This is a genomic window from Bradyrhizobium sp. CB2312 (genome assembly GCF_029714425.1).
Taxonomy (GTDB): Bacteria; Pseudomonadota; Alphaproteobacteria; order Rhizobiales; family Xanthobacteraceae; genus Bradyrhizobium.
Window position 1 is genome coordinate 3,452,932 of the sequence record NZ_CP121668.1, and the last position, 114,723, is coordinate 3,567,654.

98 protein-coding genes, 1 tRNA gene and 22 pseudogenes (1 of these 121 only partly in view) are annotated in these 114,723 nt (G+C 60.1%); 58 read left to right on the plus strand and 63 right to left on the minus strand.

Annotated features, from left to right (window positions below):
* Both QA642_RS16650 and QA642_RS16655 read left to right on the plus strand, forming a co-directional pair.
* On the plus strand, positions 1-191 hold the 3' portion of the coding sequence (locus tag QA642_RS16650; RefSeq protein WP_283085601.1) for a helix-turn-helix domain-containing protein. 493 nt of this gene lie to the left of the window's left edge; only the last 191 of its 684 coding nucleotides appear in the window; its start codon lies off the left edge, out of view; its stop codon occupies positions 189-191.
* 168 nt (positions 192-359) lie between these two features.
* Positions 360-644, plus strand: a pseudogene (locus tag QA642_RS16655) (transposase); the annotation flags it as partial.
* Between the two features lie 19 nt (positions 645-663).
* Here QA642_RS16655 and QA642_RS16660 read toward each other — a convergent pair.
* A pseudogene (locus QA642_RS16660) lies at positions 664-1,317 on the minus strand (IS3 family transposase); the annotation flags it as partial.
* A gap of 160 nt (positions 1,318-1,477) precedes the next feature.
* Here QA642_RS16660 and QA642_RS16665 point away from each other — a divergent pair.
* Together QA642_RS16665 and QA642_RS16670 are read left to right on the plus strand one after the other, a co-directional pair.
* A pseudogene (locus QA642_RS16665) lies at positions 1,478-1,642 on the plus strand (IS21 family transposase); the annotation flags it as partial.
* A 170-nt stretch (positions 1,643-1,812) separates the two neighbouring features.
* Positions 1,813-2,064 carry a hypothetical protein gene (locus QA642_RS16670; protein WP_283085602.1) on the plus strand — a complete coding sequence of 84 codons (252 nt, stop codon included), beginning with the start codon at positions 1,813-1,815 and terminating at the stop codon, positions 2,062-2,064.
* Positions 2,065-2,847: 783 nt separating this feature from the next.
* On the opposite strand, the gene QA642_RS16675 is transcribed toward QA642_RS16670, so the two are convergent.
* The 3 genes from QA642_RS16675 to QA642_RS16685 form a co-directional block, all read right to left on the minus strand.
* Positions 2,848-3,066, minus strand: a complete 219-nt coding sequence (locus QA642_RS16675; protein WP_283085603.1) for a hypothetical protein — start codon at positions 3,064-3,066, stop codon at positions 2,848-2,850.
* Between the two features lie 169 nt (positions 3,067-3,235).
* Positions 3,236-3,622 (minus strand): response regulator, encoded by a 387-nt coding sequence (locus QA642_RS16680; protein ID WP_283085604.1) that lies wholly within the window; start codon positions 3,620-3,622, stop codon positions 3,236-3,238.
* Positions 3,623-3,739: 117 nt separating this feature from the next.
* On the minus strand, positions 3,740-4,105 hold the full coding sequence (locus QA642_RS16685; RefSeq protein ID WP_283085605.1) for a PRC-barrel domain-containing protein: 366 nt from the start codon (positions 4,103-4,105) through the stop codon (positions 3,740-3,742).
* A 341-nt stretch (positions 4,106-4,446) separates the two neighbouring features.
* Here QA642_RS16685 and QA642_RS16690 point away from each other — a divergent pair, with 341 nt between their 5' ends.
* Positions 4,447-4,641 (plus strand): hypothetical protein, encoded by a 195-nt coding sequence (locus QA642_RS16690; protein ID WP_283085606.1) that lies wholly within the window; start codon positions 4,447-4,449, stop codon positions 4,639-4,641.
* A gap of 37 nt (positions 4,642-4,678) precedes the next feature.
* On the opposite strand, the gene QA642_RS16695 is transcribed toward QA642_RS16690, so the two are convergent.
* Genes QA642_RS16695 through QA642_RS16705 form a run of 3 tightly spaced genes read right to left on the minus strand, consistent with a single transcriptional unit; the run spans position 4,679 to position 5,752 of the window.
* Positions 4,679-5,080 carry a hypothetical protein gene (locus QA642_RS16695; RefSeq protein ID WP_283085607.1) on the minus strand — a complete coding sequence of 134 codons (402 nt, stop codon included), beginning with the start codon at positions 5,078-5,080 and terminating at the stop codon, positions 4,679-4,681.
* A 13-nt stretch (positions 5,081-5,093) separates the two neighbouring features.
* The gene (locus QA642_RS16700; protein ID WP_283085608.1) at positions 5,094-5,294 is read right to left on the minus strand and encodes a hypothetical protein; all 201 of its coding nucleotides are present in this window, start codon (positions 5,292-5,294) and stop codon (positions 5,094-5,096) included.
* Between the two features lie 11 nt (positions 5,295-5,305).
* The gene (locus QA642_RS16705; protein ID WP_283085609.1) at positions 5,306-5,752 is read right to left on the minus strand and encodes a nuclear transport factor 2 family protein; all 447 of its coding nucleotides are present in this window, start codon (positions 5,750-5,752) and stop codon (positions 5,306-5,308) included.
* A gap of 389 nt (positions 5,753-6,141) precedes the next feature.
* On the opposite strand from QA642_RS16705, the pseudogene QA642_RS16710 reads away from it, so the two are divergent.
* The 7 genes and pseudogenes from QA642_RS16710 to QA642_RS16740 all read left to right on the plus strand — a co-directional run.
* Positions 6,142-6,602 (plus strand): annotated as a pseudogene (locus tag QA642_RS16710) (exonuclease domain-containing protein); the annotation flags it as partial.
* A 32-nt stretch (positions 6,603-6,634) separates the two neighbouring features.
* A pseudogene (locus QA642_RS16715) lies at positions 6,635-7,380 on the plus strand (MFS transporter).
* A 255-nt stretch (positions 7,381-7,635) separates the two neighbouring features.
* Positions 7,636-8,188 (plus strand): annotated as a pseudogene (locus tag QA642_RS16720) (LssY C-terminal domain-containing protein).
* 492 nt (positions 8,189-8,680) lie between these two features.
* The gene (locus QA642_RS16725; protein ID WP_283085610.1) at positions 8,681-10,342 is read left to right on the plus strand and encodes an ATP-binding protein; all 1,662 of its coding nucleotides are present in this window, start codon (positions 8,681-8,683) and stop codon (positions 10,340-10,342) included.
* A gap of 3 nt (positions 10,343-10,345) precedes the next feature.
* On the plus strand, positions 10,346-10,966 hold the full coding sequence (locus QA642_RS16730; protein WP_283085611.1) for a response regulator: 621 nt from the start codon (positions 10,346-10,348) through the stop codon (positions 10,964-10,966).
* A 127-nt stretch (positions 10,967-11,093) separates the two neighbouring features.
* The gene (locus tag QA642_RS16735; RefSeq protein ID WP_283085612.1) at positions 11,094-11,468 is read left to right on the plus strand and encodes a response regulator; all 375 of its coding nucleotides are present in this window, start codon (positions 11,094-11,096) and stop codon (positions 11,466-11,468) included.
* A gap of 280 nt (positions 11,469-11,748) precedes the next feature.
* Positions 11,749-12,615, plus strand: a complete 867-nt coding sequence (locus QA642_RS16740) for a helix-turn-helix domain-containing protein (RefSeq protein WP_283085613.1) — start codon at positions 11,749-11,751, stop codon at positions 12,613-12,615.
* Between the two features lie 51 nt (positions 12,616-12,666).
* On the opposite strand, the gene QA642_RS16745 is transcribed toward QA642_RS16740, so the two are convergent.
* The 4 genes from QA642_RS16745 to QA642_RS16760 are packed head-to-tail and all read right to left on the minus strand — an operon-like array spanning position 12,667 to position 14,027.
* Complete coding sequence (locus QA642_RS16745) at positions 12,667-12,984, minus strand: phospholipase D-like domain-containing protein (protein WP_283085614.1); 318 nt, start codon at positions 12,982-12,984, stop codon at positions 12,667-12,669.
* On the minus strand, positions 12,951-13,496 hold the full coding sequence (locus QA642_RS16750) for a phospholipase D-like domain-containing protein (RefSeq protein ID WP_283085615.1): 546 nt from the start codon (positions 13,494-13,496) through the stop codon (positions 12,951-12,953). Before QA642_RS16750 ends, QA642_RS16745 begins: the two co-directional genes overlap by 34 nt.
* Positions 13,436-13,660 (minus strand): hypothetical protein, encoded by a 225-nt coding sequence (locus QA642_RS16755; RefSeq protein WP_283085616.1) that lies wholly within the window; start codon positions 13,658-13,660, stop codon positions 13,436-13,438. Before QA642_RS16755 ends, QA642_RS16750 begins: the two co-directional genes overlap by 61 nt.
* Positions 13,661-13,691: 31 nt before the next feature.
* Positions 13,692-14,027 (minus strand): ATP-binding cassette domain-containing protein, encoded by a 336-nt coding sequence (locus tag QA642_RS16760; RefSeq protein ID WP_283085617.1) that lies wholly within the window; start codon positions 14,025-14,027, stop codon positions 13,692-13,694.
* 157 nt (positions 14,028-14,184) lie between these two features.
* Here QA642_RS16760 and QA642_RS16765 point away from each other — a divergent pair, with 157 nt between their 5' ends.
* On the plus strand, positions 14,185-14,355 hold the full coding sequence (locus QA642_RS16765) for a hypothetical protein (RefSeq protein ID WP_283085618.1): 171 nt from the start codon (positions 14,185-14,187) through the stop codon (positions 14,353-14,355).
* A gap of 134 nt (positions 14,356-14,489) precedes the next feature.
* Here QA642_RS16765 and QA642_RS16770 read toward each other — a convergent pair whose 3' ends face one another.
* On the minus strand, positions 14,490-15,554 hold the full coding sequence (locus QA642_RS16770) for an ionic transporter y4hA (RefSeq protein ID WP_283085619.1): 1,065 nt from the start codon (positions 15,552-15,554) through the stop codon (positions 14,490-14,492).
* A gap of 339 nt (positions 15,555-15,893) precedes the next feature.
* On the opposite strand from QA642_RS16770, the gene QA642_RS16775 reads away from it, so the two are divergent.
* The 4 genes from QA642_RS16775 to QA642_RS16790 all read left to right on the plus strand — a co-directional run bounded on the left by QA642_RS16775 (position 15,894) and on the right by QA642_RS16790 (position 19,650).
* On the plus strand, positions 15,894-16,232 hold the full coding sequence (locus QA642_RS16775; RefSeq protein ID WP_283085620.1) for a hypothetical protein: 339 nt from the start codon (positions 15,894-15,896) through the stop codon (positions 16,230-16,232).
* A gap of 96 nt (positions 16,233-16,328) precedes the next feature.
* Positions 16,329-16,769: a hypothetical protein gene (locus tag QA642_RS16780; protein WP_283085621.1), complete on the plus strand. Its 441-nt coding sequence runs from the start codon at positions 16,329-16,331 to the stop codon at positions 16,767-16,769.
* A 132-nt stretch (positions 16,770-16,901) separates the two neighbouring features.
* Entirely contained in the window at positions 16,902-17,378 is a 477-nt protein-coding gene (locus QA642_RS16785; RefSeq protein WP_283085622.1) for a DUF992 domain-containing protein, read from the plus strand.
* A gap of 193 nt (positions 17,379-17,571) precedes the next feature.
* Positions 17,572-19,650, plus strand: a complete 2,079-nt coding sequence (locus QA642_RS16790) for an adenylate/guanylate cyclase domain-containing protein (protein WP_283085623.1) — start codon at positions 17,572-17,574, stop codon at positions 19,648-19,650.
* Positions 19,651-19,682: 32 nt separating this feature from the next.
* On the opposite strand, the gene QA642_RS16795 is transcribed toward QA642_RS16790, so the two are convergent.
* Positions 19,683-20,753: a transporter gene (locus QA642_RS16795; protein WP_283085624.1), complete on the minus strand. Its 1,071-nt coding sequence runs from the start codon at positions 20,751-20,753 to the stop codon at positions 19,683-19,685.
* A gap of 644 nt (positions 20,754-21,397) precedes the next feature.
* Between QA642_RS16795 and QA642_RS16800 the strand changes: the two genes are divergently transcribed.
* A complete protein-coding gene (locus QA642_RS16800) occupies positions 21,398-22,918 on the plus strand; it encodes an arylsulfatase (RefSeq protein WP_283085625.1) in 1,521 nt (506 codons plus the stop codon).
* On the opposite strand, the gene QA642_RS16805 is transcribed toward QA642_RS16800, so the two are convergent.
* From QA642_RS16805 to QA642_RS16815, 3 genes are all read right to left on the minus strand, one after another.
* Positions 22,890-23,405 carry a hypothetical protein gene (locus QA642_RS16805; RefSeq protein WP_283085626.1) on the minus strand — a complete coding sequence of 172 codons (516 nt, stop codon included), beginning with the start codon at positions 23,403-23,405 and terminating at the stop codon, positions 22,890-22,892. The genes QA642_RS16800 and QA642_RS16805 overlap by 29 nt on opposite strands.
* A gap of 148 nt (positions 23,406-23,553) precedes the next feature.
* Positions 23,554-25,686: an ammonia-forming cytochrome c nitrite reductase subunit c552 gene (locus QA642_RS16810; protein ID WP_349253848.1), complete on the minus strand. Its 2,133-nt coding sequence runs from the start codon at positions 25,684-25,686 to the stop codon at positions 23,554-23,556.
* 441 nt (positions 25,687-26,127) lie between these two features.
* The gene (locus tag QA642_RS16815) at positions 26,128-27,441 is read right to left on the minus strand and encodes a cation:proton antiporter (protein WP_283085627.1); all 1,314 of its coding nucleotides are present in this window, start codon (positions 27,439-27,441) and stop codon (positions 26,128-26,130) included.
* Positions 27,442-27,600: 159 nt separating this feature from the next.
* Here QA642_RS16815 and QA642_RS16820 point away from each other — a divergent pair, with 159 nt between their 5' ends.
* A complete protein-coding gene (locus tag QA642_RS16820; RefSeq protein WP_283085628.1) occupies positions 27,601-28,023 on the plus strand; it encodes a hypothetical protein in 423 nt (140 codons plus the stop codon).
* Positions 28,024-28,214: 191 nt separating this feature from the next.
* A pseudogene (locus QA642_RS16825) lies at positions 28,215-29,324 on the plus strand (IS630 family transposase).
* On the opposite strand, the gene QA642_RS16830 reads toward QA642_RS16825, so the two are convergent.
* The 5 genes from QA642_RS16830 to QA642_RS16850 form a co-directional block, all read right to left on the minus strand.
* Complete coding sequence (locus QA642_RS16830) at positions 29,307-30,182, minus strand: HAD family hydrolase (protein WP_283085629.1); 876 nt, start codon at positions 30,180-30,182, stop codon at positions 29,307-29,309. The pseudogene QA642_RS16825 and the gene QA642_RS16830 sit on opposite strands and share 18 nt — an antisense overlap.
* Before the next feature lie 203 nt (positions 30,183-30,385).
* Positions 30,386-31,984: an arylsulfatase gene (locus QA642_RS16835; protein ID WP_283085630.1), complete on the minus strand. Its 1,599-nt coding sequence runs from the start codon at positions 31,982-31,984 to the stop codon at positions 30,386-30,388.
* A gap of 86 nt (positions 31,985-32,070) precedes the next feature.
* Entirely contained in the window at positions 32,071-32,853 is a 783-nt protein-coding gene (locus tag QA642_RS16840) for a hypothetical protein (RefSeq protein WP_283085631.1), read from the minus strand.
* Positions 32,854-33,016: 163 nt separating this feature from the next.
* On the minus strand, positions 33,017-34,675 hold the full coding sequence (locus QA642_RS16845) for an arylsulfatase (RefSeq protein ID WP_283086913.1): 1,659 nt from the start codon (positions 34,673-34,675) through the stop codon (positions 33,017-33,019).
* A 300-nt stretch (positions 34,676-34,975) separates the two neighbouring features.
* Positions 34,976-35,500 carry a helix-turn-helix transcriptional regulator gene (locus tag QA642_RS16850; protein WP_283085632.1) on the minus strand — a complete coding sequence of 175 codons (525 nt, stop codon included), beginning with the start codon at positions 35,498-35,500 and terminating at the stop codon, positions 34,976-34,978.
* A gap of 871 nt (positions 35,501-36,371) precedes the next feature.
* Between QA642_RS16850 and QA642_RS16855 the strand changes: the two genes are divergently transcribed.
* Positions 36,372-37,109 (plus strand): serine protease, encoded by a 738-nt coding sequence (locus QA642_RS16855; protein WP_283085633.1) that lies wholly within the window; start codon positions 36,372-36,374, stop codon positions 37,107-37,109.
* 650 nt (positions 37,110-37,759) lie between these two features.
* On the opposite strand, the gene QA642_RS16860 is transcribed toward QA642_RS16855, so the two are convergent.
* The 8 genes and pseudogenes from QA642_RS16860 to QA642_RS16895 form a co-directional block, all read right to left on the minus strand.
* Complete coding sequence (locus QA642_RS16860; RefSeq protein WP_283085634.1) at positions 37,760-38,398, minus strand: NYN domain-containing protein; 639 nt, start codon at positions 38,396-38,398, stop codon at positions 37,760-37,762.
* A 58-nt stretch (positions 38,399-38,456) separates the two neighbouring features.
* Positions 38,457-38,521: transfer RNA gene (locus QA642_RS16865), tRNA-Ser, on the minus strand.
* 273 nt (positions 38,522-38,794) lie between these two features.
* Entirely contained in the window at positions 38,795-39,295 is a 501-nt protein-coding gene (locus tag QA642_RS16870; protein WP_283085635.1) for a hypothetical protein, read from the minus strand.
* An 11-nt stretch (positions 39,296-39,306) separates the two neighbouring features.
* Positions 39,307-39,627: a hypothetical protein gene (locus QA642_RS16875; protein WP_283085636.1), complete on the minus strand. Its 321-nt coding sequence runs from the start codon at positions 39,625-39,627 to the stop codon at positions 39,307-39,309.
* Positions 39,628-39,658: 31 nt separating this feature from the next.
* Entirely contained in the window at positions 39,659-40,261 is a 603-nt protein-coding gene (locus tag QA642_RS16880) for a hypothetical protein (protein WP_283085637.1), read from the minus strand.
* A gap of 167 nt (positions 40,262-40,428) precedes the next feature.
* Positions 40,429-40,900: pseudogene (gene eno / locus QA642_RS16885) on the minus strand (phosphopyruvate hydratase); the annotation flags it as partial.
* Between the two features lie 315 nt (positions 40,901-41,215).
* Positions 41,216-42,067: a hypothetical protein gene (locus tag QA642_RS46545; protein WP_349253849.1), complete on the minus strand. Its 852-nt coding sequence runs from the start codon at positions 42,065-42,067 to the stop codon at positions 41,216-41,218.
* Between the two features lie 135 nt (positions 42,068-42,202).
* Positions 42,203-43,462: a Glu/Leu/Phe/Val dehydrogenase gene (locus tag QA642_RS16895; RefSeq protein WP_283085638.1), complete on the minus strand. Its 1,260-nt coding sequence runs from the start codon at positions 43,460-43,462 to the stop codon at positions 42,203-42,205.
* A gap of 133 nt (positions 43,463-43,595) precedes the next feature.
* Between QA642_RS16895 and opgC the strand changes: the two are divergent.
* The 3 genes and pseudogenes from opgC to QA642_RS16910 all read left to right on the plus strand — a co-directional run.
* Positions 43,596-43,761: pseudogene (opgC, locus tag QA642_RS16900) on the plus strand (OpgC domain-containing protein); the annotation flags it as partial.
* Between the two features lie 39 nt (positions 43,762-43,800).
* The gene (locus QA642_RS16905) at positions 43,801-44,697 is read left to right on the plus strand and encodes a 3-hydroxyacyl-CoA dehydrogenase (RefSeq protein ID WP_283085639.1); all 897 of its coding nucleotides are present in this window, start codon (positions 43,801-43,803) and stop codon (positions 44,695-44,697) included.
* Between the two features lie 270 nt (positions 44,698-44,967).
* Complete coding sequence (locus tag QA642_RS16910; RefSeq protein ID WP_283085640.1) at positions 44,968-45,402, plus strand: hypothetical protein; 435 nt, start codon at positions 44,968-44,970, stop codon at positions 45,400-45,402.
* A 38-nt stretch (positions 45,403-45,440) separates the two neighbouring features.
* Here the strand turns inward: QA642_RS16910 and QA642_RS16915 are convergent, their stop codons facing one another.
* Positions 45,441-46,076, minus strand: a complete 636-nt coding sequence (locus tag QA642_RS16915; protein WP_283085641.1) for a hypothetical protein — start codon at positions 46,074-46,076, stop codon at positions 45,441-45,443.
* A 444-nt stretch (positions 46,077-46,520) separates the two neighbouring features.
* Between QA642_RS16915 and QA642_RS16920 the strand changes: the two genes are divergently transcribed.
* On the plus strand, positions 46,521-46,817 hold the full coding sequence (locus tag QA642_RS16920; protein WP_283085642.1) for a hypothetical protein: 297 nt from the start codon (positions 46,521-46,523) through the stop codon (positions 46,815-46,817).
* Here QA642_RS16920 and QA642_RS16925 read toward each other — a convergent pair.
* The 8 genes from QA642_RS16925 to QA642_RS16960 all read right to left on the minus strand — a co-directional run bounded on the left by QA642_RS16925 (position 46,814) and on the right by QA642_RS16960 (position 58,824).
* Positions 46,814-48,028 carry an ABC transporter permease gene (locus QA642_RS16925; RefSeq protein ID WP_283085643.1) on the minus strand — a complete coding sequence of 405 codons (1,215 nt, stop codon included), beginning with the start codon at positions 48,026-48,028 and terminating at the stop codon, positions 46,814-46,816. The genes QA642_RS16920 and QA642_RS16925 overlap by 4 nt on opposite strands.
* A gap of 2 nt (positions 48,029-48,030) precedes the next feature.
* Positions 48,031-50,817: a ribosome-associated ATPase/putative transporter RbbA gene (gene rbbA / locus QA642_RS16930; RefSeq protein ID WP_283085644.1), complete on the minus strand. Its 2,787-nt coding sequence runs from the start codon at positions 50,815-50,817 to the stop codon at positions 48,031-48,033.
* The gene (locus QA642_RS16935; protein ID WP_283085645.1) at positions 50,814-51,971 is read right to left on the minus strand and encodes an HlyD family efflux transporter periplasmic adaptor subunit; all 1,158 of its coding nucleotides are present in this window, start codon (positions 51,969-51,971) and stop codon (positions 50,814-50,816) included. The genes rbbA and QA642_RS16935 overlap by 4 nt, the downstream gene beginning before the upstream one ends.
* 742 nt (positions 51,972-52,713) lie before the next feature.
* Positions 52,714-53,364 carry a 3-oxoacid CoA-transferase subunit B gene (locus QA642_RS16940; RefSeq protein ID WP_283085646.1) on the minus strand — a complete coding sequence of 217 codons (651 nt, stop codon included), beginning with the start codon at positions 53,362-53,364 and terminating at the stop codon, positions 52,714-52,716.
* Between the two features lie 3 nt (positions 53,365-53,367).
* Positions 53,368-54,015 carry a 3-oxoacid CoA-transferase subunit A gene (locus QA642_RS16945; protein ID WP_283085647.1) on the minus strand — a complete coding sequence of 216 codons (648 nt, stop codon included), beginning with the start codon at positions 54,013-54,015 and terminating at the stop codon, positions 53,368-53,370.
* Positions 54,016-54,070: 55 nt separating this feature from the next.
* Positions 54,071-56,386 carry a DUF3141 domain-containing protein gene (locus tag QA642_RS16950; RefSeq protein ID WP_283085648.1) on the minus strand — a complete coding sequence of 772 codons (2,316 nt, stop codon included), beginning with the start codon at positions 56,384-56,386 and terminating at the stop codon, positions 54,071-54,073.
* Between the two features lie 215 nt (positions 56,387-56,601).
* Positions 56,602-57,381 (minus strand): enoyl-ACP reductase FabI, encoded by a 780-nt coding sequence (gene fabI / locus QA642_RS16955; RefSeq protein ID WP_283085649.1) that lies wholly within the window; start codon positions 57,379-57,381, stop codon positions 56,602-56,604.
* A 24-nt stretch (positions 57,382-57,405) separates the two neighbouring features.
* Positions 57,406-58,824, minus strand: coding sequence for a bifunctional enoyl-CoA hydratase/phosphate acetyltransferase (locus QA642_RS16960; protein WP_283085650.1), 1,419 nt, complete (start codon positions 58,822-58,824; stop codon positions 57,406-57,408).
* Between the two features lie 739 nt (positions 58,825-59,563).
* Here QA642_RS16960 and QA642_RS16965 point away from each other — a divergent pair.
* The 3 genes from QA642_RS16965 to QA642_RS16975 all read left to right on the plus strand — a co-directional run bounded on the left by QA642_RS16965 (position 59,564) and on the right by QA642_RS16975 (position 62,360).
* Positions 59,564-60,466: a polyphosphate kinase 2 family protein gene (locus QA642_RS16965; protein WP_283086915.1), complete on the plus strand. Its 903-nt coding sequence runs from the start codon at positions 59,564-59,566 to the stop codon at positions 60,464-60,466.
* A 194-nt stretch (positions 60,467-60,660) separates the two neighbouring features.
* On the plus strand, positions 60,661-61,119 hold the full coding sequence (locus QA642_RS16970) for a hypothetical protein (protein WP_283085651.1): 459 nt from the start codon (positions 60,661-60,663) through the stop codon (positions 61,117-61,119).
* Positions 61,120-61,328: 209 nt separating this feature from the next.
* Positions 61,329-62,360: an alpha/beta fold hydrolase gene (locus tag QA642_RS16975; protein ID WP_283085652.1), complete on the plus strand. Its 1,032-nt coding sequence runs from the start codon at positions 61,329-61,331 to the stop codon at positions 62,358-62,360.
* A gap of 81 nt (positions 62,361-62,441) precedes the next feature.
* Here QA642_RS16975 and QA642_RS16980 read toward each other — a convergent pair whose 3' ends face one another.
* Positions 62,442-62,675, minus strand: a complete 234-nt coding sequence (locus QA642_RS16980; RefSeq protein ID WP_283087170.1) for a hypothetical protein — start codon at positions 62,673-62,675, stop codon at positions 62,442-62,444.
* On the opposite strand from QA642_RS16980, the gene QA642_RS16985 reads away from it, so the two are divergent.
* The 3 genes and pseudogenes from QA642_RS16985 (at position 62,568) to QA642_RS16995 (ending at position 64,972) form a co-directional block, all read left to right on the plus strand.
* Positions 62,568-62,798 carry a DUF3141 domain-containing protein gene (locus QA642_RS16985; protein ID WP_283086916.1) on the plus strand — a complete coding sequence of 77 codons (231 nt, stop codon included), beginning with the start codon at positions 62,568-62,570 and terminating at the stop codon, positions 62,796-62,798. The genes QA642_RS16980 and QA642_RS16985 overlap by 108 nt on opposite strands.
* A 26-nt stretch (positions 62,799-62,824) precedes the next feature.
* Positions 62,825-63,782: pseudogene (locus QA642_RS16990) on the plus strand (phosphate acetyltransferase).
* A 5-nt stretch (positions 63,783-63,787) separates the two neighbouring features.
* A complete protein-coding gene (locus QA642_RS16995) occupies positions 63,788-64,972 on the plus strand; it encodes an acetate/propionate family kinase (RefSeq protein WP_283085653.1) in 1,185 nt (394 codons plus the stop codon).
* 79 nt (positions 64,973-65,051) lie between these two features.
* Here QA642_RS16995 and QA642_RS17000 read toward each other — a convergent pair whose 3' ends face one another.
* Complete coding sequence (locus tag QA642_RS17000) at positions 65,052-65,717, minus strand: HAD family hydrolase (protein WP_283085654.1); 666 nt, start codon at positions 65,715-65,717, stop codon at positions 65,052-65,054.
* A gap of 411 nt (positions 65,718-66,128) precedes the next feature.
* On the opposite strand from QA642_RS17000, the gene QA642_RS17005 reads away from it, so the two are divergent.
* The 11 genes and pseudogenes from QA642_RS17005 to QA642_RS17055 all read left to right on the plus strand — a co-directional run bounded on the left by QA642_RS17005 (position 66,129) and on the right by QA642_RS17055 (position 83,306).
* Entirely contained in the window at positions 66,129-68,399 is a 2,271-nt protein-coding gene (locus tag QA642_RS17005) for a glycosyl hydrolase family 65 protein (protein WP_283085655.1), read from the plus strand.
* A 131-nt stretch (positions 68,400-68,530) separates the two neighbouring features.
* Positions 68,531-70,936 carry a phosphoketolase family protein gene (locus tag QA642_RS17010; protein WP_349253850.1) on the plus strand — a complete coding sequence of 802 codons (2,406 nt, stop codon included), beginning with the start codon at positions 68,531-68,533 and terminating at the stop codon, positions 70,934-70,936.
* 22 nt (positions 70,937-70,958) lie between these two features.
* Positions 70,959-71,528 (plus strand): histidine phosphatase family protein, encoded by a 570-nt coding sequence (locus QA642_RS17015; protein ID WP_283085657.1) that lies wholly within the window; start codon positions 70,959-70,961, stop codon positions 71,526-71,528.
* 46 nt (positions 71,529-71,574) lie between these two features.
* Positions 71,575-72,330 carry a beta-phosphoglucomutase family hydrolase gene (locus tag QA642_RS17020; RefSeq protein ID WP_283085658.1) on the plus strand — a complete coding sequence of 252 codons (756 nt, stop codon included), beginning with the start codon at positions 71,575-71,577 and terminating at the stop codon, positions 72,328-72,330.
* A gap of 33 nt (positions 72,331-72,363) precedes the next feature.
* Positions 72,364-74,745, plus strand: coding sequence for a glycosyl hydrolase family 65 protein (locus QA642_RS17025; protein ID WP_283085659.1), 2,382 nt, complete (start codon positions 72,364-72,366; stop codon positions 74,743-74,745).
* Between the two features lie 113 nt (positions 74,746-74,858).
* Positions 74,859-77,381 (plus strand): glycogen/starch/alpha-glucan phosphorylase, encoded by a 2,523-nt coding sequence (locus QA642_RS17030; protein ID WP_283085660.1) that lies wholly within the window; start codon positions 74,859-74,861, stop codon positions 77,379-77,381.
* An 8-nt stretch (positions 77,382-77,389) separates the two neighbouring features.
* Positions 77,390-79,603 carry a glycogen debranching protein GlgX gene (gene glgX / locus QA642_RS17035; protein WP_283085661.1) on the plus strand — a complete coding sequence of 738 codons (2,214 nt, stop codon included), beginning with the start codon at positions 77,390-77,392 and terminating at the stop codon, positions 79,601-79,603.
* Positions 79,604-80,540: 937 nt separating this feature from the next.
* A complete protein-coding gene (dinB, locus tag QA642_RS17040) occupies positions 80,541-81,788 on the plus strand; it encodes a DNA polymerase IV (protein WP_283085662.1) in 1,248 nt (415 codons plus the stop codon).
* A gap of 365 nt (positions 81,789-82,153) precedes the next feature.
* Positions 82,154-82,560, plus strand: a pseudogene (locus tag QA642_RS17045) (SDR family oxidoreductase); the annotation flags it as partial.
* 2 nt (positions 82,561-82,562) lie between these two features.
* Positions 82,563-82,912: pseudogene (locus QA642_RS17050) on the plus strand (Hsp20 family protein); the annotation flags it as partial.
* Positions 82,913-82,995: 83 nt separating this feature from the next.
* A pseudogene (locus QA642_RS17055) lies at positions 82,996-83,306 on the plus strand (hypothetical protein).
* Between the two features lie 528 nt (positions 83,307-83,834).
* Here QA642_RS17055 and QA642_RS17060 read toward each other — a convergent pair.
* On the minus strand, positions 83,835-84,101 hold the full coding sequence (locus QA642_RS17060) for a hypothetical protein (RefSeq protein WP_283085663.1): 267 nt from the start codon (positions 84,099-84,101) through the stop codon (positions 83,835-83,837).
* 478 nt (positions 84,102-84,579) lie between these two features.
* On the opposite strand from QA642_RS17060, the gene QA642_RS17065 reads away from it, so the two are divergent.
* From QA642_RS17065 to QA642_RS17080, 4 genes and pseudogenes are all read left to right on the plus strand, one after another.
* On the plus strand, positions 84,580-85,032 hold the full coding sequence (locus QA642_RS17065) for an Hsp20 family protein (protein ID WP_283085664.1): 453 nt from the start codon (positions 84,580-84,582) through the stop codon (positions 85,030-85,032).
* A gap of 84 nt (positions 85,033-85,116) precedes the next feature.
* Positions 85,117-85,435: pseudogene (locus QA642_RS17070) on the plus strand (hypothetical protein).
* A gap of 21 nt (positions 85,436-85,456) precedes the next feature.
* Positions 85,457-85,663 (plus strand): hypothetical protein, encoded by a 207-nt coding sequence (locus tag QA642_RS17075; protein WP_283085665.1) that lies wholly within the window; start codon positions 85,457-85,459, stop codon positions 85,661-85,663.
* 167 nt (positions 85,664-85,830) lie between these two features.
* Entirely contained in the window at positions 85,831-86,097 is a 267-nt protein-coding gene (locus QA642_RS17080) for a hypothetical protein (RefSeq protein WP_283085666.1), read from the plus strand.
* 475 nt (positions 86,098-86,572) lie between these two features.
* Here QA642_RS17080 and QA642_RS46550 read toward each other — a convergent pair.
* The 7 genes and pseudogenes from QA642_RS46550 to QA642_RS17110 form a co-directional block, all read right to left on the minus strand.
* Positions 86,573-86,704 (minus strand): annotated as a pseudogene (locus tag QA642_RS46550) (DNA polymerase IV); the annotation flags it as partial.
* 793 nt (positions 86,705-87,497) lie between these two features.
* A complete protein-coding gene (locus QA642_RS17085; RefSeq protein WP_349253851.1) occupies positions 87,498-87,797 on the minus strand; it encodes a helix-turn-helix domain-containing protein in 300 nt (99 codons plus the stop codon).
* 149 nt (positions 87,798-87,946) lie between these two features.
* The gene (gene istB / locus QA642_RS17090) at positions 87,947-88,675 is read right to left on the minus strand and encodes an IS21-like element helper ATPase IstB (RefSeq protein ID WP_283085667.1); all 729 of its coding nucleotides are present in this window, start codon (positions 88,673-88,675) and stop codon (positions 87,947-87,949) included.
* A 122-nt stretch (positions 88,676-88,797) separates the two neighbouring features.
* Positions 88,798-89,067 (minus strand): hypothetical protein, encoded by a 270-nt coding sequence (locus QA642_RS17095; protein ID WP_283085668.1) that lies wholly within the window; start codon positions 89,065-89,067, stop codon positions 88,798-88,800.
* Positions 89,068-89,195: 128 nt separating this feature from the next.
* Positions 89,196-89,918 (minus strand): annotated as a pseudogene (locus QA642_RS17100) (SOS response-associated peptidase family protein).
* A gap of 262 nt (positions 89,919-90,180) precedes the next feature.
* Positions 90,181-91,209 carry an IS110 family transposase gene (locus tag QA642_RS17105; protein ID WP_283085669.1) on the minus strand — a complete coding sequence of 343 codons (1,029 nt, stop codon included), beginning with the start codon at positions 91,207-91,209 and terminating at the stop codon, positions 90,181-90,183.
* Positions 91,210-91,335: 126 nt separating this feature from the next.
* Positions 91,336-91,563: a hypothetical protein gene (locus tag QA642_RS17110; protein WP_283085670.1), complete on the minus strand. Its 228-nt coding sequence runs from the start codon at positions 91,561-91,563 to the stop codon at positions 91,336-91,338.
* 674 nt (positions 91,564-92,237) lie between these two features.
* Between QA642_RS17110 and QA642_RS17115 the strand changes: the two genes are divergently transcribed.
* Positions 92,238-92,474: a hypothetical protein gene (locus QA642_RS17115; protein WP_283085671.1), complete on the plus strand. Its 237-nt coding sequence runs from the start codon at positions 92,238-92,240 to the stop codon at positions 92,472-92,474.
* Positions 92,471-92,899 carry a DUF3085 domain-containing protein gene (locus QA642_RS17120; RefSeq protein ID WP_283085672.1) on the plus strand — a complete coding sequence of 143 codons (429 nt, stop codon included), beginning with the start codon at positions 92,471-92,473 and terminating at the stop codon, positions 92,897-92,899. Before QA642_RS17115 ends, QA642_RS17120 begins: the two co-directional genes overlap by 4 nt.
* 952 nt (positions 92,900-93,851) lie before the next feature.
* Here the strand turns inward: QA642_RS17120 and QA642_RS17125 are convergent.
* From QA642_RS17125 to QA642_RS17135, 3 genes and pseudogenes are all read right to left on the minus strand, one after another.
* On the minus strand, positions 93,852-94,028 hold the full coding sequence (locus QA642_RS17125) for a hypothetical protein (protein ID WP_283085673.1): 177 nt from the start codon (positions 94,026-94,028) through the stop codon (positions 93,852-93,854).
* Positions 94,029-94,532: 504 nt separating this feature from the next.
* Positions 94,533-94,787, minus strand: coding sequence for a hypothetical protein (locus tag QA642_RS17130; protein ID WP_283085674.1), 255 nt, complete (start codon positions 94,785-94,787; stop codon positions 94,533-94,535).
* A 497-nt stretch (positions 94,788-95,284) separates the two neighbouring features.
* Positions 95,285-95,464, minus strand: a pseudogene (locus QA642_RS17135) (hypothetical protein); the annotation flags it as partial.
* Positions 95,465-95,957: 493 nt separating this feature from the next.
* Between QA642_RS17135 and QA642_RS17140 the strand changes: the two are divergent.
* Entirely contained in the window at positions 95,958-96,179 is a 222-nt protein-coding gene (locus QA642_RS17140; protein WP_283085675.1) for a hypothetical protein, read from the plus strand.
* On the opposite strand, the gene QA642_RS17145 is transcribed toward QA642_RS17140, so the two are convergent.
* Positions 96,176-96,352 (minus strand): hypothetical protein, encoded by a 177-nt coding sequence (locus tag QA642_RS17145; RefSeq protein ID WP_283085676.1) that lies wholly within the window; start codon positions 96,350-96,352, stop codon positions 96,176-96,178. The two genes, QA642_RS17140 and QA642_RS17145, sit on opposite strands and share 4 nt — an antisense overlap.
* A 320-nt stretch (positions 96,353-96,672) precedes the next feature.
* Here QA642_RS17145 and QA642_RS17150 point away from each other — a divergent pair, with 320 nt between their 5' ends.
* On the plus strand, positions 96,673-97,428 hold the full coding sequence (locus QA642_RS17150; protein WP_283085677.1) for a ThuA domain-containing protein: 756 nt from the start codon (positions 96,673-96,675) through the stop codon (positions 97,426-97,428).
* Positions 97,429-97,814: 386 nt separating this feature from the next.
* Here QA642_RS17150 and nhaA read toward each other — a convergent pair.
* Together nhaA and QA642_RS17160 are read right to left on the minus strand one after the other, a co-directional pair.
* Positions 97,815-98,841 (minus strand): annotated as a pseudogene (gene nhaA, locus QA642_RS17155) (Na+/H+ antiporter NhaA); the annotation flags it as partial.
* 213 nt (positions 98,842-99,054) lie between these two features.
* Positions 99,055-99,222 carry a hypothetical protein gene (locus QA642_RS17160; protein ID WP_283085678.1) on the minus strand — a complete coding sequence of 56 codons (168 nt, stop codon included), beginning with the start codon at positions 99,220-99,222 and terminating at the stop codon, positions 99,055-99,057.
* Between the two features lie 789 nt (positions 99,223-100,011).
* On the opposite strand from QA642_RS17160, the gene QA642_RS17165 reads away from it, so the two are divergent.
* Positions 100,012-100,356 (plus strand): response regulator, encoded by a 345-nt coding sequence (locus tag QA642_RS17165; protein ID WP_283085679.1) that lies wholly within the window; start codon positions 100,012-100,014, stop codon positions 100,354-100,356.
* Between the two features lie 30 nt (positions 100,357-100,386).
* Here QA642_RS17165 and QA642_RS17170 read toward each other — a convergent pair whose 3' ends face one another.
* Together QA642_RS17170 and QA642_RS17175 are read right to left on the minus strand one after the other, a co-directional pair.
* Positions 100,387-100,584, minus strand: coding sequence for a hypothetical protein (locus tag QA642_RS17170; protein ID WP_283085680.1), 198 nt, complete (start codon positions 100,582-100,584; stop codon positions 100,387-100,389).
* Positions 100,585-101,355: 771 nt separating this feature from the next.
* Positions 101,356-101,778: pseudogene (locus tag QA642_RS17175) on the minus strand (transposase); the annotation flags it as partial.
* A gap of 157 nt (positions 101,779-101,935) precedes the next feature.
* On the opposite strand from QA642_RS17175, the pseudogene istA reads away from it, so the two are divergent.
* Both istA and istB (QA642_RS17185) read left to right on the plus strand, forming a co-directional pair.
* Positions 101,936-103,483: pseudogene (istA, locus tag QA642_RS17180) on the plus strand (IS21 family transposase).
* The gene (gene istB / locus QA642_RS17185; RefSeq protein ID WP_283085681.1) at positions 103,480-104,292 is read left to right on the plus strand and encodes an IS21-like element helper ATPase IstB; all 813 of its coding nucleotides are present in this window, start codon (positions 103,480-103,482) and stop codon (positions 104,290-104,292) included. Before istA ends, istB (QA642_RS17185) begins: the two are co-directional and overlap by 4 nt.
* 141 nt (positions 104,293-104,433) lie before the next feature.
* Here the strand turns inward: istB (QA642_RS17185) and QA642_RS17190 are convergent.
* Positions 104,434-105,285 (minus strand): annotated as a pseudogene (locus QA642_RS17190) (transposase); the annotation flags it as partial.
* 771 nt (positions 105,286-106,056) lie between these two features.
* On the opposite strand from QA642_RS17190, the gene QA642_RS17195 reads away from it, so the two are divergent.
* Both QA642_RS17195 and QA642_RS46555 read left to right on the plus strand, forming a co-directional pair.
* Positions 106,057-106,278 (plus strand): hypothetical protein, encoded by a 222-nt coding sequence (locus QA642_RS17195; protein WP_283085682.1) that lies wholly within the window; start codon positions 106,057-106,059, stop codon positions 106,276-106,278.
* A gap of 97 nt (positions 106,279-106,375) precedes the next feature.
* Complete coding sequence (locus QA642_RS46555) at positions 106,376-106,744, plus strand: hypothetical protein (RefSeq protein ID WP_349253876.1); 369 nt, start codon at positions 106,376-106,378, stop codon at positions 106,742-106,744.
* 1,585 nt (positions 106,745-108,329) lie between these two features.
* Here QA642_RS46555 and QA642_RS17200 read toward each other — a convergent pair.
* Positions 108,330-108,537, minus strand: a pseudogene (locus QA642_RS17200) (DNA polymerase IV); the annotation flags it as partial.
* A gap of 180 nt (positions 108,538-108,717) precedes the next feature.
* Here QA642_RS17200 and QA642_RS17205 point away from each other — a divergent pair.
* Entirely contained in the window at positions 108,718-108,897 is a 180-nt protein-coding gene (locus QA642_RS17205) for a hypothetical protein (protein WP_283085683.1), read from the plus strand.
* 269 nt (positions 108,898-109,166) lie between these two features.
* On the opposite strand, the gene QA642_RS17210 is transcribed toward QA642_RS17205, so the two are convergent.
* From QA642_RS17210 to QA642_RS17220, 3 genes are all read right to left on the minus strand, one after another.
* Entirely contained in the window at positions 109,167-109,349 is a 183-nt protein-coding gene (locus QA642_RS17210) for a hypothetical protein (protein ID WP_283085684.1), read from the minus strand.
* A gap of 169 nt (positions 109,350-109,518) precedes the next feature.
* Entirely contained in the window at positions 109,519-109,794 is a 276-nt protein-coding gene (locus QA642_RS17215) for a DUF1488 family protein (protein WP_283085685.1), read from the minus strand.
* A gap of 17 nt (positions 109,795-109,811) precedes the next feature.
* The gene (locus QA642_RS17220) at positions 109,812-110,069 is read right to left on the minus strand and encodes a hypothetical protein (protein WP_283085686.1); all 258 of its coding nucleotides are present in this window, start codon (positions 110,067-110,069) and stop codon (positions 109,812-109,814) included.
* Positions 110,070-110,326: 257 nt separating this feature from the next.
* On the opposite strand from QA642_RS17220, the gene QA642_RS17225 reads away from it, so the two are divergent.
* Entirely contained in the window at positions 110,327-110,791 is a 465-nt protein-coding gene (locus QA642_RS17225; RefSeq protein ID WP_283085687.1) for a hypothetical protein, read from the plus strand.
* A gap of 33 nt (positions 110,792-110,824) precedes the next feature.
* On the opposite strand, the gene QA642_RS17230 is transcribed toward QA642_RS17225, so the two are convergent.
* Both QA642_RS17230 and QA642_RS17235 read right to left on the minus strand, forming a co-directional pair.
* Positions 110,825-112,219 carry a TAXI family TRAP transporter solute-binding subunit gene (locus tag QA642_RS17230; RefSeq protein WP_283085688.1) on the minus strand — a complete coding sequence of 465 codons (1,395 nt, stop codon included), beginning with the start codon at positions 112,217-112,219 and terminating at the stop codon, positions 110,825-110,827.
* A 34-nt stretch (positions 112,220-112,253) separates the two neighbouring features.
* Positions 112,254-113,549, minus strand: coding sequence for an Nramp family divalent metal transporter (locus QA642_RS17235; protein ID WP_283086917.1), 1,296 nt, complete (start codon positions 113,547-113,549; stop codon positions 112,254-112,256).
* A gap of 200 nt (positions 113,550-113,749) precedes the next feature.
* On the opposite strand from QA642_RS17235, the gene QA642_RS17240 reads away from it, so the two are divergent.
* Positions 113,750-114,094, plus strand: coding sequence for a DUF1236 domain-containing protein (locus QA642_RS17240; RefSeq protein ID WP_283085689.1), 345 nt, complete (start codon positions 113,750-113,752; stop codon positions 114,092-114,094).
* Positions 114,095-114,723: the final 629 nt, after the last annotated feature.

The window sequence follows — 114,723 nt, forward strand, 5'->3', positions numbered from 1 at the left end:
CGCAAGTTATGGCTCTCCCGATGACGCGACGGGATATCGCCGATTATCTCGGACTGACTCTAGAGACTGTATCTCGCGCCTTGTCCAAAATGCGCCGTGCGGGACTACTCGACTTTGTGGGCACGACGCAGCGTAAAATCATTATTCTGGATCGGGCGAGACTTCGCGCAGCTGATTTCCAGCGTCAGTGAGTCGTCCGTCCGCTGCGCGGGTAACCGGCAAAACTCTGATGAGCAGAAAATATCTGCTTAGACCCGGAAAGCGGACCTCTTTGCCTTTTTATGATGGGGTGGACGCCCCGCCCGACGGCATCGATGTGCCAAAGTGGAGGTGTTGAGCACCACTTAAGGGAGGCGTCCGTGTCAGAGGTTATCATAATCGGTCTGGATATCGCCAAGCATGTTTTCCACGCTCATGGAGCAGACGGGAAAGGGCGAGCTATATTCAGCAAACGGATCAGCCGAGGAAAGCTGCTGGATTTCTTCGCAGCCCAGCCGAGTTGCACGGTAGCTCTGGGGGCATGTGGCGGAGCCCATCACTGGGCCCGTCAACTCGCCCAGCTTGGCCATGAAGTTCGGCTAATCCCTCCCGCCTACGTAAAGCCGTTTGTGAAGCGGCAAAAGAATGACGCGATCGATGCCGAGGTGACCTTGCCCCCAAGTTTTATCCAGTCCTGAGTTCGCCCCGGCTGTTGGATTTGCCCGGTTGGGCGGTGGTAGCGACGGGAGCTGGCGCGGAGCCCTCGGCATAGCGCAGCGCCAGATCCCGGCGCGGATGGCAGGTGAAGGCGAACTCGGACGGCGTCTTCCATCCGAGCCGCGAGTGTGGTCGTGCGTCGTTGTAATCGGTCCGCCAGCATCGGAGCGCGACGCGGGCCTGGGCCAGCGACGTGAACAGCGTCTCGTTCAACAATTCATCCCGCAGCCGGCCATTGAAGCTCTCGATAAAGGCATTCTGCATGGGCTTGCCCGGCGCGATGTAGTGCCATGCAACACGGCTCTGATTGGCCCATGTCAGGATGGCGTTGCTGGTGAGCTCGCTGCCGTTGTCGCTGACCACCATCTTCGGCCTGCCGCGTTCCATCACCAGCCGGTCCAGCTCCCGCGCCACACGGGTGCCGGAGAGCGACGTGTCGGCTACCAGCGCCAGGCACTCGCGGGTGCAATCATCGACCACGGTGAGGATACGGAAGCGGCGACTATCGGTGAGCTGATCCGACACGAAGTCGAGCGACCAGCGGTCGTTCGGCGCCATCGCCACCGTCATCGGCGCCCGGGTCCCGATCGCCCGCTTGCGGCCGCCACGGCGGCGCACCGTGTCGCGCGGCGATCAGGATGGAAGGCAGCGTCAATCAAGGTGAGAGAGTTTCGCTGGGCTCGTGACGTAGGGAGGGCGTAGCCCGACCGGAGTTACGAGCCCAGCGTCGGCGCGATCCCGAGGAGGACCGCGCCGACTGGTGATCGCGGCCGGCGGGGTTATGCAAGTGGTTCTTCCGCCAAGAGGAATCACTCGCGTGCCCGGCCGACACATCACAGATCACCAGATGAGGCTCTACATGAAGTACCGTCAGACCGATAGCCCGCCAGTGGCGGCGGCCAAGGCATCATTCAGTGCGTCGACCGCCTATCGGATCGAGAGAGACCCCCCGCGGTTCGCCCTTCAACACCTTCGCCGATGCCGAGAATGCCTGCGAGGCTTTCCTGATGCATCTAACGCGCTGACCACTTGCACGCGCGCTCGGGTTGCGGGAACATCCGCTGGCTGGTCCAGCTTGAGCTCAACCGTGATCGGCCAAAACATCGGAGGTGCCAATTGAGCATCCTCTCCGACATGCGATATCCGCACTGGCTGATGGTGGCGGGCGCATTGCTGGTGATTGTCGGACTGATTGGGTGGTTGATCAGCCGCAGGCAGATGGATGCGGCCCAGGACGATCCGGACGGCCAGCCGAGTCAGGAGGCGCGCCCGCAAATGCCGCCGTTGCCGGATCTCCTCGACGCACGGCCCAAGAATCGCCATCCGTCGACCCGATCGGGAGATCGGTCCGAGGAAATTTCCGACTAACGAAATCATCCCTGTTGGGAAATCTGCCAGTATTTGTCTCGATCGGTCCCATACTGATTTTTGCCATGGCTTGATTGGGGCCGGTTCGGTCTTCACTGCTTCTTTTCTCGTCCTGCTGACCGCTGCCGTGTGCTTGACCGGTCATAAAAGTTATGGCTTGGGTTGGGCCGACGTCTTCTTCGGAATGTTCTTGGTCTGCATCGCAGCGACCACCGTCAAGAATGGGCTGACGGCCGATTCCATTCCAGGCCAATTTGCTTAGAACACCCAACTTTCCTTCGCCATGAAGCCCGCGCAAGTCCACGCACGGCACATTGAAGTGCTTGCAGATGTTGGGGATCTTCGCCGCGTTCGGCTTGAACTGCTCCATGGTCACCACCGTTGCGCCGAGCACGGCCGCGCGGGCGATCAGAAGGGGTCGGCGTTGCGACCGCCCTGCAGTATCTTCTGACGCTCGATATTGGTTTGGAAGTGATCGATGGCATAGATGGAAGCGACAACGCACCCTCTTTCGCGTCGGGGATGCTGAACAAGGTCGGGTTGGCGTTGGCCCAATCGAGCGGTTCGCTTCCATGGTCTTCCAACTCGCGCAGCGCCTCTCGCGTCGAAGTGAACCGCCCACTGGCGAGCATGCCGTCGAAGGCATTCCAAAGCGACACGAAATGCGGCCGGTAGTAGTTGCGGTGCAGGGACGAAATCACCGGTTGTCGAGTACATACATCAGTGGCCTCCCCCAAACTTAGCCTCGAAAGTCGGGAGGTTCTTTGGCTTGATGTTGAGGTACTAGGCAAGCGCGCCCTCATCGAAGCGGCCTTGATGGTAGCGCGTGAAGGCCAGATCGATGTAGCGCTGCCCCAGGTAGGCATGCTGGCTGTTGTAGTAGTTTCCTGAGCCTGACTCCTTCGGCTTGAGCTGCGCTTCCCACTCCTTCGCGGCCTCCGTGTACTCGCCGGCGTCGATCAGGCCACAGTCGACGGCGAGACGCTGGAGGATCTCAAGCACCGCGCCTCTTTTTCGAGAGAGGACAGAGGCCTGCTACGGGACTGGATGGCGGTCGCGGCGGCGCGCGCCGCGGCCGCAACGCGCGGCTAAAGGATAGCGCGAGCAAGCGACGATCCGCTGCGGCCCTTACGGGCTCGATCGAGGATCGGAAACTCACAAGGATTCCGGTTCAAGCCGGTGGGGTCCCGGTATCGAGTAGCTGCGAGACAGCGGCGGCCAATTGCGCCTGCGCAAAGGGCTTCTGAATCAGGACGCTGCCGTCGACGCCCTGCGATTGCCAGTCAGGCGCGCTGGCGCTCGTCATGTAGACCACAGGAAAGCTAGGTGTGATTTCCCTGATCTGCCGCGCCAGCTCCCAGCCGCTGATGCCGTCACCCAGGTTGACGTCGGTCAGCAGGACCCGGCATCCCTCGCGGCCATCGCGAAACGTGGACAGGGCCGCCTCTCCCGAAGGGACCGAGCAGGCCTCGAAACCGCCGTCGGACAAAGCGTCCTCGACGAAGCTTGCGATGAGAGCCTCATCCTCCACGACCAGAACACGAACGGCATCACTCACTTTCAAGTCTCCTCGGCGACCGAGCCGGGTCGTCTGGCGTGCGGCGGTGCGTTGGTCCGCGGTCCGGCGGAAGAGCGACCTCCGCCGTCAGGCAGCCGGGCACCAGAGTGCGCCGCTTCAAGCCACCGGCACACCGTAGTAGGCGTTCACGGAGCGGGTCGTCGCGGGGTCGCTCCAATTCCAACTGCTCTCGTCGGCGTATTTCGGGGCGCCGCGGAGCTGGTCCTGGGAAATGCCGGTGACTACATAGCCGCCGAGGTTGGTGTCGTATTTCAGCGTCTGCCAGGGCAGCGGATAGTGATCGTCGCCGATGCCGAGCAGGCCGCCGAAGCTGAGCACCGCGTACGACACCCTGCCGCTGATCTTGTCGATCATGACGCGCTCGATGTAGCCGACCTTTTCGCCCTTCGCGTCGTACGCGTTCGTGCCCTCGACCTTGTCGCTTCCGATCAGGCTGAACGTCTCGCGATCTTCCGTGGCCATGTTGACCTCCGTGCGTTGTCTTCCGGAGTCAACCGCACGACGATGGCGCTGTTCCTGACTGAAGCTTTTGGCGTCGTTACCGCAGCGCCGACCAGGGCGGCCTGGATCCAAGGTTCCTGCGCGATCGGGGAGGGCGGTCGGTTCGCGTGCCGCCGGTGGGCCAAGGATTAGCTGCATTGCAGCATCCGCTCCCCCGACCCGTGGATCCGCCGAGAGCGCGGGGTTCGGTTCGAACTACTTACCTGGCTTATTCGTTATCTGTCATCACCGGCCGGACGATTGGGCGCCGGTGGCTGAGAGACCAACGTCGTTCTCCCGCCTAACCAACATAGGAGAGAGCGGTGCATCGGAAGCGCTCTAGCCCCCATACCTTCGACGAACGCCTGTCGGCCGAAAAAGCACGGCTCGACGAACAATTGAAAACAGTGAGCCAAGAAGAACAGCGTGAACAGATACGGCGAAAACTGCACCAGATCGAAATGGCCTTTCACATGGACCGGTGGATGGCCTCGTCCGAATTGCAGCCGCCGCGTTAGAACGCTGAGCGCTGCCCCGGGCTTCGAAAGGGCTCAGCTATGAGGCGCTGGCCCGCGCCCACTCTCGGGCGGCGCGTTTGCGCTGACGGCGTTCGCGCCGGCGCCGGCCAGCTTCGGCCGGAGGCCGCGGCAAGGGCGTCGGCGTGGCCGGCACCGTCGCCTCGACCCGTCGCGGCGCCGGGTCGATGGGACGGGCCTCCATGAACTCGAGCACCTCCCGCCCCTTCTCGGTGATCCGCCAGCCGCCGTTCAGGCGTTCGACAAGGCCTTGCGAGAAGACGTCCAGGTCCGGCACCCGCGCGGCCAATCGCTTCGTGCGCTCGGCCCAGTCCGGCCCGCTTGTCGCCAGGATCGCCATGTCGCGCTTGAGATCCGCCATCACGGCGAAGCCGTCCGGATAGCTCACCAGGATTTTCAGGACCGTGACCTGAAAATTCATCCCGCCCCTCCGGTCAGCGCCACATGGTCGGCGCCCGCGAAAGGGCTTCGCGCCCGACTCGCCTCAATCCTTCGTGGGTGACTTCGCCCTTCGTGGCGGCTTCCAAAATCTTCGAGGCGACGTGCGTGCGCATCCCGATCTCGCACTGCGAGACGCTCTCGCAGACTTCATCGAGGACCGCACGCAAAAGGGCAGTGGTGGTCGTGTCGAACATGAGGCACCCGCCTACTTCGGAGGCGGCGGCTTGGGCATCGCCGACAGCAAACGAATCTTCAGCTTCCCGCCCTCGGTCACATACGTCGCCGTCCAGATGCCTCCCGTCTCGATGGGCGCGCCGCTTTGGTTCTTCCCAGTCAAACGATAATTGCCGATGGCGAGCGCCATGTCCGAACCCAGCGGCCACGCTTGGCCCACCGTGATTTCCTCGCGGTCGAAGCCCGCCTTGAAGGCGCCTTGGTAGAATTCGGCGATATCCGAGCGCGGACCTGCCGGATTGACGTGGATGCCGCCGGACGCGAACAACGCCGCGATCCTCGCGCCATCCTGCTTGTTGAAGCTCGCCGCATATTCCGCGGCGACTGCTTCAACCTTCTGCTTTGGATCGCCATCGGCTGCCATTGTAGAAAGCGAAAGCGCCGCCACAAAAAAGCATGAGAAGAAGGTACGCAGCATCGCAATTCCTCTCTAAAAATATCAGTTCTGAAATTAGCCCCCATGTGGACTAGCCCAATATGACCTCAGTGCAGATTGAGGGCAACAGCTTGACGTATTGCGACGCATCAAGAACTTGGCTTCCGCCGCCGGCGAATTACTTCGAACCGCCAGCCTGAAGATCGTCGGGATCAACGAGCTTCATCTCGAAGCTGCGGGCAGTCGCCCACGTGTGCCGAACTTCGCCGTGCCTACGACGTACTTGAAACGGTTTACGATCAGCATCCCGCAACATGACCGAACCGGACTACATCCCTCGAAAACGCCGTGAATCGCTCGATTCTCAGGTACCTCGCCGAGCAATATTATGCGACACCGGATCGAGCGTATCGCAAGGGCTCCGAGTCCCGATGTTACAAACCCCGATGAATTTAGCCGCGATGGCCGACGCCTTGAGCCGGTCGGCGGACTACCGGGTGCTGCGGCGCCTGGTGCCGCGCCGGCGTCCCAGCCGACAATCGGGCAGGATTGCAGGACGGGCATCCTGCTAGACACCGAGACGACGGGCCTCGACCACGCCAAGGACGAGATCATCGAGCTCGGGATGGTCAAGTTCGACTACACGGGGGAGGGGCGGATCGTCTGCGTCAAAGACACGTTCTCCGCCTTCAATGAGCCGTCCGCGCCAATCGCCGCGGAGGTGACGTCGATCACCGGCATCACCGACGAAATGGTGGCTGGGCACAAGATCGACGAGGCCGCTGTGAACGCCTTCGTCGACGATTCGGTGGTCGTGGTCATCGCGCACAACAGCGGCTTCGATCGGAAATTTTCCGAACGCTACTGGCCCGTTTTCGAGCATAAGGCCTGGGCGCGATCGCAGGCGCATTCTCGCTGCCGAAACTGAAGGCTGTCTTCGGGCCCGACCGATTGGTCATGGCAGGCACCTTGGGTACGGCAGCGAGCCTGATCTTGCTCGGTCGGGCCCATCAGTCCGCGTTCGCCTTTCTTGCGTGCTTCATCGCCGGCCTCTCATGGATCTCCGTACTCGCGACTCTCAATGTTTCGATCCAAGTATCGCTGCCTGATGGGGTCCGCGGTCGCGGCTTGGCCATGTTCGTCACCGTGTTCTTCGGCGCGATGACCGCCGGCAGCGCCCTATGGGGACAACTGCGTCAGCACTCGGCCTGCCGGCAGCGCACTTCATCGCCGCGGCTGGCGCCGTCGCCGGCATATTGGTGACCTGGAGCTGGAAGCTTCAGTCCGGCGGAGGGGTGGATCTCGCACCGTCCCTGCACTGGCCGGCGCCGGTCGTGGCGGTTGAAACCGAGCCCGACCGTGGCCCTGTGCTGATCACGGTCGAATACCGCATCGACACCCTGAAGCGCGATGCGTTCCTGATCGCCGTCCAGGAGCTGGGGCAACAACGCCGCCGTGACGGAGCCTACTCCTGGGAGATCTTCGAGGATGCAGCCGAGACCGGCCGTTTCCTCGAGACGTTCATGGTGGTCTCCTGGCTCGAGCATCTCCGGCAGCATGGGCGTGTTACCAACCCCGACAGGATCGTCCAAGATGCCATTCGCGACTTCGGAGCGGAGGCAGAACCGAGGGTCACTCACTTCCTCGCGGCTCGACCTCAGCCGGTTTGACGGAGGGGGCCGCACGCTGCCTGCAAACAAGGTGAAGCATGGTGCGGGCACGGATGATGAGCAAACGGCAGGCGCTGATCGGAGTCGCGACAGTCGTCACCGCCCTATCTGATCGGCCTATATCTTGTTGCCCGCTCTCTGGAAGCATCATGAGCACGAGCCTGGTCTGGCTTCGTTGCCCATGGTGACGCGCACCCCAGTGGAGTCCCCGGTGATGCCCTCAACGTCGGACCGGTCGGTACCAGGGAAGACGTCTTGACAGCCATGCACGCGGCAGGCTGGTTTCCGGCCGATCCGATCACACGAGCGTCGAAATCGTCGGCAGCGTCATACTCGACCGGCCGTATCACGATGCGCCGGTCAGCCCGCTCAGCTTGCGTTCGAAAAGCCCGACGGTCGCAGTGCGGACCGGCGGCATCATGTCCGGTTCTGGCTCGTGCTCGAGAAGAAAACGGACGGCCGTCCGGTGTGGCTCGGGTCACTCACCTTCGACCGAGGGGTGGGATTCAGTCGTGACACCGGACAGATCATGCATCACATCGCCCCTTATATCGATGCCGAACGCGATCTCCTGATGCGAGATCTGCGCGAGGCAGGCATGGTTCAAAATGTCTTCCAGATATCCGCACGGGGCCGACGTTGTTCGGCCGAAATGGCGAGGGCGATCCCTACTACACAGATCGACGTCGCCACGCTGGTGCATGATGGCGCAAGGCAGGAGGCCCAACCAGTGACCCTGCCGCCGCCACCGCTAATCGCCCTCAAAGACCAGATCTGGCACGGCGTCAGCAAGGCGCTCGGTCCATAGCCCTGGAGATCGAGCCGGCGGGGATACAAGACCCCCAGGCGATCGCCGAGACCGTTGCACCACTCGGGTAAGTTGATGTTTTGCTTTGCGATTTGGACGTACTTGGTGCGCCATATGCCACCACGCCATTGATATAAATCAACATCGCCCCCGATCCACCGCACAAACTTCGGAAACCGATTTATGTTTTCCGGGTCTCACTACCCGGCTTTGCCATTCAAAGCTGAACTCATGCGTTTTCCGAGTCGGGAGGAAGGGGCCGCTGACCGAGTCGGCAAATTATACACCTTAAAGTTGTGGCAAATGGGTCGAGCCCTTTTGCAGGTGTTGGGACTCCTGCTCGTAACTAGCGCCTGTTTTGACACTCAGGCCGCTCACGGTCGTCAACGTGTATACATCCTCGAAAGCCAATCTCCATGGGTGTCAGCAACCGCTCAGACCATCGAGGCATTTCGAGAACGTCTCCGCGAAGGAGCGGGAGACTCTGTCGATGTGTTCGTTGATTATCTGGAACTGGGGCGACTTCCAGGTCAGGAACACCTCGACCTCTCGATCCGATATCTGACCCAAAAGTACTCGCAAGCTCCGCCCGACGTCGTCCTGACGCTGGGACGGGCTGCGATACCTTTTCTCCTGAAGAACAAGCAAGTCGTTGGGCCGAACGTACCCATCATTGTGGCTAATGCCCCGCTGACGGAGGTGCCTGATAAGGATCAACTGCCCAACTCCATTTATGTCGGCTCCCAGTACAATTTTCTGGAGACACTGAAGCTGGCGCAGCGGCTTCAGCCCAACGCACGAAATCTCGTCGTTGTGGGAGGGGCAGGCCAGTACGCCAAGCAATGGCTTGACGACGCGCGCCGCCAACTTGAGCCATACGCCGACATGTATTCGACTCGATACATCTCGGAGATCGGCTATCAGCAATTGCTGAACGAGATCGCACAGCTTCCAAAAGATACGATTGTCATCCTCTCGGTCTTCATACTCGATGGCGACGGCAATTCTCGCCCCACGCTGGAGGTTGCTACCGATCTGGCCGGAGTCACGACTGCGCCTATTTACTCGCCCTTGCCGAGTTCGATCGGCACGGGCATCGTTGGGGGGTACAGCGACGACTGGCGAACGCAAGGCAAAACCGCGGCAGCTATCACGTTGCAATTGCTGGCGGGCAAGCAAATCTCTGAGCTGCCGCGGCTCAACTTCGGCGAGCACAAAAACAGGATCGATGCCCGGGAACTCAAGCATTGGCAACTCAGCGAGTCAGCCGTACCCGCCGATGCTGAAATACGCTTTCGGGAGTTCACTCTGTGGGAGCAATATCGCTGGGCAATCCTGGCGACCCTTACGCTGCTTCTGCTGGAAGCCGGCGTGATCGCCTGGCTGGTCATCGAGCGTCGACGTAGGTTGGCGGCGGAATGGGAATTGCGCCAGCGGCTGCTGCAGGTCATCCATTTGAACCGCACGGCCGCCGCCGGCGCATTGTCGGCTTCCGTCGCCCACGAGCTCAACCAGCCGCTGGGGGCCATTCGCAGCTACGCGGAAGCTGCCGCTCTTTATCTGAAAGCTGATCCGCCGAACCTGGAAAAGATCGGGCCGATCATCGAGCAGATCATCCGGGACGACCAGCGCGCAGCGGATATCATTCGTCATATCCGTGAACTGGTGAAGGGCAGAAGCAGCAGCGAGGTCGAAGAGTTCGACCTGAATGAAGTTGTAAGGGATGTCGTCGAGATCGTTCGGCCGGAATCAACGAAGTCCGGGCTGAAGCTCGATTTGGTTCTCGCGGGCGGTCCGCTTACGGTCCGCGGAGATCGGATTCAAGTCCAGCAGGCGATCATCAACCTGGCATTGAATGCCATCGATGCCATGCGAGAGACTCCGGCGGCTGTTGCAGGGCTGTCGATCTCGACGGCGCGAAGCAATGATGGCGCAGCCGAGTTGTCCGTCGTCGACTCAGGAAGGGGGATTCCCGCTGACAAGCTGAATACGGTTTTCGAAACATTTTACACCACGAAGCGCCATGGCACCGGACTCGGTTTGACCGTCGCGCGCACAATCGTCGAAAGTTATGGAGGCAGGATATGGGCCGAAAATCACTCCGGCGGTGGCGCTGAGTTCCGCTTCAACCTGCCCCTTTCCAGCAAGTCCTGAATCATGAAATCCCCACCGTCCGTGTACGTTGTCGACGATGACCAGTCGTTCCGTTCGGGGCTCGGCGAGCTGCTGACCGCTTGCGGCTATCGCGTGATACTGTGTGAGACGGCTCAGCAGCTGCTTAATCATCCCCTCCAGGACGAAGCAGGCTGCATCCTGCTCGACCTGCAAATGCCCGGGTTGAGCGGCTTTGAGCTGCAGCAAGTTCTCGCCGACCGCAACTGCAGCCTCCCGATCGTTTTCATCAGCGGGCACGGCGATATTCCCATCACGGTGCAAACGATCAAGGCTGGTGCTGAAGACTTCCTGACCAAGCCGATTTCGCAGCCGCGTTTGTTGGAGGCGATCGAGCGCGCCCTTGCCCGGGTCGAAGCGCTGCGCGGTCTCCAGGGCGAAAAGGCGGCCCTGACTGCGCGTCTCCAGACCCTGACTCCGCGGGAGCGTCAGGTGTTTGACCAACTGGTTCGCGGCTTGCCGCACAAGCAGATATCCCATCTGCTTGGCATCTCGGAGCGGACGGTCAAGCTTCACCGCCACGAGGTCGTTCGCAAACTGCAGGTCCGATCGCTCGCGGAACTCGCCGCGATAGCGGAGCGGCTGGGGCTGCTGTCCGGCGGCTAAAGTTCGCGAGCGAGGAGGCCGTCTTCGTGCAATCCCATCCTTCCCCTATGGGCAGCTTTCATCCGCGGCCAAGGCCTGACACGCTACTGGCTGTGGAACTGCCCCGACCTCCGGCCAGGTTGAATGCGTGGCCCCCGTCATCAAGAAAATCGTCGGAGTGCTCGATGACGATCCCAGCGCGCTCAATGCGGCTGGCGTCCTGCTCACGGCGCTCGAGTTCGATGTCATTCTATTTGCCTCCGCGGATGACTTCCGGAGAAACAATGGTGCAGCCTCGATCGATTGCCTCCTTCTCGACATTCAACTCGGATCGATGTCGGGGATCGATTTCCGACGTGAACTGAAGGGCTCCCATCCGAATCTGCCGGTCATCTTCGTAACGGGGCTCGATGGCGAGGCTGCGTGTCGGGAGGCCCGTGACGCCGGATGTTCCGGATTTTTACGCAAACCGTTTGAAGCGCGGCTCCTTGCCGAGACTATTAGGCGAGCGACCGGCAGTTGACGCGGAGTGCGCCGCATGGTGGCGACGATAGACCTTGCAATAGTTGCGGAGCGAGCCGGTACACCTGCCTCTATGTGCAGTACAGGTTGAATTCCAACCATGCCATCTTGGTAGCCTAAAATGCGATCGGGGGATCGTCGTGCCTTGGAATAGAAACCTCGAATTTACGGATCCCTTCCTGTGCCAACAGGCAATTCAGGGCGCAGACGTCGAGATACTCCCGACTGCGAGAGGCCGTTTCCATACCGGAATCACGCAAATCGGTATGGATACCGCGTGGATGCAGCGATTCGACGTGACCTTGCCGCAGATCACCGCGATCGGCGTGAAGGCCGGAAGAACGGCGATTGGATTTCTGACGGACGAGGCCCAGGTCGAGCTGAGGCACTGCGGAAATCGATTAGAGTCCGGCGAGATAGTTATATTTGGTCACGATCTCGTTCATCAGCGTTCGGCGACGGCTCTGCGGTTTGGAACGATGTCCCTTGCAAGCAAGGATCTTTCCAGGCTGTACGCGATCATCGTCGGTGAAGAACTCCCGCAGCCACCGGGGCGGCGGGTTATCCGGCCTGTGCAGGCGTCAATGGCGCGTCTCCGCGCGTTGCACAAAACCGTCGGTAATATCGCACAGGACCTGCCGGGGCTTCTCGGTCGAACGGAAGTACGCCGGGCGCTGGAGGAGAAACTGGTCCATGCGATGGTGCGATGCCTAGCCGATAATTCCGTCGCCAGGAATAACGCGGGCGACGGCCGACATTGCGTAATCATGCGTCGCTTTGAGCAATTCCTGGCGTCCAATGCGGATCGGCCGCTGTACCTGGCCGAGCTCTGCGCGGCCGTCGGGGTGCCGGAACGAACCTTGCGCGCATCCTGTGAACAATATTTTGGAATGGGGCCTATTCGCTATCTCACGTTGCGACGAATGCACCTCGCCAGGCGAGCACTTCTGTGCACCGAACCTTCGAAGGCCAGCGTCACTCGCGTTGTCACCGATCATGGCTTCTGGGAGCTTGGCCGGTTCTCGGTAGCCTACAGGACGCTGTTCGGGGAATCGCCGTCTGACACGTTGCGCCGCTCGGCCGAACACAATCCGGCCGACCTAAGGCGGCCATCATACCTGTCCGAGACAGCGATGACCCTGCAATGATGGCGGACCGGCCTTGTAGATCGCGCGAACACGGCCGAACCCGGTCAGCCATCACCTGCCGTGCTTTTGCGACGGTCCAAGGGCGAACAAATCCGCACCTTCCGTGCCGTGCCTTTCAAGGTCTTGGCGGATACCTTCATCGGAAAGGTCGAGTTCGCGCGAGTGCTTCCAATCGTGCCGCGCGGTTTCCACGAGCCGTTCGATGACATGCCTGGCATCGGTCTCGACGGCCAGTTCCCGCCGCGCGTCAAAGCTGCCGGGAGTGAGGTTGATTGATCCGACCACCGCGCGCCGTTCATCCGCGAGCAGCATCTTCCCGTGCAGCTTCAAATGTCTCAGCGTGTGAATTTTCGCTCCCACGTCCTGCATGATCCGGAGGCCGCCGATTCCTTCGACGAGCTTGCTTTTGTTTGGGCCGGCCGCGCCATGATGTGAACTTTTACACCGCGGTTGACGGCGCGTACCAAACGCTCGATGATGACTGTATCCTGATATCGTTCATTCTGAATCAGAAGCGTCTCCTTGGCGGAGGCGACAAATTCCGCGATCCGCTCACGCCCGTTGTTCGGGCACCAGATCAGCTCCGATTCCGCTTCGGGATGGAATTTCTTGTGCGCCCAGTCGGCATCGAAGCAACGGACCATCTCATCAATTTCGCTCCTCTTGGTGGTTACGACCGCGTAATCCCGCGTTTCCGTGAGATCGCGTGTTTCCCAGTTCAGCGATTCGACGAAGCCAAATTCGTCGTCGATGACCATCGACTTTTGGTGGGTGAGCGCAAAATCAGCGCTGCTGTCCCGAACTTCGACGCCGCTGTCAGTCAGCAGTTGGCGCGCCTTTTCGTTTTCGCTCTGGCCGTCTCGGCGGGCCGGGTTGAGCATGACGCGCACGCGAACCCAAGTTGCTGAGCGGCGATCACCGCCTTCAGCAAGGTGGGGTCGGTAAACAGGAACATCCGGATGTTGAGCGAGCGCTTGGCCGAATTGATCGGATCGCGAATAGAGTCGATGGTATCGTCGGGGAGCACGATCAGCTTGTGCGACATCTCTCAACTCCATCCCGAAGGGTTGCAACCGCTATACGGCTTTTACCGATGCCTCTTGCGAGGTGTCATACTGGATCCGGTGGAGCTCGGAATAGACACCGCCGAGAGCGAGCAACTCATCATTCGTCCCTTCCTCAGCCACGACTCCATCCTTCAGCACGACGATCTTGTCCGCACCGGCGATGGTGCTGAGCCGATGCGCGATCATGATCACCGTGCGTCCCTGCATGAGCCGGCGAAGCGCTTCGATGACTAGCAGCTCGGATTTGGTGTCGAGTGCGGCCGTCGGCTCATCGAGGATCATGATCGAACTGTTGCGGACGACGGCGCGAGCGATGCCGATGCGCTGTCGCTGGCCGCCCGACAAGGTGTCGCCTCGCTCGCCGACCACTGAATCGGAAGTGGCGGCTGAAGTCGAATTACCCGATCCTGAGCGGCGTGACGCCAACCGCTGGAGGCCTCGTGTTCTTCGGCGACACCGGCGGCAATTTCCATGCGATTGACGCGGCGACCGGCCAAAAGCTGTGGGCCAGAAGATTGGCGGCGCAATCGCCGGCGGCGTGATCACTTATGCGCTGGACGGCAAGCAGCGAATTGCGGTGGCGATGGGCTACATATCCCCGGCCTTTCCCACCGAAATCCGGAGGGCGAAGATCGCGATTCTCGGCATCGAAGGCGACGCCGGGGCCAGATAGACAAGGTGGTCGCGCCTCTAGCCGACGGAATTTTCAACCGTGGACTCGTCGGCACGCGCTCGATAGCGGCACTGTTTGCGCATGGACTTGCCTGACGGGCGGCGACGCACTCCGCGCTCCAGGGGTAGCCCGCATCATGGTACAAACGCAAAGAACAAAAAGGCCGCAAAGAGGACCAGGTGCACGACCCCCTGCAGCACTGTGGTCCGGCCCGTTCCCAACGTAATCACGCTGAGAACGATCGTCAGCGCCAGCATGTCGCGGTCCTTGAGCTCCAGGCCCAGTTCAAGCGGTTGGTTGAGCAGGAGCGATACCGTTGCAACGGCTGGGATCGTCAGGCCAATGGTTGCCAGAGCTGATCCCAGAGCCAGGTTGAGGCTTGTCTGCAACAGGTTCTTCCGAGCCGCCCTGACGGCGGCCAGGGATTCCGGGAGCAGGACGAGGGCCGCAATGATGATCCCGACCACGGCTTTCGGAGCATGCAGATAGGTGACGCCGGCTTCCACGGCCGGCGTGAGAACTTTCGCCAAGGCCACGATGACAACCAGTGAAACAAGGAGAAGCACGGCACTCATTGCCGCGGTCGTGGTTGGAATGGCTATATGCTCGTCTTCCTTCCCTTCCGGCAGAAAATAGTCGCGGTGACGGACCGTTTGGATGAAGACGAAGGAGCCGTAGAGCACCAGCGAAACGAAAGCAGCAAAGGCAAGCTGGGACGGACTGTAATACGGGTCCCCTCCGGTAAAGTTCGGGAACACGAGCGTCATGCTCGTGAGAACCGCGAGCACCGCCAGCGCCGAACTGGCTCCCTGGATCTGGAATCCCTGCTCGCCAAAGCGGGTGCCGCCCGCCAGCAGACAGGCACCGACGATGCCATTGCACACGATCATGACCGCCGCGAACACGGTATCGCGCGCCAGCGCAGCCTGCTCGGCCGGCGCCCCCAGCATCATCGATACGATCAGGGCAGTCTCGATGGTTGTGACTGCCAGCGCCAGAACGAGTGTGCCAAACGGCTCGCCAATGCGGTGCGCTATCACCTCCGCGTGATAGACGGCGGCAAAAACAGCTCCCATGAGCGTGATCGCGGCGGCTCCGGCGACGAAGCCGCCGCCTGAGACAAATTGCTTGGTCAGGATGACAGCCGGGCCCGCTGCCGGCCAGATCCATGTCCAGGAAGGCGTCCGTACTGCAACCATATCGAGCCCCCCGACGCGCGGCCACCGGAGCCAACCTGGAAAGATGCTTCGTTCAACTTTCGACAGACGGCAACTGTGACGAGCTCCTGCTTGGGCGCCAAGTCGGAGAGTGCCATTGACCTAAATCAATCCCGCTCCAACCAGCTCTGCGAGCAACGGCAAGCGTGTGGGGACGCACGGGCTCGTCCGCTGCCTTGGCTGAATCCGTATAATCAGACTTGGCGTGTTGATGACCGCGCCTCTCGTCTGCCGAAGTCGCATAGTCAGCATCGCAAACACCAATAGGCTTGCGCCGGACGTGGCATCTTGTGCCACCGGTCCCGGAGCGAGGAGCAAGCCATGATAAACCTAAAAGTTCTCGCAATCGTGATTTCCGCTACCGCCCTGTCCAGCTCTGGAGCTCAGGCTCAGGCGGCTCTCTCCAATCCTGACGTGTGCCAGGCTAAATTCAGCAGCTGCACGGGTCTTGGAACGGGTAGCACTCCCGTCACCGGCTACCGGCGAACGGCATATCGCCGGCCGGCTTCAGCCAGCGCGACGGTCGCGGGCTGGAGTGACTCCGCCGGCGAGATGGCCTGGCACGGCAATTGGAATACCTACGCTGCCCGCAACGGCATCATCTGCAAGCCCGGCACCTACTACAAGGGGGCTGACGGCATGCGGCATCTCTGCCAATAGGCCAGCCGCTCCGAAACTGTCAGGCGGTCCTGAAAGGGCCGCCTGACCTATTTCGACGATCGAAAGCGTGCGGCGGCTTCTCGGCTTGAAGGGAAGATGGTGATGAATTCGGAAGGTCCGACAGCGCCTGGACCGGCAAGTGTGATCGCAAGCGTCGCCGCGCTCGCTGTGGTGTCGCTCGCTACTCCACCCCCGAGCCAGGCGCAGACGACGGGCCAGCTGTTGATTTCTGCGGGCTTCAATCCTGTTGCCGCGACCACATCCGAAGCGATGACCCGCTTGAGGTCTTTTCCGGCGAAACAGTTCCTTCGGCGAGAAAAGGCAGGTCGTCCATATTACTTCTACGCCGACCCAGCGGGCTGCGGCTGCGCCTATGTTGGCACCGTCGCAGCGATGAACAAATACGCAAGCTTCGGGGTGTTGCCGGCTGCCGCCCCGCCGGGCGGCGTCTCGCTCGAACAGGACATGATCAATAGCATGAACGACGACGATGCCGGAGCGCACCTCAATGAGGACGTATTCGGTCCGGATCCGTAGGGCTGCCGACGACCCAGGACTGATGGAGCCCGCCGTTTCTGCATAGCCACAGATGCAATTCCTTCGTAACTACGATTCCAGTTCTTGAGTAGGGAGGCGTATATGTCACCACGCGTCGCGTGGACACCGTTGATGCTGCTGGTCGTCCCGTTTGCGGTCGCAAGCTCGATTCTGCCCGATGCCAGGGCACAGGCGCCAGGATCAAACTGGACTCAATCCAGCATGCTGCGCTGTAAGCTGAACCCGAGCGTCGGTTTCATCATCTTCGGTCACCAGTCGATGGAGTGCAGATTTTCGCCTTCCCTGCCGGGTCCCTCGCAGATTTACGACGGCGCGCTCAACACGGTCGGCATCGACGTCGGCGTGGTTGGCACAGGTGGCCTGGCGTGGGGCGTGCTGGCTCCAACCTCGGGAATTGCCGCCGGAGCATTGGCCGGCGAATACGTCGGCGCGAGTGGCGACATTGCCCTGGGAGCAGGCGTCGGTGCAAATGTCCTGGTCGGCGGATCTCAGCGCAGCATCGCCTTGCAGCCCGTTTCGGTAGAAGGCTCGGTTGCGCTGAATGTGACACTGGGCCTGTCCGCTCTTCAATTGCGGTACGTTCCCTGACCTCAGACTTCGACAGTCGGTGCCTTGGCGTCATAAATCGGTGGTGTCCCTGCGCGCAAGAAGACCGCAACGCTGACGGCATGGCCGGCCGGCGAAAGGGACGGCGGCCGCCGAATGACGGCCCGGCCCGGACATAAATCGGGGTGATCCGGGAATGCTATTCAAGCACCGAAACCCACGGAAATTCGTTACGATGCGGCTGAGCGCGGCGATGTCCGCATTGTTCGTCCTGCTCAGCATTCCTGTCTTGATATTCATCCTGGTCTATAGCTACGAGCGCAACTCTGCCGCGATCAACGTGACGCTGAACGAGGTCGTCGCCAAGACCAAGGGCGCCAGCATCGAGGATGCAAGAAACCTGATCGATCCAGTCGCCGCGACGCTTGCGCTCATAGCCGCCTTTGCCGCCGAAGATCCCGATCGCTTCACCAAGGAAGAGAGCCGCGAACTGCTCTACCGGTCGCTGATCTCTGCGCGGCAGATCGATGCGGTCTTCGTCAGTTTCGAAGACGGCTTTCATCGGGTCGTTACCCGGATGGACGACGACCGCAGGCGATCCGATGCAAAGATTCCACCCTCGGCGAATTGGCATTCCAGCTATATCGACCCGTTCTCCGGCTCGCCCCGGCGGCACCGCCACCGGACATTCTACGATACCTGGCCTCATATCGTTGGCGCCTACGACATAGAGACCATCGAGGACATCAGGACGCTCTCGGGCTACCAGGCGGCGAAGAATACCCGCGAACTCGTCGTCGAAGGCCCGTGGCCGAATCCAGATACTGGCTATCCGGTGATTACCTTGAGAGTGCCGATCATCGCGAGCGGCCAATTCATCGGCGCCGCTTCGGCCAATCTCACCCTCAATGTGCTTTCGGAGTTTCTCACCAGCCACCGCGCCAGTCCCCATAGCACGACGGTCATTGCCAATGAGGCCGACGGCACGATCATCGCTTATCCGGATGCCAGGAAAGGCGTTCGACTACAGAACGGCCGCCTGGAACTCACGAAGGTCGATACTGTCGACGACATCAATTTGCGCGAAGCGCATCGCCTGCGGAGCGCGACCGGCAACGACGACTTCTTCTTTCAGTCGACGCAAGACCGGCAAAGGATAAGCGCATCCTTCACGCGCTTTCCCGCAACATTTCGCCAACCCTGGGAGGTGATCACCCTGACGCCAACCGACGATTTCGTCGGTATCCTCGAGCGCACCAATCGGCAGATGATCGCTTTGATAGCTGTCCTGACGGTCGTCGAATTGGGATTGATCTACCTGTTCGCGAGATGGCTGTCACGGCCCATCGAATATGTATCGCGGGAGCTGCGGTCCGTCGAGGACCTGACGTTCTCCCACGCGGCCCCGCCATCGTCCTACATCCACGAAGTCAAGGAGCTGCAAGCCGCCGTTTCATTGTTCGAAACGTCGCTCCGTTCGTTCTCGTCGTTCGTTCCACTGGACGTCGTCAGGCTGTTGATCAGGACCGGAACGCCACTCGGCCTCGGCGTCGAGCCTAAATTCATGACGGTGTTCTTCAGCGACCTGAAGGATTTTTCGACCTTGGCGGAGCAGATGGCGCCGAATGATTTGCTCGCGCAGCTTTCGGTCTATTTTGAAAGCGTCTCGAACGCCATTGCCGAGGAGTCCGGTACGGTGGACAAGTTCATCGGGGATGGGGTCATGGCGTTTTGGGGCGCCCCGGTTCCCTGCGAAGACCAAGTGCTGCGCGGCTGCCGCGGTGCGATCCGTGCAACCCGCCGCATGGAGGCGCTCAACGCGGACTGGGGCAGACAGGGGCGACCGCCATTGCATCTCCGCATCGGGCTTCATTGCGCGGATGTCCTAGTGGGGAACGTGGGTTCAGCCGCGCGCTTGAGCTATACGGTTATGGGCGATGGGGTAAACGTCGCCGCTAGGTTGGAAGGTCTCAATAAGACGTTTGGCACGGCGATTTGCATCAGCGACAGCATCTACGAGGCGATCAGGCCTGACATCGTCGCAAGGCCGATCACGAAGATTCGGGTTAAGGGGCGCAATAGGGAGTTCATGGTCTACGAGCTTCTGGGTATCAGGACCAGCGACGATCCCGAACTGCGGGCAACCGAGCAGGCAGTTCTGCTTTGTGAAAGGACGACGGAAGCCTCAGCTTGTTTTGAGCGAGGAGAATTGGACAGGGCCGCCCGGCATTATCAGTACATCCTCCGGGACTTTCCCGGTGATGGCGTCGCGAAATCGATGCTTGCAAGGTGTTCAGCCGAGCTCCCGAGCTAGACCCGGATTACGCGCAGTCGAACCTTCCGCTCCTACTTCGTGAACCTCGGCCTTGTGGGTGCCGCTGGCGTCGGGGCCGTCGGCGAGAGATTGAACGTTAGCCAGAGATTCCAGCCCGCCGGCCGATTTTCATTGGCGAACTCGCCATAGGCCTTCAGATTGAGATATCCCTGCATGTCTCCGACCGGAAAGATGTAGCCGAATTGCGGGCCGACACCGGCCACACGCGACTTAAAACAGCCGACGCGATCGCCTGACCCGCTGTCGCAGCTGAGTTGCTGGTATAGGTAACCGACAAGACCGACCTGAATCTGCTTGGTCAAAAACTGCGACGCGCCCCAGTCGAGGTGCATGTCAACGCCATTCTGGTATTGAGTTGCCGGATCGATGAAGTTGTAGGTGAAGCCGAGCACCGCTGAAGCTTCACGCCCGGTCTTCGGGTCGAAATAGGTGTAGCCACCACCCGCGTCGATCGCCCAATGTCCTATGCCGATATTCGCGAGACGGTTCGATTGGTAGGCTCCGGCCGGAAGGTCGCCGGTGATGTAAGTCATGAAGTTGTTGACGCCGGCATTCCACTTCAGCGTGAATTGCGGGTATAGGTCTCCGAATGCCGTGAGCGAACTGTTGATGCTGTCGAAACGTGAGAAGGGGAAGGTGCCTCCCGGCGTCGTCACTGTCCCGGTCAGTGCTCCGGCCAGTGAAGTGGAATTGGAGCCGTACACTCCCATCATACCGGCAGAAGCCTGCGCACCGAACAATGGCGTCGCAAAGGTGTAGTTCGCGATCAGGAAGCCCAGATTCAAATTGGAATTGAGGTTGGCATTCACGTTGGCTGTCACGTTTGCGGGAATACCGCCGATCTGAAACTCGCGGGCTCGCGACACGTCGCGGCCGGCCGATACCGAGTCATGCCAGTAGATCGTGGTCACCGACCAGCCTGGCGCCTGCTGGGGTACGGCGGCAAGGCTGCCGTACAGCCCGGGTACCCAAAAGCTGACACCGCCTTCGTCGGCAAGCGCGGTGTGTGCGGGCGAAAGCAACAGGGCGGCAACGGCCACCACCTTCAGTGGCAGATCGACTGCTATACTAAAGCACCGCATCTTTGGCTCCTTACCTCGAGAACCCGCGTGACAGTAAGCGAATTGGGCCGGAGCGGATCTATGCAAAAACGGCAATGCGCTGGCGGCGCGATGGTTTTGTCCGCATCTGTAGCCGGGAAGTCACAGTCATGCGGCGCCTGGTAATTCGTTTGTGCGATTTCGCCCATGTAAGCGACGATAGGTGGTTGAGGGACATTGCGGTTCGATCTGGTGGTCGGCACAGCGTCTCCGGCGGCGACTCAATCGGCACCAATGCAGTCTCGCGGATACCCTCGCGATCGCTTCATCACCGCTGGTGCTTCAGAGTTGCAAGCCAACTGCGCACATGCGGGCCGGATCTGCATAGCGGGCCATGGACCGGTCGATAGACTGACGGTGTCAGTTCGGAGGATCGGGCGAGTGTTGCGGTGTCGAATGAATGTCTCGCGATCCAGAGCGGGGCGGGCCGTCAGCCAGCCGCGCAATGAAGGTAGGACGCAGCCGGGCAAGATCACCGGTGCGGTCAACATGATCCGTCAGATGCTGATCGACATTGCCGTCCATCCGGCAGCAAGGTCCGGGCGGCGCCGGTGAAGACGCCCCTCATCGCGACTGTTCGAACCAGCCGAGCTTCCTGGTAGTCGGAAAGAACGAGGATGTGGACGATGCGAAAAGATAAGGGCCTGTCCGTTCTTCCGCTGGCCTTGTTTATCGCCGCGGCGATGGGACTTGCGCCGGTCGCCGCCCAGCAGTCGCAAAAACCGAACGTGGTTTTCATCCTCGCCGACAACGTTGGCTACGGCGACCTGGGTTCATATGGCGGTGGAGAGTTGCGAGGCGCCCCGACGCCGCGGATTGACCAGTTGGCGCGCGAAGGAATGCGTCTCACCCAGTTTCTCGTCGAACCAGCCTGCACGCCTTCGCGGGCGGCCTTGATGACCGGGCAGTATTCAATTCGCAGCGGTCTGTCGCTGATCGCCATCGAGGGAAGCCCGTATACACTTCCCGGCCGGGCCTTCACGATGGGTGAACTGTTCAAGCGGGCCGGTTACGCCACCGCCGTCTTTGGCAAGTGGCATCTGGGAAGCGCCCCCGAGAGCTTGCCGACTGCCCACGGGTTTGACGAGTTCTACGGTATCCCGCCGGCGATTTCCTGGGACGCCGCAACTTACGTCAGCACCATCGAGCTGACCAAGTCAATTCCGGCGCCGCCCGGCGTGCTTCTGGAGCGTGGGCCACAGATCGTCGAGGCGACGGCCGGCGGTCCCTTGCGAAACGTAAAGCCATTCACTCCGGAGGTGCGCGCCAATATCGACTACGAGCTGGTCGATAAATCGATCGACTTCATGCGGCGGCAGAGATCGGCCGGCAAGCCGTTCTTCCTTTATCTGCCCTTCTCGATGGGGCATGTGCCGAACTCGCCTTCGAAGCAATTCGAAGGGAAATCGCGGATTGGCAACTACGGCGACAAGATGATGGAGGGTGACTACCACGTCGGTCGGGTTCTCGACACGATCAAGGAGCTCGGCGTGGACGACGACACCATCGTGGTGTTTGCCTCCGACAACGGGCCGTATGGCGAAACCGCACGGGAGTTCGGCAATCAGGGCACGCCGGACATGGGCAACGCCGGTCCCTTCCGCGGCGAGCTGGGGGAAGCGACCGAGGGCGCGATCCGCACCGCAGCGATCATCCGCTGGCCGGGAAAGGTCAAACCCAACACCACATCCTACGCGATGTTTTCGATCATGGATTTCCTGCCGACCTTTTCCCGCATTATCGGCGGCAGCATTCCGACGGACCGTCCGATCGACGGCATCGATCAGACGGACGTCTTGCTTGGCGACGGTGGGATGGGACACCGCGAAAGCCTCTTGAGTTTCATCGGCGGCGACGTTGTGGCCGTGCGGTGGAAGCAATGGCGAATGTATTTCACCGACGTCCATCCGACCGGATCGGGACCGCAGCGCCAGCCGGGAATTTTCTCCGCCAGCGCTCCGATGGCCGGCTACCCGCGGGCCTACAACGTCGAGATGGACCCGCACGAAGACCTCGTCGTCGCCGGATTGTTTGGCTGGATTTCCGAGCCGGCGCTGAAGGTGGTCGAGGAGTATCTGGGGTCGGTCAAGAAATATCCCAATCCGCCGGCGCCGAACATTACGCAGTTTCCGAACGGCGGCCGATAGGGGCCGGAGTCGAGTCTTGATGAACTGATTGACACGGCCGAGGCGGCAACTGCCGTCCCAGACCGAGTGCCAGGAGAAACATAGTCATGCGCCGACAGAGCTCGATCGTTGCTTCGCTCTCCATCTCGCTTCTGTTCGGTTGCGCTGCACCGTGCCGAGGGTAGGCGTCGGAAGCGCAAAATGAACCAAACGTCGCCCCGTCGAAATCGTCTTCTACCCCAAACAGGAAGTGACCCGCCTGGAAATTGTAGCCGGCTTGCACACCGGCGATGAATCCGGTGGCGCCGCCGTACAGATTGTTGCTCGGAATGCTCAGGCTGCCGTTGGTCCACGCGCCACCGGCATTCGCGCCGACGTAAAATCCATTCCAATTGTACAGCGGCGCCGGAATCGGAGGAGCCTTGACTGCCATATCCGCGACGCGGACGCTGATGCTCGATTGACTCGCAAGCAGCGCGGATGCAACGGCGAGAATAAACTTCGTCATCGGAACTTTCCTTTCCGAAGAACTGAAGTCGCGGCCCCAGCAACCTCGCCTTCATCCTTGTGGCGGTCCAATCGCGGGGCTATGCAGTTTCGGCCGTGAGGGCGTTTCCGCAACTCAGCCGGGCTCTCGCGCGTGGGACTGTGGCCCGTCATTTCTGCTGGGCGCGAAGGCCATTGATGAAACGCGTCAACTCGCGGTCATTCGGCGTCAGCCGGGAAAGCCGCTCGGCGTAGTCGAGGGCGGCGTCGATGTTTCCGGCACCCCGGTTGAACGTGACGAGCGCCTGCAGAGTGTCACGGTCATCCGGGTGCCGGGACAGGGTGTCCTTCAAAACCTCCATCGCTTCGGCGACACGGCCCGACGAATGCAGCGCCACAGCGTACACATAGGCATAGCGCGCCCGGTCGGGCTCGAGCGCGGCGGCCGTCCGGAACTCGTCCAGCGCGTCGCTCGCCCGTTTCTGCCGAGTAAGGGTGAGTCCGAGAGCGTGATGCAAGCCGCCGTCTTGCGACGAGGCCTCGAGCGCCGTCCGCAGGACGCTCTCGCCGTCCGCATCCCGCCAGAACTGCCGATAGAGATCCGCAAGGTTGATTGCCGCCGGGGTGTATTGGGGGCTGAGCCGCAGGGCCGCCTTGTACTCGCTTTCGGCATCGGCCGTCTGGCCGCGCCTTGCATAGAAGCTTCCTAGAGTCGCGCGCGCTTCCGGCCGATCCGCATTGAGGCGTTGGGCTGCGATGAATTCCGCGCTGGCGCGATCGAATGCTGCGCGGTCCGGAGCGGGTTGGTTGGCGTCGGGCACCGCGGCCAGCACCGACACCGCCCTAATCCGGACGCCGCGGCTCGGGTCGGACAGGAGCGGAGAGACTAGCGGCCATATCCTCTCGCCAGGAAGACCATCGAGCATGTCGAGCGTCGCGATCCGTACCATCGGGTCGGGATCGGCCACCCCTTTGCGCGCGAGGTCGATATTCGCAGGCGTTACCCTCGAATGAAGCTCGTTCAGGGCGCTTGCGCGCGCGATGGCCGGAGCCGTTGGGCTGGCTGCCACGATCGCCAGCAATTGAGCCGCCTGAGCCCCGTCGGTCCAGGAAGCCTGGAGTGCGTCGGCGTAATTCTGAAAGCCCTTCCGAACCGGTCCATGCCATCGTTCGACCGCGTCCGCCGCCCATTGCGCGGGCTTGTCGCCGTGGCAGTTGTTGCACGCGTTCGGCGTACCGAGCTTCACGGAAATATCCGGCCTGGGAATCCGGAGGCTGTGATCGTGCCGCTTGTCGACACCCATGTAGGTGCTGACGGGCATGTGGCATGAGGCGCAAGTCACCGCCGGCGTGACGTTTCCGTGGCCGCTGTGCGCGGCAGTCTCATATTTGTCCGGGGCGTGGCATTGAAGGCAGACGCCGTCGGCAGATGCGCGCAATTTCGTGGAGTGGGGTTCATGGCAATCGCTGCAGGTGACGCCTGCGGCGAACATCTTGCTCTGCTTGAACGGTCCGTAATTGTACACCTCGTCCCGCATCTGCCCGTCGGCATGGTAGAGCCCGCGAGAAAGAAGCGCGACGGCGTGCGTGTCCGACAAGGGCTGTCCCGGCACCCAGTCTTCGGAAAATTCTCCGCGCCGCCCATGGCAGAAGCCGCAGGTCTCGACTTCCTTGCGCATCACGGCCGGCGGTATGCGGCGTTGCGGATTGCCGGTCTTCGGATCGGCGTGCCAACTGATATCCTTGCGCTCGTCCAGTAACGCGATCAGCCCCTTTTTCGGATCATCGTTCGTTCGAAACCAGCTCCGCTGACTGCGTGACCAATCGACGTGGCGGGAGCCCTTGCCGTGACACCCCTCGCAGCCGACGCTGATTTCTGTCCAGGTCGTGCGAAAACGGTCATTGGCCGCGTCGTAGTTCTTCTGCACGCCGGTTGAATGGCATTCGGCACACATGAAGTTCCAATTCTGGTTGAGCTTGGTCCAGTGCAATACGTCGTTGTGTTTGATCTCCTCATCGGGATAGAGATGAAACCAGCGCTGCCCGCCCTGATCCCTCGGCCGGGTATCCCAGGCGATGGAAAGCGCCTGGATGCGACCATCCGGGAATTCGATCAGGTATTGCTGCAACGGCTCGACGCCGAAAGTATATTTGACGTCGAAGGTTGCGAGCTTGCCGTCGGGGCCATCGGTTTCGACGAAGAATTTCCCATCCTTCTTGAAGAAGCGTGAGTGCACGCCAAAATAGTCGAAGCCCGCATCGTCGAAGTTTCCGAGCACGGTGGCGGCGGTCGCGTGCTGCATGGCGTGTTTGTGCTGGGAGCCATTCCATAGCGCAGCTTCGGCCTGGTGGCACCCGGAGCAGGCGTCGCTGCCCACGAAAGACAGCGCGCCAGCCTCGTTCCGGCCGGTGGGCAGGAAGGACTTGCCGGTGGCGGCGAGAACGAGTGCAGAACCACCTGCAAGAATGGCCGCCAGAATTAACCCGACGAGCAGGCGCGGCCGTAGGCGCCACCGTTGGAAACCCGGTGTGCTGGCGTCGTGAGGTGCGTGCGCCGAAGATCCCACGGAGCCTGGTGTGGGGAGGTGCTGCGGTGGCATCTGCTTCCCGGAAGCCCTGTTCTTGCTACGCGCCACGAATTGATGTCCATTGAAGGGAAGGGGAATCCTAGAAAAGCGTCACGCCGCCGCTATGCAGATTCGGCAAGATCGCTATCGGGCCATCCGGATGGCGCGAACGCCAATCTAGCCGTTGGTTGGCGACGTGTTCGCGGCCGGAGCCGGGTCCCGGGCGGTGCCAGGCGCCGCGCTTGCCTGTTCCGCGATGCGGGCGGATTGATCGGGCGTGATCCCATCCTTGAGCATCAGCGGGGCAAAACGTGCGGTCAGAACCGGCCCTGCTATTGCGGTGGTCAGCATCAACACCAGAACCGCGTTGAGTAGTCGCTCATCGACCAGCCGATGACCGGCGGGGTCGAGCGTGTCATAGGCGACAAGCGTCGCGGCCAGCGTTGCCGCCACCTGCGGTAGGGTGAGCGACCAAATGGTGTGGCGCGCTGCAGCTGAATATCCGAACATTCGTCCCGCGAACTCGGCCGCCAGCCATTTGCCGATGAACAGCGCTCCGACGATGCTGACGACCAGACCACCATTGTCGAGAATGCTGGAAAGAAACGCCGGGGGATCAATCAGGAAGCCGGTGACGATGAAGAAGATCGGGATAAAAAAGGAGTTGCCGATGAACTCCAGTTTCTCCTTTGCCGGCTTGGCGTGGGCCGCGACGTTGATTGCCAGTCCAGCCAGGAATGCGCCGACAATCCCCGGCAGATTGATGGATTGTGCCAGCATGCCCGTGATTGCGACGATCAGGAGCATGGCGATGAAGTATTCGTCCTCGTGATCTTGTTTGGCGAGGACATACGTGCCCGCGCGACTGAGACCGAACAGGATCAGGGGAACGAAAATAGCGATCTCCACGGTCTGTATCACGAGGATAGACAGGGAGAAACCGCTTTTGAAGGAGGCGAGGCAAACCGCGAACACCAGCAGCGACAGGGTGTCCGACATGACCGTCGCGCCATAGGTGACCGTGATCGGCTCCTGCCGCACGAGCGCGAGGCGGGCGACGATCGGACCTCCGAGCAAGGTATGGGACGCGAGCAGGGACCCGAGGACGATGGCGCCAAGCGTTCCGTAGCCGAGCAACAGTCCGACGGCGGTCCCCAGAAATAGCGGCAATGCAGTGGTCAGGAGACCGAACACAAGGGTGCGCTGCCGGGCTTGCTTGAATCGCGTGAGATCGATTTCGAGGCCGGCGAAGAACATCAGGAGCAGCTTGCCGAGGTCGGCAAAGAAGTCAGCTACAGGCCTGTGCTCTCCGATGAGGTCCACCCCGTGAGGCCCGAGCACCACGCCGCTGAGAAGCAGCACAACGACGGTCGGAAGCCGTATTCGACGCGACAACCGGGGGACGCTGAGGATCACGGCCAAAGCGATGGCGAACTTTGCCAGAGACGGCAGCCCCAGTGCGTCCGAGCGTATGAAATCAAGCGCCGTCATCGCTGCGCGCCTCTCCGGGCCGCGGGCCCCCGGCGAGCGACCCATGGCTCCTGAAATAGTTCCCTGAATTCAAGTGCCGCAGCCGTCGCCCTGTTGACCGCTATCGGCGCGACGTCAGCTCCTGCGATCTCTGCGGTCGACGCTCGCCACGATCATGAGATGCGTGAATTCAACCGATCTGAGTATAAGTCCACGATTGAAAGCGACACTATGCAGATTCGGCGGCCGGGCGGTGGACCGTTCGCAGCCCGGTGCATCGGGGGAGTTGACGTCGAAAGTCGATTGGGTGGTACTATGCCGGCTTCACAGGCGAGGCATGGCGCCTCGATCGCGTTTCAAACCGGGAGTGAGATGATGTCGTACCGAGCCAGGATTGTCTGGATTGCGCTGCTGTGTTCACTGAGTGCGGTCAACCTGGTTGTGCTCGCCGTGAACCTGTCGGCGCCCTCAAAGGCGGCCGTCAAGGGAGCCAGCTATCAAGAACTGCTGCGCGATGCCGATTTCGCGCGAGCGGTCAAGACCATCGCGGAGCAATGCAAAGTGAACGTCGAACTGGCCAAGCTGATGTGCCAGGGCGGATAATCTCGAGGCAGCTTGTTAGTCTGGTCACCAGCGGTTATCGAGGCTCAAAACCGTCCGCTACGACGAGAAGGCCTGCTGGCGTCACGGCGGCGACACGCGGCAGGCCAGGCATTCCGCGGCGATGCTAGTCATCTGGAACGCAAGTTCGTCACATTAGTTGATAGCTCGAATCTCTACAGAGGAGAGAGCTTGTGGCGAATGCAGGTGAGCGAGGCCGGCCGATCGCGCCGTTGGTGCTTAGTCCGCCGGAGCGGGCGTACTTGGAGAGACAAGTTCGTCGTCATCGCGTTGCCCGATCGCTATCTGAGCGCTGCCGCGCGATCCTGCGGTGTGCGGATGGCTTGCCAAGCAAGTCTGTTGCTGTCGAACTCGGCCTCCACGAACACACCGTTGGCAAGTGGCGCCGCCGATTTTTGAAGGATCGCTGTGATGGCCTGCTTGACGAGGCCCGCCCGGGCCGCCCTCGAACCATCAACGACGATCAGGTTGCTGAGGTAATTGAGCGGACATTGCGTACAACGCCACCCGACGCGACGCACTGGTCGATCCGCTCAATGGCTGCGGAAACTGGCTTTCCCACACCACGATCCGCCGAATGTGGACGGCGTTCGGCCTGCAGCCGCACCGCAGCCAGACATTCAAGCTGTCGAGCGACCCGCTGTTCGTCGACAAGGTCCGCGATATCGTCGGCCTTTACCTGTCCCCACCGAACCGAGCCCTTGTCCTCAGTGTCGATGAGAAAAGCCAGATCCAGGCCCTGGATCGCGAGCAGCCGGTCCTGCCGATGATGCCGGGCGTACCGGAACGGCGCACGCACAGCTATGTGCGGCATGGTACGACCTCGCTGTTTGCCGCGCTCGATGTCGCCTCTGGATTCGTCATCGGCAAATGCTACAAGCGCCACCGGGCAGTCGAGTTCTTGAAGTTCCTCAAAGAGATCGACGCTCAAGTCCCTGAAGGGAATCGATGTCCATATCGTCATGGACAACTACGCCACTCACAAAACACCCAAGATCAAAGCGTGGCTCGCCCGTCGGCCGCATTATCATGTCCACTTCACGCCGACTTCTGCGTCATGGATCAATCAGGTCGAACGCTGGTTCGCTGAGCTCACCCGAAAGCAGATCCAGCGAGGTGTTCACACCTCCGTCAGGCAGCTCGAGGCCAACATCCGTACCTTCATCGACCTGCACAACAAAAATCCCAAGCCCTTCAAATGGACCAAGTCCGCAGATCAGATTTTGGCTTCCGTCAAACGCTTCTGCCACAAAGCCCAGCAGACTTTATGTGGCGAACTTTAGATTCACGTGACGAGGTCTCGAATAAAAAACCCGCCTCCAATCGTTCTTCATGCTGATCACCGTCCAGCCGCCCTTCTTTGCCTCGTCATAGAGGGCCGATGTGAAGGTACCGACCTTTCTGTCCGGCAGGCCTTGCGCCGGACCGTAGGCATACTCGCGGGCGGCATCGTCGTGGAGCAGAAGCATCTTGAGCCGCGTGCCCGGGCCCGCGCCGGTCCACTCCAGCATTTCACGATCGCCCGTCGAGTTGCCGAAAGCGGCATGCGGCCGCCTGCCGATCATGAGGTGGATTCCTTCGGGCTTGCCGGCGCGGTCATCGTTCAGAAGCAGCTTCGGCTCCTTGGTCAGGAACGGCTTTCCATCCTTGTCATAGCCAAATTTCGTCGCGCCTGCGGTCCCGACCACCTGCTCAGTCGGAATGCCATAGATCTGCTGAGCGTAGACGCGGACGAAGTCCTGCCCGCCGCCGGTCACGATGTATGTCTTGAAGCCGTTGTCGCGGAAGAATTTCAGCACCTCGAGCATGGGCTGATAGGTGAGTTCGGTATAGGGACGCTTCCGGCGCGGATGGTGCGCAGTTTCGATCCACTTCTTCGCCGTGGCATTGAACTCGTCCACCGACATTCCGGACAGCGTCGCAGCCAGGACTTCCTCGAGTTCGGACAATGGAAGCTTGGCGATCGCCTCGCGGTCGCCTGAAAGTACCGTTTTGAAGGGAGCGACGTTCTTCAACTCCGGTTTCTTCTCGACCAGCGCCGGCACCTGGTCCAGGCAATAGATCACCTGCGTGTACATCGGATGTTCGACCCAGAGTGTGCCATCCTGGTCGAAAACGGCGATCCGTTCCTCTGCCGGCACGTGGTTTGGGTCCGCGGTGTCGGTCGTGGCTCGTACGAAGTCGAGGATCGCCTGTTTCGCCGGCCCGTCGTTCCATGAGGGCAAAGCCGTGCCGGGCGATGCCTGGGCAATTGCCTGCGTCGTCAGAAGCGGGCTGGACAGGTCGGCAGCACGGTCAGTGCTGAGATCAGGGCGCGACGGTCGATGCGGTGCATGGTCGTCTCCTAGTTCGTCGAGGGGGGCAGCCTCAGCTTCTCCATCGCCTGTTCGACCGAGAAGGTGCCGGGCCGCTGGCGGGGCGGAAATTCGCGGAAGGTTGCGATTTGCTGGGCCACGATTGCCTGCGCCGGCAGAAGCAGAAAAGCGTGATCGATGAACCAGCGCACGTAGTCACCGGACTCGTGCTGGGAACGCTCGAATGGGTCGGAGCGAAGATTGAACATCCTGGGCAGACGCAATTGAATCATCGGCTCGGACCAGACATTCAGTCCTTCTGCCCGCTGCTCCAGGAATGCGGCCTTCCACTGCAAGTAGCGCAGGCCCGCTAGGTTGCCGTCGTCAGTCCAGTAGAAGAACTCGCGGCGACTGCCCGGGCCCTTGCCCGCGAGCAGATCGCGCTGATCGTAGCCATCGAGATGGACCTTGAAGGTTTTGCCAGCAGCGTCATACCCCTGCAGCAGCTTGTTCTTGATGTCGGGTTCGCCGGCTGCGGCAACCAGTGTGGCCGTCCAGTCTTCCGCGGAGAAGATGTCGTTGATTTCGCTGTGAGGTGGGACCAATCCAGGCCATCGCACGATGGCCGGCACCCGATAGCCACCTTCCCAATTGGTGTTCTTCTCGCCGCGGAACGGCGTCGTGCCACCATCGGGCCAGGAGAATGACTCGGCCCCGTTGTCGGTGGTGTAGATCACGATCGTATTGTTGGCAATGCCGAGATCGTCGAGCTTTTTCAGCAGCTGGCCGACATGTCCATCGTGTTCGACCATGCCGTCGGGATAGATGCCGAGGCCAGTCTTGTCCCGGGAGGACGGCTTGAGATGCGTCCAGATGTGCATGCGGGTCGGGTTGAACCATACGAAGAATGGCTTGCGGTCGCGCACCGCTCCGTCGATGAATTGCGTCGTCGCTTGTACGAATTCCTCGTCGACCGTTTCCATGCGCTGCCTGGTGAGAGGCCCGGTGTCCTCGCATTTCTGCTTGCCCCAGGGACCAAAGCGTGGATCGTCGCCCGGGGTGTCGGTCGTGGTCGCAACGCATTTGAGGACGCCGCGCGGACCGAACTGCGCCCGGAAGTCCGGGGTCTTCGGATAGTCGGGGTGTTCGGGTTCCTCCTCGGCGTTTAGGTGATAGAGGTTGCCGAAGAAGGCATCGAAACCATGGACCGTCGGCAGGAATTCGTTGCGGTCACCGAGATGGTTCTTGCCGAACTGTCCAGTCACGTAGCCCTGCGGCTTCAGCAATTCCGCGATCGTGGGGTCCTTGTCCGACAGTCCCTCCTTGGCGGCCGGCAGTCCGACCTTCAAGAGCCCGGTACGCATGGGGCTTTGTCCGGTGATGAATGCGGCACGGCCGGCCGTGCAGGACTGCTGGCCGTAATAATCGGTGAAGATCGCTCCCTCGTTGGCGATGCGATCGATGTTGGGCGTGCGATAGCCCATTTGGCCGCGATTATAGGCGCTGATATTCCAGTATCCGATATCATCGCCCATGATGACCAGGACGTTGGGCTTCTGCGGCGATTGTGCTGAGGCTGGCGTAGTGATGAAAATTGCCACGGCAAGCGCTGAGAACGCCCCGAGAAATGCAGTCCTCAAATCATTCATGATCGGTCCTCCAGGCTTCCGGGATATCCGACTTGCAGCGGAGGGCTCCATGAAGCGGGGTCTCACGGAGCCCTCATCAGCCTGCCTTAGTAGCAAGGCCCGTAGGGGTAATAGCCGCAGTACGGAGGATAGGCGTACGGATAAGCACTCGCTGCCGCAGCACCCACCGCCGCAGCTCCCACCGCGGCGCCGCCGACGGCGGCGGCGGCCAGGGGAGCGCCGCGATACCACGCGCCCCGCGCGACGTAGGGGTGGTATCCGACACCGCCGACGCCACCCGCGCGGAAGCCGCCGGCATGGAAGCCACTGATGCCACCTGCGCCGGCGTGGAAGCCACCTGCGTGGAAGCCGCCGGCAAAACCGAAGCGATCGATGAAGAGTGCCGCTGGGCCGTCGTCGCCCGTCAGTTCGCCCTCGAGCACGTCGACATCGAAGGTCAGCTTGTCGCCGTCCAGCTTGGCCGTCTTCAATACCACGACCGCGTCGCGGATTTTGGCGCCATCCGTGCTGAACACGGAGATGGTTGCGTTCGGGGGATCCTTGGTGAAGCTGTCGTCGCTCTGGTTATCCGGCGCCCATTCCTTGAGCAGATGCGTCGTCAAGGTGTGTCCTGCCGCCCGCGTCGGCCGGTCCGCGAAAACGATCGAATTGGGCGCGACCCCGGCGAGGGTGAGCTTGCTGCCTTGCAGGCTCGCGCCGCGGGCGTTCATGACGATCAACGACGGAACGATCTCCGGGCCGGCCCGGCCGATCGCCTTCTGCAGCGGTGTGTGTTCCTGGGCCGGAGGCGCGGATTGTGCCAGCGCCGGCGTTGCGCCAAAGAGCAGGGCAGCAGCCATCACGCAGGCTGTTCGATTCATCATCGTCATGAGTAACTCCTCAAGTGTCCACTGCCGAGAGCAGGTGCGGACTTGCTGGCGGGTTCGCCGCCCTCAAAAAAAGATCGTACGAAAAGTTGCGTTGATTGCTTGCCTGTCGTGGACGAGCGCCCCCGGGGGCGCTCGCCTATTCGCATCACGCCTGTCCGGGCGTCTAGTCGCTCGCCGCGTGGGAAGCGCCTTTCTTGACCTGTTCCAGGATTTGGCTGAGGTTGTAGCTCTCAGGCGCCTGCAGCGGCGGGAACTTCTCGTAGCTCGTCAGGTGCTGCAGCCACAGCTGCTGGCCGATCGGCAGTAGGTTCCAGTCGTATTGGAAGGCCGTCGCAGGGGCCCCGAGCGCGCCGCCCAGACTCATCGCCGATTTCTGGTCGATGCCGACATTCTGCTCGAACGGATCACGCTTGATATTTTGGACCAGCGTGAAGTGGAAGGGGATCAACGGCATGATCCAGCCCGCCGGTCCTGGCTGCGACATGGTGTAGTACATCTTCCAGTTCTTGTAGCGCACCGCCGAAGGCGTTGAGCCTGAGAAATAGAAGAAGTAGTCGCGCGCGGACTTCTCCGATTTACCCTCGAGGTAGTCGCGCTGGTCGAAACCGTCGAGGGTGGTCTTGACGATGCCGGGGTACTTCCCGTCCTCGATCTGCTGCTTCAGCCCGTCGCCCTTGGGGCCGCCAGCGATGTCGACGAGGGTGGGGACCCAGTCAAGCGCCGCGAACAGCTGGTTCTTGACCGTGCCGGGCTTGATGACGCCGGGCCATTTGATCACCATCGGAGCGCGGTAGCCACCCTCCCAGGCCTCGCCCTTCTGGCCCTTGAATGGCGTAATGCCACCGTCCGGGAAGCTGATCTGCTCGGCACCGTTGTCGGTCGTGAACACCACGATGGTGTTGTTGGCCTGGCCCATATCGTCCAGCTTCTTGAGGACAAGGCCGATGTTGTCGTCCATCTGCTTCATGCCGGCTTCGTTGACGCCCCAGTCCTTGCCTCCGCGCTCGCCGACCATCGCTTCGTATTTCGGTGGCAAAACGGTGACGACGTGCATGCGAGCCGGGTTGTACCAGACAAAGAAGGGCTTTCCGGTCTTCTTGGGGTCGTTGCGGTCCATGAAGTCGACGACCTTTGCGGAGATCTCCTCGTCTACTGTCTTCGAACGTTCCAGCGTGAGCGGGCCCTCATCGCTGCACATCTGGTTCTTCCCCGTCCCGTCAGGAGACTTGCACGCGAGCACGGGACGCGGCGGCATCAGACAGAGCGTGGTCTTCTGATCCACTGCGCCGGGCACCTCAGGAACGCCAGGGATAGGCGTATTCTTGCACGGCGGCGCAACAGTCTGCTGGAGCGGAGTCTTGTTGATGTCGGGGAAGCTCACCCCCTGCATGGCGTCGAGGTGGTACAGATAACCCCAGTATTCCTGGAATCCGTGCGCGGTCGGCAGCGCCTCGGTGTGGTCGCCGAGATGGTTCTTGCCGAATTCGCCGGTGTTGTAGCCGAGGTCGAGCAGGAATTGGGCAAGTGCCGGCGTGCCGGGCCGAAGATAGGACGGGCTGCCCGGAAGCTGCGGCGGAATCATCCCGGTGCGCAGCGGATACATGCCCGTGAAGAACGCATTGCGTCCCGACGTGCAACTCTGCATGGCGACGTAATCCACGAACTTCGCACCTTCTTGTCCGATACGATCAATGTTCGGCGTTTCACCTACCATCAGGCCTTGATGATAGATACTCGGCTGCATCCAGCCGATGTCGTCACCCATGATAAAGAGGATGTTGGGTTTCTGTCCCTGCTGGGCGGAGGCAGGAACGCTTGCCATTGTCGTAGCCGCGCACGCCGCGACAAGAGCACCCCAGACTGTTCTGAACAAGCTCATGGTTGGCTCCATTGAAGTTGGCTACCGAAGCGCGGGCCGCAGCCGCCGCCCAGCTCCACCCGCCGACGGAATTGACGTCGCCGATCCCCGCGGGATCGCGTTCGCCACTCGGTCGGATGCGTTGCTGTCTACAGAGTGGTTCGAACCGATCTGAATGCGCTATGCAGTTTCGGCTGATTGAGTGGACAGGGGTCGGTGTCGATCCAAGATGAAATGCACATGCGCAGCATTGTCACATCATCGTCATCGTCGCGGTTGAAGTGCATGATCGCCTTTTTGTGTTTTCTGATGAAGCGTTGCTGAGGGCGATTCACCAAAGATCGCGCGATACGTCACCGCAAACCGGCCAAGCTCCCGGAAGTGATGGTTTCGTGCGATCTCCGCGACGCTTGCTGTCGTCGGATCGGCATGTCGCAATGCAGAGCGGGCCTTGTTCAATCGCTGCAACAGCAAATACCTCATGGGGCTCAGATCCAGGAACTCTGCGCAGCACATCCGCAGCGTTCGCTCCGGTGTGCCGATCTCCGCGCAGAGCGCGGGGACTGTCAGTCTCTGGCCAATGCTTCTGCTCAGGGTTTCCTCGAGACGAAGCATGATGGCTGCGTGGCGTGCCCCTCGTTGCTCCGCCGCTGCGCCGGAAGTGCAGTGAATGATTGCATGAAGCAGCTCCTGTTCGAACGCTCTCGCCGCCTCGGGCCGGTCAATGAAGCTGTTCTTGCCGCGGGCGAGCTGAAGCGCCTGCCGGAGGAGGTCGAGGAATTGCAGCATTTCAGCTCGCGCCGGGCGAAATAATCGACTTGTCCGGCTCAGAGTGGCCTCCCGTCCGGTAAGGGCCTTTTCGCAACGTGTGAGCCGTTTAACGGCTATCGCGATCAGACCCCATTGGCATGCACCACCGGACCGTTGGTGAAAACGACTGCCAGGCGCGTGTAATGCAATGTCGCCGTTTCGTACCGGCGATCCACTGGATACGAGAGTCGCTGCTCCGATAGGGAATGATAGAACTACCCTCCCGGGCGGGAGCGAGAAGTACGCGATACGCGGCAGAGTTTCGCGACAGTGGTAGAGCTCCAGATCGTTCAGTTTCAGTCGTATCAGTCGCGCCTCGAAGTCTCCGGCAGCTGTTATCGTGAGCTTCATATGGCAATCGCCGAAGACGGCAGCATAGTCGTCCGGATTGCTGAGCTTGACTGTAGCGCTTTGTGCCATGATGCCCCGCTTCAGGCCGATCGGCGGACAACTTCCAGACAGTATCCGGCATCCGGAGACTGCCGACTATGCGGGTTTGGATGCTCGGCTCCCGTGAGGCTCATCGGGGACTATGCGGATCCGGCAAAAACTGCGAACTGCCCAGCCGCTCATCGCGAAGCGGTTTGGCATTGTTCTAATCTGGTCGATCGGGTGAGGCGCTGTTCGTGATGGCATGCGCCGAGGATGGGGCGGCGCCCAGACGCGATTTGACTAGGAACGTCCTGTTTTTGCCCGTGTTGATCGATCGGTCCGAACGGGCTTGCAATCAGAGCGGCCCCTGGGCGCCGACGCCGTCGGCTTTCCCGAACAGCTTCGGATAAGCAGTTCGCCCCGTGCTTCACCGCAGCGGCAGGTAATCTCTGCTGCCACCGAAGGGATTTTTGTCCCGATGTTTAACCCTGTTGGCGCTGCACTACTTGCTATCCTCGGCTTGGGCTGCCTTCCGGCAAATGCGGCATGCATTGATCCGGCGCAGCTTGCCCGTTCGTCCGCCAGTATCACCCGGCACTTCGATGACGCGGAACGTGGCGAGCACTCCGACGTCATTAGTATCCGGGCGTCTGGCTGGTTCTTGTCCCCGACGAGCATCGTGACGGCCGAGCACGTGACGAGGGCGATGAAGCTTACCACCGAGGACTGGAAGCTGCTCGAGATTTCCGCTCGGGATAGCCATCAGTTCGTCGCGGCGCCCATTCAGCAGGTCGTCGGAGATACGACAGAACGGCTGACCGTCATAGAGCTGCAACAGGCTTTTTCCAACGCGCGAGGCGTCCAGATCCGCACAGAGCCGCTGGCGCCGGAGGAGCGCATCGTGACTCTCGCTTATCCGGGGGGCCATCTTCGCGTCGTGCAAGGGAGGTTCGTTCATTTCGGGGCCACAGGGGGAAAGCTGGCCGGCATGGCGCTGCTTGAAATGTATGAAGGTGACAACCGCTTGGTTATCGATCACGGTTCCTCGGGCGCGCCGGTGCTCGACTGCGAGGGTCGGGTCGTAGCAGTGGTTAGCAATGTATTGACGCAAAGCTTCTTTTGGTCGTCCCGTGAGATCAAGATGTCGACAGCCTGGGGGATGCCCAATGTGGTCTCGGTGCCGGCAGGGGTGTTATCGAATATGAAGGGCGAGTAAGCACGCTGCGATGGCATGAGAACAGGGCTTTGCTGCTTCTTGCCGGCATGCCCTAGCGTTTACCCGGCATGCCGTAGCGTTTACAAAGCTATTTCAATTACATACTCGTAGTTTTATTCTGAATGGCGCGCTATTCAGAACAGTCCAACGAACTCTGATTCAGTACGTTTTCAGCACCTTGAGCTCGCCCGCATCCCGCGGTTTTTCGCACCGAGCAAGATCTTCCCTCAACCGTCCCTGCTATCTTCCGTCAGCCGATCGCATCGAAATGCCGCCTTCCGTCTGACACATGGGTGGAGCTTGGCATGAGATCGTCCAGGAGTGCCTGCCAGTTCTCTGTTGTCTATCTTGCTGAAGCTCCGAGCAGCCAATCCTGGCTGTGGCGACGCGTTTTTGCCGACGAGAGCGGCCATCATTCTATCTGCTTGGGGTGGCCTTCGGCACACCGGCAGCACCGTCAACTATGAATCAAATGTCCAGCCGGGCCGCCCCGAAGGTGTGTTGACTGGCATAGGCGACTGAGCGATTCTGCGGTGCTGATCGCTGCTGTAGTCCACAATCCTGGGAAATTTCCCGGCGCTCAAAGCACGAACGCGGCGATTGGGTGAGGCACGGAACTGGCACGCAAGTCAAATGGCGCACGAGCCGATCTAGGGATTGAGATCGTCGCTTTCGTCGGGCGCCCGAACCGGGCGGGCGCGCCGCTGAACATGCTGTCCTGCGGCGGGGGGCACGGCGCGCTCGCGCGAGGGTGGCCGCTCCGAGAGGTCCCTGCCGAGCTTGGATCGCAACTCCATCAGGTCGATGAAGACGTCGGCTTGTCGCCGAAGCTCATCGGCGATCATCGGCGGCTGGCTGGAAATGGTCGAGACCACGGTGACTCGGACGCCGCGACGCTGCACCGCCTCGACCAGAGAGCGGAAGTCGCCGTCGCCGGAAAACAGCACCATTTCGTCGATTTGTTCGGCGAGGCTCAGGGCATCGACCGCGAGCTCGATATCCATGTTGCCCTTTAACTTCCGGCGTCCGTAGGGGTCGACGAACTCCTTCGTGGCTTTGGTCACGACCGTGTATCCGTTGTAGTCCAGCCAGTCGACCAGAGGCCGGAGGGAGGAGAACTCCTGATCCTCAATGATCGCGGTGTAGTAGAACGCCCGAACGAACGAGCCGCGGCTCTGGAATTCGGTCAGCAGTCGCTTGTAGTCGATGTCGAAGCTCAGGATCTTCGAGGTGGCATGCAGGTTGGCGCCGTCGATGAAGAGAGCGAGCCTGCGAGGAACGGGCGACATGAGCACATCTCGGCTTGCCCCACGCGGAGCAACGCGCTCCCGCACGCGGTGCGAGAGGCGCCCCCGACACGATTCGAACGTGTGACCTTTGCCTTCGGAGGGCAACAGCCACTCCAAACTGGCAATGAAAGAGGGCGCGGCCCCGCCGTCACGTTGTGGGAAATGAGCTTGGCTTGGCCTACTCCTGCCAAAAGCAACGGTTTTTCAGAGGGTGAAGGGTTGCGAGCCTGACCTATGCGGCGGCTCGAAATAGCAAGTAAAGATGGTTGCAGGTCCCCGCAACCAAGCCGGAAGCATACTCTCTCCGCCATTTGCACGATTTTGCACGCCGACTTACGATTTAGCGCATTTGGGTTCGCTAAGGTGGGCCGAATGCCGTCACCGCCACTCGTGTCCTCACGAATGCTCCTTCTTCGACCGAAGCCCTCTCAGGACCGATAGGGCGGCGGGTAGGAGCAGCTTTTCCGCCGCGACGTCGAGAGGATTGTGTACAAGCGCAGTCATGCTCTGTTTCACGTTCCTGATCTCCTGACCCATCGTGTCGATCGTCAGCTTGAGATCGCGCGCGTCCTCGTAGATCGAGTCCAGCGCCGTCTTGCGAACTTCGAATGCCAGTTCGATCTCCGGCCCCGGACGGGATCTTGCAGCGATCAACAGTACAATCGCTGCAATCGCAAAGTCCGCCAACGCGATCACGCCCGCTGCCCACACCGCTCCCAACGGGCTTTGCAAAGCGTTGTAGCCCGCGACATTCGCCATGCCGAGCCCGAACACGCCGATCGAGGCTGCCAGCATGGATAATCCCAGTCGGCGCGCCAACACGTTGAGCCAGATCTTTCCGATCAGCATGTCCGCTTTGCGGAGAACCTGAAGATCGCGTAGAAGATGATCGATCATAGTTCGACTCCTTAGCGCCTGCCGTGCAGGCGGCCGATCAAGATGCCGAGGACGAGTGCGCCAGCAACGCTCTGGGTTGGGTGGGCCGAGATGCTCTTCTCGGCCTCGCCAAACAGATCGGTGACCTCCTCGGCGAGCTGGCGCAGGTAGCCCTGCAGTTCGGCTTCGTCCGATGGCATGGATGAAGCGGCAGTCGGACTCACCGGTTCTGCCGCCGCTGTCGTCGGCACGGTTCGGTCGGCATTCGCGTTCCGATCCTTCTCCTTCTTGGTGCTCGCAAGCTCGTCCTGCAACGACTTCAACTCGCGCGAAACCACGACATCGCTCGCCATCTACCTCTCCCGAGCCGCTGTTCGACCAATCTCAGTTCTTCGCGCCCTTCAAGGCATTCCAGGCCGCCTGGTTGGCTTGATCGAACGACTTGCGGGATTCGGCGAGCGCTCCACTCAGCACGGACCAGGACTCGCTGCCTGTCTGCTTCAGCTTCTGCAGGCGCGCTTCCGCCTCGGACGCGTCGGCTTTCATCTGCTTGAGCGCCCCATCGAAGTCACCGGTGTGAGACGCGGCGACTTTCCCGGCTGCTTCACGGAACTTGTCGGCCGCCGCGCGCCAAGCCTTTGCTTGCGCCGCGGCAATGTCCTTGAACGTGGCTTGCTGCTGCTCGACCTGCTTGCCGGCGCTTTCCAAGTAGGTCTTCATCTGCGCCTCGAACACGGCCCACTGCTTTTCTAGCTCCGCTTTGCTGCGCGCCCAAGCGGCTTCGCCGGCTTCCGCTTGCGTCTTGAGCTGCGCCTGGAATTCGTCGCGGCGCTTCTTCAGATCGGCGAGGATCTCATCGGCCTTCACTTTGGAATCGGACTTGGCCTCACCGGCTTTGACCTCGAATGAAGCCAGCGCAGCGTCCATCTCGTCGATCCGCTCCTTGGCCCAATTCAGGTAGAAGTGCACACCGCTCTGCTCCGACATGATCATCTCCGTTGGCTAATAACCTCATCATTTATTGGCTTGGCCCGGTTCGTGTTGACCTGCGTCAAATCTCGGCTGCGTGCGTTCTCGTCGATGGATGCACATTCTGAGCGCGCGAAGTGTCAGCTGCCGGAAAATGTGGCGCACTGGGTCTCCTCAATGGTCCTCAAGTTCGGAGCGAAGCCTCCCTCGTCGCCGACAGCGGTCGAGTGACCAGCCTTGTGTAGGAGGTCATTGAGCGCGTGGAAGGTCTCGGCCCCGTAGCGGAGGGCTTCGGCGAAAGTTGGCGCGCCATGGGGGCACGATCATGAATTCCTGGAAGTCGCGCGAATTCTGCGCATGCTGGCCGTCGTCGATGACGTTCATCATGGGGATGGGGAGCCGCGTTGCCGAGGCGCCGCCCAGATAGCGGTAGAGCGGTACACCTGCTGCCGAAGCCGCGGCGCGCGCGATAGCCATCGAGACACCGAGGATCGCGTTCGCGCCCAGCTTGCTCTTGTTTTCGGTGCCGCCGAGCACGATCAATGTCTTGTCGATAGCTTCCTGAGGGACGGCAGCCATCCCCACCAGGCGATCCCGAATGATGTCATTGACGTGAGTGACCGCCTTGAGCAGGCCTTTGCCGCCGTACCGCGCCATATCGCCATCGCGAGATAGTGCAACTGGCCGGCCATGCGGGCGAAGGTCGTCTTGCCGCCCTGATTGAAGGCGAGTGGTTCCTTCCGGACAACTTGACGAATTTTCTCGTGAGGGATTCTGAAAGGACAGATTACGAGCCTCTGGTCGTCCTGGATTACAAGGGCGTCCGCCGCTACCTTTCTGCATTCTGGGTGGATTAGGGCCGACATTTTCACAAGCGTATTGCGCGCGAGAGTTGAAGGTGCGGGAAGCGAGCGATTTTGCCGAACTGCAAGCAGCTCACCTTCGACCAAACCCCGCCCGACCGCGAAGCGTTCAGCCTTTCGGAGAAGCGGTTCCTTTGAGTGCTTTCCACGCGACGTGATTGGCTTCATCAAACGCCTTGCGGGATTCCGCCAACGCCGCGCTCAACACTGACCAGGATTCCGTTCCCGCATGCTTCAGTCTCTGAAGCCGCGCCCCGGCTTCCGCCGCGTCCGACTTCATCTGCTTGACGGCCGTATCGACATCGGCTCGCCTCGCATCAACAATCTTTGTGGCGGCGTCATGGAGCTTTTCGGCAGCATCATGCCAAGCCTTCGCCTGCACGGCGGCAATGCTCTTGAACGTATCATGCTGGTGCTCTAGCTGCGCACCGACACTTTCGAAATAATTCCTCACCTGCGCTTCGAGCCCGGCCCATTGCCGCTCCAGATCCGCCTCTGCGTGCGCCCAGGCGCCGCCGCCTGATTGGATGCGCGTCTTCAGCAATTTACCGAATTCATCGCGCCTGTTCTTCAAGTCGACAAGAAATTCGTTGATCTTGGAGTCGCCCTTGGCCTTGTTTGCCTCGACCTCAATGGAAGCAAGAACGGCATCCATTTCGTCGACCCGCTCCTTCGCCCAGTTCGAATAGAAATGCGTGCTGCTTTGGTCCGGCCTGCCCGTCTCCGTTGCCGCCAAGCGCTGCCCCGTCCACTTGCGCCAGTGGGTCGGCTGAATATCGATGCGCGTCCTGTTGAAAGCATCAACGAAATCGGCTCCAGTCCTGTGGCACGGGTACGAAAGCGGAATCACGATTTCATCGTAGTCCATCACGCATAGCTCGAGATCTTCTCCCGCGGGCGGCGTTACCGAGACCGGCAACCATTCTGCGCAGTCGGAGGCGGGTGATGAAATTGCGGTCATGGCTGGTGCTCCCATACAAATCAAGACATCCGATAGCACGTGAATCCCGATCCTTTTTGACCTAACTCAAGATCGCGATAGACCAGGAACGTGCTCGCCGACGCTATCCGCCGACGGCGGCCGGCCCTTCTGCGATCACGGAAAAAGTCCGCGCAGATTCATAGCGGTTCGTCCCTTTTCTACGGCGATTGCCATGGCCGCGATTCGGTTTGAAATCTTCTCGGCTTTCGCGCGCGCGAGCATTCGTTCGAAAGCGCGATCGAGGAGCTGGTATTCGCGCCGCATAACCTCTTCTTCCTCCCAGAAGAGCTGTTGCAGGTCCTGCACCCACTCGAAATAGCTGACCACCACGCCGCCGGAATTACACAGGATATCAGGGAGGACAAAAATCTCCGGCTTACGGTTCTGCAGCACCAGATCCGCTTCCGGCGTAGTTGGGCCGTTGGCGCCCTCAGCAAGGATCCGGCACGTCAGATTCTCTGCGGCCTCTGCGTCGATGACACGCTCAATGGCAGCCGGCACGAGCACGTCGCAGGGCAGCGTGAGAATTTGAGACGGATCGAACTCCATTTCTTTGGAGAAGCCTGCGATGCTTCCACGAGTGCCGGCGTGCCGCATCAGCGCCGGTATATCGAGACCGCGAGAATCATGCAGCGCGCCGGTATGATCGCTGACCGCGATAACTTTCAGGCCGAAGCGGTGCAGCTCCTGAGCCGCGTAGGAGCCGACATTGCCGAAGCCCTGGATCACGGCCGTTGCATTGCTTGCATCAATTGCGAGTTGGCTCATCACCCGCTTGGCCAGATGGGCAACACCTCGCCCGGTAGCTTCTCGACGGCCGACCGTACCACCTGATGCCACCGGTTTACCGGTTACGATCTCGGTGACTGTTTGGCCACGATACATCGAATAGGTGTCCATGAACCAGGCCATGACTTGTTCGTCAGTCCCCATGTCCGGCGCCATCACATCAATGTGCGGCCCGACGAAGGGTATCATCTCCTGCATGTAGCGCCGCGACAGTGCTTCCAGCTCGCGCCTGGAGATCTTCGTAAGATCGACTCTGACTCCCCCCTTGGCGCCACCGTAGGGCAGCCCGACCAGCGCGCACTTCAAGGTCATCCAGATCGCCAAAGCGGCCACTTCGCCGATATCGACCGAGGGCGAAAAACGCGTGCCGCCCTTCGTCGGGCCCATCGTGAGATGGTGCTGCACGCGGTAGCCTTCGAAGACCGCGATGGTACCGTCATCGCGGCGGATCGGACAGGACACCGTGATCGATCGCTTCGGCATCAGCAGGCGGTCACGCTCATCCATAGGAATGTTGAGGTGATCAGCAACCACCGTGAGCTGATCTGCAGCCATCTCAAAGACCGGGCCGGAATAGATCGTCATCGACGTCTCTTTCCCTTCTGGTCGACGGCTATCGATTGTCTAACGTTCTGGCTGCTCAGTCTTGATCTGCATCAAGTTGTTCTTGGCAGAGCGCGGTATCAAGTTTGATGGTCTGGGCAATCCAGTGCCGACAATCAGAGCCGCCCTCCCACGGGGCCGTGACCTGCGCCCAGGGCTTGCCGTGCGGGCTCGCGAACTGAGCGATCTTCCTCAATCGCATGCCCAACAACGCGGTCCACTGGATCACGACCCGACATCATGGTTTCGGCGATGGGGCCGAGCTCTTTGTTTGCATCTCCGCAGTCGTGGCGGAGAGTGAGTGGAGAAGGGAGAACTAGATGACGGGCATCAAACGCCACTTCGAAAACGTAACCGTCCTGGGGACGGGTGTGCTCGGCTCCCAGATCGCCTACCAGACTGCCTATTCCGGTTTTCCGGTCACCGCCTGGGACATCAGCGATGAGCGGCTCGACACTGCTAAGAACAGCTTGGAGCAGCTTGCCGCGATTTACGAGCAAGAGGTGGACGGCGCTGCCGGTGGGCCGGCGCGCGCCGCACTGGCACGGATCGACTACACGACCGACCTCGCGGAAGCGGCGCGCTACGCCGACCTGGTCATCGAGTGCGTCACGGAGAAGCTGGCCCTCAAGCGCGAGGTGTACGTCCAGCTTGGACGCGTCGCGCCCCAGGGGACGATCTTCGCCAGCAACAGCTCGATGCTGCTGCCGAGCGAGCTTGCGGACTCGACCGGCCGGCCGGACCGCTTTCTGGCGATGCATTTCGCGAACCAGATCTGGAAGCACAACACCGCCGAGATCATGGGGCACGCCGGCACCGATCCCGACATTTACCAGGCCGTCGTCGGCTTCGCGCGACAAATCGGGATGGAGCCGATCGAGGTTCACAAGGAACAGCGCGGCTACGTCCTCAACTCGCTTTTGACCCCGTGGATGGACGCGGCCGAGTACCTGCTGATGGATGGCGTCGCCGAGCCCGCGACGATCGACAAGACCTGGCGCATCGCCAGCGGCATGCCGCAGGGCCCGTGCGAGGTCATGGACATGATCGGGCTGGCTACCATCTACAACGTCAACACCGTTTCGGGCAACGAGAAGAGCCGTGCTGCCGGCGCGTGGCTCAAGCAACACTACATCGACCAGGGCAAGCTGGGCCGCACATCCGGCGAAGGCTTCTACAAGTACACCGACCAGAGAGCGACTGGCGAAGCCGGTTGAGTGGCACCGATCAGGAGGCCGCGGGGCATGGCGTCCGGACGTCGACGGCCGGCCGCTCTCGGTCCAAGTCCTCCAGCGGGATTTCGCGGGTACCTCCAATTTCATCCTTTGCAGTGGTCGTCTCCGTGACAATGAGGCTCGGCCCGGTTCCGGCTAATTGATTCACGTCAAGCCCTCGCGGCTGAGCGCGCTAATCTCGGTAGTGGATAGTTTTCGATCGCGCACAGCAACGTTTGGCGCTGCCGATCTTTGCGAGGATGGCCAATTGCCATGAACCCAGCCTACATATCTGCGCTGTCTGCCTTGCTTGGATCCGCGATCGGCGCATTTGCATCGCTCGCAACGACTTGGTTGACGCAGCGCCATCAAGAGGAGGCCAGGCAGCGCGCACAGGAGGTCGCCCGGCGCGAGCGACTCTTTGTCGAGTTCATCGATCTCGTCTCCAAGGCCTTCATTGACGCCTTGCAGCGAACCGAGATCGATCCGTCGCAGATCATCCCGCTCTACGCGACGATGGGGAAGTTGCGGCTGTTTGCATCGAAGAGAACGGTCGAGGCCGCCGAACAGGTCATGCAGCAAATCGTCGGAACTTACTATGCTCCGCAATTCGACCTCAAAAAGCGTCCAACCGTCGATGAAAAATTGGATATCCTTCGTGAGTTCACTGAAATCTGTCGGACCGAGCTTCGCGGCTTCGGCAAATAGGTCGATCGGCGTTCGACGGCACAAAGGGCGGAAAGCGCTTACCAGCCGGTATCAAACCATCCCGACTGCGGACGCTGCGCATGCTCGGTTCGAGTCCAAGCAGCCTCGCGTTTTGTGCCGCGTTGCCTCGGTTGACGGGGAACCAACTGCGCGAAGCTATCGCGGACGCGCGCGTCCCCTTGGTCAAATGTCCAGCGGCCGTCGAACGGTCTCACATCAGGGCGCTGGGCGTAGGACATCGGCCGCCGCTTGATGCGAGCCTTGCCGACATTGCTGCGCGGCTGCGGCTGGGGGCTCGCCTTGCTTTGCTCTTTTCCATCGGTTTCCTTCATGGAGGGGGAGGCCAGCTGACCGAGGTTTTCGGCTACCTGGGGATCCTGCGCGGCGACAGCCTTTCCTGTATCATCGGGTGGGGTTGGTGTCGGCACAACAATGGGCTGGCTTGTATTGATGACAACAGCTTCCGGTCCCCTCAGTTCGGAGTGGATGCGGATCCTGGGGTGCGGGGGGCGGGAATTACCGCTATCCATCGCAGGCTGTCGCCCGATTATGGCGTCGGTGGCAAAGAGCAGCGCGAGCAATGCTCCACCGGTAAGGACGAAATACCGCATCAGCGGAATTTCATTGCTGATTAGTGCATCGCGGTTGATCGACCGACCGAAGAGTTTGCTCACTTCACTACTCGGCTCCAACCGTAACTTTTCGTACCCAAGCTAGGTCAGGTTGCAAAATACCGGTTCCGAGAGGGGTAACTTTTCGTTGCAGGCTGTGCTCGTTCAACACCGCCCCAAAGAGTGGCTACGCCGCTGTAACAAAACAGGTGCTAGGATTCACCGCGTCCCGCCTGCAGGATCCTGCTGATTATCTGCAGAGGCTCGCTGACTGCGCGGACCTTGCCGAACTCATCAAGTGCAATTCCGAGTTCGCGCAGCAATCCCGGTCCCGGTCCTGGGGCGAGGCGGCAAAGGTGTTCGAACACCTGCGGACGCCGCCGACCGGCGCATAAAGTTGCGCTCGTAGATTTGCGGCAGCAAAAGCAGGAATTAGCGTCGGAAACTCCGACTGGCGGGTCCGCCGGTTCGTGGGGCACCGGCCAGCAGATGGAAGGGACAGACAAGATGCTGTACACTATTGTTTTCGCAGGCAGGGACACGCATGCCCTCGCGGCAAAGGATGCGACGACAGCCAGAGAAGCCCTGGCGATCGCCGAAGCGCTGCAAAGTCAGCGTGGAGAGATAAAGTACATAAAGTCGCCTCAGGAAGGCGAATTCGGCCTTGAAATGTTGCGGCTGCTCGCAAAAGAAGAAGCTGAGGAATTGCCCATTGCGCCGGCTCGGTTCTCCCCCACGAGGGTCGAAATCCGGTTAACTGAAGGCCGATCGTTCCCAAAGTGCAGGGCGTCCGGGCCTGCCTAACCGCTGAAGATGACCCGGCGGAAACGATACAGGGCTATCGCAAAGAAGACGCTCCCAATAGCGGCCATTGCGACGATCTCTGGCCACACAATGGAAGCATCGGCTCCCCGGTAAATGACATCCTGAGCGAAAATCACGAAATGCGGCGTCGGGCTGATGACCAGCATGACGTATTTCAACCAGACAGGCATGCTTTCCAGTGGCGTCGTGGAGCCGGACAGCAGCATCATCACCAGCAGCACCGGTATCGAGAGCAGGCCGAACTGGGCCATCGTCGATGCGATGGTGCCGAGCGCAATGCCGAGGGCCGCGACCGAGATCACGTAAAAACATGATCCGGCCAGAAACAGAAGTATCGATCCCGTGATCGGCACCTGCAACCACCATTGCACCACGAACAGCAGGGACAGGGCGGTAGAAGCCACAATGACAATGCCATTCGCCAGGATCTTCGCGAGCATGATCTCGATGGGAACCACAGGCATCACGAGCAGGTGCTCGACCGTACCCTGCTCGCGCTCGCGAATGAGCGCAGCGCCCGTGAGCATAACGGTTATCATGGTCAAGTTGCTGATGATCTGCATTACAGAGGTGAACCAGCTCGACTTCAAATTGGGGTTGAATTTTACCTTGGTAACGGCCTTGGCGGGGGCGGCAGCCATTCCTTCACGTCTTGTAACGAAGTCTGTGACATAGCCGATGACGACGTTCTGGATGTAAGTCATGCCATTGAAGGCCTGAGCCGCCGCGGTGGCATCGATATCAATTTGGACAGTGGGCTGCTTCCCCGAGAGAATGTCGGACTCGAACTGTGTGGGGATCTCGATGACGAAGAGAACACGTTGCGCGTTCATCGCCGGGTCGATTTCCGTCGGGGCCAGTTGGATGACCCGCCTGAAGGTGGGCGGCGTGAGGCCATCGGTAATGCCGCGCGAGAGATCGGAATGGTCTTCATCGACGATTCCAATGGAAAGGTTGGTAGCTTCGGTCGAGGCGCCGGTGGCGGCCGCGTGGATCGCAATGGTGAAGGAATAGGCGACGAGCAAGAGCATGATCGGGTCGGAGCGGAAGCTACGCAACTCCTTGATCACGAGCCGGTAGATATTGCCAAGGTGCAGCCGCAGCTTCGCGAGCCGATCGGAACCCGACCGCTTTGTCAACGCTTTCGGCTTTGCCCGTTCAGTTGGATCGGCCGCCTGACTTGTCGACATGTCTAGCTCTCTTGTTTCCTCAGGAATACGTGGGCGGCGGTCAAATAACCCACCGCGAATAACAAAAGAACGAGCGCGTTGAAGCTGAGTTCGGAAAAATTGAGCCCTTTGGTGAAGGTGCCGACGCTGATTGGCTGAAACCAGGCAGCCGGAAACATCAAGCCAATGAACCTTCCCGCGCCGGTGAGGGATGACACGGGCACGAGCAGACCCGAAAAGTTCACCGTCGGAATAATCGAGAGAACCGTGGTCGCGAACACGGCCGCAACCTGGGTCTTTGTGAACGTCGAGATGAGCTGCCCGAAAGCGCAAGTGGAGACAACGTAGATCAAAGCGCCGAGCGCAAGCGCCGCGAAAGAGCCTTTGACCGGGACCTGGAAAACCACCAGTGCCATCAGCACCAGCAGCACGAAGGCCAGCATCCCCACGACCACGTAGGGGAATAGCTTGCCCAGGAGGAATTCGAGCTTGCTGATGGGGGTGGACCGAAAATTGGCGATCGAGCCGGTCTCGACCTCGCGAACGACGCCGATGGTCGCCATGATGGCCGGGATCAGGATCAACATGATCACCACCACGCTTGGCACCATGGAGAACACGCTCTTGAAGGCCTGATTGTAGCGGAAGCGGTTTTCGAGATTGACCCGTCCCAGATAGACGCTGGAGGGTACGTTGGGGCCGAAGCGCTCTGTGATAAGATCCTGCTCATAACGCAGCAGCAGGCCGTTCACATAACCCTTCGCGGTCTCGCCGCGGAATGGCATCGCACCGTCGATCGAGAAGGCGACTTCGGGCGATCGCAGGCTCGCCAAATCCCGACCGAACCCGGCAGGGATCTCGACGGCGACGGAGACCTCTCCGCTCTTCATGCGCCGTTCGAGCTCCGCCGTGGAACTGATCGGAGGCCGTTCGGCAAAATAGCGCGAACCCGAGAAGCTTTCGAGCAGCCTGCGGCTTTCCGGGGTCCGGTCCTGATCGAAGGCCGCGTACTTCAGATTCTCGACGTCGAACGTGATGCCATAGCCCATGGCAAACATCATGATGACGGGACCGATGAAGGCGAAAGCCAGCCGGAAGGGATCGCGTAAGAGCTCCATGGTTTCGCGCCGCGCATAAGCCCATAGGCGTCCGGGGTCAAACCGCCTGGACGAGCGGGATGGCGTGGGTGTGGCTGATGCTGCCAGCCCAGTCGGCTCCGCCTGCTCGGCTGGCGCCGTCGCCGGCTTTGGCGGCTCGGAGCCTTTTTCCTTGCTGGCTCCGCCTGCCTCCTCAAGATAGGAAATGAAGGCATCCTCCAGAGAAGCGCTGTTGCGCTGCTTGACAAGTTCCGTCGGCGCACCGACGGCAAGAACCCGCCCCTGATGCATCAACGAGATGCGGTCGCAGCGCTGGGCTTCGTTCATGAAGTGGGTCGACAGAAAGATGGTGACCCCGTCGTTGCGCGACAGGTCGACGAGCGTGCGCCAGAACGCGTCGCGGGCGACCGGATCGACACCCGAGGTGGGCTCGTCGAGAATGAGCATGAGCGGTCGGTGCAGCACGGCCACCGCAAGCTGCAACCGCTGCTTGACGCCAAGCGGCAGGCTCTCCGGCTTGGCGTCGTGTACATCCTTGAGGTCGTATTTTTCCAGTAGTTCCTTGATCCGGCCTTCGACCTCATTTGCAGGCAGGTGGTAAAGGTGCGCATGCAGTTCGAGGTTCTGCCGCACCGTCAGCTCGCTATAGAGCGAGAATGCCTGCGACATGTAGCCGACGTTCTGGCGCGCCTCCATGTCGTCGGCGGTCATCGGCTTGCCGAACAGCTTGGCCGAACCCTCGGTCACCGGCAGCAGCCCCGTCATCATCTTCATGGTCGTGGTTTTGCCGCAGCCGTTCGAGCCGAGGAACCCGAAGATCTCACCGCGTCCGATCTGAACGCTTACATGATCGACGGCGACGAAATCGCCGAACCGGCGCGTCAGCCCTTCCGTCTCGATCGCTGGCGTCTTGTCATCGCTTTCGGCCCGGGGTGGCACGACGACGTCCTGATGCTGGCCCCGCTTTTCCGGCGGCAGCAGGGCAATGAAGGCGTCGTCCAGCGTGCTCTTGTTCGCCTTGGCCAGGATTTCCGTCGGCGCGCCATGCGCGATTACCTTGCCGTCATCCATGGCGGCCAGCCAGTCGAACCGGCCCGCCTCGTCCATATAGGCCGTTGCGACGATCACGCTCATTTGCGGCCGCCGCGCACGAATGGAATCGATCAGCTCCCAGAACTGCCGCCGCGAGAGCGGATCGACGCCCGTCGTCGGCTCATCGAGGATGAGGAGATCCGGATCATGCATGAGCGAGCAGCAGAGACTGACCTTCTGCTTCATGCCGCCCGATAGCTTGCCGCATGGACGATCGCCGAACGGGTCCAGCCCGGTGGCCTTCAGCAGCTCGTCAATGCGGGTGCGACGCTCGGTGGTGCCCTGGCCGAACAGGCGGCCGAAGAAATCGATGTTGTCGAACACGCTGAGCGTCGGGTAGAGATTGCGCCCGAGCCCTTGCGGCATGTAGGCGACGCGCCCGTAGCTCGCCCGGCGATGGTGCTCATCCGCCATGTTGCCATCGAGCACCATGACTTTGCCGGTCTGAATTTTGCGAACGCCCGCAATAAGGGCGAGCAAGGTGGATTTACCGACGCCGTCGGGGCCAATCAATCCGGCCATGCAATTGGCAGGAATCTCGAGCGTGAGATCGTTCAGCGCGAACGCCTTGCCGTAGCGGTGCGTGACGTGTTCGACCCTGGCGACAACGGTATCCGTCATTGCGGAAGCTTAACCTCGAGCTCTTTGGGCCAGGCAGTCTTGGGGTCGGTGCGGACAAAAGCGAGACCGCGCACGCCGGTTTTTACAGACCTGTGATATTGATCCAATACCTTGGGGTCGCCCTGGAGCTTCACGCGGAACATCAGCTTCTCCCGCTCCTCCGTCGTCTCGACGCTCTTGGGTGTGAACTGTGCCTCGGTGGCTACAAAGCTCACAGTGTTGGGCAGAACATATTGCGGGATCGGATCGAGAATGGTTCGGGCCTCGTCGCCGATGGTAAGTCTGCCAGCCTGTTCTGCTGGCAAATAGATCGTCATGTAAACGTCATTCAGATCGAGAATCGTCAGAATGCGTTGGCCGGGGGAGATCACCTCTCCGGCTCGCGCCAACCGGTACTGCACGCGTCCGCTCCTCGGCGATACCAGAACGAGGTCGACCAGAACGGATTGCAGCCGTTCAACGTCGGCCTCGGCTGACTTGATCGAGGCCTCAGCTTGCTCACGCTGAGCGGTAGCGGCAACATAAGCCGCGTCGGCCGCTTCGAACCTGTTGCGTCGCTGGTCGACGACCTGCTGCGCGATATCCCCCTTTTGCAGCAGGGTCTTTCCGCGCTCATAGTCCGTCCTGGAGAATGTCAAATCGCTGTTGCGCTGCGCGATCAGCGCGACGGCTTCCGCGTTGGCTTGTTTTGCCTTCAGCACCTGCGCCTGTGCGGCGCGCAGCTGGGCTTCGGTTTCCGGTGACGAGAGGGTACCGACCACTTGCCCCGCCGTGACCTCGTCGCCCTCATCAACAGTCAGCGTCGCCAGTCGGCCACCGTATTTCGCCGCTACGTCCACCTGCGTCGCTTCGATACGGCCGTTGGTCTTCACGATCCCTTCGGGCATGTCGCGGCCGCGCAGGTGATTGATCAGCGTTTCGACCGCTTTCTTTGCATCTTCAATAGGCTTGGGCGGCTTACCTTGCGCGTTGGCCCTGGCGACCAAGAGAACGTGATCAGAAACGCCCAGCGCGGATGCCGTCACCAGTGCGGCCATACAAGCCGCAACGGCAATGGCGGATACGAAGCGAACAGATGGCCGGCCGGCCAACAGTTTCTCAGACTTCTCTCGCAGCGATCCAAAGTCGCGCGACGATCCAGGATCTGCAGGCACGATGTTCTCCCGCTAACTCGATTTGACGAAATGCACGAGGGGCTTTCACGCGAACTCGGCTTGTGCAGTGCTATTGACGCCAGTCACCCTACGTGAAAGAGGGGAAAGGCCCTTGATTCATGTCAAGCAATCGTCTGACGATCGCAAACAGCATTGATCTCGTGCTGGAGCTTAAGGCGCCGAGATATAGGGCGGGTTCGAATTTCTGCTGGAGCGGCCCAACAAGAATGTCCGTTGGATGGCGTAGATGGTGCCGCACAGACGATCCTTCTTCTGAAGGAGCTAAATCGCAGTCACGTCTCCGCAGGCGGGATATGATCGATATAGTCCGGGTGCAAGGATACAGGAGACTTGTAACCGTCAAACTGGACCCGAATACTGTTGTTTTGGCGGCTGCGGCCGATGACGAAGCCCGTCCTCTCCGCATATCGCGGGCAATGCGCCATACCGAGTCGGCTCATCCTGATCCGTGTCCCTTCAATGAGGGACGCTGCCTGGGAGCTCGCGGCTTCAGTTCGCCGAGCTGGCCAAAGTGGAGCACGAACGATTGATCGTGAAGCTTGCGCTCGTTGCGTCTTGTTCATGCCTTTCCTCGAACACCGCCAATCAAATTTGCGCGCCGCCCCGGTTACGGCAGGTCAGGCCAACTGCTCTGTAGGCACGACGAGGCCCGCAACCGTGGTGTCGGAATCAACGTCACAGGTCCCCATGGCCCGACAAGCTCATTTTGAATGCCTCGAATCTAGAGCTTCATTTCCGGTACGTCGTTGGGGATGAACAGATCAGCTTCGGTCGCAGCAATCACCTGCGCAACACTCACACCGGGCGCGGTTTCCAGTAGCGTGATGCGTCCGTCGGGAAATCCGATGACGGCAAGATCAGTGACGACGAGATCGATCGAGCGTGCGGAGGTGAGCGGCAATGTGCATTTCCGCACTATCTTCGATGCCCCCTTTGCCGCGTGTTGCATCGACACAATCACCCGCTTGGCGCCTGTCACCAAGTCCATGGCGCCTCCCATGCCTGGCACCATCTTGCCCGGAATCATCCAGTTGGCGAGGTGACCTTCGGCATCGACTTGGAGTGCGCCGAGCACGCTGATGGTGACGTGCCCGCCGCGGATCAAACCGAACGACATCGCGCTGTCAAAGGTGCAGGCGCCTGGCAGAGCGCTGATCGGACGCCCGCCGGCATCGGTCAAGAGAGGATGGGCCATGCCGTGCTCAGGGACCGGCGCGCCGCCGATCAAGCCGTTTTCCGACTGGAAGAATACCTGGAGACGCGGCCGAACGTAGTTCGCCACGAGGGTCGGGATCCCAATTCCGAGATTGACGAGATCTCCGGATCGAAGTTCGAGCGCAACGCGCCGTGCGATCAGCGATTGTGCGTCCATGGGTCATCCGTTGGTTACGAGATAGTCGACAAGCGGCGCCGGGGTGATGACTTGATCCGGTGGGATCACGCCGACGGGAACGATGTTTTCAGCGGTGACAATCACTTTGTCAGCGGCCATCGCCATCACGGGGTTGAAATTGCGCGCAGTGAGCACGTAAGTCAGGTTACCCAGGTGATCGGCAACGAATGCATCAATCAGGGCGAAGTCTGCGCGCAAACTGGTCTCGAGCAGGAAGGTCTTGCCGCCGAGCTGCAGCTTTTGCTTGCCTTCCTCGACAATCGTTCCGACGCCTGTGGGCGTCAGCACGCCCCCAAGCCCGCAGCCCCCGGCGCGGATGCGCTCCACCAGCGTGCCCTGCGGCACAAGATCAATCGAGATCTGCTTGGCCAACATCTGCTGTTGGGCCTTTGGGTTGAGACCGATATGGCTCGCCGTCAGGGTCGACACCAGGCCAGCGTCGATCAGTTTTCCGACACCCTCGCCGGGAATCCCAGCGTCGTTGCAGATCAAGTTTAGCCGCGACTTGTGCTGTCTGACCAGTTCATCGACCAGTCGCTCTGGCGTGCCGACGGCCATGAATCCGCCGACCATGATCGTCGCGCCCTCGGGGATCATCGCGACCGCTTCTTCCACAGAGACGCTTCTCATGTGACGACTCCACGGAGACGGCAGCGTGGCGTGCCGTTCGCATCCATTAAACGTTTCAGCCGGCCAGACTTGCCGGGCTTCGATTTGTCCGCGCCTCACCCCGGTTTTCGGGATGCAGCCCGGCAGCGTCATCGGTCAGAAGCTCTAAGACCTGGCCTAATCGCCTCTGCGCATCCGGGCGGAGCTTGCCGATCGATGCAACGGTTTCGTGGAGCAAGTCGGAGAAAGCGCGACGTGCCGCCGCATCCGCGGGCAGGAGCCGCGGCAGGGCCTCAATTGCAGCGCGTTCGTCCACGCCCAGGATGGCCCACTGTTCACGCAAGGTCGCCTTGAAATCGGCCTCGGAGACTTCCGGGTATGCCAGAAGCAGCTTGCGCAGGGAATCGAATGTGCGCTCGTCAATCCGATGCTGGGCCTTGCCGATATAGACCAACACCCGTGCCGCAGCATCGAACACGTTACCCTGAGCAATCCGTCCCTTCAGACGAAGCTTCTCGTTCTCGGCTGCAGCCCTAACAAAGGGCAGCGTTCCGGGCCGCGGGCGGGGCGAACCGTCATTGACAGAGATCCCACACGCTGCCTGGACCAAGGGCGAGCCGTAGACCGCGTGAAAGCTGCGCTCGACCATTTCGTCTCGCAGGTCACGGTAGAGATTGAGCGCGTCCACCATTGATTTCGAGAAGTTCTGCTGCACCGCGAGGAGGGGGTTGTCGCTGGATGCGGGGGTGCGCTGCGCTCTGACATAGTCTGCGGCTGATGCTACTCCTCGCATCACCGGGTTCCTGTCAGACGGGAGCGAATAGCCAAGCCGCAGCGGATTCAGCTCAACAACCGCGGCCGCAACCTGTGGACCGCTCGCCATCTTAATCCATGGCTGCAGGAATGTCTGATAGAGGGCGTTGTTGAGATCCGAAATGCGTGCGGCAGCAGCGAATTCCCGCTCGTCCTGACCCGAGTTGCAGCCCAGCGCGCGGATGTCGTCGAGAGTGCGGTTCTCGATGGACAGATCGAAGTCGACAGCCTTTCCCGGGGTGGGGGCATCCGAGCCCGGCTTCGCCGTGATCACGATCTCGTAGAGTCCCGGGGGCATTGCATCGATGAGTTCCATGTTGTTGATGAACTCTGCATGGTTCTTTGCGGCCACCTGGGTGCCGACGAAAATGGCCAAATGGCCGACCTTGGGATCGATGGCATAAAAGATCCTCTGTCCGCATTGCTGGATTTCCTCCACGCTTTGGTAGTTGTCGAGAATCCAGTCGAGCGCCTGCTGTGGTGGCGTGATGTTATCACCGTGCGAGCAGAAGCAGACGATAGGGGTCTTGATCTCACGCATATCGAGACAAGTGCCGTCGCTGGTGACGATCTGGCCAGTCGAGAATCTGTTGCCGATAAAGAGATTGTCGACCATCCACTGCATCTCGTCGCCACGCAACACGACAAAATCTCCCCACCACTTCTCGAACTGCAGATAGCGGTCCTTCTCCTGCTCCGGATTGACCCAGACATTGTATTGCTTAGTCCAGAACGTGTTCGCGGGGTTGAGATTGTCGAAGTTGCCGACCAGCCAGGCGGCATCGAAGATGCCGCCTCCCATATCGCTCATCATGCGATCGAGCCAGCTTCCGCCATACCAGCCGCCGAGATAGCGCATGGCATTCTTGCCACGCACCCCGGCCCAGTAAGACAGCGGCGTTCCAGCAAGCACCATGGGTCCGACCACGTCGGGACGCATGCAAGCGGCCATCATCGCGTGCCAGCCGGCTTGGCAATTGCCGAACACGAAAGGCTTGCCGAGGGCGTCCGGGTGCAGTTCGGCGACCTTCTCAATGAAGACGGTAAATGCGCGTGCGACGTCCTCAATTCGCTGCCCCTCCACTGGAGTAGCCGTAAAGGCAGCGAAGTAGACAGGATGCCCGGCCCTGAATGCCTCGCCGATTTCGCTCAACTGTTTGAAGCCGCCAATTCCGGGGCCCTGGCCGGCGCGCGGATCTATCACGAAGACCGGACGTTTGCGGGCGTCGATCTCGACGCCCTCCGGGGGAATAATGCGCAGCAGCGAGTAGTTGACCGGATGGGACAGCTCGTCGCCGCGCATCACCAATTCGCTGTCATACATCAGGACCGAACTCACCCCGTGCGCGAACATGTCTTCATGCTGATTGCCGCGTTCGCGCAGGATGTCCAGGAACAGAATGGACCTCTGCCAGAAGTCGCGCACATACTCACTGACTGCGTTCGGCGGAACAGATTTCTCCCAAATACGCACATGCTCACCGATAGTTGTCGGCGCCACCTTGCTCACCCGTCCGGATAATTCATCGAGTATTTTTGGCGGGGCTAGAACCTGGAGTTGGTCAAGGAATTGGGCCACTTGCGTTCTCCATGATGGAAGCCAATAGCGCGTCTTCAGTGAGCGCGAGGATGCTCATCATATATTCTGCAGTGAGCTGAGGCTCGTTGACCGAAATCAATCCGGTTGCTCGCCCGATCTACCCGCGTACCGTCCTGCGAATTGAAGTTGTCCCGGGTGACCGCGCAGCGGCCGCTCCGGTCCGTCAGTACCGCTGTCCTGGAGCCTGGCGGCTGCTAGCCGACGATATGGTACCCTCCATCGACGTAGATGGTTCCTCCCGTCATGAGCCTAGCGTAGTCGGTCGCGAGGTACGCCGCGGCCGCGCCGACGTCGTCGATAGTCACGAGACGGTGCGCGGGTGCAAGCGCCGCGACGTATTCCAGCAATTCGTCGAACTCCTCGATCCCCGAGGCAGCGCGCGTCATGACCGAGCCTGGCGAGATTGCGTGCACGCGAATTCCGCGCGGGCCGAGCTCCGAAGCGAGATAGCGCACTGCGCCTTCCAGGGCGGCCTTGACCGGCCCCATCACGTTGTAGTGCTCGATGACTTTCTCTGCCCCATAGTAGCTCATCGCCAGGATGGTGCCCCCATCGTGCATCATCGGAGCCGCAAGATGCGCCATCCGTATGAAGGAATAGCAGGAAACTTCCATCGTTTGCAGGAAGCCACCGCGAGAGCACTGAGAGAGCGGAGCGTGGAGATCCTGCTTTGGGGCCGCCGTAATCGAATGCAGCGCAAAATCGAGGCTTCCCCAGGTTTGCTCAGCGACCTGGAATACATGCTCCAGTTGCCCCGGCACTCTCACGTCGCACGGCTCGACAATGGAAGCTTCGAGAGCCCTGGCAAGTGGCTCGACAGATGGTCTCGCCTTGTCATTGGTATACGTTACGCCGATCTCGGCGCCGAGCCCGCGAAAAACCTGAGCGCAACCATAGGCGATGGAATGCTCGTTTGCGATGCCGAGAATAATCCCTTTCTTCCCGGCAAGGGGACGCGCCGTGAAGTCGAACATTGTGAACTCCCTAGGCTGAAGGGTCTATTCTGCCGCCGATGGAAGCGGCGTCGATCGGCGTTGGGCGTGTACAAGCAGGACTGCAGCCGCCGCGGAGGCGAGGCGCGTCCGCAGCTTGTCGGTCTGGCTGGTCAAAATGATCGGCACACGGGCGCCGAGCACGATTCCAGCCCCTTCGGCTCCCGACATGAACGTAAGCTGCTTCACCAGCATATTTCCGGATTCAATGTCCGGGACAAGGAGGATATTCGCTCCCCCCGCGACCGGGGAAACAATGTTCGCCTGTCGCGCACTATCCGCGCTCACAGCATCGTCGAACGTAAGCGGCCCATCGACGATGCCTCCGGTGATTTGCCCGCGATTGGCCATCTTGCACAGCGCGGCCGCCTCCAGGGTGGAGGGTATCTTCCTGGTGACGTTCTCGACTGCCGACAGGACTGCGACCCTGGCCTGGTCGAAGCCGAGGACCTTCGCAAGGTCTATCGCATTCTGGCAAATGTCGCGCTTCTGGTCCAACGTCGGAATTATGTTGACCCCAGCGTCAGTGAGTATGAGGGGAGTCGCATAGTTCGGCACGTCCATCACGAAGGCGTGGCTCATGCGTCTCTCGGTTCTAAGGCCTGTGCCTGCCGCGACGACTTCATGCATGAGTTCGTCCGGGCGCAAGCTTCCCTTCATTAGAGCGTCTACCTTGCCCGCCCGCGCAAGTGCCACTGCTGTTGCGGCCGCGGCCGGCCCGGGCTTGGCGTCGAGGAATTCACATCCCGTGATCTCGATATTCAATGACGCGGCAAGTGACCGAATCTCCTGTTCGGGACCAACGAGGACTGGCCGAATGAGCCCAAGCTCCGTTGCGCGAACGGTCCCCTCGAGCGAAGCGTGATCACGAGGGTCTACAACAGCGGTCCGGATAGGCTCCAACTCAGCGCAACGCTGGACCAACTCCTCGTAGCGGTCATGGCGCCGTACCTCAACCTCCGGCAACGCGACTCGGGGTTGGCAGATCTTCTTGGTCGGAGCGATCACTTGCGCGATTCCGGAAATCACTTCATCCCCGTTTTGATTCACGCCGCGACAGTCAAATAGCACGACGTGTTCCTCCTGCCGCTTCTCCGAAGCGGTGACGGTGACCGTGACCGTATCGCCGAGGCCGACTGGCTCGCGGAAACGCAAATCCTGCCGAAGATAAACGGTGCCAGGGCCGGGAAGCCGCGTGCCCAAAATTGCGGAAATCAGCGCCCCGCCCCACATCCCGTGAGCGACAATGCGGTGAGATATGCTTGTCTCGGCGTAGCGCTCGTCGAGATGTGTCGGGTTCACGTCGCCAGACATGACCGCGAACAGGATAATATCGTCCTTGGTCAGTGTCCGCGTCAGGCTTGCGGACTCGCCAACCGCTATTTCGTCGAAGGTCCGATTTTCAATGAAATCGCTCACCTGCATGACTGACTCCTGCGGGACAAACTAGGTGATTTCGACCACCCAGGGTCGCAAACAAAGATATCGATGGCGCTGCATTCTCGCTCTTCATCGGGAACGCTCCATCACGGAGGGCATCGATGTGATCTCATCATTCTGTACCTGCTCTTACGAGCGAGGGGCATCTACCAGGCTCGCCGGGCTGTCCAGGATCCTGCGCAGCGCTGGTCTCGGGAGGAACCGCTCCAAGTCCCCCGGCCTACAACACCCGTTAACTTGCCCGACCCAGATGCGCGTCTGTCCTGCATCGTAACCGACGCGCGTACCGCTCCCGAATTCGTGACATTGCCGCTCAAGCTCTCCGCGGCAGGCGACGTTATCGCGCCATTCTCGATATTGACCGAGTAAGTGTAGGTCGGATTGCAATCTCCGCTTTGCGTAACGAAAGTGATGTCCCACGAGCCGTCATATGGAGAGCGAGCGTCAGCAGCCGTAGCAAGCAGTAGCGGGGTAGCACAGCCGACAAGGATCGCGCACAGGTACGTCGTCATCATGAACCTCGATCGCCACATACCCTACGACCGTTTATCGCTAAGTGCGTTGAGCGCTGTTGCGCTAGATCAATCGCATTCGGAACGGCTTGTCTATTTTTGAGAGGTCTAGGCCGCTGATGAGCGGTACGTGCGAGAGTCGGCATCAACCCATTGTAAGTTCTTCTATTTGCAAAGTGACTGAATGTCGCCAACGGAGGATCGTGACGAGAATGGCGAGAGAAGAAGTTCTCGATCTCTTACAGAAATATGTCATCCCTTACCGCGTGACCAAAGGCAAGGGCTTCCGGCTGAAGGACTTCGATCCGGGTGACACCGGCGGCCTACAGATAGAAAAAGCCGAGGCCACGGAGCTCCTCCAAGCCGGCACCGCGTGGCTGGCCGAAGAGCAGGACATGCTCTATGCCCAGGACCGGTGGTCCTTGCTGCTCGTCTTCCAGGCAATGGACGCGGCTGGCAAAGACGGCACCATCAAGCACGTCATGTCGGGCGTCAATCCGCAGGGATGCCAAGTGTTCTCGTTCAAGCAACCATCATCGGAAGAAATTGCTCACGACTTCATGTGGCGCTACGCCAGGCGCCTGCCCGAGCGAGGCCGCATTGGCATCTTCAACCGTTCGTACTACGAGGAAGTCCTCGTCGTCCGCGTCCATCCCGAGCTCCTCGAACGGCAGAAGCTGCCCCAGCCGCTCGTCAGCAAGCGGATCTGGGACGAGCGGCTCGCCGACATCGCGCATTTCGAGGAATACGCCGCCCGACAGGGCACGAAAATTCTAAAATTTTTCCTTCACGTATCGCGCAAGGAGCAGGAGAAGCGCTTTTTGGAGCGCCTCGATGAACCCGAGAAGAACTGGAAATTCTCGCCTTCCGACGTACACGAACGCAAGTTTTGGGACGAGTACATGCACGCGTTCGAGGAAGCGATCGCGGCAACGGCGTCGAAGCAGGCGCCGTGGTTCGTCGTACCTGCCGACAACAAGTGGTTCAGCCGGCTTCTCGTCGCCGCGGCAACCGTGGAGGCATTGGTGAGCCTCGATCTCGCTTACCCGAAGGTCGACGCGGCGAAGAAGAAAGAGCTCACAGCCGCGAGGCGGGCGCTGTCCCGCGAGCGCTAAAGGCATCTTCCCGTCGTGCACGCCACCCATATGCAGAACTACCTTGCCCAGGCCGAACGATGCACCGCCTCGGGCTTTGATCACGTCGACGTGCCGATCGACGAGGTCCGCGCGCGAACGTGGACCTGCTGCTCACGTTCAAGGTCGGCTCCTCCAGGGTCAAGGTCGGTACCGTCGAGATTGGATGATACCTCATGAATCCATCAGTGATTTCCGCTGTCGCGGCACTGGGCGGAGCCGTCATAGGCGGAGTGACTTCTATTGTCGCGTCGTGGATGACTCAACGGTTACGAGTCAGGGCAAAGCAGCTCGCGCAGCACAAGCAACGCCGAATAAAACTTTACAATGAATTCATCGAGGAGGCCTCGAAGCTTTTTGTCGACGCGTTAGAGCATGAAACTCCGAACGCTTCTGCGGTGGTCGGGCTCTATACAATAATCAGCAGAATGCGCATCCTGTCTTCAGCGGCAGTTATCGAATGCGCTGAAAAGGTCGGCGATGTCATCGCCGAAACTTACCTTGCGCCGAAAATGACTCATGATGGACTGCGAGAGACGTTGAAGGGTCGGACATTCCGCTCGTTCGACCATCTTCACGATTTCAGCAAAGCTTGTCGCGCGGAACGAGGAACGGATACTCCGCAAAAAATCTAGAGCTTGGATCAATGATGCTTCAATCGCCACAGGGGCAGGCGGTCTGCCAGCGCGCACAGTACCGATCGGTCGATCTGTTGTCGAGGCAGCCTGAGTTGCGCGCGTCAAATCGCTGCGTTCTTTATAGTCGGTGCGGAATTCAGTGGGTCGTTGTCTCTCTACTTGCCATCGCTCTGCTCGGTTGCGCCGGCCGACCTGGCCCAGAGGTGTTGACCCCGGTCGCGCGCTCGCGTGGCTCCAAGACGCTGCAGGTCTACGTGGCGACCACGCGCGAGCGCGACAAGTCCTGGGCAAACGTATTTACCGCGAACGTCGCCAATTCGCTGAACTTTGCGAGGTTTGCCGTCTCGGTCCCGCCGAATCACAAGCCCGGCGAGATCGAGATGCCGACCAATGTCCCCGATCCGCAGAGTAGCTTTGCTGTCGTGGATCAGGCGCTGATAAGCGAGGCCGACTTCCTTAGGGCCCTCGCTTTGCAGGGCGACACTCGCCGGAAAAGGCACAAGGTCTTCGTCTTCGTTCATGGGTTTAACAACAGCTTTCAGGAGTCGTTGTTCCGACTGACTCAATTGCAAGCGGACGCCGAAATTGATGGGATCCCAATCTTGTTCTCGTGGCCGTCGCAAGGCCAAGTGACCGCCTATGAAGCCGACAAGGAAGCGGCCAGTTACTCTCATCGTCATTTGATGACGCTCCTCACAATGTTGAGCAGCAGTCCCGAGGTCAGCGACATTCTACTGGTAGCCCACAGTATGGGGGCCATGTTGACCGTGGACGCTCTGCGGGAGCTTCGTGCCCAAGGCATGAACCGCGTGATGGCTCGTTTAGGGGGTGTCGTGCTGGCGGCACCTGACATCGACGCGCGAGCATTCCGCGATCAGGTCGTAGCGATCGGCCCACTTAAGCCGCCCTTATTGGTTCTAGTGTCAAAGGATGATGGGGCCCTTCGAGCGTCCAGTGCTATCAACGGCGGTGTTCTTCGAGCTGGCGCTATCAATGTTGAAGATCCGGTAGTGCAGGAAGCTGCGATAAAGGCCAAGGTTCAAGTCGTTGATATTTCAAGACTCGCCTTGCACGACAATCTGGGGCATGACCAGTTCATCAGCGTCGCTGTGTTGTATTCGAGATTTCGACATCTAACGTCACCGTATCGCAACTCGCCTGGCACATTCAGTTTTGGAGACGATGCGGGGCCCGTCGTTGGGCCGGTTGACGTAAGAGCTCTGGCTACGGCGCAATGAACAGTCTTGTGCGGTACGGGGGCGGAAGAGGTCAACTAAGCAACGCGTGTTCTTGATCTCAATCAAGGCCGGCGCTTCGCCTCATGCAAAAATGTTTTCAGTCATGTGCGAACGAATGACCATATCTAGCCAGAGCCGATGGTCATTGTCACATGGATCGACAGGCGCAATTTCGATGATCCCGCCAATTACCCGCTCATTTGCGCCATTTCTCCGAATGGCGTCGAGATCGACCGGCAGAGGCGGCCGTTCATCGTGGTCGATCCTCGCACCGGACGTGGTCCGGGTGTCGGCGACTTCAAGGGTGGACGGCAAGATCGATGTCGCGATCGAGGCGGGGCATCCCTGCTAGATGCGGTATTCGAACAGATGGGAGAGGGGATGGCGATCAACGCGCCTTTCTCGACCGCGGGGCCAGGGCATCGCAGCGGTCATTGAGAGAATCGGGAGCAAATATCAAGGCAATCGATATCGGACCCTCGCAGTCTCTCCGCAAGTACCATCGGCTGATCGCGGCGGCCAAAGCGTTGCCGCCGGCTCCGACGGTCGTGGTGCATCCCTGCGACGAGACCTCGCTGCGCGGGGCGGTCGACAGCGCACTAGCCGGCATCAATTCGGCCGATCCTGGTGGGGCCGGAAGGAAAGATAAGCGATACGGCCAGGAAGTGCGGTCTCGACATTTCGCGGTTCGAGATCGTCAACGCCGCTCACAGCGATGAGGCCGCTGCCAAGGGCGTCGAGCTTGTTCATGCTGCCAGAGGCGAAATGCTGATGAAGGGCAGCCTGCATACGGACGAATTGATGCGTGCCGTCACTGCGAAAGCGGGTGGCTTGCGCACCGATCGCCGCATCAGCCATGCCTTCGTAATGGACGTGCCGGCCTATTCCGAGACGATCTTCGTGACGGACGCCGCCATCAACATCTTCCCCGATCTTGACGCCAAGCGCGACATTATCCAGAACGCTATTGATCTCTACATCCAGACCGGCTTCGGCAAGCAGCCGCGCGTGGCGATCCTGTCGGCGGTCGAGACCGTTACGTCGAAGATCCCGTCGACGATCGAGGCGGCGGCGCTCTGCAAGATGGCCGACCGTGGCCAGATCATGGGCGGGCTGCTCGACGGGCCGCTTGCCTTCGACAATGCCGTCGACGCGGAGGCGGCGCGCATCAAGGGCATCGAGTCCGAGGTCGCCGGCCGCGCGCAGATCCTGGTCGTCCCCGACCTTGAAGCAGGCAACATGCTGGCAAAGAATCTGGCCTACTTCGCCAGGGCTGACGGCGCCGGCATCGTGCTCGGCGCCCGCGTGCCGGTCGTGCTCACGTCGCGTGCAGATAGTCCGCGGGCACGGATGGCATCTTGCGCGGTGGCCGCGCTCTATGCTCAAGGACGGCGCCAGCATGCGCCGACCATTGCTGCGTGACCGCCATGGACACCATCCTCGTCGTCAACGCCGGCTCCTCTAGTGTCAAGTTCGAGATCTTTTCGGTCGAAGGTGAGGGTAGGTTGAGCCGGCAGATCAGGGGCCAGATGGACGGCATCGGCAGCCGTCCGCGGCTGCGGGCGAGCGGAGCGAAATGCGAGCCCGTGGCGGACCGCGCCTATCTGCTCGAAGCCGTTCCGGACGTGCCGGCTGCGATGGACCTCGCCGGCGAGTGGCTTCGCGACGAACTCCGCATCCGCCCGATTGCCGTGGGACATCGCGTGGTGCATGGGGGCCCGGATTATGACCAGCCGATGTTGATCGACCGCAGCGTGGTGGCCCGCCTGGAGCGCTTCTCCAATCTCGCCCCGCTACATCAGCCGCACAATTTGTCACCGATCCGCTCGATCCTCGCGAGTGATCCGACCCTACCGCAGGTTGCCTGCTTCGACACAGCTTTTCACCGTACACACGGTGCCCTTGCCGACCATTACGCGATTCCGCATCAGCTTCACGCCGAAGGCGTGCGCCGTTACGGTTTTCACGGCTTGTCATACGAATATATCGCGAGCACGCTGCCAAGCGTCGCACCTGATATCGCCAAACGCCGCGTGATCGTCGCCCATCTCGGCAGCGGCGCCTCGATGTGCGCCATCGATCAGGGCCGCAGTGTCGAAAGCACGATGGGATTTACCGCGCTTGACGGACTGCCGATGGGCACGCGCCCGGGGCAGCTGGATCCGGGCGTGGTGCTCTATCTGATCGCGGAAAAGGGTATGTCTGCAGCAGAAGCCCAAAGCCTGCTCTATCACGAATGCGGCCTTAAGGGGCTCTCCGGCATCAGCAACGATATGCGGGAGCTACAAGACAGCACGGATCCCCGAGCGGCCTTCGCCGTGGATTATTTCGCCTACCGCATCGCCCTCAATACCGGCATGCTGGTCGCAGCCATGCAGGGTGTGGATGGCTTTGTGTTCACGGCCGGCATCGGCGAGAACTCGGCGAAAATCCGGGCGGCGATCGCCAGCAGGCTCGCTTGGCTCGGGGTTTCCCTGGATGAGGCGGCAAATGCGGAAAACAGATCGTTGATCTCTCAACCGGACGGCCGTGTGCCGGTCTATGTCGTTCCGACCGATGAAGAACTGATGATTGCGCGCCACACCCTGTCGCTGCTGGTCCGAGCAACCTAGCTGCGTGAGCAGCGTCCAGTGCCAAGGACACGCGTGCGAAGTACAGCATGGCGGTGGCCCGGCCGTGCCCCAAACTCGCCTAACTGCTCACCAGCGTCTCACGTGCGAGCGTCGCAAGATCAGCAATCGCCGCGACGGTTACATCCGCCGGCCGGTATCTTGCCAGGATCTCCGGGTCGTGCGCGTAATGGCCTTGGCGCGGAAACACTGTCGTCACGCGCTCGCTCCATTGCGACTTCACCGCATCAAGGATGCGCAGCTTGTCGTCGATAAGTATATAATGTCTCGCAGGATAGAGCCGTTCGACGTCGGCAAGCTCGTTCTCCTTGTGAATATAGATCAGCACCCGGTTGTCGAACGCCTTCCAGAGGCCCGAGCGCTCGATCTTGCGCGCCTGGAACACCGCGTCTCCGTCCGACAGGATTACGGGTAGACCCCATTGTCGAACATGTGTAACCGCGTCGAGCGCGCCGGTGTAGAGGCGCTCGGCGAAGGGGTAGTCGAGCAGCCAGTTCGCCATGCGCAGAAGCGTCGGATCGTGCAGCTTCTCTGCGCGGTAGCGCTCGAGGGCACCGATATAATCCGCGTAACCGAACTCGGCCCACAGTTCGTCGAAAATCGTCCAATATCGCTCGCGCGCGGCGCGCCCGTAGCTCTCCTCGAGATGCTCGCGCAGATCCTGTTGGATCCGGTCGTTGTCGACGAGCGTGTTGTCGACGTCGAAGAGGAAGACCAGATCGTCCATCTGTTGCCCATTTCGATGCGAGGCACAAAATCGCTATCTGAATTTCCCTGTTTGCTGGGCAGCCTGAGCCTTCGTTTTCGTCGCGGGCATCAAGCCCCACAACAACGCACCACGTAGCTGCGGGCACAACGGCCGGGTCTTGATCGCGACAGCTCCAACGCGCTTGGCCGTATACTGTTTCGATTCTTGTCGGTTCACTCAGCGGAATCGATGGGTCACTGCATAGACACAAGTATCAGAACACGTTGTTCGCACCAGGGTGATTGATCCATGTCAAACGCCCCCATGCTCCTTCATGAGAGCATTTAGCGTCTGCCGCACGCCATCTATCGAAGGACGCGGCGGAGGGGCCGAGAAAAACAGAACCGCGCCTCTCGAATCCATTGCGCTCCGCGACTGGAGTTGTCGATAATGGAAAGCTTGCTCGAACCGACTTCTGAGCTCACTTGGGTGCTGGCCGCGCAAGGTTACGATCCGCTTCGAGAACCGATCTATGAGTCTCGATTTTCGATCAGCAACGGCTTACTAGGACTGCGAGCCGGCCGCCCAGTCAGTCGTGGAGAGCGCTGGGTCGTTCCGCAGCGAGCTTACCTTGCTGGCCTATTCGACATACCCGGTCCCGAGCAGCCCATACCTGCACTTGTCCCCGCCCCAGGGTGGCAGCAGATCCGTATTATGCTTTCCGGCGGGCCCCTCGTTCGCCACCCTGCCGAGGCGATTTCACATCGCACGACACTCGATATGCGGCGGGGTGTGTTGCTTACCGGATGCCGCTTGATCGAGCACGCCGCCATAGCTGTGGGGGTGAGGACATTGCAGTTCCTCTCGCTCAGCGAGCGGGCAATCGGGCTTCAGGTAATCGAACTAAAAATCGAGGAAGGAGAGACTGAGGTCGCAGTAGAAGCCTCGTTCGAGGGCCTGGGCGTCTGGCTCAGGGCAGAGCGGGTTGAACAGGATCTCGGCGTGTGGCGGACCAAGTACTCGGGGAAACGCGTCGCAATGGCGGCTGCGTTGTCTTTGGAGATCGACGGTTCCGAGATTGTGCCAACGACGCCCGGGCCGTTCATGTGGTCCTGGCATTGGAAAACGTGTCCGGGCCAGACAGTTTGTGTTGCAGGGCTTACTGCTGTGACACGAAGCGATGCGGAAGATGCGGATCCTGGCCGCGTCGCATCGGAAAAGCTCGGCGCGGCCCGACAGGTCGGCTGGCGCAAGGTCGTCCAAAAACACGAGGCGGCTTGGTCGGATCGATGGCGCTGCAGCGATATCGAGGTTGAAGGCGACACGGCCGCCGAGCGGGCGTTGCGTTTCGCTGCCTATCATCTGAACAGCGCGGCTAATCCGGGTGATGACCGCGTTTCCATCGGAGCGCGCGGGCTCACAGGTGACGACTATCATGGGCATGTCTTCTGGGACACGGAAATCTACTTGCTGCCGTTCTATGTCTTCACCTGGCCCGAAGCGGCCCGCACGCTACTCAAGTATCGTTTCCGGACCATTGACGGCGCGCGACAGAAGGCGGCACAGATGGGATGGCGTGGCGCCATGTATGCTTGGGAATCTGCGGATACCGGCACTGAGGCCACGCCGGACCAGGTTGTCGATTCGGACGGCCACATTATCGATATCCTCTGCGGCAAGCAGGAACAGCACATCACGGCAGACGTTGCGTACGCCGTCTGGCAGTACTGGCAGGCAACGAAGGATGTAGACTTCCTTCTCGACGCAGGAGCTGAGATTCTCCTCGAGACGGGCCGGTTTTGGTCGAGCCGTGCTCAGCCGGAGAAGGACGGCTACTGCCACATCCGCAGTGTTATTGGACCGGATGAGTATCACGAGCATGTGGACGACAATGCGTACACGAATGTCATGGCACGCTGGAACATTCGACGGGCGCTTGAGGTGGCCGCGTTGTTGCGCGAACGCTGGCCGGACCGCTGGGCACGCCTGTCATACCGGCTTAAGTTGCAGGATGCCGAACTCGTGTTGTGGCGGAATGTCGCGGAGACGATGTTCACCGGCTGGAATTCTCAAACGGGACTATTCGAGCAGTTCGCCGGCTTCTTTGGCCTTGAGGAGATCGATCTTGCGGGCTACGCAGGCCGATCCGTGCCAATGGACGTAGTGCTTGGGCGGGAGCGAACGCAGCGCTGCAAAGTCGTCAAGCAGGCAGATGTCGTAGCGCTTCTCGGGCTGTTGCCGGAGGAATTCCAATTCGACAGCGGAATGACGAACTTCCGCTACTACGAGCCGCGCTGCGGTCACGGCAGTTCCCTCAGCGGCGCGATGCATGGCATGGTCGCAGCTCGGCTGGGGGACTCGGATTTGGCGCTGCGGTATTTCCAGCAGGCGGTGGCGATCGATCTGGCAGATAACCACACGACGATTGCTGGGGGGCTGCATATGGCGGCTCTCGGCGGCACGTGGCTTACGGCGGTTTTTGGCTTTGCAGGGCTGTCATTGCAGAACGACGGCATCGCCTTCACTCCAAGGCTGCCGGCAAGTTGGAGAACGCTGAAATTTGCAATTTGCTGGCGTGGTCGCCGTCTCAGAATCTGCGTCGATGGCGCTGAGCAGCTTTTCCATGCGACCCTGGAAGCCGGTGACGCAATGGCCGTTCACGTGAACGGCGGCCGCGAAGAGATCCGATGTGGGCGGGAAATGGTGTGTCCCTTCACATGAGGGGCATTTGATTTGTTAGTCCGAGTTCACCGAGCGAAGGTCAAGTGGGTGCCGCGAGCGGCACCAGGATTTGATAGGGTCCATAGCCCGCGTCACCTGCCGCTAGTTCAATGACACGTGAGGAGGAGATAATGGCAACCGCACTGTCCGATCACGAGCGGGCGTTAACTGATGCGTATTGGCGGGCGGCCAACTATCTCTCCGTCGGCCAGATCTATCTCTATGACAATCCGCTGCTCAGGGAACCGCTCACAAAGGACCACATCAAGCCGCGGCTTCTCGGCCATTGGGGAACAACGCCGGGCTTGAATTTCATCTACGTTCACCTGAACCGGGTGATCAAGCAACGCGATCTCGACATGATCTACATTACGGGGCCCGGACATGGCGGTCCTGGTCTGGTCGCGAACGCCTACCTCGAGGGGACCTATAGCGAGGTCTATCCGAATATTTCTCTTGATGAGCAAGGCATGAAGCGCCTGTTCACTCAATTTTCGTTCCCGGGCGGCATTCCCAGCCATGTCGCGCCGGAGACGCCAGGTTCAATTCACGAAGGTGGTGAGCTCGGCTATTCCCTTTCGCACGCCTATGGAGCCGCTTTCGATAATCCTGATTTGATCGTGGCCTGTGTTGTAGGCGATGGCGAGGCGGAGACTGGACCTCTGGCAACAAGCTGGCATTCCAATAAGCTCCTGGATCCGGCAGTCGACGGCGCAGTTCTGCCGATTCTCCATCTGAACGGCTACAAGATTGCCAATCCCTGCATTCTCGCCCGTATCAGCCACGACGAGCTGGATCAGTTGTTCCGCGGCTACGGCTATACTCCATATTTCGTCGAGGGGGACGAACCGGGAAAAATGCATGAGCTTATGGCCGCCACTCTGGACAAGGTCGTCGGCGAAATTCAGCACATCAATTCGGATGCACGTCAAAAGGGTTTCAGCGGTCGCCCGCGCTGGCCGATGATCGTGCTTCGCACTCCGAAGGGCTGGACGTGCCCGAAAGAAATCGATGGGAAGCGGACAGAGGACTATTGGCGCTCGCACCAAGTGCCCATGGGAGAGATGCACGAGAACGCTGCACACGTGCGCATTCTCGAACAGTGGATGAAGAGCTACCGGCCTGCGGAGCTCTTCGACGACAGCGGCCGGCTCCGGCCCGAATTGGCCGATCTTCCTCCTAAGGGCAACCGACGCATGAGCGCCAATCCGCATACCAACGGCGGTTTGCTCCTGCGCGAACTGCGGTTGCCGAATTTCCGCGACTACGCTGTTGAGCTCACCGCGCCGGGCGCCGTCATGGCCGAATCCACGCGAGTCATGGGCCGATTTCTACGCGACGTGATGAAGCTGAACATGGGGCAAGGCAATTTCAGGCTGTTCAGTCCCGACGAAAACAACTCGAACCGCTGGCAGGACGTGCTCGAGGTCACGAATCGGGCCTGGGTCGCGGATGTTCATCCCTGGGACGATCACCTCGCGCCCGGTGGGCGGATAATGGAGATGCTCAGCGAACATCAATGCCAGGGATGGCTCGAGGGCTATCTCCTCACCGGCCGTCACGGCTTCTTCTCCTGCTACGAGGCGTTCATTCACATCGTTGATTCGATGTTGAACCAGCATGCCAAATGGCTGAAGGTGTGCAATCACATTCCCTGGCGGCGGCCGATCGGCTCGCTGAACTACCTGTTGTCAAGCCATGTCTGGCGCCAGGATCACAACGGCTTTAGCCACCAGGACCCCGGATTCATCGACCATGTCGTGAATAAGAAAGCCGAGGTCATCCGCGTCTATCTGCCGCCTGACGCCAACTGCCTGCTGTCGGTGACCGACCATTGCCTTCGTAGCCGCAACTACATCAACGTCGTTGTTGCGGGCAAGCAGCCTGCTCCCCAATGGCTAACCATGGACCAGGCAGTCAAGCACTGCCAGGCAGGCCTCGGCATCTGGGAGTGGGCCAGCAACGACCAAGGCGGTGAGCCCGACGTTGTGATGGCCTGCTGCGGTGATGTACCAACGCTAGAGACCCTTGCCGCTGTTGACCTTCTTAGGAGGCATGCGCCCGAGCTGAAGGTGCGGGTCATCAATGTCGTCAATTTGATGAAGCTCCAGCCATCGACCGAACACCCGCACGGCTTATCGGATCTCGATTTTGACGCCCTTTTCACCACCGATAAGCCGATCATCTTTGCGTTCCACGGGTATCCATGGTTGATCCACCGGCTGACCTATCGACGCACGAATCACCACAACATCCACGTGCGCGGCTATAAGGAAGAAGGTACCACCACGACACCGTTCGACATGTGCGTGTTGAACGATCTCGATCGCTTTCACCTCGTGGGCGATGTTATCGACCGCGTCCCGAAGCTTGGCCCGCGGGCCGCTTACGCAAAGCAGGCGATCCGCGATAAGCTTATTGACCACAAGGAGTACATCGCCCGATACGGCGACGATATGCCCGAGATCACCGGCTGGAGTTGGGGGCGGGAGGCGTCACCCTCAGCGGTTGGTTCGACGGCGGCCGACAACGCGTGAAGCTGCTGGACGGGAGGCGAACGTGGACTTGTTCGCGATCCGGCACGGGGAGACAGCGTGGAGTGTCAGTGGTCAGCACACTGGTACGACAGACATTCCATTGACTGAGAGTGGCCGTCTGCATGCGGAGCGGCTGCGGTCTGTGCTCGCCGCCAAGGCATTTGAGCTTGTTCTCTGCAGCCCAACGCACCGGGCACGAGAGACTTGCGAACTGGCAGGCTTGGGCGATAAGGCCGTGATCGACCCCGACCTTCTCGAGTGGAATTATGGCGAGTACGAGGGACTGACACCCAAGCAAATCCAGGAGATCGCGCCGGGGTGGTTGATCTTTCGGGATGGGTGTCCGGGTGGCGAGACACCAGCGCACATCGGCGCGAGAGTGGACCGGGTGATCGCACGGTCGCGCGCTGTCCGCGGCGATACCGTGCTGTTTGCGCATGGACATGTGCTGCGAGTGTTCGTGGCGCGTTGGATCGGGTTGCCCCCAGGCGGCGGTCAACACTTTCTGCTGAATACGGGCACCCTGTGTGTGCTGAGCTATTACCGCGGAATACCGGCTGTACGGATCTGGAACGGGCCTCTCCCCGATTAGATCGCAGCGATAATGCTCGAGTTCTTGGACAATAGGAGAGCAATTTATGCGGCAGCCAAAGAGCAAGTGCGTCAATCGTGATCAATACGGCGCGATCCTCTTTGATCTTGACGGCGTAATCACGAACACCGCAGATCTCCACGCCAGATGTTGGAAACAGATGTTCGATGAATACCTTCAGAAGCGTGCGAGTGAGCGACGGGAAGCATTTCACCCCTTCGATCTCGCCGCGGACTATCAGCTCTACGTGGATGGGAAGCCACGTTACGACGGTGTTCGTGACTTCTTGAGATCACGCGGTATCCAACTCCCCGAGGGAAACCTTCATGACCCTGGGGACGTTGAAACCGTGCACGGACTAGGGAATCGCAAAGACCAGATGGTGAACCGCATCATCGACGAGGTGGGAGTGGAGGCCTACACTGGAACTGTGCGATTCATTCAGCAACTCCGTCGGGATGGATTCAAGCTTGCCGTCGTCACTTCCAGTCAACACTGCGATGCCGTCCTCAGGGCCGCAAAACTGGACCAGTTCTTTGAGGTGCGGGTCGACGGCAATGTGATCGAAAACGAGCGCCTCGCAGGGAAACCGGCTCCGGACACGTTCTTGGCGGCGGCAAGACTTCTCGGGGTTGAGCCCAAACGAACGGTTGTCATCGAGGATGCCCTTTCCGGGGTGGAAGCCGGCTCGAATGGCAAGTTCGGGCTGGTTGTTGGTGTCGCGCGCAAGGGGAATGCCGAGGAGTTGAAGCGTCATGGCGCGCATCTGGTAGTCGAGGATTTGGGCGAATTGGTCGACTGACCAACGCTTCGCGCTGTCGCAGGAGGCACGACGATGCTGCATCATGAACGCCTCAGGCCGCCATCTCGCGATTATCCGGCCGACGAGTGGAACGTCATCGAAAAGGCATTTCACCCTGAATTTTTGGCGCAATCGGAAACGATGCTGGCGCTCGGCAACGGGTATCTCGGCATGCGCGGGTGCCCGGAGGAAGGCGGCCCCTGCGCCGAGAATGGCACTTTCATCAACGGGTTCTATGAAACGCGCCCGATCTTGTACGGAGAAGACGCTTATGGCTTCGCGAGAACCGGCCAGACGATCTGCAACGTGACCGACAGCAAGATCATCAAGCTCTTCGTGGATGACGAGCCCTTCTGGTTGCCTAACGCTCATCTTCTTAACTACGACCGGCGGCTCAACATGAAGCTCGGTACACTCGATCGGGAGATCCTCTGGGAAACTCCCGCCGGCAAACAGGTATTGATCACATCCCGCCGTTTGGTCTCTTTCCCCAATAAGCACGTGGCCGCCATCTCCTACTGTGTGACGCTCCTCAATGCGCAGGCCTTTGTTGTGATCTCTTCGGAAATGGCGGCAAACGGAACCGGTCTCCGCGACGGCGGGGGTGATCCGCGGCTGGCGAGAGCCTTCTTGGGCCAGGTGCTTCATCCACGAGCCAGCTATTGTCGAGACCGGCGCATCGTGCTGTGTCACGCGACCGAAAAGAGCCACTTCATTCTGACGTGTGCGACTGACAATGCGCTGGAGAGCTCTTGCTCGCACTCCTACAAGGTTAAGCAAACCGCCGACCTCGGCCAAGTTATCTTCACAATCGAGGCGCAGCCCGGCTGTCAAATCCGATTCACCAAGTACATGGTGTATCACACCTCGCAGACGGCTTCGGCCGAAGAGCTCTGCGGCCGTGCTGAATGGACATTGGATCGCGTAGTGGCCCGTGGATTCGAGTCGCTGCTCGCCGCTCAACAGCAGTACATGGACGATTTCTGGGGTCGAAGCGATGTCCGTGTCAACGACATTAGGGAGGACCGAATAAAGCGCAGCACAATCGAGATCCAACAAGCGATCCGCTTCAACCTATTTCACGTGCTGCAGGCCTCAGCCCGCGCTGAAGAGACAGGCGTGCCGGCGAAAGGCCTCACGGGACAGGCCTATGAGGGGCACTACTTTTGGGACACCGAGATCTATCTGCTGCCGTTTTTGATCTACACGTTCCCTCGGATCGCTAGAAACCTGCTGGCCTTTCGATACAAGATTCTGCCGCAGGCGCGCGCGCGCGCCAAGGAACTGGGTCATAGAGGAGCCATGTTCCCTTGGCGCACCATTAGCGGAGAAGAAGCATCCGCATATTACGCCGCTGGAACGGCGCAGTACCACATCAACGCGGATATCATGTACGCGCTGCGTAAATATGTGCAGGTGACCGGCGATGACGCTTTCCTGCAAAGTTTCGGTGCCGAAATGCTCGTCGAAACGGCACGGCTGTGGGCGGACCTGGGGTTCTACTCAGGCGCAAAAGGAGAGAAGTTCTGCATCAACGGCGTCACCGGGCCCGATGAATACAACGCGGTCGTGAATAACAACGCCTATACGAACTTGATGGCTCGTGAAAATCTGCGCTACGCCGCCGAGGTTGTCGAGTCCTTGCAGGCGACGGAACCGGATGCCTACAGCGCGCTCGTACAAAAGACGGCTCTCGAGCCCTCAGAGGTGAAAGCATGGACGCGCGCCGCAGAGAATATGTACGTGCCCTATGACGAGAAGCTGAAGATCATCCCGCAGGATGACCACTTCCTGGACAAGGAGCCCTGGGATTTCCGGAACACACCGGCCGACCGTTATCCGCTGCTGCTGTTTTACCATCCGCTGGACATTTACCGGAAGCAGGTGATCAAGCAGGCGGACGTGGTTTTGGCCATGTTCCTGTTGGGCGATGCGTTTTCTCCAGAGACGAAGAAGCGAAACTTCGATTTCTACGATCCGTTGACCACGGGCGACTCATCGCTTTCGTCATGCGTCGAGGCCATCATCGCCGCACAGATCGGCGACATTGATAAAGCCATTCGTTACGGGATGGCGGCACTGCTCATGGACTTAGCGGACGTGGGCGGCAACGTGAACGATGGCTGTCATATCGCCTCCATGGGCGGCACGTGGATGATGCTCACCTATGGGCTCGGTGGTATGCGGGATCATGACGGCACGTTGTCGTTCTGGCCACGTCGCGCGCCCGAGGACAATGCTGTCCTTCGATTTCCCATAACCTACCGCGGCCAACTGCTGGAGGTAGAAATCGGTCTCGAGAAAGTCGAGTACAAATTGCGTGGGGGCGAGCGCCTCGTGATCCGCCATGAGACGGAACAACTTGAGCTGACTCGGGAAAATCCGCTAGCGGTGCGAGCAGTCAGCAGGAAATGAGGATCGGGTCATGCTGGTCGAGTGGCCTCGCAGGCATCCCGTAGACGAAAGCGCAAATCCGCAGGCGCCAAGTGCGCGTCATCGATGGGCCAAGCACGTGAGGGGGAGGACGCATGGGGCCTGCAATTGGGGGTGATGGCCAAGCCAGCGCGCGCAGCCGGATGGCTCTCTCGAACGTTCGCACCGGCCTCGCACCGGATGCGATCGCCGTGGCCCTGATCGAGAACCTACACTGCCTTCAAGGAAAACGGCCACGGGACGCGACGCCCAACGACTGGTACATGGCGCTCGCCTACACCGTTCGCGACCGCATGATGGAGCGCTATGTCGCCACCGTGGGTTCGATCGCCGAAGAGACTACAGACGTAAAGGCGGTTGCGTATCTTTCGGCGGAGTTCCTGACCGGGCCGCATCTGGGCAACGGCCTGATCAGTCTCGGGATCTGGGACGCCGTGGAGGAGGCGCTCTCTCGAGTGGGACAAGATCTGTCGGGTCTCCTTGAGCAGGAGGAGGAGCCCGGGTTGGGTAATGGCGGTCTCGGCCGCCTGGCGGCGTGCTATATGGACTCCCTGGCGAGGCTGAACGTTCCTGCGATCGGCTACGGCATCCGCTATGAGTTCGGTATTTTCGATCAGTCGATTCGCGACGGCTGGCAGGTCGAGGTCACGGACAAGTGGCTGCGCTTCGGCAATCCCTGGGAAATGGTGCGTTCGGAGATCGCGTTCGATGTGAAGTTCGGAGGGCGCACGGAGCCGTACCACAACGCAGCGGGCCGATATTGCGTGCGCTGGCTGCCCGAGAAGGTGATCAAGGGCGTCGCCTACGATACCCCCATCCCGGGTTACCGTGTGCCTACCACCAACCTCTTGCGCCTTTGGAAGGCCGAAGCCGTCGAATCGTTCGATTTCGAAGCGTTCAACGTCGGCGACTACTACCGCGCCGTGGACGAGAAGGTCCTATCGGAAACCATCTCGAAAGTGCTTTATCCCAACGACGAGCCGGAATCGGGCAAGCAACTGCGGCTGGCACAGCAGTACTTTTTCGTATCCTGCTCGCTACAGGACATGGTCCGATTGCTGCTAATGCGCGGCAAGCCGCTCGACGAGCTCCACTCGTACTGGGCCGCGCAGTTGAACGATACGCATCCCTCGATTGCTGTCGCCGAGTTGATGCGATTGCTCGTGGATGAGCACGCGATGGAATGGGATCAGGCTTGGGCCATCACGCAGCAGACCTGCGCCTACACCAACCACACGCTGCTCCCCGAAGCGTTGGAGCGGTGGCCGCTGCCGTTGTTTGCCAGGCTGCTTCCGCGCCATCTGGATATCATTTATGAGATCAATCGTCGCTTCCTCGACGAGCTTCGCCTACGCTGTCCGAACGAGGAGCAACTCCTTCGTCGGCTTTCGTTGATCGACGAAGCGGGGGACAAATATGTACGCATGGCGCATCTTGCGAGCTTGGGGAGCCATGCTATCAACGGGGTGGCTGTCCTGCACAGCGAGCTTTTGAAGCGAACGGTGCTCCGCGATTTCCACCTGGTCTCGCCGGAGAAATTTCTCAACGTGACGAACGGGGTCACGCCGCGGCGCTGGATCGCCCTGAGCAATCCGAAACTGTGCACGCTCATCACACGGCACATCGGTGATCGATGGTTAGCGAACCTGGAAGACGAACTCCGGCGCCTCGAGCCGCTGGCCGACGAGCTCGAGTTTCAGAGGGACTGGCAAGCCGTCAAGGTCGATAACAAACGGGTTCTGGCCCGCCTCATCAAGGATCGCACGGGCGTCATCGTGGATCCGCACTCGCTGTTCGACGTTCAGGCGAAGCGGCTGCACGAATACAAGCGCCAGCACTTGAACGTTTTGTACCTTGTCACACTCTATAACAGGCTCAGGCATGCCGGTGGCGCGGTCACACCCCGAACGGTCATCTTCAGCGGCAAGGCCGCGCCAGCGTACCGTATGGCCAAGCTGATCATCAAATTGGTCAATTCCGTCGCGGCCGTCGTCAATCGCGATCCGGTCGTCTCTCAAGCTCTCAAAGTGGTGTTCCTGCCCGACTTCAACGTCAAGAACGGCCAGCGCATCTATCCCGCTGCCGATCTATCGGAACAAATCTCCACGGCCGGAAAGGAGGCATCAGGCACGGGCAACATGAAATTCGCCATGAATGGGGCAATCACAATAGGCACGTTGGATGGCGCCAATATAGAGATCCGCGACGCGGTCGGCCAAGAGAATTTCTTCCTGTTCGGTCTGTCGGCTGCGGAGGTTGAACTATTAAAGGCAGAGGGTTACACGCCGCGCAGCATCTACGAATCGAATCCGGAGCTGCGCGAGGCGATCGACCTTATCAGGTCCGGATTCTTCTCGAACGGCGATCGTGAGCTCTTCCACCCGCTCGTCGATTCACTGCTTACCTACGACGAGTACATGCTCCTGGCGGATTATCAGGCCTATGTGGACTGCCAAGAGCGCGTCAGCAACGCGTACTCCGATCCGAACGCCTGGACGCGCATGTCAATTCTCAACACCGCGCGGGTCGGTCACTTCTCGTCCGACCGCTCCATCCGGGAATATTGTCGCCACATCTGGAAGGTCACGCCGATCGTTTCTGACGAAAGAGAATCATGATGCGAACCATGAGCACCCGCCATGTCACATCGGGTGAGAGCGCTCCTCTGGGGGCGACGGTCCTGCCGGGGGGCGTCAATTTCAGCGTGTTCTCCAAGCATGCGGTTCTGATCGAGCTCCTGCTGTTCGATGGCGAGCATGCCACCTTGCCCACAAGGATCATCCCTCTCGATCCGGATAAACATCGCACGTATCACTACTGGCATGCGTTTGTGCCGGACCTCCAGCCGGGTCAGGTCTACGCGTATCGCGCCCACGGGGCCTACGATCCGGAACGCGGACTTTGGTTTGATCCCGAGAAGGTGCTCCTCGACCCTTACGGGCTTGCCGTAGCCGTCCCCGGGGCATACGACCGCTGGGCTGCAGCGCGCCCCGGCGACAACGTCGCCGTGGCGATGAAAAGCGTGGTCGCCGGTCTCGATCGGTACGATTGGGAAGGCGATACACCGCTCCAGCGGCCGTTCGCCGAGACCGTGATCTACGAGCTGCATGTGGGCGGCTTTACGTGCCATCCGACCTCCGGTGTCGCGATCGACAAGCGCGGTACATACGCCGGACTGGTCGAAAAGATTCCGTACCTCAAGGATCTGGGCGTCACAGCAGTGGAGCTGTTGCCGGTGTTCCAGTTCGACATGCAGGACGGCCCGCCAGGAAAGCCAAACTACTGGGGGTATTCGCCCGTTTCGTTCTTCGCGCCACATCAGGCGTACAGCTCACAAAGGAACGTGCTCGCCGTCCTCGACGAATTTCGCGACATGATCAAAGCATTCCACCGGGCTGGCCTTGAGGTCATCCTGGATGTTGTATTCAATCACACAGCCGAAGGCGGCTCTTCGGGGCCGACCTTGTGCTATCGGGGTCTGGCGAACGACGTGTATTACATCCTTGAGAGGGGTAGATCTCGTTATGCTGACTACACCGGCTGCGGCAACACGCTGAATGCCAACCAGTCAATCGTGCGCCGACTGATTCAGGATAGTCTGCGTTACTGGGTCTCTCAGATGCATGTGGACGGGTTCCGATTCGATCTTGCCTCGATCCTATCGCGCGACGAGGACGGCCGACTGTTGCCGAACCCGCCCGTTCTCTGGGATATTGAATCTGATCCGCTGCTGGCCGGCACCAAGCTAATTGCAGAGGCATGGGATGCCGCCGGGATCTATCAGGTGGGAAGCTTTATCGGGGATCGATGGCAGGAATGGAATGGCCGGTTCCGCGACGACGTGCGGCGTTTCCTGAAGGGCGACAACGGCTCGGTCTCTGCCGTGGCCGCACGGATCCTGGGTAGCCCCGACATATACGGGCACAAGGAGCGCGAGCCCGAGCAAAGCGTCAATTTCGTGACTTGCCATGACGGGTTCACGCTCAACGATCTCGTCTCGTACAACGACAAGCACAACGAAGCCAACGGCGAAAACAACCGCGATGGCTCCGATGGCAATTTGAGCTGGAACTGTGGCGTCGAGGGGCCAACCGATGACTCAACAGTCGAGGCGGTGCGCAACCGCCAAGTCAAGAATTTCTTCACGCTAGAGCTGCTATCGGCCGGGACGCCGATGCTGCTCATGGGCGACGAGGTGCGCCGAACCCAGAGGGGCAACAATAACGCTTACTGCCAAGACTCTGAAATCAGCTGGTTCGATTGGAGTTTACTGGAGCGGCATGCCGATATTCATCGATTCGTAAAAGGCCTCATCAGGTTTCACCAGCTTCGTGATGTTCTGGCGGAAGAGGCTTCGCTCAGCCTCAATCAATTGCTTCGACGGGCGCACATCGAATGGCACGGGGTCGCACTCAAGTGCCCGGACTGGAGCGATCACTCGCACTCGCTTGCCTTCACGGGCGTTGTCGATGCAGTCCTCGACCGCCAGTTCCGCACCCACGGCCGAGGCAGCTCGCCAGTCCTGGACGTAAGAGCAGGACAGCAAAGTCAAAAAGGTAACTTTCGCGACCTGCGAAGGTTGCGCGGCCGATTTCTGCTCCACGGGATACTCAACGCCTATTGGGAACCGCTGACCTTCGATTTGCCTCCAGTGTCCGCCGAGCATCGGCAAGGGTGGCGACGCTGCATTGATACTTCACGCGACTCACCCGATGATATCTGCCCATGGGAGCGCGCACCCGTCATAAGCCATGCGACATATGAAGCACAGCCGCGCTCGATGGTGCTCCTCGTAACGACACTCGAAACATCGCCGGAAACGGTCCCTGAATCGGAATAGATACGAATCGAGATAGCTCCGTACGACGGAGACGCGACACCGTCACGACCCAAATCGGTCGCCGACGGCACTGATTGCCATCGATCTTGGCGCGTCACCCTCGCGGGCTTCCGATCCGCGTCTGCGCTGGTTCGGATGCACGCTGGACGATCGTGTGATCATGGACGATTTTCGCCGATCCGAATTGGCGCTCGTCTATCATCTTGCGAGCGTACTCGTGCTGGGATCGATCCGGCGCCAAGTCGACACTGCACTCTGCCGGGGAGCAAGCCCTCGGCTAGGAGAGGTGCTTCGTTATTTGGAAGAGAGGTGCTTCGTTATTTGGAAATGCCTGCTAGGCAATCGATATGACTAGAGGCGAATTGGCCCATTTTTCAAAACGCCCCTTGAAATCGTTGAATGATCAAACTGATTTTGATTCCGCTATTCGAATGTTGGATCCGTCGCGGCCGATACGACTCAAATCGCTGAGTTCGTTGAAAACAATGCTCCGCTGAACGCAAAGTCCAGGCGCGCATTTGGAAAGCTGCAGGGTCCGTCACGGTGCCTCCCATGGCTGAAACCTAGAACCGCGGACTTTGCGGTGGGAGCTTTCTGTTTCGTACGTACTTGAAGATGTCTAGATATTCAAGGCGTTGAGCTCCGTCCTCTGTCCAACCGAGGTCCATCAGCGTTTGGCGAGCTTCGGCTAGACCGCAGCGCAATCCTTCAGCTTCGTCACATTCGTCGTCCATGTGTAGGATGAACCTAACGCCGGCCACGAATGGCTCAGTGCACGTTCGCCTATCACTCCTCTTCGGTTTACTGGGGGCGATTGGCCATGTCCTTCGTCGAGGCTGATACCGATCAATCTACAGATAGGCTTGACACTCGCTGCCCGTGTTCTCATTATGTTCTGGGTTGAGAAGTTTCCTCGAACATCACGAGCGAACGTCGGATGGCAACGACAGCCACCATCCTTCATGCGGATCTCGATGCCTTCTATGCTTCGGTAGAGCAGCTGCTTGATCCCTCCTTGCGCGGCAGACCCGTCGCCGTCGGTGGTGGAGTTGTGCTTGCCGCTTCCTACGAAGCCAGGGTCTTCGGGGTCCACGCAGGGATGCCCGGACGGCGAGCACGGGAACTCTGTCCGCAACTCATTTTTGTGAGCGGGCATTTCAAGGAATACCAACGGCTGGGCGACGCAGCCGTCAAGGTGATCGGCGATTTCACACCTCTCGTGGAGCGGATTTCCATCGACGAGGCCTTCGCCGACGTTGCTGGCTGTACCCATCTCTTCGGTCCACCGGACGATATTGCGAGGACAATCCGCCAACGCGTGCGGGCTGAGCTCGGCCTTCCGATTTCAGTCGGCCTAGCTCGCACCAACCATCTCGCAAAGATTGCGTCGCAAGTCGCCAAGCCCGATGGTCTTGTGATTGTCGATCCGGACACCGAGCTGCAATTCCTTCACCATTTGCCCGTCGAACTGATGTGGGGAGTGGGCCCGGTCACGAAGGCGCGGCTGGCCGAGATCCGCGTGCTGACGATCGGGCAGTTGGCGACGACACCGGGATGGTCGCTCGAGCAGCTGCTCGGTCCCGCTGCGGGCGAGAAACTTGCAGCATTGGCGTGGAATCGTGATCCACGGGAAATCAAGCCTCACCGCCGAGCCCGCTCGGTAGGAGCGCAATCGGCGATCGGCAGGAAGCCCGCCAAAGAGCAATTTTTTCGACCGACTCTGCTTCATCTTGCGGATCGAATCGGCACCCGGCTCCGAGCCAAGGCAAGACCGGGTCGAACCGTGACGGTCCGAGTTCGCTTCGCCAATCTGAACTCCGCTTCCCGCTCGATAACGCTCGACGCGCCGATCTCGACAACAGTGATCCTTGCCGAACTCGCGGAGGACCTCGTGCGCGCCGTCCTCGCAGATCACCCTGACGAGAGGACTATTTCGCTTCTCGCGATCTCTGTGTCGCACCTTGAGGAGGGCTGGGATCTACAGCTAGACTTTCCGCTTGGGCTTCACGATGAGCCCCGTCGCCCCGGCAGCAAAATAGGCCTGGCACGTTGGGCGGCCGACCGTGCCGTCGATAAGATCCGCGATCGTTTTGGATCGGATGCAATTGGCTATGGCTCGGTGGCGCTAGGCATCTCTCGGTCGGTTCCTGACGAGTTTCGCGTACTCGCCGAAAAGGACCTGTGACTGTCATCGGTCCATGGGAAAGGCCGCAGCATCGTGCGTCAGCGCACTGGCACGAGAACACCGCAACGAAATCGCAACGAATTGGGTGAAACGACCGTGAAAAAAACGTGGCGGTAGCGCATGCTACAACAAGAAAGATCAACAGCTTAGAAGATGCTCACTGCGTTCGGGACGCAGGACATCCCTCAGTCAGATCGCAACTTGGACCGAATGTCGGTATCGGTGGTTGCCCTCCCGCAACCACCGGTTCTTGCGATATCGGCGCAGGGATCCGGAATGGTCTCCTTTAGGTGACTCAAGCAAGCGCGCCTCCCTTGATCGGCATCACCTTCTTGGGATCGAGCCAGTAGTCGATCCGATCAGCCCAAGCGGTCGCAAGTGCCTATGCCCGCGAGGGGGCGGACATCGTCATCGCGTATCTTAACGAAGATGAGGATGCGGCCGAGGTCAAGGCGCTGGTCGAGCGGGAAGGGCGCAAGGCTGTCCTGATTGCCGGCGACATCAGCAATCCCGATCATTGCCGCTCCATCGTCCATCGCGCGGTCGAGGACCTCGGGGGAATCGACATCCTCGTCAACAACGCGGCCCATCAGGCGACGTTCGAGGACATCCAAGACATCAGCGACGAGGAATGGCAACGAACCTTCGAAGTGAACATCCACGCCATGTTCTATTTGGCCAAGGCTGCCGTCCCGCCCACGGGGCCGGGGGGGGCGATCTGAATACGGCTTCCGTGAACTCGGACATGCCGAACCCGAGCCTGCTCGCCTATCTCCCTACAACATCGAGCGTCTCGACGAGAACAGCTTCCAGATCTCGGTAGCGCTCGCCGGCTTCAGCCCGGCCGAGGTCGTCCTGACGCTCGAGCAGAACGTCTTGACGCTAAAAGGCCACAAGAGCGAGAAGGAGGGCAAGACCTTCCTGCATCGCGGCATCTCGGCCCGCAACTTCAAGCGGCAGTTCATCCTCGCCGACCACGTCGAGCTCAGGGCGCCAGTTTCGAGAACGGCTTGCTTGTCATCGACCTGCAGCGGGAAATCCCCGAGGCGATGAAGCCGCGCCGCATTGCGATCAACGGCGCCGTGCCCAGCAACGTCACGCAGATCGAATCCAAGGCCGCCTGAGGCCATCCTGCAGAACAGTGACCAAGCCGCGCGGTTCTTTCTGCGCCGCTATCCCTCAACTCGTCTTGGAAAAGGAGGAAGCCATGCGGCCGACGACCGCTCGTCACGACAAAGTTGTCGATCTCAATGTCATCATCCATCACGGTACGGTTTTCGGGCATCCCCGGGACGTGGTCTCCGATCCTTCTCTCAGCGTGTCCGAGAAACGCGCCATCCTGGCGTCGTGGGCAACGGACGCTTCTGCGATCGCATCGTTCCGTCACTGCGATCCCCCGAGGGGCCGAAGGCGCCGGTCACTATCGACGAGATTTTGGAGGCGCTTTGCGCGCTGGACGAAGGCACACGGAACCCTCCCAGGGGCAAGCCGATGCGGATGCGGCCGTCCATAAACTGACATCGTCCAAAGTGAGCAATTGCGGACTGGTAGCGTGTACCGCCGACATAAAACCGCCGCCGGCTCCCAGGTCGGCGGGTTCTTCACTCGAACTCTGCCCCTCCATCGCCCATGGCCGACGCGGCCCGAGAAAGCTTGCACCGTCCTATTAGAGCCGGCGAGGCCACCATTGACGTCCGCGACAGACCAAATCAACCGAGTGGATAATCTGCCCCTCAAACGTGACGACGAAAGCTCGATAAGTTCTTATCGGGCTCCGCTACAGGTTTTTCCGAAAAGTAAGGCCCGATTGCCGGCCAAATTCATTTGAATATGGCGGCATCCGGCTGGGGGCCGGTGCCCTCCGGCCAGCTCGGCCGGCGAGCTCTCATGTTGATGTGCAACCTTAGATTCCTGGCCAAAACCAGCCGCGCATGCGAAGCTGGCAGATATTTAGCGTTTCGGAGGGAAGCCGATGCGCCTCGTTTTGCCTTACCTTGGAATTGGCTTGTGCGCCTCGCTGGCCGCGTGGATGTCGCTAATGCTGCTCTACTGACGCAGCAGGCCTTCACCTGACGGTAGCATCCGAACGTAAGTCCCGCTCTCATGAAGTTCGAGCCAGCCGCGCTCGATTGCGAACTTGAGGCCGGCACCGAACTCGGGCCCGCTGGCCTTCAGCGTGAACAGAAACGGTGCGTTGATCTTCTCGATATGGATCCGGCCGTCCTGGACTGGCTCAATCTGGCCAGCGAGCTCGAGGAGCTTGCGCGCGGCGGCTTCGGGGTCAGCGAAGGGACGTTCTCCGGTCGTTTTCAATTCAGCGCTCCCCGGCATCAGATAGACGGTGGGTTAGTGGCGGATGTCTTGGTGCCCCACAAGGCAATGCATGGCTCCGGTCAACGACCGTTCTCTCGCTCGAAGACTCAACGTCGAAGGCCGCAGCGATTGAGTACGCTGCGGCCCCCCCGTTTCAAAATCGTGGGCTGAAAGATCTAGATGGAGTATGCAGCCAACCTAGGTGTCGCAACCTGAGCACCGCAATTGAGGAACTAAGCGAATCTTGGCCCCTGGGTTCCTTCGATTGCCCACTTGCACGACAACAGCGCTTAACCAGACCGCCCGTCACGGCGATAGAATTTTTCGTCACCCTCTTGAAACTTCTTCGGTCGTGGCGGATTTTTTGATCGCCGCAGACATAGTGGCCGGGGCGCCTTCGGGGCCCCGCAATCAAGGCGGGCGCCGGAAGGTGTCCGGGGCCAGCTCGTACCCAACTTGCTCTTTGGAGGATTTGGCTATGAGGTATGATTGGACTCCCCTGTGGAGGTCGACCATCGGGTTCGACCACCTGTTTGACATTCTCGACGAGGTCCAGCGGACCGCCGAAGAGACCTATCCCCCCTATAACATCGAGCGGCTCGATGAGAACCGCTTCCAGATCTCGGTGGCGCTCGCCGGATTCTCACCGGACGAGGTGGGCCTTACGGTGGAGCAGAATGTCCTGACATTGGAAGGCCACAAGGCCGAGAAGGACGAGAAGACCTTTCTGCATCGCGGAATGTCGACACGGTCGTTCAAGCGCCAGTTCACCTTGGCTGACCACGTCGAGGTCAAGGGCGCGCACTTCGAGAATGGTCTGTTGGTCATCGAGCTTCAGCGCGAGATTCCCGAGGCCATGAAGCCGCGGCGCATCGCCATCGCGGGCGCAAGCGCCGGGCAGGTCAAGCAGATCGAGGGCAAGGCCGCTTGACAAACCCGCGGCTCGTTTCGATTGCAGCCGCGCGGGTGCTCCCGCGCGGCCACCTTAATGCGACTTATGATGGGAGGTTTAGTCATGCGGACGCCGCCCGCACACGATAACGTCTTCGATTTAAATGCTCTTCTTCATCCCGGCATGGTGTCTCGCATCCGCGCGAGATCGTCGCTGACCCGAGAGTCTGGTCGAGAAGCGGGCCATCCTCGCGTCATGGGCTTCTGATGCCTCGGCGATCGCGTCCTGTCCAGCGCTACGCTCGTTGGGCGGACTAAAGACGCCTGTTCATATCGACGAAATCCTGGAAGCGCGACGCGCGCGAGACGCAAACGGTGCACGCAACCCGCCGGGCGGCAGGCCCATGCGTCTGCGCTCGGCCGAGCGCCGCGCGGCGGCGTGAGCGAGAGGCCACAAGGATTCCATGACTGACGTCACACAGTTGATTCCGGGTCGCTTCTATTGGGTCCTTGTGCGCTCAAGCACGAAAAATCCCGAGTGGCAGCCGGCCCGCTTCAACGGCGCTACTTGCCAAGGCGACGGCGCGAGGTGGGACTTCATCGGCTTCAATAGCGACGTCGGTCATCATTTCGTCGAGGTCGTCGACATCGGCTCAGAACTACTGTCCTAAACGCTCGCGTTCTTTCTGAGGCCCGAACAGGGCAATGCGCGTGGGCTAAGGCAGCTTTTGGCCCAAAAGCGGACTTCCGTAGAGAGCGCCACTTGTTTCTAGCTCATGGTTGCATCCGGTGCTAGCGTACATCCTGTGATAGTTTGCCATCCTTCGAGGAGATAGATATGAAAGCTTTTCTGCTAGCTGCCTTGGCCGCATTTTTAATCACGTCTGCCGCCGCGGCTCCCAAGACGGTTACTTCTCCCGGTAACCAAATCGCCAGTAGCTCGGTCGCATGTTCTACCTCGGGTAGCGGCTTCGGAAGCTATCCATCTGGCTGCCGGAACGGCGCGAATTTCAAGAGCTATAACGAATGCAAGGAGGCTGGCGTCAAGCGCGGCTGGAGACACGAAGATATGGCCTGGTACTGCAGCGGATTGGGCCTGCAATAGGGGCCTAAATCTCAGAAAACGCTCAACACTACATCCGTAAGGAACTTTATACCCCTCTCAGGTTGCAACAGTTCCGTCAACATCGCAGCGAAGGTACAATGGTCCAACTTTTTGCACGCGGTGGTTGCGGCGTCGGGATTCCAGGGCAGCCTTCTTTTGGGCATATCCGGCGCGGCTAAAGCTAAGGCGGTCTCAGCGCCGCCAATTTACTTGCGCGAGCATTTCTCCGGCAGTTCCCGGTCGTTAGTCGAGTGGCTCACGATTACGCCCGCAGATCCCCCGCTCGAAGTCCGGGCGCACGTCCGCGCCGCGATGCTCATAGCTCTGGCAGACAATCAGACTACGTCGTTTCTCGGCCGACCAAAAGAGATGCTTATGTCCCGCGCTGGCGAGAAGCCGGCGAAGGAGGCGGACGCCAAAGGCCGACCGCAGGATCGCGGCGGAAGTTGGCTTGAAGTTTCAGGCGACGCGGGGATCAGATCGGTAGATCTAGCTGCGGCTCACTATCAGTGGGAGTCTGCAGAGACGACAGGGAGACGCCGAGCAGCCGCACCGATTTTGACAGATACATCTCGGCCTTTAGCAACCCTGTTGCCAGCCGGTCGAGCGTCCTGACGCTCGTCAAGCCTCACAAAATTCGACCGGCTTCACCAACGAAATCCGTCTTGCGAAGACAAAGAAGTTTGAGGCGTCGAGCTCGGCCAGTGGTGACGCAGCAAACCTTTGGCTCCGCATATTCTTACCCCCATGTCGCATTTCCGGAGCCTATGGATGGAGTGTGCACGATATCGCTATCATGAAGCTGGCTGCTCTGGGGCCCTATACGCAGCCGTCGGCAAGTACAAAGGGCCGAACACCGTATTCGGCGGCCGGCCAAGCGAATACGTGCGCGACCAACGGCCATCAAGCTACCAACGGCCGTTCGACTATAAGAAGGATCCTGGGCGCTACTTCGCATGGCGCCGCCGCAATCCGCTTGGAGAGGGCCGTCAAAGGAACTGGGTATATTGACCGCGGCTGCGCGGACCAGGAGAGGCGGGCTCAACAGCACCGAGCGCCTGTTGCGCCTACTTATCTCAACCCATCCCGTTAAGCTGGCCGAGACGAAGGAGCGCAATGGTAAGGCCAACCCCTCTCATACTAGATGGCTGCCGAAGCAAGCAGCCACCAAAGGCGTCGTAATGCGACGCGTCAGAGCATCTCGAACATAGCCGCTGCGGGTCGGCGCCTCTGGACATAATGCCTAGGGTTGATCGCTCAGTCTCTGATGGCTCCAACTTCAAGACGGGGGTGTCCACGTAAGAACTACTTCGACGTGCTGATGTCGGTCGTTCCAGGAGATCACTATCCGGTGACGGACGCCGGCCATGTCGAACGCCAGAGCAGTCTCACTACTGAATTCACTCAGGAAGGCGAGCGCTGCGCATGTGCGAGCCCACTGGTAGTTCCTCATCATACATGCGGTTGATCCTATCTCGCATCACGCCATAGCACTCGCACGCAATCGTCCCAAGCCGCGTTCGGTCGATCTCTAGCACTCCTCGCTGCTCTGAAATAATGCCGCCGGCCTCTCGAAGTTTGCGCATCGTTAGCGTCACGGTCGTTCGGCGCACCCCGAGGAGTTGAGCTAGTGCCTCCTGCGTTAACTGAATTCGGCTGTCCGCAACTCGGTCGTGAATATCGAGCAGCCATCGGGCCATACGGCATTTCACCGAATGGACCGCGTTGCAGGCGGCCACGTTCTGAAGCTGCAACAATTGTGTGCGAAAATGGAAACGAAGAACATGCTGTCAAACGCCATCCGGAACTGCCCCCTTTGCGTCATGAAGAACTGCCCCCACCCTCGGGTTCATGATGTCAGTTGAAGGTTGGCTCCGCCGCTGACGGGACGGAGGGAGGCGGAGCCGACCGGAGGGCCGTCAGCGGCGGGCGCCTTGATGAGGCCGCTCTTTCGCTTGGCGCGGAGCCGATAGCTGTCGCCGCGGATGGTCAGCACGTGGCTGTGGTGCAAGAGCCGGTCGAGGATCGCAGTGGCGACGACCGGATCGGCGAACACGGTGCCCCATTCGGCAACGCTGCGGTTCGACGTGATCAGCATGGCGCCGGTTTCGTAGCGGCGGCTGACCAGCTGGAAGAACAGATGCGCCGCGTCGGGCTCCAGCGGCAGGTAGCCGAGTTCGTCGACGATCAGCAGCTTTGGCTTCGCCAGCGCGAGCAGTTTCTCGTCCAGGCGCCGCTCGCCGTGCGCCTTGGCCATGCCAGCGACCAGGGTCGTCGCCGTGGTGAACTGCACCGTGTAACCGGCCAGGATCGCCTCTCGCCCGAGCGCGATCGACAAGTGCGTCTTACCGACGCCCGGCGGGCCGAGCAGCAGCACGTTCTCGCCGTTGGCGATCCAACGTGACGCGGCCAGGTCGCGGATCTGCTTCGGATCGATCGACGGCTGTGCCTCGAAGTCGAAGCCCGCAAGCTCCTTCACGGCCGGGAAGTGTGCGAGTTTGAGCGCCATCTCGATGCGGCGATGATCCTTGCGCGCGATCTCGCGCTCGCACAGCAGGATCAGCGTCACCACCTTCACGCCTTTGCCAGCAGGTCTTTCCCTGGCGTCAGCAGCCGCACATAAGTACCGCTCTCGTGCAGTTCGAGCCAGCCGTGTTCGGCGCGGGCCTTCAACTTAGCCCTGTCTTGTGCGTTACCGCTTCAGCAATCTCCAACAGGACACTCGGGACAGGTATCCCCGATCGAATCGAGGACGTCTTGGAGCTCTGCCACGGCCTGCTCGGCGGAGAAGCCGGCCGGAGGATGGTCGCGCGCGACCTCAACGGCGCGTTCGCGGGCGTGATGGTCGGCGCGGTCCTGCATCCAGCCGTGTTCCTCGCATTCACGGATGGCGCTGGTCTCCTGCAGCACGGAGATGGCCCATCCGCGGAGGGTCCGTGTCGCTGGTCGTCGTTCCTTCGTCATCAGCATCGACTTGGCTCCTGCTGGGACGAATCCTTCCGCCCGCCCGCTCGTTCCGGGCGATTAGCACGGGGCAGGGATTCGCAATCGGCAGGGCAGGGGCTTGTCCACCTGTTCCGCAGCGCCTGTGCAGAACCTTATGTGGCTGAGACGGGATCTTCTTTCACGCCGCGGGCGACGATTTGCAGCGCCCCGTCCGGAAGAGGCCGCTGAAGCTTCAGGGCTTCGTCCGCCGGAGCCGCCATCCAGGTCTCGACCTCGTCAGGAGTTGTCAGGATCACCGGCATGGCCTTCGGATGAATGGCGCCGACCTCGGCGTTAGCCTCCGTCGTCAAGAATGCGAACAGGTCGTTTGTGGTCTCGCCTTCTTTGACTTTCCGCACCGAAGTCCAATTGGTCCAGATGCCGGCGAAGCACGCGAGGGGGCGGGACTCGTCCAGCGCGAGCCAGATGTCACCGCTTTCGGCCTTGTTGAACTCGCTGAACGAGTTGAACGGCACCACGCATCGGTGCTCTGGACCAAGCCAGCGCGACCAATGCTTGCTCTTGACGTTCCGTATGTTGGTCGTGCCGCTGTCGGGCTCCATTCGAAGCAATTCCTTGAAGTCGACAGGTTTGCCCTTGGATTGCAGCGTTTCGGCGCGTTTCTTGGTAGCGTCCATGAGCGCCTTTGACGATGACGGCATTCCTCATCGGGCGGTGACGAGTTCGCGGCCATTGGAGCCGGTCCGAATGATCGGCGCTTTATAGTCAGGAAAGACCCCGGTCATCGGCGCGACATTGCCGACGTATCGATTGACCACGCGAAACAGCGCGCTGATCGCAGCTTGGTTCGTGGTGATGCTGTAGAGATTGCAGATGTGGACGGCCCCCCACTTGTCAGGATGGTAGCAGACTTTTGACCTGATCGCTTGCTATCAGATGTCCGGCCTGTTTGCGCGGACAAAGTCCGCTGGCCAAGATGGTGTTCGCTACGCACGCTCCAAGCACATAGGCGACCTTGATGATGCCAGTGTAATCTACGGAAGCTCGCGCGTATCGACCGATCGGTCCTTCCATCTACTGCGTCCTGCAAGTTCGTAGGCTATCCGCCGAGCAACCTGCTCGCGGGCCGATTTCAGATCAAGTCGGCATGACGGCTACCGGCTGCTTGTACACGCCGCCCGATATCATCAAGCGCCAAGCGATGCGGGCAAACTTGTTGGCCAAGGCCACCGCGACCAACTTTGGCGGCTTTCGCTCCAGCAGCGAAGCGAGCCATGGTGTGGGCTTATGACGGCCCTTTCGAATATGCCTCAGCAGTGCGGTCGCGCCGACAATCAACGTCGATCGGAGCATTGAGTCTCCGGCCTTTGTGATTCCGCCATATCTTTGCCGGCCGCCCGTCGAATGATCCTTGGGTGTCAGTCCGAGCCAAGCGGCAAAGTCGCGGCCTGACCTGAACGTCTCCGGCGGCGGCGCCTTCATGCTTAGCATGGACGACCCAATCGGACCGACGCCGGGAATCGTCGCGATCCGCCTGCTGACATCATCGTCGCGGTGCCACCTCATCAGCTTGGCTTCGATCTTTGCCAGGCGGGCTTCGACCGCGGCATATTCCTCTGCTTGGAGTCGGAAGAGATCCTTTGCCATTTCCGGCAAGCTATCATCCTCGAGCACCCGCTTGATAAGTTGCGCGACATTCTGCCGACCGGCGGGGCCGACGATGCCAAACTCAGCCGCATAGCTCCTGAAAGCATTGGAAAGCTGCGACTTCACGCTGACCAGGCGTTCCCGCACAGTCATTAACATGCAGGCCGCTTGGCGTTCCTTTGATTTGACCGGTACAAACCGCATATTCGGCCGGGTGACCGCCTCGCACAGCGCTTCGGCATCGGCCGCGTCGTTCTTGCCACGCTTCACGTAAGCCTTCACGTACTGAGGCGGGATCAGCTTCACCTGGTGACCGAACGACTGCAGCAGGCGCGCCCAATGATGCGAGCTGCCGCAGGACTCGATGGCGACGAGAACCGGTGGAAGCCGCTCGAAGTAGCGGATCATCTCGGCTCGCCGGAACTGGCGGCGGACCACCACCACCTCGTTCTCATCAACACCATGAAGCTGGAAAACCGACTTGGAAGTGTCCATGCCGATGCGAACAGGAAGATTCATCAGACTTTCCTCTCATCTAGCTGTGACGCTGACAGCGCCATAGAACCGTGGGGATGAGAGGCCGTCCACACCAGCACACTGTCTAGGGCCTTCTTTCTGGGCTGCAACCCGCCGGCGGCTCGTAGGTCAGCGTGCCGTTGGTCCGGTCATCTCCTCTACATAGTCGTCGATGGCCTTAACCAATTTCTCGCAGTCGCCGCGGCGATCCTTCCTGTCGAAGATGAGGCAGCGGCGCAACCGACTCAACTCGGCGAGGTCGGCCGCAACCGCTGCGGCGCACCTTTCTTCATCGAGCTCTCGCATCCGCTCTTGGTGGTAGGCCTTCGCTGCCGCAGGGTTCTCTGCCTTGGTCATAGCTGCCATCGAACCGCGCCGTCGGCGAGAGTCAAATTATCAATCCCTTGGGCCTCGGCACGTGCACGAACTACTGCACATCGTGGGTGTGGAAAACGTGACTCGCTAGTTATCTGGAAACTTCGCAAGCAGCAGGGCGCTCTGGGAATACATGCGCGCAACATCCGCGGCATTGATCCGTTGATATAGAGGCAGCGGGATCGTTGTCCCGGTGGCGGTCGGCGGAAAGAAAAGGAAGTCTCGATGCCCACCGAGCCCAAATTTCGCATGCGGAATCTGCCACCCGACGCATCTCAACGAGATCGAGGGTTTCGCGGTTTGCATGCTTTTTCAAATGAAGCTCGCAAGTTGCCTGCAAACAAACGAAGCCGCCGCGCCTAGTATAATAGCCCGACGACGCCGGCATCGGTGTGGGCCCGGACCAGGCAATGTCCGGTGTCGAAGGGTTAGCGCCGTACAGGGCGATGCAATCGAAGCTTCGAGTTAAGCTTGATGTCGGTGCGAAGAGTTAAATCTGGACGGTTTCGCGCGACTGGCATCGGCTCGCCCGTTTCGACTGCGGTCGACCGAACATTACAAATAGCTCACAACCTTGACGCGATTTAACGAGGCTTCCCTGCATCGGGCCGATATACAGCGCGGCCGGGGGGCGTCATTCAATCGAGATGACGTCCATGAAATTTGATGAAAAAGAACGCGCGTTGCTGACGGACGCAGGCTTCGTGGTCGCGGACAACAACCGAGCGGCCTATGTCAAAGCGACGATTGTGGTCGCCGCACATGACGACGAAAGCTTTTGGCTGACGCTTTCGCTGCCTAACGAGACGCGCATTGCATGTTCCGTACCGCGCGACCAGATGACCTTGGCGATCCGGGGCGGCTTCGCAAGGCGACAGAGCGGCTTGCAATGAAGCTCTCCTTTCCTCATGGGCGGCTCAAAACTCTCTGGGCGGAAGCAGTGCAGCAGTGGCCAATTGCAGTACGTCCCATGAACGGCCGGAGTTCGCCGGGCTTTTGGCTCATTGGCGGCCATGGCATTTTTCTTATGCATAACGGCGCTAAACCGAAGGGAGGTCCCACATTGGCATATGCGACCGAATGTGACCCCTGCCTAATGCAATTCCAGGAGTGGTTGTGTGTGAAACGCGCCGTCTTCGGCAACGGCGGCATGGAGTTCGTTGAGGCCGTAATGATCGGTACAGCTATCGATGCTGGCTGCGATATCGAGATCATGCTCGATCGCGACAGTATGACGGTGGCCTTAATTGAAGGTGGAAAGGCCGGCATACGTTGGCAATCATCGCGCTCTAACCTAGCGCTAGATCGATACTATTGATCGAAGCCAACTACTCCTGGCGATGTTCTTTCGCTCACTGCTACAGTCGTAAGGACAAGCGCAAGCCCCGCGATCCAGAAGAGACGCCGGAGACGAAGCCGTCGCGCCGAGTATAATGGCGCCACGACTTCGCCATTGGGGACCCGGACCAAGGGCAATGTCCGGCGCTGAGAAGGTAGCGCTTAGCAGTGACACTGCAATCGAGTTGTAGGATTAAGCTTGATGCAGTGAGATCAGGTTAATTCTGGAACAGCAGCTGTGCCTGTGAGGGGCGGGCAAGGCAACCCTACAGCTCGCGATCCATCGCCGTATGCCGGCGGTTCTTCACCTTGATCCAGTGCTTTTGCTTTTATCGCGCCGGATCACGCGGTAGGTTCCTGAGCCAGAGCGAAATTCCCATGGCCGCGCGTGGAGCGGAGCGTGACCTTGAGCGGCCATTGACTTTCGACGAGCGAGCAAGGTCATGACGACGAAGACGAAAAAGGAGTTGGCGCTTTTGGCCCTGAGCACATTGGCAGCTCTGCCGGCATTCCGGCGCTGTCGGCCTGTTTATGTTGGGCGTCATTACTTGGTAATTTTGGTTGGCTGGAGGCCACGCGGCCCCTTGCCGTCAGATAAAACCCGGCGGCGGATGCTAGCGGAAAGCTGAACCATCATGCCGTCAGCGAACGCCAATACCGTTGCAGGGATCCTGTTGTCGCTGCGCTCCTTATCTCGTTTTTGCGTACTGATTGCCCTTGACCGAAAGACGCCGGATCGCGCCTCGGTGCGTCCAGCCAATCGGCGCGCTGCATTCCTTTGTTTGCGGCGCTTGCTCGTCGGAAACGCTGCGCGCTCTGAGCGCGCCGCTCCATAGAAGGCCCTATAAGCGGCCCCGCTAAATAAACTTTGCAGCCGCTGCTGCAACAGCGGACGGAAAGCACACTGTCCATGTGATGTTGCGGATGAAAGGTTACGCAGCGAGATCGAAGGACGCGATCAGGGCACGCACATCATCAGCCAGTTCACGATAGTGCCGGCTAGCCCGCCAGTACAGGTCGCGACTGCTTCCTTCCGATTTCTTCGCAATTTCCTCGCACTCGGCGGCGAGGCACTCAAATCGTTCTAGTTTCGCCTGAAAAGCACTCATGAAAAACGCCTCACACATTGTGATCCGACCTTTAGCCGCAGCGATCGGCGAGAGTAAACACAATTCAATGCTGCAACGCGGCACCTGAACTTAGCGCATCGGTGTGATAGCGGTTCAGTCGCAATCGCAGGCTGCTATTGTTGAGAGCCGCCAATATCAAATGCGCCTAGGAAGTAATCCTCACCGGCCGACGGCTCCCTCGCCGGCCGCCCGATCAATGTGAAGGTCGCGTCCAAACCTCGATGTCCTCTTGGGTCACGGTCAGATACCCGAAGAAGCACTTGTACCGACCCGGCTCTGTCGCTCTGCCGATTTTATCCCACGTGATCTTATTTACGCGCATTCTTGATTAACCCAAAAAGAAAACCCGCTCACCTTTCGGGAGCGGGCTCCTCCTGCCCATGCGTGTCGCCCGGTCGGGTAGAAGGGCGCTAACAATCAGCGTCGCTGAGATTAGTTTCCAACCGGTTACGACGCGAGATGAGCCGGTCAACTGAGGCGATCTCACTGGCCCCACTCGTTCTCAGGTAGCGAGCCGGGCGGTGGCGCGAGCTCTTCGAGGCCCGCTTCGATCAACACCAGTTCTTCTTGGATCGCCTTGACCGCGTTTTCCGGATTGATGCCTGACACGGCTTGGAGCTGACCGAGCACCTTCCGGCGATGTGCCAGCAAATTCGTCAAGGCGCGTCGGTCGCGCACCTTCACGTAGCCAGCGACAATAAGTTCCATGGCCTTCGACACCTGCGCTTCCTCATCCATCCGCTTCTATTCGGCGCCCGCTACGGGGCTTCGCGCTGCCGCGGCCAACGCGAACCAATCATTTGAAGGGATTGCATCATTCAGCGAAACGTATTTCACGAACTTAGGATCGCAAACTGGGGTCCGATCAGGCCGCTTGAAGAAGACGTTGCCGCCAGTCGTGACAACCGGTCGAAATGCGTTTTCGTAATAGGCCTGTGAAGCGAGAACCCAGCCGACACGAAAATGGCCGGCGGGCATCACCGCCGCCGGCCATCGCGTTCGCTGCCCTTAGGACGGGGGCGCCGGGGCAGCGTTGACCGTCAGCTTGACGACCCCCGATTAACGCACCGCTAACGAATTCGGGCAGTCGCGGGACCATTTGACGGCGTGAAATCGGCGGCTCGCGTCCTCGCGCAAGCGCAATTGACGATCGACGTCGGCAGCAAGCCGCATCGCCATGGAAACGATTATTTGACCGTGTTTTGGGACCTTGCCCGATAACCTGGAAGAGTTTAGCCAGCATTGAGCGCATCACCCAGCGCCGGGGAGGGTTGGGCAGGGCCGCGAAAACCGGGCATGCGGGCATTCCAGGCCTGACAGGCGAGGATGTCGGCGTCCTTGCGGGCGTCGCGGGCGCGTTCGGCCAGAACGCGGACCCTGGTCCCGAACAGGTATTCGCGCGACTTCGTGCTCATGGCAGATTGATTCCGCCGGAAGGGTCCAGAAGCAAGCCGCTAGGCGTAGACGCGCCATCGGGCGGAAGGCCAGTGCTGGGTCAAGCGTGTTCGGGTGTCAGGCGCACACGCGCCGAGCCGGGGATCGAGCGGAACCTCCGGACCCGAAGTCCATTACTTCACTGTGAACGAACCAAGCGGGAAGTGGCGGCTCGGTTCGTCGCCAAGCCCGACTACTCGGCGTGCTTCTCTACAAAAATTAAGATGGCTAGGAACATGCTGCGCCCGGCCAGCTTGCATCTCCATGCCAAGGGAAATTGCAATTGCCCTCTATTCTCTAGCCGCGGCCTGTGTGGTGGCATTCAGTTTGGCTGCAATCGTCTCTCCTCATTAGCCGAACGGGAAAGGTCGCCGAGATCGGCGGCTTTTTCGTTGCTCGTTAAGCGTCTATCGGCACTGCAGCGGAGTGAGGCCACCGCGAGACTCGCTCTCCGCGCTGTTTCGGCACCTCTGCGTGAATGCGCAGGACAAGGGGCGTATTCCGAAATTCATCCATCACTTCCAAACGCCATTCACGACCGGGCACGAGATTGCCATCGGTACTCTGCAAGGTCTGGCCGGCCACCACCGTGGCCTCCTTCCAAGCAGCGCGCTCATCGCGCAACTCTTCACCGACCTCATCGATGATGGTGCGATGGTAGGTAACATGAAAAAAATAGCGGGGCATGCGGCCTAACTTGGACGAAGCGCGGCGGTCAGGTTGCGGGTCATTTCGATCTGTCGCGCCTTCCGCAACAGCGTCTCCCGTTTCCAGCTTTCCGGCTGCGACTTGGCTTCCTCTCTTAGCTTTTGCGCAGCCGACAGAAGCCTCTCTTCCAACGTTTGGCTTTGCTTGATGCGACGCCGCATTGTCCGTCCTCCCGCCAATCCGCCTGAAACGGCCGAATGCACCGGCAAAACGAATGATGTTAAAGAAGGTTCCGCCTTTTGGAACAGGGCTAGGACCTGTTTAGAAGTCCCACGATGCAGCGTTCGAGCTGGTCGGTCGTGTCGGCTACGCAGCGGCCTCGCCCCAGTTTTACACCTCCCGAGGTCGCTGAAGGGCCACTAAGCGAAATTGCCAAGTCGAGGCTATCAATTGAACCGCGGGCGTAGGGCGGCGCCGCAGGGCCCGCGGCGCGCTGATATGTGCTAAGCTTTTCTGGCCGGTTAAGCATCGGGAGAGGATTGTGACGCGACGCGAGTTCATCGCACTCGTCAGCAGCGCGGCGGCAAGCCGACCGCTCGGCGCGCGTGCAGGGCGCCCGCCAGAACGTGTCCTCTATTTCACATACTCGGCCGGCTATCGGCACGACGTCATACCCCTTTCCGAAGCAATCCTGACGCAGCTTGGAAGGAATTCCGGTGCCTTTGAAGTCATCGCAACGGAAGACTTGTCTGAATTTTCGACCGGAAACCTCGAGCGGTACGCCGCTATGATGTTCTACACAAGCGGTGAAATTCCGATGAGCGGCGCCCAAAAGATAGCACTTCTCAACTTTGTGCGCTCGGGCCGTGGCTTTCTCGGCGTTCACTCGGCCGCGGACACATTCTACACTTGGCCAGACTATCTCGATCTGATCGGCGGCTACTTCAACGACCATCCCTGGCATCAGGGTGTGACCATCGAGGTGGCTGATGTTGCAGATCCACTGGTGGCCTTTCTGGGGAATTCGTTGCAGTTGAACGATGAAATCTACCAGATCAGCGACTTCGACTATCGCGGATCACGCGTGCTCCTGCGCCTCGACCAAAGTTCAGTGGACCTCAATAAGGCCGGTGTGCATCAACGCTTCTATGGTTGGCCGCTCGCCTGGAAACGATTTTACGGCGAGGGGCGAGTATTCTATTCGGCGCTTGGCCACGAGGCGTCGGTCTGGCAGGATCCGCGCTGCCAGAAAATCCTCACTAACGCTATCCTCTGGTCTACGAGAAGGTCGGCCTAGTGCAACCGGTTTGCTATTTCCTACAGGCAAATTTGTAGCGGCTATCGATCATGCCGCTCGCCTTGACCGAGACTGGCTGTCGCCCGGCATGTCGGAGTCTCGGAAGTATCCGACGCTGCAAAGAACTCAATGCTGGTTATCACTTCGGGTTTGGGTCACAATGCGAAGAACTCAGGTTGAGCAAATCTGCCCCGCTCTGCCGCGATGAGCGGACCACGGCAGATTTATTGTACGAGGGATACTTCGGATTTAAATGAAAGCCAGTTTCGACAATCATCAGCTGAGTGATCCAGAGGGCAGAACCTCGACGGCAAATGATACGAAGGACACGTGCGGAGCTTTGAAATGCATTGGAGCAGCTTCACTGACGAATATAGATGGCACCCCCCAAGGCCGAGTGTGGCAGCTACTAGCGAGCCGAAGAGTACGCCCAGTTTCGCTGCACTCAACAACCCTTGGTCGGAGAACGCGAGCATCGAAATGAAGATCGACATGGTAAAACCGATGCCAGCCAGCAGGCCGACCAGACAGACACCACCCCAAGAAACTCCAGGAGCAAGGCGACAGCAGCCCAATCGCACCGCCGCCCAAGTCGCGCCGACAATGCCAAGAGGTCTCCCGACGATCAAAGCAATTGCAGTGCCCATCATCACCAGATGACCTGCGGCGGAAAGATCGGCGCCCGTTAAGCTGACGCCGGCATTCGCTAGCGCGAAGATCGGCATGATTCCGTAAGCGACCCAAGGATGGATCGCCATCTGCACGCGAGAGACTGGCGGCAATATTTCGCGGTGAGCTACGCGAAGATCTCGCAGCGGTTGCTCCAACTCACCAACTCATGCGGATCCCTTGCGTTTACCGCATCGCTGCTTCGCGGCTGTTTGAGCACGCGCGATACTATTTCCAGGGAGGGCTCTCGCATCGGTATAGGTCGTGCCGGAGTAATCAGTCCAAGCACGACTCCTGCGAGGGCCGGGTGAATGCCGGCGACCATAAATCCAATCCAAACCAAGGAGCCGGGCAGGATATAAAGAGGCGCCGAACCAATTCCAATTCGCTCAAAATCCCAAAGCAGCGACAACACCAAGCAACGCGAGAATGAAGCCGCCCGGCTGAAGGCTGGCGGTATAGAAGACGGCAATGATCAGCGCGGCAATGATGTTGTCGATGATTGCCAGAGCAAGCAGGAAGACTCGCACATTCACCGGGACCCTTCGTCCAAGCAGCGCGAGAACTCCGACAAAAGGCGATGTCTGTCGCAGTTGGCACGGCCCAACCCTGCCCGCTAGCCGGATCGTTGTTGATGCTCAGGTAGATGAGCGCCGGCACGATAACGCCACCTGTCGTCGCAACTAGTGGCAGAATTGCTTGGTCAAGTCTGCTCAGAGCACCTTCGTGAACTTCGCGCCGAATCCCGGGCATCTTCGGGGCTGGAGGACCGAGACGCACCGAGACCGCCCGACGCACCTTACTCAACGCGGCACGCCGCTTGATCGCGTCGCGCCGGGGATTCACTTCGGGAGTCTCAAATGATAGAGCCCCTAAATTTAATCTGCGGGTGTCTCAATTAGAACAGCACCCATGGCTCGCTTCAGAAAGGCCGCGCTCCGTCTTTGTTGAGCAGCCTTACGTGTAAGTTCCGCTCTCGTGCAATTCGAGCCAGCCCTTCTCGACGACGAAGGCCGCAGCGAACTCAATCGCTGCGGCCCGGGCACGGGTCAAATGAACCGGGTGAATCGATGGAGCCAGCCCCGGTTTGCCGAATTTTCCCGGCACCGCCAGTTCCCGCGACAACAAATGGAATCTCCTTGGCAAAAACACGCGCTGCTTATGTCCAAAGGGATACAGACCCGATTACCGAATCTTCCTAGACATTGGCTACCTCGACGGCCCCCCATTACTGTCGAGGCTCCAACGGCTCCCGAGGATGTGCGGGGGCCGTTTTTTTGCGGCTTGCAACAATGAGGGCATAAGCCGAAGAGCAGCTGTCGGAACGAGGCGTGCGTTGGTCGCCTCAATTGGCGGCTTTGGGTGGGCCTTTCGCTTTCCTACTGGTTGTGGGTGGGAACCAACCTTTTCGGGCGATGCGTTTAGGGTGCGCTTCTGGCCCCGCGTCCCCAACCTCGTGGCCACAAGATTGGAAATGACGGCTCCAGTGTTTGCCCAACCTGGAGCCGTAGTTATTTGTGCGCCAGCTAACTGCCACTTGTTCACGCTGGCGGCCGTGGCCATAGCCCCCGAGCTTTCTCTTCGTCACCCGCCGTGTGTGGATTTGGACACACTTCTGGGAATATGGAGCAGCCCAAGGAACCCAGGAAGCAACATGCGCTTGTGTTGCCGGTGGCGGCCTCAGTCCCACGAGGCAAGAGCCTGTCCGGAGGCCCCAGCATCATCATGCCCCCCGGCCCGATGCTGGGGCCGCCACGAACTTCAGTTTAGTTTCTGTACGAGGCGCGATTGGACGAGACTGGGAGAATCGCGGGCGGAGGATGCCAAAGCCTTCGGGCCGGCTTAGTAGCGAGGCTCTTCGCGCTCTCGCGAGCGCAAGGAATGTCAATCGGTAGTACTTGAAGGGGGCAGCCAATGGCTTCGGTGTTTCTGGTGGAGGACGAAGTACTCATCCGCATGATGGTGGCCGATATGGTGACAGATCTTGGCCATACCGTCGCGGCCGAAGCTGGTGATTTGCCTTCGGCGTTGGAGCACGCCAACAACGGTGTCTTTGACGTGGCTGTGCTAGATGTAATGCTAGGCCGTGAAAGCATCGAGCCTGTGGCGAAGGCTCTCGCAAATCGCAATATCCCGTTCGCATTCGCAAGTGGCTTTGGCGCGGATGGCGTGCCAGAACAATTTCGCGAACGGCCGCGGCTGCAAAAGCCCTTTCAGATCGAGCAGCTCGAACGCTTCATCGCTCGATTGCTAGCGTAGTTTGAAAAAGACAACAAACCGCGCCCGTCCTCAGTTAGCGGAGGATAGACGCGCTGTTTCCGACGGGCTTGGTGCCGGAAGGCCATAATCCTTCGCTCGTTTGGCGGCGAGCCTGCGATAGGCTTGCGCCTGTGTAAGCAGCTGCCCTTTGAAGACGGCATCGCGTTCGCTTGCTGCCAATCGTTCAAGCTGAACAGCTCGCTCTAGATATTCGACCAACAGCTTCATTGCGCGCGCCCTCCACGGGCCAACCAACTGGCTAAGCATTGTTCCTATGCTGGAACGCGCGCGATCCTCGGAAGCCGGCATCGGTCCATCGCGACAATTCCGCCCGGTTTAAGTTGAGCCGGGTCTACCCGGACAGCCGACTTGTCCTCGGCCGTGGGATGCAGCAGCGATGCGCCACCAGCGCCGTACGACAATGAAAAATGACCGCCCACTGCAGTGCGGTCTTTGATCATCTCGTTTATCGACTGATGGCTTAATGCAGGCCCAATCCGCTGCAGTACCATGCCATATCTTCGTGTCTCCAGCCGCGCTTTACACCCGACTCCTTGCATTCGTTGTAGGTTTTGAAACTTGCTGCATTTCGGCAGCCGGACCGATAGGTCCCAAAGCCGCCGCCAGAGATGGAACATGCAACCGAGTTGCTGGCAACTTGGGAGTTCGGGGCAGCGGCGGCTTTGGGAGCCGCGCTGGCTGAGGGGATCGAGAAGATGGTTACGCTAGCTAGCAGAAAAGTTTCATCGCTCTCTCCAGGGGATGCCTCACCACAGGCTGTATCGGATCATGCAGACGACTGCTTGGCCAGAGCCGCACCATGCAGGCCGCGCTTGCGCGTCCGCTAAGGGTCTTGGGTGTGTGCAAACGGATAGGTCGGCACGCGGCCGTGGTCGCCAATCGTTGCAGGCGGCCGATGTCTCGCGTCGGAGCGTCCAATGACCGGCCAAAGTGGGTATCGCGACGCGATATTGCGCTTTTGGAGGCACTTTCCGCCCTTCAAGCGGCGGGGATGGCTGCAATCAGGCTCGGTTTGCCGACGATGTTCATCACCCGGGTGAGGTTATAGGCGAGAACATGCAGCGCCATCTCAGCGGCGACATTCCGTAGCCGCTTCATCAGTAAGTGGGTCGCACCCATACGGGCTTTGATCGTGCCGAAGGGATGCTCGACCGTCTCGCGCCGCCTCCGCATGGCGTCGGGATCGGAATCGAGCCGTCTCTGGACCTCCTCGACCACTTGCTCATGCTCCCAGCGCGTGATGCGGCGCTCCTTGGACGGCGTACATTGGCTCTTGATCGCGCAGCCTTGGCACGCCGCTGTCGACCAGTAACGACGCAGCGTCATGCCATGCTCGATGTTGGTGTAATGATAGGGCAGCAGCTGGCCGGATGGACAGCGGTAGACGTCCTCATCAGTGTCGCGCGGCGATCAGGATGGAAGGCAGCGTCAATCAAGGTGAGAGAGTTTCGCTGGGCTCGTGACGTAGGGAGGGCGTAGCCCGACCGGAGTTACGAGCCCAGCGTCGGCGCGATCCCGAGTAGGACCGCGCCGACTGGTGATCGCGGCCGGCGGGGTTATGCAAGTGGTTCTTCCGCCAAGAGGAATCACTCGCGTGCCCGGCCGACACATCACAGATCACCAGATGAGGCTCTACATGAAGTACCGTCAGACCGATAGCCCGCCAGTGGCGGCGGCCAAGGCATCATTCAGTGCGTCGACCGCCTATCGGATCGAGAGAGACCCCCGATTTCCATCGCAAGGAAGGCGCCCCGCGGCCGGCGACGGCCGGACCCGCTGAGCGACGTGTTCGAGACCGAGATCGTCCCGATCTTGAAGGCGGCACCTGGCTTACGGCCGGTGGCGGTGTTCGAGGAGATGCTACGGCGTCATCCGGATCTCGGCAGCGGTATCCGTCGTACCCTGGAACGTCGGATCCGTGCATGGCGGGCGATCCACGGCGAGGAGCAGGAGGTGATCTTCCGCCAAACCCACGAGCCTGGCCAACTCGGCCTCTCCGACTTCACAGACATGGACGAGTTGGGTGTTACGATTGCGGGTGCACCGCTCGATCATCGTCTCTATCACTTCCGTTTGGCCTATTGCGGGTTCGAGCACGCCCATGTCGTGCTTGGCGGCGAGAGCTTTGTTGCCTTGGCCGAAGGCCTGCAGAATGCCCTCTGGTCGCTCGGTGGGGCGCCGCGGGAGCATCGGACCGACAGTCTGTCGGCCGCATTCTGCAATCTCGATCGTGATGCACGGGACGATCTGACGCAGCGATACGAGGCCCTTTGTGCCCATTACGGCATGCGGCCTTCCCGCAACAATCGAGGTGTTGCTCACGAGAATGGTTCGATCGAAGGGCCCCACGGTCATCTCAAGCGAGCAATCGCGGATGCCTTGCTGCTGCGCGGAACTGTCGACTTCGATGATCTTGCCACCTATCGCGGCTTCATCGACGAGATCGTCAGCCGCCGTAATGCCCGCAACGCCAAGCGGATCGATAGCGAGCGCGTGGTGTTGCAGGAGCTGCCCGATCGGCGCACCTCCGACTACGAAGAGGTGATCGTCCGCGTGGCATCGTCCGGCGGCTTCACCCTGCGCAAGGTGTTCTACACGGTGCCATCGCGCCTGATCGGTCACCGGCTGCGGGTGCGCCTTTACGATGATCGTCTCGACGTGTTCGTCGGCGGCACCCATCTCGTCACCCTGCCGCGTGGGCGGCCGCATCCCAATGGCAAGTACGACCAGGTCGTCGATTATCGGCACGTGATCCATTCCCTGCGGCGCAAGCCGATGGCGCTTCTCAATCTGGTCTACCGAGATCGGCTGTTCCCGCGCGATGCCTATCGGAAGACCTTCGATCGCTTGCGCGAACGCTTGCCGGACAAAAAGCCTGCCGGATCATGGTCGATCTCCTCGCGCTCGCTCATGAACGCGGCTGCGAGACCGAACTCGCCGATCAGCTCACCGCCGACCTCGAGGCCGGCCGACTGCCCGACCTCAACCGGCTACGTGCTCACTTCGCCCCCGATCCCGCCAACCTGCCGAACGTCGTGGTGCAGCTCGTGCCGCTTGCGACCTACGAATGCCTCATCGGTACGCCGAGACCGGAGGTGCCGCATGAGCGTAACGAACACGGTGGATGCCGCGCGCCTCAATCTGTTGCTCAATGAGCTCCGGCTGCCTGCCATCAAGGTGCTGTGGGCGCAATTTGCCGAACAGTCCGACAAGGAAGGCTGGCCGGCCGGCCGCTTCCTCGCGACCATCGCCGAGCACGAGATCGCCGAACGCGGCCGCCGTCGGATCGAACGACACCTTGTCGAAGCACGTTTGCCCGCCGGAAAGGCCTTCGACAGCTTCGACTTCGAAGCCGTGCCGATGATCTCGAAGGCGCAGGTGATGGCGCTCGCCGCCGGTGACAGCTGGCTGGGCAAGGGCGCCAATTTGCTGTTGTTCGGCCCGCCCGGCGGCGGAAAGAGCCACTTGGCGGCAGCGATTGGCCTGGCCCTCATCGAGAACGGATGGCGCGTCCTCTTCACCCGGACCACCGATCTCGTGCAGAAGCTCCAGCTAGCGCGACGCGAGCTTAACCTCGAGGCGGCCATCAATCGTCTCGATCGCTTCGATCTCCTGATTCTTGATGATCTCGCTTACGTCACCAAGGATCAGGCCGAGACCAGCGTGCTGTTCGAGCTCATCAGTGCACGCTACGAGCGCCGCTCGATGCTGATCACCGCCAATCAGCCATTCGGCGAATGGAACAGGGTCTTCCCGGATCCCGCCATGACCCTCGCCGCTATCGATCGCCTCGTTCACCACGCCACCATCGTCGAGATGAACGTCGAGAGCTATCGCAGACGGACCGCCCTCGAACGAAAACGCGGTCCAGGACGGCCGCCATCGCACGCGACACCTAAAACCGTGGCTGATTGACGCTGCGCGACAATCAGAGTTCAACAAAACTCTTGCGCGCGACAATCATCGCGGCAATCATCATCAGGCCGCGACACTGCCTCGCCATCCTGATCGCCGCGCACTTCCTACCCAGATTGCCGCGCTACACTCATCAGGCAGGTAGGCGAAGTTCTGTTTGCCGAACCGGCCCTCCGCCTTGGCGTTCGACGTCATGGGCTTGGGCAGCGTGACTGCAACGCCAGCCTCTTCGCAGGCTAATATCTCTCCTCCGTCGAAGTAGCCACGGTCGGCGACCGCCTCGAGTTTGTCCACTTCGAGCACTTCTTTGGCTTGCTTCGACATCCGAGCAAGCTGCCCAGGGTCGTTGCCGACGTTTATGACCTCGTGCGTAACAATCAGATGGTGTTCGATGTCCACCGCGACCTGGACATTGTAGCCGACGACACCCGATCCGCGCCCACTGGTGGCCATCGAACGGGCATCCGGATCGGTGAGCGATATCTGTTGATCCGGCGTGTTGCGCATCTGCGCATCAAGCACTTCCAGGCGGCCCATCTCCTGCTTCAGCCGAGCGATCTTTTCCTTGATCCTGGTCGTTTTGATGCTGATCGCTTCCGATGGCTCCTGCCGATCGGCGCTATCGAGTTGACGCAGATATCGACCGACGCTTTCCTCGATCTGCGCCATCCGCCTCGCCATCTTGGCATGCATGAAGTTGCGATCGCGGTTGTTCACTGCCTTGAACTTGCTGCCATCGATTGCGACGCTTAGGGTCTGCAATAGGCCCATTTGCCGGCATAGCGCAACGAACTTCGCACAAACCTTCCGGATCGCCGCGCCATTATCCTTCCGGAAATCGGCGATCGTCTTGTGATCGGGAGCCAGGCGCCCGATCAGCCACATCACCTCGACATTGCGGCGCGCCTCACGTTCCAGGCGGCGACTGGATTGCACCCGATTGAGATAACCGTAGATGTAGAGCTTCAGAAGGACTGCCGGATGATAGGAAGGCGTCGCGCGCGCGTTCGGCCAGAACGCGAACCGTGGTCCCGGACAGGTATTCGCGCGACTTGGTGCTCATTGCGGGTTGATTCCGCCGGACGAGCGCAGAAGCAAGCCACTAGCTATTGGGTTTGCGACTCTGGCGAGCCCAAGAAGGGCGTCAAAGGCGAAATTCTTGATCGAGAAATGATGGACACGGCGCCCGGCAAAAGGCGGCCCCAACCGCTGGCGGGCTAAGTTGAGGCCGTAGTATCCGCCAGCCCAAGCTCACCATGCATCCCGCGCCGGGGCGCTGGCGATATGGCAAACGGCAAACAAAATAATTTGGAACGACCTCCGCGCAAGAAGCTGCCCCTGTGCGTTCGGGCACATGACCTTTTGCCTTTTCGTCGCTCTTCCTTCCGCATGGTGTAAACTGCGATGATGCTGACGCTCAGCGTCGCGCCAAGCATGCAGCCCAGGCCAAGGCCCAGCCAGAACATGGGACAGCTCCTCCGTGGCCCAGCTCCCTATTTTCAGCGCATCTTCACGTAGGGGCATCTTCAGTTCGGCCTCAGCAGCCGCCGGAACGCCTCCATTATCTCGGGGCTCTACGCCCACTCCTCGCCTCACCAGACAAACCTCGGCTCCCAGACAGCCGCATTTCGTCCCGTCAGCAGTCAGCGTAAAAAAAGCAACGTGTTGCCTGCAATGTGGAAAGTCCCACAGCTGTCGATTGCGAACTTAGGAACGAGAGCTCGGCTTTCACATTCCTCCTGAAGTGCAATCGGGAGCCTTAGCATGGCAATCCAAATCGTGATGGATCATAGCGGCGATAGCCGACACTTCTTCGACAACTCCAATTCAGAAGCATTGGCAGAGGCGGAGAAGCGTTTTCTGCAATTTGCTCTCAAAGGGTATACCGCGGCGGTGCGGAAGGGGCCCGGTGAGGTGAGCAGGATCACCGCGTTCGATCCGATGGCGGAAGAAACGTTGTTCTTCCCGCGGCTCGTGGGCGGGTGATCGCGAGGTGACGAGAAGGCATCGTCGCATCGGCTTATGGCCCCATCGAAGCGTCGCGGTAAGCAGGCTTTATCAAGCAGCTAAGGCCGAGAAGACGATTCAGGGTCGTGCGCTACGACTGCTGCGTTCTTGGCTTTCGCCCGAGCAAAGGACAGAGTTCGATACCGGGGGGTATTTCGATGTGGTAGGATGCGACAGTGGGAAGCGTTATCGCATCCGGAGGGGAACATCCGGGAACGTCCACGAGATCGACGAGTACGGACGGCTCGGCACGGGCTGGTGTTTCGTCCCGCTGGGTGGCTTGATAGAGGGCGACGTCATGCTCGCCCAAAAAATAGCTATCGAGACGGACGAGGAGCGCGCTTTGAGCGTTGCCAACTCCTTCCCAGGACCCATCCGATTGGCGCCTACCCAGATATCGTCCATCAGAGAGGAGGAGTTTGGGCGCACGTTTTTTTCCAGCTAAGAGCCGGTCGGGACAATCAATAAACCTGCAGGCATTCTCAGCAGGCAGGGGCAACTGCGGCTCGACACCGCCGCGGCATCGAGCTCAATCGGCATTATATCCGCCCCTTGCTGGCCAGCTGATTGGCAATGCACAATGGAAACTTAGCGCTATGCTTCATTACGGGCATGGTTCTGGGCGCAAACTCGAGTGAGCGATGCTTTGCGTTTCGAGGGAAGCGGGGTGCTGCTACCGAAGGACTTTGGGCAACACGACGACGACATCAATAACCTGTTTCAAGATCTCTGTAGCTAAGTCAGCAATCACCAAAGCGAAGTCGTCCTCAATCTCCGCAGCGGTGCTTTCGTCCTTCGCATAGACGTACAAAAGCGGTCCATCGACCTCCGCGAATCTGACGCCAGCAAACACGCGATAGAATACAACCGCGCCTATTACACCGGCTAGCCTGCCTGTATAGCTTAATCCTGGGTGCTGGTGAGATCCATGGCGCCGAGATAAACGCACTTCGCGCGAAAACAAGTCATAAAAAATTATTTCAGCAACCTGTTGCAAGCGAGATAGCAAGACCCTTGCTGTGCGCGGGCGCGGTTCTCACGCGCTCCGCCCCTCAGTTACGCAACCCCGCTTCCCGTCGCTGGCAACTTAGGGCCGACATCGCTGCGACGATGAACCAGGCTCTGCCGGAGGCAACAAAGCTGGCATTTGTCGTTAGCCTTTCCTCGCCTGGGCGTTAGCGCCGTGGTCGTCCATTGGTTTGGCATACATCTTCCAATAGGCGGGCTTTACCGCAAGCACGCCATCTCGAGCCAGGCGCAATTGCAGTTGATGGCCTCGTCGACCGTCGGGGAGGGGCGATGCCCCCGTCGGCCACATGCGCTCGTTCCATGAATCGCAAGGCACTTGTCAGCCTGGCGGATCAGCACCTCGCCCTTGGCGAGGATGGTAGATGCGCCGACTCGGGGCCTCGCCGCATCGAACCTGTCGACGGCAAAACAGGCACGCGGCCTATTTGATGTTTCCGAACGAGCGTCGCTCCCTTAACACAAAAATTACAGATTCTTGCCAGCCTGTGACCATTGCAGATCGTCGCAGCTGCGACTTGAAATCATACGTGTTGAACTCAGCTCATACCTGCTCGGTTGGCAGTCTCTTCACTGGAGAAGTCTGCTATGTTGAAGGGCTTCCTTATTGCGCTGATAGCGCTTCTCTTTCTGGCGCTTTGTGATCAATACTGGTCAGGCGGGCGCTATATCGAAGCCGCCGTCGTACTGGCGAGACAAATCGGGCGGTCGTTCGGTGTGTAACAGGGCGGCTCTCCAGGAGCTCGGGATGAGTGACGCGGACTCCCTTCGGTTGCTGAACAAGAGGGAGTGCCCAGGTTGCCGCTCAGTAAGTATGTCACATGGATTGCGGATTGATATCGCGGAGCTCCTGACATGCACCGCTTGTAAGGCGCGATTTTACGTTGCTCCGCGCTCTCCTCATGCCAAAGCGTTCATCCGGCAATAGACTCATTCGACAGGTAGTTGGCTGCACCTCACAGACTGCGGTGATCGGGCCGCCCGACAGCGGCGCATACTTTTGGTCAAATCGGCAAGCTGAGCTGCGGCACGGCGTCAGTGGTCGTCTGCAGAGACGACATGGAGACGCCGAGAAGCCGCACCGATTTCGACAGAGGCATCTCGGCTTTTAGCAACCCTGTTGCCAGCCGGTCGAGCTTGGCACCGCTTGACACCGGGGGCGGCGACCGAGCGGCTCCGCGTAATGATCTCGAAGTCGGCGCATTTGACCTTCCGAGCTGCAGCACGCCATGCTCCAGGCTCGAGTTGCGCGACCAGAGAATCGAGTTGGCCGCATCGCTAGGGCGCAGCAAGTTCGCCGCATGCCCGCTTGATAGCAATCCGCATTCCCTGATCGGCTGCGACACTGTGCTTGCACTGCGGGCACAGTTGTTGAGGAAGAATAGGGGACTCATGAAAATCAATCTCGCAAGGCACGGATTTCCGCAAGCGGGCCAATACGTCAGGGCAGATCGGCTGGCGCGCGCATACGCGCCGCAAGGTGACTTCTCGATTTACGTCTATGGGTGGGTCGATCGGCGCGGCCGCGTGAAAAAGGCCGCAGTAGCAAGCCACCGCGGCCTGCCGGGTTAAAATGTGTAGGTGAAATATGGGATCCAGCCCCGGCAGAAGTAGCCTATTCCGACTATGCCGAGTCGCAATGTCGTCGATGTCACACTTTGGGAAATGTTGCGTCTACGTCAGGGGTACTGACGGATGGAGGAAGAGGGAGGGCCCACCGGGGCTGGCATAGCGAGCCCTCAACCTCCACGCGCGAGCCGCCCACTTCGCCACGCAACAGTCTGCATGTCATCGCGTCAGTTTCGTGTCGAAACAACATCGAAATTTGGCGACGGGCGTAATCACCGCTGATGGCCCAAGCCGATACCCAACACGATAGCCTTCTGACGTAGCGCGCCCTCGGTTCGCTTGGTCATCTTGGATATCTTCGCGACGGGCGTCCGCGCCTTCGAGTGCGCCTTCAGTTCCTTGATGTCTTCCTTCGTCCACTCGCGCCGGACAGTTTTCTTTGCCTTTTTGGCCACTCAGCGACTCCGTCAATTGTTAGGAGCGCGGTCTAACAACATCGCCCACCGTACGCAACCTTGCAAAGGAGAATCCTTGCCCAACGACGACTTTCAATCGCCAGTTTTCTAGCTTTCCATTCAAACTGAAGCGCCAATAGCAACGCCATAGCGCAGCAGCCGCTGTGGGTCAGGCCTTTACGGGCGTCAGATGCTCAGTGTCCACAACCGGCATCTCCTTTCCTGCATCAAACTGTTCGCTTGCGATCTGCTCGATCGTCCCCCGATGCCTGTGGAATGTGGCGACCACGTTATCGGGGTCGGTGCAGTCGGCAACGGCGCGGTCTCTCAAGGCTGACCATTCGACCCTGCAGCCGATGCGATCATCGCCATTGAACATAGCAAACAGAACGGTTTCCGGGTTCGCCTCCTGAAACTCGCCAGAGGGGTCGGGGGAAAGGGGCATCTCGGAACTCTACTCCGTCAAGAGAGGTTTCTACTTTTCCCGATCGGTGTGGCCGCGGCTACCTCAACCGTGGCCGATACCGTCATTATCGGAGTCTCTTTCGTTCTTACGAGGATGGACAGCTTCTCAGTCAGGCTGGAAGGACTGTGGTTTCGTATCGCCTCTGCCAAATATCTCATCGCAGCGTCGCGGGCGGCCGCGAAGTTCGGAAGCTCTTCTCCCTGGTCGTCGATGATGGCACCAGCCGTGTCCTGATAGTCGAAATAGAAGCGCATGCTTGCCAACGTTGCGTTGGTCCGGCCAGTTCCTAACGACGAGCAGTTTGAGCCGCTTACTCTGGTAACAGCTCAGGGGCGAGGCCTCTGACTGGCGGATTGGATCGTTGGAGATCGCATAGAGACTGCTATCAACGTGCGCGTGCAGAGCGACACCGTAACCGTCCTAACCGATGGACCACTTTACTCGAAAGACGCGAGCAAAACTGTTCAAACGAGCTTGTGAAGTCCGTGCCCATGCGGGTAGGCGTGCCTGTGTGGCGGCAACGGGTCCGGCGAGCTTCGCTTATCTCGTCGCTGAGGTAGCGAAGAACTATTCGTTTGACGATTTTGTCACGCAATCTGGCGCATACTTTCAGGAGCTATTCGCCTCTCACGTCACCAGTGACGGCCTGCAGTTTGCAGCCGCCGTTGGCTGGCTCGATCGCGAGGATCGCCCGGCCGCATATATGATCGATCTGGTGTACGGTGACATCGAACGTTTGCGCAGCGAAGTCAAAATTGACGGCGAGCCGATCAACCAATTGATGGAATCTCACCTGCTCGCATTTCCGCCTCCGGACATCGAGGAAGTGAAACGGACGGGCTGGCCATTAGGTGTTCCCCTTGACGCGCGTGATGCTCAAGCAGATCTGCTCCATCTTGCGGAGATCCAGCGTCGCCAGAAGTCACTAACCGGCCGCTACATCGGGATTTGGCCGCGCCCTAGCCACTTCTTTTAGGCTCCGGCGTCGTCGACCACATGTAGGGGCGTGCTATCGCCGAGAGGCGAGGGCTGGCCCTTGCGTACGCGCTTGATCAGAATCCAGAGCAGCCCGCCTTTCCGCGACTGCATGATCGAACAGCTCAAGGACAAGGCCGAACGCGGCCATGTCCTCCTGTTCGATGGCTCCCTCATCGTAGCACTTGAGGGTTTCTGCAATGATCGCGTCGACCTCCCGCTGCGATGCCAGCAAATCCTGTTCGGATGCGGCATCGCGGACCTCGCTGGCCACTGCGAGAATGCGGTTGCGGTACCTGGTGTTGTCGTCACGTTCGTCCCTGTTCAGATATCGGCGTAGCCAAGCGGCGGCCGAACCGATCCCGGAAAAAAGAAGCAGGGCGAACCAGAAATAGTCGCTGTACTTGTCCAGAAAGGTCCTTTCGGTCCCGTTGATGACCGCCGCAGCGCCTCGGTGTACCGAGGGCTCCACCTCCTTCTCCGTATCTGGCTTCGCGATGTGCCCGGCGCCGGGGACGCGTTGCGCGATGGAATCGCGTACGACGAAAAGCTGACGATAAAAGGCCGCTGCTTTGGCTTCCGATAGCTCTTTTCTGGCCAGGATGAGATGGCTGACGCTGATGGTGTCGATCTTGTCCTCGGGCCAAGCCGGGTTGGCGTTGAAGACGCTGACGGGGACCTCCTCGGCTTCGTAGCGGGGGTGCCGCAGGGCGATCGCCTCGGCCGCTTCGATCGGAAGAAACTTCGGAGCTCCTCGCGATCGGGCAGTCGCGGCGATGGCCGCGGCCGTGATCTTGCTGTCGAGGGGGCCTACGGTGAAGTACGCATCCAGCGTGTTGTCCTGCGCGAGCTTTTCGATCTCTTCGGTCCCGAATTGGTCGGTGGCAACCCTGTCGGGCCGCACGCCCGAGCCCTCTAGAATTGTCCGAAGGAGTGCGACATTGGCACCGGTCCTTCCGATAATGCCGATCTTGTGCCCCGCCAATTCGGCGATCTCAGCGATCTTGCCGCCTGACCTCTTCTTGGAGTCCTTGCCCGGTCGCCCTGAGGGGGACCAGAGGACGACGTAATTCTTACGCAGGACGGCCAGCGTCTGCGCATCGGCCGGCATCGCAAGGTCGCTGCGGCCCACAGCCAAGTCGGTTTGGCCGACGCCCATCAAGGCCAAAGATTCGACCGCTCCTGCGGTCGTGATCGGCGAGATCCTCACCGTCCTGCTTTCGTCCTCGAACGCTTCGGCCATCGCCTGGACCACCTGGTGATCTTCGCTTCCTGAGGGTCCGACGGCGATCCTAAGGGCCTTGGGCTGCAGGACGTAGAAGAGGGCGGCCGTAGCCCCGCCGAAGACGATGAAGCCCAGGGCCAATAAGAGTAGGAGCCTTCGTTGGCGTCGATCGGCTGAACCTTTGACCGGAGCTGAAAAAGACATCACCGGACCTCACTAGGGTAGTCGTCGATGCGGATTACGACCAAGTCATTGAGCAAGCCATGCCGACGATGCACAGGAACATCGCTACGGTGGCAACCCAGCCAAGCCAATAGACCGGCCCCGAGATCACCAAGTCGCCCATGACCGATTTCCGCCGCACCAGGAGCATCATTACGGTCATGATCGGCGCTGCCAATATGCCATTGATGACGGCGCTCCAATAGAGCGCCTTGATCGGGTCGAGCGCCGTGAAGTTGAGCGCCACGCCGAGCGCGACAGACAGTGCGAGGACGCTGTAGAAGGCCACGGCTTCCTTCGGCTTTCGCGACAGACCGACCGGCCACTTGCGACCCTCGCCGATCGCGTAGGCGGTCGAGCCGGCCAGCACCGGGATCGCAAGCAGGCCTGTCCCGATGATGCCGAGTGCGAAGATCAACTCGGCCATTGCCCCCGCGACGGGTCTCAAGGCTTCCGCGGCCTGGGCGGACGATTCGATGTCGGTCTTGCCGGATGTGTGCAAGGTTGCTGCCGTCGTCATGATAATCGCGATGGCGATGACGTTCGACACAGCCATGCCGACGAGGGTATCGATCCGGATCCGCTTGATTTCCTCGTCCTCCTTCTCGGGCTCGCGCTTGAGCGGCTTCTTATCGGGGTCGATCCGCTGCTCCTCCGCTTCCTGAGAAGATTGCCAGATGAACAGATAGGGTGAGATCGTCGTCCCTAGGATGGCGACCAAGGTTGTCAGGAACGGCCCATCCCATTGGAGCTTGGGAATGAGCAATCCTCTCAGTGCCTCGCCCCACGGCACCTTTGCGAGAAAAAGCGCGATCACGTAGGCGAAGAGCACCAACGTCAGCCATTTCAAGATGGAGACGTATCGCTCATACTTGAAGAAGATCTGCGCGAGCACCGAAACGGCGCCGAAGACCACGACGTAAAGCGTGCCCGGTCCGCCGATCAGAAGCTTGAGAGCATCGCCCATCGCTCCGAGGTCGGCGGCGACGTTGATCGTGTTGGCGACGAAGAGCAGAACGATTATGGACCAGATGACGGGCGTGGGAAAATTTCGGCAGACGTTTCCTGCGATGCCGTGGCCCGTGACGCGGCCGATGCGTCCCGAAATCTCCTGAATCGCCGCCATCAGCGGATAGGTGATCAGCATCGTCCAGCCGATGCCGAATCCGAGCTGGGCGCCCGCCTGACTGTAGGTGCCGATGCCGGAAGGATCGTCGTCGGAAGCGCCGGTGATCAGGCCAGGCCCCAGGCGCTGCAAAAAGCTGTCCTGATCTTCATTCTCGATCGGCTTCTTGCTTGCACCCGCCTTCATCGTCACGTCCGATCCTCCGCTTGTTTCAGCCACGGAACCGTTAACGCCCCCGGCGTCCTAAGGGTCCTCACGGTCGCGCGCGCTTTTGATTTCAGTCGCAAGCGCGCTCGGGAAAATTAGGCAATTTCCTGCCGCGAATCTGGAACCTTGCCATCATTCAGGGGTTCTCGCATGCAGCAGCCTGCGGCCAGGAGATTTTCATGAAGAAGCTGATGCTGACGTGCGCGGCTGCTGCGCTGATCTCGACGGGCGCGATGGCGCAATCCACCGTCGTCACCGCCACCGGTGCGGGCCACGCCGCCGCCGTGCAGATCGAGCCGGAATACCGCACGAAGATCCGCACCTACGTCACCGAACACAAGGTGCGCCCCGTGCAGACCCGCGAGAAGATCGTGGTCGGGCAGCCCGTGCCTCGCGAAGTAGAGCTCGAGTCCGTGCCCGCCGATTGGGAGCCGTCGCTCACCAAGTACCGTTACGTCTACTCCGGCGATCGCGTGATGCTGGTCGGTCCTTCGACGCGCACGGTCGTCCAGGAGATCGACTGAATCCTTCCGGGCGGGTCGCTGAAACAAAAGCGGCCCGCCTGCGTCCGCTCCGGCCCACCGATTCCTGATTCCTTCCTTGCGAGCGGCCGTCCATGCCGATCATCAGATACTTCGTCTTCGTCGGCGCGCTGCTGCTGGCGCTGCTCTTCGCTGCGGACCGATACCTGCCGCCCGCTGTCGAGCGCGCGGGCCCCTCCGATCCGGACAGGACCATTATCCGAATTACGTCGACGAGAAGCCTTCCGGAGAAGATCGTGTTCGCGTCCTCGCGCCGATGCGCCGACGATCGCGCAGGCCGATCCAATTCCGGAACGGCAGTACCAGGTGCGCGAAGACATGGCCGCCATGCCTGCAGCACCTTCCGTGGAGGTCAGGAAAGAAGCGTCGGCGCGCGCCTCCGCTGGGGCCCGCCCGCATTCGAAGCGCTCCGCAAAGCTGCAGAAAAGGACGCCAGACCGACATCTCGCCTTCGAGCGGAACGGCCCGTTTACCGGCGGATGGTGGTGAGCGGAAAGCTCGACAGTGGCCCAAAGGAAAAGGCCGCTCCCTGCAGGGTGCTGCCTTCGTCGCCTTCAGGTGCGTCCGCCTCACCAGTGGCGGCGGTGCCGATGCCAGTGGTGGGAATGAGC

Excerpts from the sequence above, each read along its gene's own strand:
- QA642_RS16685 (WP_283085605.1), bottom strand. The coding sequence starts at position 4,105 with ATGGCCACGGAAGATCGCGAGACGTTCAGCCTGATCGGAAGCGACAAG.
- QA642_RS16695 (WP_283085607.1), bottom strand. The coding sequence starts at position 5,080 with ATGAATTTTCAGGTCACGGTCCTGAAAATCCTGGTGAGCTATCCGGAC.
- QA642_RS16700 (WP_283085608.1), bottom strand. The coding sequence starts at position 5,294 with ATGTTCGACACGACCACCACTGCCCTTTTGCGTGCGGTCCTCGATGAA.
- QA642_RS16705 (WP_283085609.1), bottom strand. The coding sequence starts at position 5,752 with ATGCTGCGTACCTTCTTCTCATGCTTTTTTGTGGCGGCGCTTTCGCTT.
- QA642_RS16730 (WP_283085611.1), top strand. The coding sequence starts at position 10,346 with ATGAAATCCCCACCGTCCGTGTACGTTGTCGACGATGACCAGTCGTTC.
- QA642_RS16740 (WP_283085613.1), top strand. The coding sequence starts at position 11,749 with ATGCAGCGATTCGACGTGACCTTGCCGCAGATCACCGCGATCGGCGTG.
- QA642_RS16745 (WP_283085614.1), bottom strand. The coding sequence starts at position 12,984 with ATGCAGGACGTGGGAGCGAAAATTCACACGCTGAGACATTTGAAGCTG.
- QA642_RS16750 (WP_283085615.1), bottom strand. The coding sequence starts at position 13,496 with ATGCTCAACCCGGCCCGCCGAGACGGCCAGAGCGAAAACGAAAAGGCG.
- QA642_RS16755 (WP_283085616.1), bottom strand. The coding sequence starts at position 13,660 with ATGTCGCACAAGCTGATCGTGCTCCCCGACGATACCATCGACTCTATT.
- QA642_RS16770 (WP_283085619.1), bottom strand. The coding sequence starts at position 15,554 with ATGGTTGCAGTACGGACGCCTTCCTGGACATGGATCTGGCCGGCAGCG.
- QA642_RS16775 (WP_283085620.1), top strand. The coding sequence starts at position 15,894 with ATGATAAACCTAAAAGTTCTCGCAATCGTGATTTCCGCTACCGCCCTG.
- QA642_RS16780 (WP_283085621.1), top strand. The coding sequence starts at position 16,329 with ATGGTGATGAATTCGGAAGGTCCGACAGCGCCTGGACCGGCAAGTGTG.
- QA642_RS16785 (WP_283085622.1), top strand. The coding sequence starts at position 16,902 with ATGCTGCTGGTCGTCCCGTTTGCGGTCGCAAGCTCGATTCTGCCCGAT.
- QA642_RS16790 (WP_283085623.1), top strand. The coding sequence starts at position 17,572 with ATGCGGCTGAGCGCGGCGATGTCCGCATTGTTCGTCCTGCTCAGCATT.
- QA642_RS16795 (WP_283085624.1), bottom strand. The coding sequence starts at position 20,753 with ATGCGGTGCTTTAGTATAGCAGTCGATCTGCCACTGAAGGTGGTGGCC.
- QA642_RS16800 (WP_283085625.1), top strand. The coding sequence starts at position 21,398 with ATGCGAAAAGATAAGGGCCTGTCCGTTCTTCCGCTGGCCTTGTTTATC.
- QA642_RS16805 (WP_283085626.1), bottom strand. The coding sequence starts at position 23,405 with ATGACGAAGTTTATTCTCGCCGTTGCATCCGCGCTGCTTGCGAGTCAA.
- QA642_RS16810 (WP_349253848.1), bottom strand. The coding sequence starts at position 25,686 with ATGCAGCACGCGACCGCCGCCACCGTGCTCGGAAACTTCGACGATGCG.
- QA642_RS16815 (WP_283085627.1), bottom strand. The coding sequence starts at position 27,441 with ATGACGGCGCTTGATTTCATACGCTCGGACGCACTGGGGCTGCCGTCT.
- QA642_RS16820 (WP_283085628.1), top strand. The coding sequence starts at position 27,601 with ATGCGTGAATTCAACCGATCTGAGTATAAGTCCACGATTGAAAGCGAC.
- QA642_RS16835 (WP_283085630.1), bottom strand. The coding sequence starts at position 31,984 with ATGAATGATTTGAGGACTGCATTTCTCGGGGCGTTCTCAGCGCTTGCC.
- QA642_RS16840 (WP_283085631.1), bottom strand. The coding sequence starts at position 32,853 with ATGACGATGATGAATCGAACAGCCTGCGTGATGGCTGCTGCCCTGCTC.
- QA642_RS16845 (WP_283086913.1), bottom strand. The coding sequence starts at position 34,675 with ATGGCAAGCGTTCCTGCCTCCGCCCAGCAGGGACAGAAACCCAACATC.
- QA642_RS16850 (WP_283085632.1), bottom strand. The coding sequence starts at position 35,500 with ATGCTGCAATTCCTCGACCTCCTCCGGCAGGCGCTTCAGCTCGCCCGC.
- QA642_RS16855 (WP_283085633.1), top strand. The coding sequence starts at position 36,372 with ATGTTTAACCCTGTTGGCGCTGCACTACTTGCTATCCTCGGCTTGGGC.
- QA642_RS16860 (WP_283085634.1), bottom strand. The coding sequence starts at position 38,398 with ATGTCGCCCGTTCCTCGCAGGCTCGCTCTCTTCATCGACGGCGCCAAC.
- QA642_RS16870 (WP_283085635.1), bottom strand. The coding sequence starts at position 39,295 with ATGATCGATCATCTTCTACGCGATCTTCAGGTTCTCCGCAAAGCGGAC.
- QA642_RS16875 (WP_283085636.1), bottom strand. The coding sequence starts at position 39,627 with ATGGCGAGCGATGTCGTGGTTTCGCGCGAGTTGAAGTCGTTGCAGGAC.
- QA642_RS16880 (WP_283085637.1), bottom strand. The coding sequence starts at position 40,261 with ATGTCGGAGCAGAGCGGTGTGCACTTCTACCTGAATTGGGCCAAGGAG.
- QA642_RS46545 (WP_349253849.1), bottom strand. The coding sequence starts at position 42,067 with ATGACCGCAATTTCATCACCCGCCTCCGACTGCGCAGAATGGTTGCCG.
- QA642_RS16895 (WP_283085638.1), bottom strand. The coding sequence starts at position 43,462 with ATGACGATCTATTCCGGCCCGGTCTTTGAGATGGCTGCAGATCAGCTC.
- QA642_RS16905 (WP_283085639.1), top strand. The coding sequence starts at position 43,801 with ATGACGGGCATCAAACGCCACTTCGAAAACGTAACCGTCCTGGGGACG.
- QA642_RS16910 (WP_283085640.1), top strand. The coding sequence starts at position 44,968 with ATGAACCCAGCCTACATATCTGCGCTGTCTGCCTTGCTTGGATCCGCG.
- QA642_RS16920 (WP_283085642.1), top strand. The coding sequence starts at position 46,521 with ATGCTGTACACTATTGTTTTCGCAGGCAGGGACACGCATGCCCTCGCG.
- QA642_RS16925 (WP_283085643.1), bottom strand. The coding sequence starts at position 48,028 with ATGTCGACAAGTCAGGCGGCCGATCCAACTGAACGGGCAAAGCCGAAA.
- rbbA (WP_283085644.1), bottom strand. The coding sequence starts at position 50,817 with ATGACGGATACCGTTGTCGCCAGGGTCGAACACGTCACGCACCGCTAC.
- QA642_RS16940 (WP_283085646.1), bottom strand. The coding sequence starts at position 53,364 with ATGGACGCACAATCGCTGATCGCACGGCGCGTTGCGCTCGAACTTCGA.
- QA642_RS16945 (WP_283085647.1), bottom strand. The coding sequence starts at position 54,015 with ATGAGAAGCGTCTCTGTGGAAGAAGCGGTCGCGATGATCCCCGAGGGC.
- fabI (WP_283085649.1), bottom strand. The coding sequence starts at position 57,381 with ATGTTCGACTTCACGGCGCGTCCCCTTGCCGGGAAGAAAGGGATTATT.
- QA642_RS16960 (WP_283085650.1), bottom strand. The coding sequence starts at position 58,824 with ATGCAGGTGAGCGATTTCATTGAAAATCGGACCTTCGACGAAATAGCG.
- QA642_RS16965 (WP_283086915.1), top strand. The coding sequence starts at position 59,564 with ATGGCGAGAGAAGAAGTTCTCGATCTCTTACAGAAATATGTCATCCCT.
- QA642_RS16970 (WP_283085651.1), top strand. The coding sequence starts at position 60,661 with ATGAATCCATCAGTGATTTCCGCTGTCGCGGCACTGGGCGGAGCCGTC.
- QA642_RS16995 (WP_283085653.1), top strand. The coding sequence starts at position 63,788 with ATGGACACCATCCTCGTCGTCAACGCCGGCTCCTCTAGTGTCAAGTTC.
- QA642_RS17000 (WP_283085654.1), bottom strand. The coding sequence starts at position 65,717 with ATGGACGATCTGGTCTTCCTCTTCGACGTCGACAACACGCTCGTCGAC.
- QA642_RS17005 (WP_283085655.1), top strand. The coding sequence starts at position 66,129 with ATGGAAAGCTTGCTCGAACCGACTTCTGAGCTCACTTGGGTGCTGGCC.
- QA642_RS17010 (WP_349253850.1), top strand. The coding sequence starts at position 68,531 with ATGGCAACCGCACTGTCCGATCACGAGCGGGCGTTAACTGATGCGTAT.
- QA642_RS17020 (WP_283085658.1), top strand. The coding sequence starts at position 71,575 with ATGCGGCAGCCAAAGAGCAAGTGCGTCAATCGTGATCAATACGGCGCG.
- QA642_RS17025 (WP_283085659.1), top strand. The coding sequence starts at position 72,364 with ATGCTGCATCATGAACGCCTCAGGCCGCCATCTCGCGATTATCCGGCC.
- QA642_RS17030 (WP_283085660.1), top strand. The coding sequence starts at position 74,859 with ATGGGGCCTGCAATTGGGGGTGATGGCCAAGCCAGCGCGCGCAGCCGG.
- glgX (WP_283085661.1), top strand. The coding sequence starts at position 77,390 with ATGAGCACCCGCCATGTCACATCGGGTGAGAGCGCTCCTCTGGGGGCG.
- dinB (WP_283085662.1), top strand. The coding sequence starts at position 80,541 with ATGGCAACGACAGCCACCATCCTTCATGCGGATCTCGATGCCTTCTAT.
- QA642_RS17065 (WP_283085664.1), top strand. The coding sequence starts at position 84,580 with ATGAGGTATGATTGGACTCCCCTGTGGAGGTCGACCATCGGGTTCGAC.
- QA642_RS17075 (WP_283085665.1), top strand. The coding sequence starts at position 85,457 with ATGACTGACGTCACACAGTTGATTCCGGGTCGCTTCTATTGGGTCCTT.
- QA642_RS17080 (WP_283085666.1), top strand. The coding sequence starts at position 85,831 with ATGAAAGCTTTTCTGCTAGCTGCCTTGGCCGCATTTTTAATCACGTCT.
- QA642_RS17085 (WP_349253851.1), bottom strand. The coding sequence starts at position 87,797 with ATGGCCCGATGGCTGCTCGATATTCACGACCGAGTTGCGGACAGCCGA.
- QA642_RS17095 (WP_283085668.1), bottom strand. The coding sequence starts at position 89,067 with ATGCTGATGACGAAGGAACGACGACCAGCGACACGGACCCTCCGCGGA.
- QA642_RS17105 (WP_283085669.1), bottom strand. The coding sequence starts at position 91,209 with ATGAATCTTCCTGTTCGCATCGGCATGGACACTTCCAAGTCGGTTTTC.
- QA642_RS17110 (WP_283085670.1), bottom strand. The coding sequence starts at position 91,563 with ATGACCAAGGCAGAGAACCCTGCGGCAGCGAAGGCCTACCACCAAGAG.
- QA642_RS17115 (WP_283085671.1), top strand. The coding sequence starts at position 92,238 with ATGAAATTTGATGAAAAAGAACGCGCGTTGCTGACGGACGCAGGCTTC.
- QA642_RS17120 (WP_283085672.1), top strand. The coding sequence starts at position 92,471 with ATGAAGCTCTCCTTTCCTCATGGGCGGCTCAAAACTCTCTGGGCGGAA.
- QA642_RS17125 (WP_283085673.1), bottom strand. The coding sequence starts at position 94,028 with ATGAGTGCTTTTCAGGCGAAACTAGAACGATTTGAGTGCCTCGCCGCC.
- QA642_RS17130 (WP_283085674.1), bottom strand. The coding sequence starts at position 94,787 with ATGGATGAGGAAGCGCAGGTGTCGAAGGCCATGGAACTTATTGTCGCT.
- QA642_RS17145 (WP_283085676.1), bottom strand. The coding sequence starts at position 96,352 with ATGCGGCGTCGCATCAAGCAAAGCCAAACGTTGGAAGAGAGGCTTCTG.
- QA642_RS17165 (WP_283085679.1), top strand. The coding sequence starts at position 100,012 with ATGGCTTCGGTGTTTCTGGTGGAGGACGAAGTACTCATCCGCATGATG.
- QA642_RS17170 (WP_283085680.1), bottom strand. The coding sequence starts at position 100,584 with ATGAAGCTGTTGGTCGAATATCTAGAGCGAGCTGTTCAGCTTGAACGA.
- istB (WP_283085681.1), top strand. The coding sequence starts at position 103,480 with ATGAGCGTAACGAACACGGTGGATGCCGCGCGCCTCAATCTGTTGCTC.
- QA642_RS17195 (WP_283085682.1), top strand. The coding sequence starts at position 106,057 with ATGGCAATCCAAATCGTGATGGATCATAGCGGCGATAGCCGACACTTC.
- QA642_RS17205 (WP_283085683.1), top strand. The coding sequence starts at position 108,718 with ATGAAAATCAATCTCGCAAGGCACGGATTTCCGCAAGCGGGCCAATAC.
- QA642_RS17215 (WP_283085685.1), bottom strand. The coding sequence starts at position 109,794 with ATGCCCCTTTCCCCCGACCCCTCTGGCGAGTTTCAGGAGGCGAACCCG.
- QA642_RS17220 (WP_283085686.1), bottom strand. The coding sequence starts at position 110,069 with ATGCGCTTCTATTTCGACTATCAGGACACGGCTGGTGCCATCATCGAC.
- QA642_RS17230 (WP_283085688.1), bottom strand. The coding sequence starts at position 112,219 with ATGTCTTTTTCAGCTCCGGTCAAAGGTTCAGCCGATCGACGCCAACGA.
- QA642_RS17235 (WP_283086917.1), bottom strand. The coding sequence starts at position 113,549 with ATGAAGGCGGGTGCAAGCAAGAAGCCGATCGAGAATGAAGATCAGGAC.
- QA642_RS17240 (WP_283085689.1), top strand. The coding sequence starts at position 113,750 with ATGAAGAAGCTGATGCTGACGTGCGCGGCTGCTGCGCTGATCTCGACG.